Raw genomic sequence first — 93,569 nt, forward strand, 5'->3', positions numbered from 1 at the left:
TTTGGGAAGAAGGGTTTCAGACGGGCCATCTGCTCGTCGCTCAGCCAGAAAAGGTCAGACATGTTCACCGCTCGTTTTGAGCACCGTGAATCACGCGGCCAAACGGAAATCAATGGGTCCTGAGCCTTAGGCCCGCTCCTGTTCCAATTCGAGCCCCTGTTCCAGCAACTCCCGGGTGGCGCGCTCGACGCCTTCCGTCAGCATGTCGAACATGTCGTCGATCTGCGGTTCGGTGATCACCAGCGGCGGCGAGAAGATCGCCATGTTGCCGTAGGGGCGGACCATCAGGCCCAGTTCCTGGCAGCGGGCGTCGATCACCGCGCCGATGGTGGCGTCGATCCCGGCGCTGGCCTGGCCATCACGGGTCAGCGAGCATTCGATGCAGCCCACCAGCCCCATGCCGCGCACATCAACGATCAGCGGCAGATCCAGCATCTGGTGCAGGCGTTTCTGGAAATACGGGGTCACCTGGCGGACGTGCTCCAAGATGCCGTCGCGCTCGAAGATCTCGATGTTCTTGAGGCCCGCGGCGGCGCAGACCGGATGGCCGGAATAAGTGTAGCCGCTGGTGAAATAAACGTCCTTGGAGACATCGCCCTCGATGTCCTTGAACAGCCGGTCGGAGAAGACCGCGGCCCCCATCGGCGCATAGCCCGAGGTCAGCCCCTTGGCGCAGGTGATGATGTCGGGGGTGATGCCGAACAGCTCTTCGGAGGCGAACCAGTGGCCCAAGCGGCCAAAGCCGGTGACGACCTCGTCGGAGATATACAGCACGTCGTGCTTGCGGCAGACCTCCAGGCAGCGCTGGTGGTAGCCCGCGGGCGGCACGATTACGCCGCCGGAGCCAAGCACCGGTTCAGCGATGACGGCGGCGGTACTGTCCGCGCCCAGTTCAAGGATGGCGTTTTCCAAGTCCGCGACTTTTTCATCAAGGAAGGCTTCGATGCTCATGCCTTGGGGGCGGCGGAAGGCGTTCACGTCCGGCAGGATATGAGGAATGTCCTGATCCGTATCGAACCACTGGCGCTCGCTCGGCTTGCCGCTGAGCGAGGCGGTCAGATAGGTGCCGCCGTGATAGGCGTGCGCCCGGGTGATGACCCGCTTCTTGGCCGGCTTTCCCAGCAGGTTGTTGCGGAAGTGGACAAAGCGGATGGCGGTGTCCACCGCGGTGGAGCCGCCGGTGGTGAAAAAGACCCGGTTGAGGTCGCCCGGCGCACGTTCGGCAATCGCGTGGGCAAATTCGGCGCTGACTGAAGTGGCCTCGCTGAAGGGGGAGCAATAGGCCATCTTGCGGGCCTGGTCCGCCATCGCCTCGGCAATTTCGGCGTTGCCGTAACCAAGCTGCATGCACCACATGCCGCCGGGGCCGTCGATTACCTTGTTGCCGTGCTCGTCGTAAACATAAATGCCTTCGGCATACTCGCTGAACGTCCTGCCGGCCTTTCCGGGTCCTTGGACTTCCAGCCCCTCCCACGGGTGGAAATAGTTCTCCTTGTCCCAGGTTTTGAAGTTTTCGAAGTCGTTCGCAAATTTGGCCATCTCGCCCTCTGTCCAGGATTGTTGATTAATGAATGAACGTTCATACATTGAGGCGTAGGTGAACGACCGTTCATTGTCGATGGAAATTTGTTGCAATCACGGGCAAGGTGCTGGAAAGGCAGCGGGCCGGTCGGGAGAACAAGGGGCAGGCAGATGGCAAGTGCCGAAGATACAAAGAAAAAGCGGAAAGTGGACAAGGGGTTGCACCGGGAAGTCCTGCTCGAAGCCACCGCCAGCGTGATCCTCCGGCATGGTGTCAGCGGCGCAACAATCAGCCGCATCCAGGAGGAATCCGGGCTGTCCCGCGGCATGATCAACCTGCACTTCCAGTCGAAAGACAATCTGATTCGAGAACTCGCGAGACACATGACGCGGGAATACAATTCAGCCTGGCAGAGTTTCACCAGCCAGGTTTCAGAAGGGGTAAGCACACCGGAAGATGCCGCTGCCCGCCTGCAGGCGCTGTTCGAAACGGATTTCTCCGAAGCGGTCCTGAACAAGCGCAGCGCACGATTGACCTTTGCCTTCCGCGCCGAACCTGATCTGCAGGTGCTTGGGTCCGGATACATCGAAACCCGTGGAACTGACCTGCATGACCATGTGCGCAGCTGCTGCAGGGTGCTTTGTGCAGCATGCGGAACACAGGGCGATCCCGAGAAGGTAGCTATGGCGATCATGTCGTTGCTGGAAGGGTTGTGGACCGATTTCCACGCCCATCCCGACGAGTTCAGCAGGGCAGGCGCGGTGGAAATCTGCCGGACCACCGCCCGCGCCTTCTTCCCCGGCTATTTCTGACCGGCAAAGGGGGGCGGCAGACCGCTTCCTTGGTACGGCGGGCAGCAACGAAGTTCCGGGCGCTCAAAGGTCAGATAGTTCAAAGGTCAGAAAACTGTGTCCAGTCCCAGTTCCCGCAACCGAATACCGCCACGGCCGCACCTCCCGCACAGCGCCGGTCTCCTCCGGCGCCCGTTTGCGCGGCATGCCAAGCCTCTTCCCGATGTGTCGGCGCCCTAATCATCCCGGGTGCGCACTGGCGCGGATCCGGCTGCAGTGCGCCGGCCGGTATTGCGGCCGCGCGGCGGAGACGAGCCTCGGGCCTCTTCCTGCAGCCAGGCCACCAGGGCGCTCACTTCCGGACGGAAGCGGTTGCGTTCCGCGGGCAGCACCAGGTAGTGCCCCTGGCGCGCGGGCAGGGTGCAGCCGCTCGCCTGGACCAGATCTCCGCGTTCCAGATAGGGCCGGGCAAAGACCTCAGCCACAAGCGCCGTGCCAAGACCGCGGCTGGCCAGCTCCAGCGCGATCAGTGATTGATCCATCTTGTAGGCGGGTTCCGGCACCGGGCAGTCCGGCCCGTGCAGGGCAAAGAAGTGCCGCCAGGTGTCGACCACGCCGGCCAGTTCGATCAGCGGCCCCCGGGCCAGGTCTTGCGGGTCGCCGCTGCCGCGCAAGGCCGGGGCGCAAACGGCGATCACCTTGTGTGTCATCAGCGGCAGCACTTCGCCGTCCGGCCAGTTGCCGTCGCCGTAGCGGATGTCGACGTCGATTTGCTCTCCCTCGGCCAGTTCCGCCCAGGAGGCCGAAAGCACGCGCAGGCGGCTTGCGGGGCTTGCGGCTTTGAACCGCTCCAGCCGCGGCACCAGCCACAAAAAGTTCAGTGAGCTGACGCAGCGCAGGGTAATCTCCGCCTCCGCCCCCCGGCCGAACAGGTTTGAGGTGGTGGCGTCGAGATCGGCAAAGGCCTTGGCCACCACTGGGCGGTAGGCCTGCCCCAGCTGCGTCAGCACCAGCGTCTTGCGCTCGCGCCGGAACAGCTTGTGGCCGAGCTGGGCCTCCAGTCCGCGGACCTGGTAGCTGACGGCCGAGGGCGTGAGGCCGAGCTCCTCTGCGGCGAGAGTGAACGTGCCCAGACGGGCGCTGGCGTCAAAAGCGCGCAGCCACATCAGAGGGGGTAATTCCTTGTACATGCAGGCAGAATAGATCATCTGCAAAAATTTTTAAGGTAACGGCGATTTTTTTTTCGTTTGGGATTTGCGCTGCGGCTTTGTAACGATCCAGCGGCAACACAGGCATCGGGCAGGGCACAGTGGCGGACTACGATTTCATCATCATCGGCGCGGGATCCGCGGGCTGCGTGCTGGCTGAGCGGCTGAGCGCTTCGGGGCGCCACAAGGTACTGGTGCTGGAGGCGGGCGGGCGCGGCTGGTCGCCGTGGATCGCGCTGCCGCTCGGCTATGGCAAGACATTTTTCGATCCCTCGGTGAACTGGAAGTACGAAACCGAGCCGGAAGAGGCGCTCGCCGGGCGCAGCGGCTATTGGCCGCGCGGCAAAGTGGTGGGCGGTTCGGGGGCGATCAATGCCTTGGTCTATGCCCGCGGCCTGCCGCACGATTTCGACGACTGGGCCGCGGCGGGCGCCACCGGCTGGGGCTGGGACCCCGTGCGCGGGACCTATGAGGCGATGGAGACCCGGATCAGCGCCAGTGGCGAACGCCAGGGCAGCGGGCCGCTGCATGTGCAGGATGTCTCCAACCAGATCCACCCGGCCACCCGGCATTTCTTTGCCGCCGCGGACCAGCTGGGCCTGCCGCGGACCGATGACCTCAACGGCAGCACAGGCGAGGGCGCGGCGGTCTACCGGATCAACACCAGCGGCGGGCGGCGGATGCACTCGGCGCGGGCGTATCTCGCGCCGGCGCTGAAGCGGTCGAATGTGACCCTGATGACCGGCGCGCTGGTGGAGCGGATCGTGTGCGAGGGCCGCCGGGCCACGGCCGTGCAGCTGCGCCGCCGGGGCCGCACGCTGACCCTGCGGGCAGGGCGCGAGATCATCTTGTCGGCCGGGGCGGTGACGTCGCCGCGGCTGTTGCAGCTATCGGGCATCGGCCCGGCAGAACTGCTGAAATCGCACGGCATCACCCCGCTGCTGGACGCACCGCATGTGGGTGGCAACCTGCAGGACCACTTGGGGATAAACTATTACTTCCGCGCCACCGAGCCAACGCTGAACAACGCGCTGCGGCCGCTCCTGGGCAAGGTGCGGGCGGCCCTGCAATACGGGTTTACACGGCGCGGGCCGCTGGCGCTGTCGGTGAACCAGTGCGGCGGCTATTTCCGCTCGGCGCCGGAGCTGGGGCGTCCGGACCAGCAGCTCTATTTCAACCCGGTCACCTACACCACGTCGCCCGATGGCAAACGCACGGTGGTGCAGCCCGATCCTTTCCCGGGGTTCATCATCGGTTTTCAGCCGGCCCGCCCCACCAGCCGCGGCCGCATCGACATCAGCGCCGCTGATCCGGCGGCACCACCGCGCATCCGGCCGAACTCGCTGGCAACCGAAGAGGACCGGGCGCAGGTTGTGGCGGGCGGCCGGCTGTGCCAGCGGCTGATCACCACCAAGGCCCTGGACGGGCTGGTGGCGTCGGCGATGGACCCGGACCTGCGCCGCATGGACAACGACGAGATCCTCGCAGATTTCCGCGCGCGCTGCGGCACCGTCTTCCACCCCTCAGGCACCTGCCGGATGGGCGCGGAGGCCGCGGCTTCTGTGGTCTGCCCGCGGCTGAAAGTGCATGGGATCGAGGGCATCCGGGTCGCCGATGCCTCGGTCTTTCCAAACATCACTTCGGGTAACACCAACGCCCCGACCATGATGCTGGCGCACCGCGCCGCAGAACTCATTCTGGAGGATGCATGAGCGCGCCTTATTCCATGTCCGGCGCGGTGCCGGTCCCGCACGACCGCGGCCAGGACGACACCGGTCCGCGCATCCGCCGGATCGAGACTTTCTGCACCCCGCTGATCGGCTTCGTGCGGGTCACGGCAGAGGACGGCTCCACCGGCTGGGGGCAGGTTTCGACCTACAACAGCGACCTCACCTGCGAGATCCTGCACCGCCAGGTGGCGCCCTGGGCGCTGGGACGCGGCATGGATGCTCTGGAGGAGGTGATCGCCGAGGTGCCGCTGCGCGAGCACAAGTTCCCCGGCACCTACCTGCGCCGCGCCATGGCCGGGCTCGACACTGCCGTCTGGGACTGGCGCGGCAAGGCGGCGGAAAAGCCGGTGGCCGAGTTGCTGGGCGGCTCGGCGGGGCCGGTGCGGGCCTATGCGTCCTCAATGCGGCGCGACCTCACCCCGGAGGACGAGGCCGCCCGGATGCTGCGCCTGCGCGACGCGCAGGGGTTTGATGCATTCAAGGTGCGCGTCGGCGCCGAATGCGGCCAGGACCGCGACGAGTGGGAGGGCCGCACCGAGGCGATCATTCCCGCGATCCGCAAGGCGATGGGACCGGACGCCGCGCTGCTCGCCGATGGCAACTCCGGCTTCAGCCCGGCCCGCGCCGTCGAGGTCGGGCGGAAACTGGAGGCCAATGACTATGAGCATTTCGAGGAACCGTGCCCTTACTGGGAGCTCGAGCAGACCACGGAAGTGACCCGGGCGCTCGATATCGACGTGGCGGGCGGCGAGCAGGACTGGGACCTGCAGCAATGGAAGCGGATAATCGCGATGCGCGCGGTCAGCATCATCCAGCCCGATATCTTGTACCTGGGCGGCATGGCGCGCAGCATGGACGTGGCTCGGATGGGCCATGCCGCGGGCCTCCCTTGCACACCGCACTGCGCCAACCTCTCGCTGGTGACGCTCTTCACCATGCACCTGTTGCGCGCGGTGCCGAACCCGGGCCGCTATCTGGAATTCTCGATCGAGGGCGACGACTACTACCCCTGGCAGCGCGGGCTGTTCGTGAACGACCCCTACACCATCTCCGGCGGCCAGGCGGTTGTGACCGAGGCCCCCGGCTGGGGCGTCGAAATCAATCCCGAATGGCTCGCCAAATCCACCTACAAATGCAGCGGGGACGCCTGATGACCGCCGACCACCTGATTTCCACCTATTTCGATACCGGCACCCTGCCGGACCTGCCGCGCGACCACTTCATCGGCGGGCAATTCGTGGCGTCTGATGACGGCAACCGGATGCAGAGCTTCGATCCCGGTACCGGCACAGCCTTCGCCGAATTTGCCGCGGGCACCGCCGCGGACGTGGACCGCGCCGTGGCCAGCGCCGCCGAGGGCTTCGAGGTCTGGTGCAGCACGCCGCCCGCCCGCCGCTGCGCGATCCTGAACGAGGTCGCCCGCCTGATGCGCGCCGAGGCGGAGCGGCTCGCGGTGGTGGAAAGCCTCGACAGCGGCAAGACGCTGGCGGAAGCGCAGGGCGACGTCGCGGGTTCGGCGCGGTTGTTCGAATATTACGCAGGTGCTGCCGACAAGCTGGACGGGCGCAGCGTTAACCTCGGCAACGGCAACGCCGCCTTCACCCTGCGCGAGCCGGTGGGGGTGACCGCCCATATCGTGCCGTGGAACTACCCGACCTCGACTCTGGCGCGCGGCATTGCACCGGCACTTGCGGCAGGCTGCTCGGCGGTGGTGAAACCGGCGGAGACCACGCCCTTCACCGCGCTCCTGATCGCCGAGCTGCTGGTCCGCGCGGGCGTGCCTGCGGGGGTGGTGAACGTGGTGACCGGCACAGGCATCGAGGCCGGCGCGCCGCTGGTTGCCGACAACCGTGTGCGGCATGTGACCTTCACCGGCTCGGTCGCAACCGGCGTCGGCGTGATGCAGGCGGTGGCACCGAACGTGACCGGCCTGACGCTGGAGCTGGGCGGCAAGTCGCCCCTCATCGCCTTTGCCGACGCCGATGCGGAAACCGTGGCGGAAGGCGCGCTCTGGGCGATCTTTTCCAACGCCGGGCAGATATGCTCGGCCGGCTCGCGGCTGGTGATCCACCGCGATCTGCACGCCGAAGTGCTGGAGCGGCTGGCGGCGAAGGCGCAGGCCCTGCGTTTCGGGCATGGTCTGCGCAACCCGGACATGGGTGCCGTGAACTCCGAGCGGCACCTGGCGCAGATTGCAGCCCACTTGGAGCGCGCCCGCGCCCGCGGCGTTGAGATCGTGACCGGCGGCAAAGCGGCCACGGACCCGGAGACCGGCAAGGGCTGGTTCTTTGAGCCGACCATCCTCGACAACCTCGCTGCCAGTGACGAGGCCGTGACACAGGAGATCTTCGGCCCCGTCCTCGCCGTGCAGGCCTTTGACACGGAGGAGGAAGCGCTGGCGCTTGCCAATGGTACCGACTTCGCGTTGGCGGCCGGGATCTACACCCGCGACATGTCCACCGCTCTGCGCATGGCGCAGCGGGTGGACGCCGGGCAGGTCACCGTCAACGACTACTGGGCGGGCGGTATCGAGCTGCCCTTTGGCGGCAACCGCAAGTCCGGCTTTGGCCGCGAGAAGGGGCTGGAAGGGCTCGACGCCTACACCCGCGCCAAGGCCATCACCCTGGCTGTATAGAGGCTGCGGCTTGGTGGTCCCCTTGCGGAGATCCACATAAGGGCGGCTGTGAACCGCTAGCCAGCGCTATGGAGAACGCCAGCGCCCGCGTCAGCCGGCAGGTGGGCTGGCGCTGGGCCGTCTCCGGAGAGTGCCAGCGCGGAACAAGGCCGAGAGGCCGCCGCGCATCGCCGGCACGCCCCCACGCGGCGGCGATTTGGCTGCCGCTGGGCGGTTCCTCGAGAGGGCCTACGGACCTGGCAGACATAAACTGCCAGTTGCGACGGTTCGGATCGCCTCCGCGCGCGCCGGAGATGCGCGGCTTGCCGCAAAACGAAACCGGCCGCGGCCCCTTTGCCGGCCCGCGGGATACGCAGGCTGGCAGAGGGCGCGCGGCCGGAAACCGGGCCTTCAGAAGGCCTTAGAAATGCGCCGAGCGGGTTCCCTCGGGCTTTTCCACCGGCGGGGCGAACTTGGTCAGGTCGATGCCCTCGACGGCGGATTTGTATTCCTCCGTGCTGGGCGTCCGGCCCAGGATCGCGGAGAGCACCACCACCGGGGTCGAGGCGAGCAGCGATTCACCCTTCTTCTCGGCCGAGTCTTCCACCACGCGGCCCTGGAACAGGCGCGTCGAGGTGGCCAGAACCGTGTCGCCCTTGGCGGCCTTCTCCTGGTTGCCCATGCAGAGGTTGCAGCCCGGGCGCTCGAGATAAAGGATGTTCTCGTACTCGGTGCGCGCGCTGCTCTTGGGGAACAGATCGTCGAACTCAAAGCCCGAGTACTTCTGCAGGATTTCCCAGTCGCCCTCGGCCTTCAGCTCGTCGATGATGTTGTAGGTCGGCGCGGCGACCACCAGCGGCGCCTTGAACTCCACCTTGCCGTTGGCATTCTCCAGATTGCGCAGCATCTGGGCGACGATCTTCATGTCGCCCTTGTGCACCATGCAGGAGCCGACAAAGCCCAGGTCCACCTTCTTGTCCGCACCGTAGTAGGACACGGGGCGGATGGTGTCGTGGGTGTAACGGCGCGAGGGATCGGCGTTGTTCACGTCCGGGTCGGCGATCATCGGTTCGACGATCTGGTCAAGGTCGACCACCACCTCGGCAAAGTACTTCGCGTTGGCATCGGGCTTCAGCGCGGGCTTCTCGCCCGATTTGATCTCCGCGATGCGCTTGTCGGCCTTCGCGATCAGCCCGGCCAGCGTGCCGGCGGTGTTGTCCATGCCCTTGCCGATCATCACCTGGATACGCGACTTGGCCAGCTCCAGCGAGCCCACCAGCGTCTCGTCGTTGGAGATGCAGATGGAGGCCTTGGCCTTCATCTCGGCAGTCCAGTCGGTGAAGGTGAAGGCCTGGTCGGCCAGGAGGGTGCCGATGTGGACCTCGATCACGCGGCCCTGGAACACGTTGTCGCCGTGCTGCTGCAGCATCTGCGCCTGGGTGGCGTGCACCACGTCGCGGAAGTCCATGTGCGGGGCCATCTGGCCCTTGAAGGTCACCTTGACCGAGTCCGGGACCGGCATGGTGGCCTCACCCGTCGCCAGCGCCAGCGCCACGGTGCCGGAATCGGCGCCAAAGGCCACGCCCTTCGACATGCGCGTATGAGAGTCGCCGCCGATGGTGATGTCCCAGTCGTCCACGGTGATGTCGTTGAGCACCTTGTGGATCACGTCTGTCATCGAGTGATAAACGCCCTTCGGGTCGCGCGCAGTGATCAGGCCGAAGTCGTTCATGAACTGCATCAGGCGCGGGATGTTGGCCTGCGCCTTCTTGTCCCAGACCGAGGCGGTGTGGCAGCCGGACTGATAGGCGCCGTCCACGGTTGGGGAGATGACGGTGGCCGCCATCGCTTCCAGCTCCTGCGCCGTCATCAGGCCGGTGGTGTCCTGGCTGCCCACGATGTTGACCTTCACCCGCACGTCCGAGCCCGCGTGCAGCGGCTTGCTGCTGGTCACGCCAACTGCGTTCTTGTTGAAGATCTTCTCCACCGCGGTCAGGCCCTGGCCGTCGTGCGACACTTCCTTGGAGGGGGCAAAGACCGGCGCCGGCTCCACGCCGAGCGTTTCGGCGGCAAAGCTCTGCAGCTTCTTGCCGAAGACCACGGCGTAGGAGCTGCCCGCCTTCATGAACTCCATCTTCTGCGGGGTGAAGGCGGAGGACACGTCGGCCAGCTCTTCGTCATCTGCTTCGGAGTAGAGCTTCTGGTCCTTGGTGTTGATCGTCAGCACCGTGCCGGTGGCGACGGAATATTTCTGCTCCAGCACCGGGTTGCCGTCGTTGTTGAGGATCGGTTTGCCTTCGCCGTCCACCTTCTTCACCCAGTTCTTGAGGTCCAGGCCGATGCCGCCGGTCACGCCCACGGTGGTGAGGAAGATCGGCGAGATGCCGTTGGTGCCCGCAACGATCGGCGCGTAGTTCACGAAGGGCACATAGGGGCTGGCCTTCTTGCCGGTCCAGAGCGCCACGTTGTTCACGCCCGACATCCGCGAGGAGCCCACGCCCATGGTGCCCTTTTCGGCGATCAGCATCACGCGCTTGTCCGGGTGCTGCAGCTTCAGCGCCTCGATTTCCTTCTGCGCCGCTTCCGAAATCATGCACTTGCCATGCAGCTCGCGGTCGGAGCGCGAATGCGCCTGGTTGCCGGGCGACAAGAGATCGGTGGAGATATCGCCTTCGGCGGCGATGTAGGTCACCACCTTGATTTCTTCCTCGACCTCGGGAAGCTTGGTGAAGAACTCGGCTTGGGCGTAGCTCTCCAGCACGTCCCTGGCGACTGCATTGCCGGCCTCAAGGGCCGCCTTCAGCCGCGCCATGTCCGCATCATAGAGGAAGACCTGCGTCTTCAGCACGTCGCCTGCCTGCGCCGCGATGGCGGCATCTTCGCCCAGTGCCAGATCCAGCAGGACCTCGACGGAGGGCCCGCCCTTCATGTGCGACAGCAGTTCGAAGGCGAAGGCAGGGGTGATTTCCGACACAACCGCGCCGCCGAGGATGATCTTTTTGAGGAACGCCGCCTTGACCCCGGCAGCGCTGGTGGTGCCGGGCAGGGTGTTGTAGATGAAGAAGCCGAGCGAGTCCTTGCGGTGCGCGTTGCCTTCATCCTCGATCTGCGCGATCAGCTCGGCAACCAGTGCGCCGTCGTCGATGGGCTTGGGGTGCAGGCCTTCGCCTTTGCGCGTTTCGATTTCGGTCAGGTAGTCTGTGTAAAGGCTCATGGCTGTCCCGGCTAGTAAGCGTTGAAAGGTTGGCGCACCGGGCCTCAGAAGGCAGTTTGCGAACCCGGTTGCGCCGTTTGTATGCGGCGGTATACCAAACGCTTCCGCATTGCAAGGTGTTCAGCGATGGCAGTTTGCCACACCGGCCCGCGCCGAGGCAGTTCCGCCAGACTTGGGACAGACAGGTCCGGCGTCGGCCGCGGGCTCAGCCGCCCGCCGCCGCCATCCGCGCTGCAGCGGTTTTTGGATAGGTCACGATGATCGCGGCGCAGCCCGCGATGTCCTCGCGCGCCATCGCCTCAGGCAGGTCGGCGAGCGGGCAGATCAGCGTGCGGGCCGTGGGTTTGGAGACATCGGCGGCCACGGTCACCGGGACAGAGGGCGGCAGGCCGATGCGCAACAGCCCCTCGCGCAGCCGGGTGGCCTGGCCTGCGGACATGTAGAACACCGCCGTTGTCCCGGGCTGCACGTGCCGGGTGCAGTCGGGCAGCGGATCGCCCGCCCGGCAGATTGCGGTGGTCAGCACCAGCGTGTCCGCAACCCCCCGTTCGGTCAGCGAAATGCCGGTCTGCGCCGCGGCCGCGCAGGCGGCGGTGACGCCAGGCACGATCTCGGCCTCGATCCCTGCGGCGCGGGCGGCCTCCAGCTCCTCCGGCAGGCGGCCGAAGATGCCGGGATCGCCGGATTTGAGACGCACCACCCGGCGGCCCTTCAGCGCTTCGGCGACGATCACCGCGCTGATCTTCTCCTGCGGCCAGGCGTGGGCACCGACGTGTTTGCCGACAAAGACCTTTTTCGCGGTTGCAGGCGCCAGCTCCAGCACCTCCGGGTCGACCAGCCGGTCGTAGTAGACGGTCTCCGCCGCCTGCAGCTTGCGGATCGCGCGCAGGGTGAGCAAGTCGCTGGCGCCCGGCCCGGCCCCGACAAGGGCGAGGGAGCCGCGGGGTGTATCAGTGTCGGTCATGCGCAAGTCTCCTATTCCGCCGCTTGTCTCAGGCCCTGCCGGTCCACCAGAGCGGCGATCTCCGGCCGGCAGGAGCCGCAGTTCGTCCCGGCCTGCAGCGCCGCGCCGATCTCCGCAATGCTGGCGAGGCCGTCTGTTTCGATGGCTTGCAGGATGGTGTTCACGCCGACGTTGAAGCAGGCGCAGACCACCGGGCCGGGATCGGGCTGATCCGCTGCGGGCAGGCCTGTCAGCGCCGCGGGAGCGCAGGTGCCCGGCAGCCCCGCCACATACTCCCGCCGCACCGCCACCGGCTCGGGCGCAGTGAACAGCGCCGCGGCGAGGGTGCTGTCCTCATAGAGCGCCAGCCTTGCGCCGCCGCGGCTGTCGCTCACCATCTGCACCTCGGCGTCCGGCAGGCCGAACATCTCTCGTGCTGCGGCCTCCAGATCGGTCACTTGGGACAGCCCCGCAAGCTCCGCCCGGTAGCCTGCCGCGCTGCGCGCAACGGCCCAGTACTCCGCTTGCGGCACAATCGGAGCACGGGAGACGGCAAAGCCGTACCAGGCGGCGTCAAACCGCGCGGCGGCCACCACAGAGGCCTTGCTCTCGGGCTGGCCCGAGACCGGATCGGTCGCCCCGGCAACCAGCGCAGCAATGCGGGCGCAAGGCGCGGTCTCGCCGGTCCAGTGGATCGGCGCGAAGAGGTCGCCGGGCTGCACGTCCGTTGTGATGCGTGCGCGCAGGATCGCGGTGCCCTGCGGGCTTTCAAGGCGCAGGAGGTCCGCCGGTTTCACGCCCAGAGCCTGTGCGTCCTCGGGGTGGATGTCGGCGAAGGGTTCGGCCAGGTGCCCCGACAGGCGCGGCGCAAGGCCGGTGCGGGTCATCGTGTGCCACTGGTCGCGGATGCGGCCGGTGTTAAGGCGGAAGGGGTAGCGGCGGCCCTGCGCCGCGGCCGGGGGGCGGTGGCGCACGGGCACCATCCGTGCCTTGCCATCGGCGTGAAAAAACCGCCCGTCCGCAAAGAACCGCCCGCCCTTTCGCGCGGCACTCACCGGCCAGCGCTGCGGCTGAAACGCGGCGTAGCCCGCATCCGACAAATTGGCGAGGCCGGAGATATCGAAGTCCAGCCCGAAGTCACCCGCAATGCCTGACAGTGCGGCGTGCTCGCGGAATATCTCTGCCGGGTCTTGGTAGTCGAAGGCCTCTGCCCAGCCCATGCGGCGGCCCGCATCGGCGAGAATCTCCCAGTCCGGACGGGCCTGGCCGGGGGCGGGCAGCACGGCGCGCTGGCGGCTGATGGTGCGGTCGGAGTTGGTGACAGTGCCGTCCTTCTCACCCCAGGCGGCGGCGGGCAGCAGCACATCGGCCAGCCGCGCGGTATCGGTCGCGGCGGTGATGTCGCTGACGACGGTGAAGTCGCAGGCTTCGAGCGCGGTGCGCACGGCATCGGCCTCGGGCAGGGTGGCGGCGGGGTTGGTGTGGATGATCCACAGCGCCTTGATGCGGCCGTCGCCTGCGGCGCGGAACATATCCGCCGCCTTCAGCCCCGCGCGTTCGGGCATCGCGGGCGCCTGCCAGAAATCTAGCACCGCGGCCCGGTGGGCGGGGTTGTCAAGATCCATGTGGCAGGCCAGCATGTTGGCGAGGCCGCCGACCTCGCGCCCGCCCATGGCGTTGGGCTGGCCGGTGACCGAGAAGGGCCCGCAGCCGGGCTTGCCGATGCGGCCGGTTGCCAGGTGGCAATTCAGGATCGCGTTCACCTTGTCGGTGCCTGAGGTGGATTGGTTGACCCCCTGGCTGAAGATCGTCACCACCTTATCAGTGCCGCGCCAGAGGTCGCAGAAGGCCGCGATTTCGGCCTCCTCAAGCCCGGTCACCGCGGCATCCTCCGTCCGGGCAGCTGCCAGCGCCTCGCCCAGCCCGCCGACATGGCGCAGATACTCCGCATCCAGCGCGCCGCCTTCATAAAGCGCCGCCAGCAGCCGGTTGAACAGCGCCACATCGCTGCCCGCGCGCAGTTTCAGATGCATGTCCGCCTGATCGCAACTCGCCGTGCGGCGCGGGTCGATCACCACCAGTTTGGTGCCGCGCGCCGCGCGGGCGGCCAGGACGCGCTGGTGGAGCACCGGATGGCACCAGGCCAGGTTGGACCCGACCAGCACGATCAGATCCGCCTGTTCCAGATCGTCATAGGTACCCGGCACGGTATCGGTGCCGAAGGCGCGCTTATGTCCCGCGACGGTAGAGGCCATGCAGAGCCGCGAGTTGGTGTCGATATTGGCCGAGCCGAGGAAGCCCTTCATAAGCTTGTTGGCGACATAGTAGTCTTCGGTCAGCATCTGGCCCGAGAGGTAGAAGGCGACACTGTCCGGGCCATGCTCTGCCACCGCCTGGCGGAACTTGCCGGCCACCAGGTCCAGCGCGCTGTCCCAATCGGTATCCTGCCCGTTCACCTGCGGGGCCAGCAGGCGGCCCTCCAGTCCCAGCGTCTCCCCCAGCGCAAGCCCCTTGGAGCAGAGCCGCCCGCGGTTGGCCGGGTGGTCCGGGTCGCCGCGCACCTCCAGCCCGCCCTTGCCGTCCGGGCGCAGCAGAACACCGCAGCCGGTCCCGCAATAGGGGCAGGCGGAGCGCACTTCTGCCGGAGAGCCGCCCGCCATCACGCTGCGCTCCGCTTGCCGATGGCCGCGCCGTCGATCAGGATGCGGCCTGCCTCGACGCGCAGCGGAAAAGTCTCGATCCGGCCCGCGTCGGTACCTTGCGCTTCGCCGGTGTTGAGGTCGAACACCCAGTTGTGCAGCGGGCAGGTCACGCTTTGTCCGTGCACGATGCCTTCGGACAGCGGCCCGCCCTTGTGCGGGCAGCGGTCGGCGGCGGCAAACACCTCCGCAGGGCCGGTGCGGAACAGGCCGACGCAGCCCACGGGCGTCTTCACCACCCGGGCCCCGTGCAGCGGGATATCGTCGATGTGGCCGATGTCGATCCAATTCATTCCGCAGCCTCCAGTGTGAGATTGGCAAGCGGCGCGTATTGCGCCCGCGTGGTGCTGTCCTGCGCGTGTTCGGCCCAGGGGTCCTTGCGGTAGACCGATTGCGACAGCTCGAACCGGGCTGCGAGCGCCTTGCGGTTTTCGACGTCATCGACGATCTGCGCCTTGACCCAGTCGAGCCCGACCTTGGCCAGCCATTTGTAGATCCGGTCCAGGTACTTGGCATTTTCGCGGTAGATCTGGGTCATCGCCGAGATCACCTCGATCGCCTCCTCCTCCGTCGCTACCTTGCAGAGAAGCTCGGTGCCCTTGATCTCCATGCCGGCCGCGCCGCCGACGTGGATCTCGTAGCCGCTGTCGACACAGACCACGCCAATGTCCTTGCAGGTGGCTTCGGCGCAGTTGCGCGGGCAGCCGGAGACCGCCAGCTTCAGCTTGTGCGGCGTCCAGGAGCCCCAGAGGTGCTTTTCCAGCTTGATGCCAAGCCCGGTGCTATCCTGGGTGCCGAAGCGGCAATGATCGGTGCCGACGCAGGTTTTCACGGTGCGCAGGCCCTTGGAATATGCATGGCCCGAGACCAGCCCGGCCTTGTTCAGATCCGCCCATATATCGGGCAGGTCCTCGCCTTTCACGCCCAGCAGGTCGATGCGCTGGCCGCCGGTGACCTTGACCGTGGGCACATCGTACTTGTCCGCCGCATCGGCGATGGCGCGCAGCTCCTCCGGGGTAGTGATGCCGCCCCACATGCGCGGCACCACGGAAAAAGTGCCGTCCTTCTGGATGTTGGCGTGCTTGCGCTCGTTGACAAAGCGGCTTTGCGGATCGTCGCGGTACTCCAGCGGCCAGTCGGCCAGGAGGTAGTAGTTCACCGCCGGACGGCAGACATGGCAGCCGTTGGGGGTGGTCCAGCCTAGTTCCTGCCAGACCGCGGCCTGGCTCTTCAGCTCCTGCGACTTGATCAGGCGGCGGACGTCCTCGTGGGTGTGGCTGGTGCAGCCGCAGATCGGCTGGGCCTGGGGTGCGGCGTAGTCATCTCCCAGCGTCACCGACAGGAGCTGTTCCACAAGCCCGGTGCAGGTGCCGCAGGAGGCCGAGGCCTTGGTCTCAGCGCGGATCGCGCCGAGGTCGGCCGCGCCGCCTTCGATGGCGCTGGTGATCTGTCCCTTGCAGACGCCGTTGCAGCCGCAGATCTCCGCCTCAGGCGGCAATGCTGCAACGGCTGACAGAGGGTCCGCGGAGGCCCCCCCCTGAAACGCGGGGCCGAAGATCAGCGTCTCGCGCATCTCGTCGATTTCGATGCCGTCCTTGATCAGCCCGAAGAACCAGCTCCCGTCGGCGGTGTCGCCATACATCACGGCGCCCACGAGCCGGTCGTCTTCGATGACAAGGCGCTTGTAGACCCCGCGGGAGGGGTCGCGGAAGACGATGTCCTCGCGCCCCTCAGCTTCCGCGAAATCCCCGGCGCTGAACAAATCGCAACCGGTGACTTTTAGCTTGGTCGCCAGCTCCTTGACGGTAAAGGCGGCGGGCTGATCCAGCAGGCTGCCCGCCAGCACCTTGGCCTGATCGTAGAGCGGCGCGACGAGGCCAAAGAGGTGGCCGTCGAATTCGACGCATTCGCCCACCGCATAGATATCCGGGTCCGAGGTCTGCATCTGCGCGTTCACCTCGATGCCGCGCGCCACCTCCAGATGCGCGTCGGTGGCGAGCCGGGTTTCGGGGCGGATGCCCACCGCCATCACCACTAGATCGGCGCCCAGCGTCTCGCCGCTTTCCAGCAGCACCGCCTCGGCGCGGTCCCCGCCCAGGATCGCCTTGGTCGAAGCCTGGGTTTTCACGGTGATGCCGCGGGCCTCCAGATCCTTGCGCAGCAGATAGCCCGCGGCCTCGTCCAGCTGGCGCTCCATCAGGTGCCCCATCAGGTGCAGCACGGTCACGTCCATGCCGCGCTCCTTGAGGCCCGCCGCTGCTTCCAGGCCCAGCAGGCCGCCGCCGATCACCACCGCCTTGCCGCCCTTGGCGGAGGCTTCGATCATCGCGTTGGTGTCGTCCAAATCGCGGTAGGAGATCACCCCCGGCAGATCGTGCCCCGGCACAGGGATGATGAAGGGGGCGGAACCGGTGGCGATTACCAGCTTGTCGTAAGGAACATGCCCGTTCTCGCCCTCGACCACCTTCATCTCGGGGTCGATTTTCACCACATGTTCGCCGAACCGGCAGGTAACGCCGCGTTCCCTGTACCACTCATCCGAATGGGTGATGATTTCCTCATAGGTCTTCTCGCCCGACAGCACAGGGCTCAGCATGATGCGGTTGTAGTTGCCGCGCGGCTCGGCGTTGAACAGGGTGATGTCATAGGCGCTGGGGTTTGCGTCGAGCAGATGCTCGATCACCCGGCCAGAGGCCATTCCGGCCCCGATGATGACGAGTTTCTTTGTCATGGTCTCACTCCGCTGCAATCTTGTCTGCGGCTGGTTTGGGGGCCGGTTTGGCCCCGTGCTCGTATTCCTCCAGGAAATCGAGCACCTCCTGCCGGTAGGTGTAGTAATCCGGGTGCTCCAGCAGCGCCTTGCGGGTGCGCGGGCGCGGCAGGTTGACCTCTGTTATCTTGCCGATGGTGGCCTGGGGTCCGTTGGTCATCATCACCACCCGGTCGGCCAGCAGGATCGCCTCGTCAACGTCGTGGGTGACGCAGATCGCGGTGACCTTGGTGCGCGACCAGACCTCCATCAGCACCTCCTGCAGCTCCCAGCGGGTGAGGCTGTCGAGCATTCCAAAGGGCTCATCGAGCAGCAGGAGTTTCGGGGACAGCGCAAAGGCCCGGGCAATGCCGACCCGCTGCTGCATGCCGTTCGACATGGCGCAGGCGGCCTTGTCCATCGCGTCCGCGAGGCCGACGCGTTCGAGGTAGTATTCCACGACGTCCTGCCGCTCGGCCTGGCTCGCCCTGGGATAGACCTTGCCGACGCCGATGGCGCAGTTTTCCCGTGCGGTAAGCCAGGGGAACAGGTTTGGCGACTGGAACACCACCGCGCGCTCCGGGTCGGCGCCTTCGACGTGGCGGCGGTCCAGCTTGATCGCGCCTTGGGAGATCGGGTTGAGCCCCGCCGCCATAGTCAGCACGGTGGACTTGCCGCAGCCCGAATGACCGATCAGCGAGATGAACTCGCCCTTGTCGATCTTGAGGTTGAAATCCTCCACCACGGTGAGAGGGCCCTTGGGGGTCGGGTAGATTTTATGCAGCTGAGAGAAGTCGAGGTAGCGCTCGTCCACCATCGACTTGCCGGCCTCCGCCAGGGCGCTGGGCAGCCCGTGCAGCGGGGTGACATCCGGCAGCGACCGGCTGCCCTCCGCCTTGGCCTGGATACCCGCATCCATCAGGTAGCCGGTGACCGCGGCGCGCAGGCGTTTGAAGCCTTCGTCGTGGTTCATCGCGCTGCGGTCGCGGGGGCGGGGCAGGGTGACCTTGAATTCCTCGCCCAGGGTGCCGTCGGGGTTGAGCGCGATGATGCGGTCGGCGAGCAGGATGGCTTCGTCCACGTCATTGGTGATCAGCACGCAGGTTTTCTTGTCAGCCTCCCAGATCATCTCGATCTCTTCGGCGAGGTTGCCGCGGGTGAGCGCATCCAGTGCGGAGAGCGGCTCGTCCAGCAACAGCACCTCCGGGTCCATCGCCAGCGCGCGGGCCACGTTCACCCGCTGCCGCATGCCGCCCGAAAGCTCCGCCGGGCGGCGGGTTGCGGCGTGAGAGAGGCCGACCATCTGGACATAGCTCGCCGCCTTGGCTGTACGCTCTGCCTTGGAGAGGCCGGGGAACACCGCCTCCACCGCCAGTTCCACATTGGCGGATACGGTCAGCCAGGGCATCAGCGAGTAGTTCTGGAAGATGACGCCGCGTTCGGGCCCCGGTCCGGTGATCTGCTTGCCGCGGAAGGTGACCGCGCCGGAACAGGGCCGCTCCAGCCCCGCCATCAGGTTGATCAGCGTCGTCTTGCCGGTGCCGGAGAAGCCCAGGAGGACCAGGAACTCGCCCTCCGCCACGCTGAGGCTGATATCGTTCAGCACTTCGCTGCGGCCTGCGCCTTCGCCGAAGCCTTTGCTGACATTGGTAAACTCAAGAATGCTCATGACAGATCACCGGTTGTTCGAGAAGGTGAAGAGCGATTGCAGCGCGTACATCACCCGGTCCAGCAGGAAGCCGATCAGGCCGATGGTGAGCACTGCGACGATAATCTTGGCGAGCGAGGAAGAAGAGCCGTTCTGGAACTCGTCCCAGACGAATTTGCCAAGACCGGGGTTCTGCGCCAGCATCTCGGCCGCAATCAGCACCATCCAGCCGACCCCGAGCGACAACCGCAGCCCGGTGAAGATCAGCGGCAGGGCCGCGGGCAGCACCAGCTTGGTGATCTTGGCGCGGGTGCTCATCTTCAGGACCTTGGAGACATTCACCAGATCCTTGTCGATGGAGGCGACACCCAGCGCGGTGTTGATCAGCGTCGGCCACAGCGAGCAGAGCGTCACGGTGATGGCGGAGACAAGGAAGGACTTGGAGAACAGCCCGTCATTTGTGGCGTAGAGTGCCGAAACCACCATGGTCACGATCGGCAGCCAGGCCAAAGGCGAGACCGGCTTGAAGATCTGCACCAGCGGGTTGATCGCGGCATTGGCCATCGGCGACAACCCGGCAAGAATACCCAGCGGGATCGCCACCGCCGCGGCGATCAGGAAGCCGAAAAAAACGGTCTTTATCGAAGTCCAGATCTGGCCGTAGTAGCTGGGCGCGCCGGTGTAGGGGATGTCCTTTACCCGGTCGGCCTTGCCTTCAGCAATCAGCCGCTCGTTGCGCTTTTCCACCCGTTCGTGAAAGGCCGCTTCCTTGGCGGCCTTTTGCCGGGCGTCCTGGTGCAGGGTCACGGCCTCTTCCCAGACCTGGACCGGGCCGGGGATGGCGCCAAGCGAGGTCTGCACGCGCGGGGCCAGGGTGCCCCAGAGCAGGAGGAAGCCGAGGATCGCCAGCAGCGGTACGGCGAGCAGGCGCCAGATTTCCTTGAGCTGGGCGCGCGGGTTGTCCCCTGCGGCGGCTTTCAGGACGGGGGTGATCCAGGCGAGGCCCAGAACCCGGAACCAGGCGTCGGCCTTGGCGATGCGGGAGAAGAGCCGGGCGCGGCGGGCTTCATTGCTGAGCGATGCGGGGTCAACGGTTGTCATGGGAACTTTCACCTTGGCTATGTACTGGGACGGCTGGGGCGGGGAGGGGGACGGCGCTCGCTCCTGGGGGAGCCTCGCCCCGCCCGCCCTCCCGCGGGCTCAGCCCTGGACGGCTTCGCCCACAACGGTCTGGCTGGCCTTGAGGCCGATGGGCAGGCTGTCGAGGTAGGCATTGGGCTGGCGGCCGTCGTAGGGAATGCCGTCGATGATGTCGGCTGCCGGGGTGGGGGCCTTGTAGCCATCGCTGTCCCAGGGGAAATCGGCCTCCTCCGCCAGGCCTTCCTCCACCAGCAGGCGGGCGGCCTCCAGGTAGAGGCCTGGCTTGTAGACGGATTTTGCCACCTCCTCGAACCAGCTGTCGGGCTTGGCCTCGGCGATCTGGCCCCAGCGGCGCATCTGGGTCAGGTACCAGACCGCATCCGAGTAGAAGGGGTAGGTCGCGTGGTGGCGGAAGAAGACGTTGAAGTCCGGCACCGCGCGGGTGTCGCCCTTCTCGTACTCGAAGGTGCCGGTCATCGAGTTGGCGATCACCTCGGGATCCGCGCCGACGTATTCCGGGCGGCTGAGGATTTCGACCGCCTCGGGGCGGTTGGCGTTGTCGTTTTCATCCAGCCACATCGCCGCGCGGATCAGCGCCTTGACCACGGCGAGCGTGGTGTTGGGGTTCTCCTCGGCGAATGCCGCGGTGATGCCGAAGACCTTTTCCGGGTTGTTCTTCCAGATCTCGTAGTCGGTGATCACCGGCACGCCGACGCCCTTGAACACCGCCTGCTGGTTCCAGGGCTCGCCGACGCAGTAGCCTGAGATGGTGCCTGCCTCCAGCGTTGCGGGCATCTGCGGCGGCGGGGTGACCGAGAGGAAGACGTCGGCGGCAATCTGGCCGGTCACGTTTTCGGGGCTGTAGTAGCCGGGGTTAATCCCGCCTGCCGCCAGCCAGTAGCGCAGTTCGTAATTGTGGGTGGAAACCGGAAAGACCATGCCCATGTTGAACGGCTTGCCGCGGGCGTTGAAGTCCTCGATCACTGGCTTCAGGTGAGCGGCCGAAATGGGATGCGCAATTTGGCCTTCGGCATCGGTGGGCAGCTCCGGCTTCATCATCTCCCAGACCTCATTCGACAGCGTGATGCCGTTGCCGTTCAGGTCCATCGAGAAGGGGGTGACGATATGCGCCTCGGTGCCATAGCCGATGGTGGCGGCGAGCGGCTGGCCTGCGAGCATATGGGCGCCGTCCAGGGTGCCGTCGATCACCCCGTCCAAAAGCACCTTCCAGTTGGCCTGCGCTTCCAGGGTGACAAACAGGCCCTCGTCATCGAAGAAGCCCTGTTCATAGGCGACAGCGAGGGGCGCCATGTCGGTGAGTTTGATGAATCCGAACGTCAGCACGTCTTTTTCGAGATCGAGCGGAGCGGCCAGGGCGGGGCCGGTCAGAGCGGTGGAGGCTGCGAGGGCAAGGATCAGTTTCTGCATCGGGACGGTTCCCCTTTGTTGCTGCGTCCGGGCGCGGAGGGCCGGACAGAAAAAAGCCGCTGACACGCACCGCCGGGAGGAGTGGCGGTGGGTCGAGCGGCTTTGCTCAATGACACCCGGTCTTCGGGAAAATCTGTCTGGCGGGCGCCATTGCCTGCCTGGGATAAGACTGCCGCAAGGACGGCCGGGGCCAAAGAGTTCTTTCGCGGTTGCGGCATTTATTGCTGCGTTGCGGCGAGACGGGGCGGCAGGCTGCCCGCTTTTTCATCACTGGGTGGCGGCGGGGTCAAAAATCCGGCCATCGAAGAATTGGTTCTCCAACAGGGTGAGCGCCTGCGATTCCCCCGCGGCCGGGGTTTCGGCTGCCAGGGCGCCTTCCAGCTTGGAGGAGGCGCCGGGCAAAACGGCGCCGGTGCCTTCGAGCGCGCGGCGGTAGAGATCGCTGCGAAAGACCTTTGCTGCCCCCGCCAGCGCAGGACGGGTCGCGAGCCCGTTACGGCGGGCTAGTTGCAGCGCGATCCATTGCGCCTGGCTCCGCCAGGGAAAACCCGCAGCGCCGCGGTGGAACTCGGCAAAGCCCGGCGTCTGGCGCTGCAGCCCCTGCGGGGTGACGGTGAACTTGCCGGTCAGGCCGCGTTCGATGATCTCCGCGGGGAGGTCGAGGTAGCGGCGCGCAGCCAGGATCTCGGCCGCGAGGCCACGGCTGGAAGGGGCGGAGAGCCAGCGCCCGGCGCGCCAGAGCGCGCGGATCAGGCGGCAGGCGAGGGCGCTTTCGGCGCTGGCCCAGTTGCTGCGCACCGCCAGTACCTTTTCCGGTGCGCAGGACCAGATCGCGCGGCCGGGCAGCAGCAGCGCCGCGGCGCCCTGCTCGACGGCGAGCGAGCCCCAGGGCTCGCCCACGCAGAAGGCGTCGATCTCGCCCGTTCGCACCGCTTCGGCCATTTGCGGCGGCGGCACCGTGCGGATGGTGAGCCGCTGCGCCGCACCCTTCAGCCAGTAGTGCAGAAGTTCGGTGTGCATCGAGAAAGGAAAGGGCACGCCGATGCGCAGCTCATTTCCCGCGGCAGCGAGGAACGCGCGGCCCGCGGCGGCGGCATCGTCAAACGCAAAATTATGGCCGTCGGAAGCAAGCTGCGCGGCCAGGCGGTTGCCGATGCCGATGGCGGTGCCGTTGACGGAGAGCACGGAAAGAACCGACAACGCCGCATTGGCCCCGCCCAGTCCCAGCGCGGATGCCACCGGCAGCGGCGCCAGCATATGCGCCGCGTCGACCTGGCCGAAGGCCAGCATGTCACGCAGTGCCGACCAAGAGGGCGCGCGGCGCAGGTCGAGCGTCAGCCGTTCCTCGGCGGCAAAGCCCATCTCCTGAGCGATGATCAGCGGTGCGGCATCCGCAAGCGGCACGAAGCCCGCAGGCACAGTCGTGACGGTCATGAAAGCAGCCCCGCCGCGGTCACCAGCGCCTGAGCCACGTCGGCCACACGCTTGTTCTGGTCCATCGCGGTCTTGCGCAGCAGCGCATAGGCCTCGTCCTCGGTGATGCCGCGGGCCTTCATGATCATGCCCTTGGCGCGGTCGATCACCTTGCGCTCCTCCAGCGCGCGCTTGGTCTCGGCCAGCTCGGTACGGATGCGCTGGACCAGGCGAAAGCGGGCGATGGCGGCGTCGAGCACCGGTTTCAGCCGCGCGGGCTGCAGCCCATCGACCACATAAGCGGACACGCCCGCTTCAACCGCGGCGGCGGTCAGCCCGTCGGCGCTGCGGTCCACGAACATCGCCACCGGGCGCTCCTGCGGGCCGGAGGCCAGTGCCAGCTCCTCCAGCACATCGCGGGAGGGATCTTCGATGTCGATCAGCACCACATCCGGGTTGCGGGCCTGGATCTTGCGGGCCAGGCCTGAGGGCTCGGCGATCACGTGAATGTCGAAATCGCCGGCCTCGCGCAGACCGTCCACGATCATGAAGGCGCGGTCGCGATCGGTTTCCACGACGATGATGGAGAGGGACTCAGCCATGCGGAGATCATCGCGGGTTCTGCAGCGCGGCGTAAGGACAGAGGGCCACAGCCGCCGCCAACGCTGGGCTTTCTGCTGAAACAATGGGCGGAATGCCCTTTCATCCGGCAGGGAGCAAATCGCACAGGGCCGCGCCTTGCGCCTTTCGACCTGCCGCACGGAAGAGACCAGCCGGTGAAAAAACCAGCAAAAGCGTCCGGTAATAGCAGAAACCGCACGGAACAAGCGGAGTCGGAACGTGTTTTGCGACGCACGGCTGCGTCAATCCTTGCCTTGCCGGCGGCAATGCCGGTGATGCCCGCGGTTGTCGAATTCAGACAGATCATCGTGACCTATGAAGGCGGCGGTGCCTTCTTCGGCAAAAAGCGCGGCGCAGGCAACGGACGACCTGTTTCAGCTGCAACTGGGCTCGCACGACCGCAAGCGGGCGGGCGCGGATGTTTGCGGCGAACGGAACGGCAGCGGCACGCCGTGCTACGGGTTCGCGGGAGGCCGGACTCCCGGACCCAGGCCGTCATACGCATAACGGCGCAATCGCTCAGGCGCCCTCGGTCACCTGGCAGCCCCCGTGGAGACGCAGCTGAGGCTGCTCGCAATTTATCCATCGACCGATGGCAGCCCGCCGATGCAGTTCGGCCCGTTCTATGGCACGCTGGAACCGGCCACCGGCATTGGCAACGGGGATTTTCTGCCCGCCAGCGTCTGTCTGGGCGAGCCGGGCCTTGACCTCTCCGACGGCGAGCAACGGGCACTTGCGGCGATGTTCGGGCACCGTTCCAACGCGCTCTGGAGCCTCGGTGTCAACGCCGGCGGCCTGAAGGGCGAAGCGGAGTACCAGCTCGCCTGACGGGCTTTCTTCAACTTCGCAAACGGCCGCTGCAACCCGGACGGGACCATCACCCGGACAGTTTACCGGGCAGAAAACAATGCCGTGAACCATGCAGTCGATGCCTTTGCCACTGTTCAATACCGTCTTGGCGGTCGCGGCCTGCGCTCGATCCTCGGAGCCTGCTATGCGCGCGGCGTTCGGCCGACAGGCCTTGCCTTTGTCGACAGCGCCGGCGCGGAAGACGACTGCATCGCGCAGGTGCACATGCATGCGGCCTCGCTGCGGCTGGCCCATGCGCCGCAGCCGGGCGGGCTGGCAAGCTGGAGTTTCGGCACTGGCGCCCGCTGCAACGGCGAGGCCTGGGGCGGTGCCAGCACCTGTCTCGCTCGCTGCTGCACGCTTTATGATGCCGTGGTGTCTTATGACCGGGACAACTGGCAAGCTGCCTTGAACCAGCGCCGCCCTGGCAGAAGACCGCTATGCCACGACCTGCCAGGGCGGCGCCTGCTATTTCGGCGAGGGCCGCACCGCGGCGCCGGCGTTGACGTCCAAGCTCTGAGGCCAGCTGCGCGCGATTTGCAACGCCAAGAGCGGCACTGCGTTGCGGGCTGCCTTTTATCGCGCGCTGGCGGCGAGGCGCAGCACACCCGGAGTTCTGGCAGAGCGCCGAAATCCCTGGAGGTGAGGAAACTTGGGCTTGCCCGGTTTTTTGTTTGGGCGGCGTGGCGGCACGCGAGATGTTTCCGGCGCCAGGGAAAATGCTCAACAGACTGTGGCACTGGGGGGCATGTATGAACTGCCTTCCCCTGCAAGCGATTTTTCGATGCACCTTTGACCCTGCTTCTATGTATTCGGTCTGTTCGCGGGGCATTCTGTCGCCCCTGACCAAGATGGGAAGTCGCGCGGCGTGCGTCTCATTGGGTCATCGGCATTGACAGGCCATGCCCCCCGCCAGACTTGCACACCGCTGATCAGGCCGTTGGCCCATCTCCTCTTCACTCGCAGATTCCGTCGTCCTCTTTCAGGTTATGCCGCCGCGAGGGCATTTGGTCCGAACCGTTCGCCCTTTGTCAGCACGGCCCAGGCAATCCGGGCAAGCTTGTTGGCCATGGCAACACCGGCCACGTTCACATGCGCTCTCTCCTTCAGCGCATCGATCCGCCTGGCCAAACGGGTCGACCTGTCACGGACAAGGTGCAGGACGGTCCGGGCGCCATGTACGAACAGCTTTCGCAGATAGCTGTTACCGTGCTTGGAGATACCGATGAGACGCGCTTTTCCGCCAGTCGTGATCTGCCTCGGTGCCAGCCCGAGCCAGGCTGACAGGTCCCGCGCGCGCGTGAACCTGCTGCCATCGCCGATTGCCGCAACGAGCGCGGTAGCGATCGCAGGACCGGCGCCGGGGATCTCCATCAAACGCTGCATGTCCGCATTGTGGCGTGCATGGCCGCGGATTTCGGCATCGACAGCGGCAACACGCTCATTCATTTCGGTCAGTTCGGCCGCCATGCCGGACAGAATGCGGACTATGGCGGACATCAGGGCATGTCGTCACTCTCGAGCAGCCGTGTCAACTCACGCTGAAAGACATGTCGGCCGGTGCCGGTGCGGATGCCCCGCTCGATCAGGAAGCCACGGGCCTGGCTCACCAACCGGGTCCGGTTCTGGACAAGGCGTTCCCGTGCCCGGCGCAATGCTTGAAGATCGAGTTGCCTGGGCGTTTTCAATGTCACAAAGCACATGGCCGGACGCGTCGCTGCTTCGGCAATCGCCTCGGCGTCCCGGTCGCCGGTCTTGCGGACCTTCACGCAGGGGCGGACATAGAGCGGCGACATCAGGCGCGGCTCATGGCCGTGCTCGACGCAGAAATGACCAACATAGCGAGCGCCGCTGCACGCCTCTATCGCCACGATGCACGGCGAACGCCCGGACAGAAAGCTCAACAGCCGATGACGTTGAACGCGCTTGCGCAGAACGACCTCGCCGCCACCATCGAGACCCGCAACACTGCAAGTCGTCTTCCCCAGATCAATGCCCAGAACTGCGATCTCTATCGGAATCCTCCTCTTTCTCCGCTGATCTCCACGACAAGAGCCGCGGTCTCGGCGGGAAGGCAGTTCATCCCATTAGGTCACACTGCACAGGCATACCGGCCTTTGGCGACAATGCTGCGGCGTGCCCGTCAGGTGGCGCGCATGGCGATGGCGCGGGGCTTGGCCCAATCCGACTGCACTCTGGTCAGGGTCTGCAGCAGCACGGTCTTGTTGACGGGCTTGGCGAGGAAGTGATCCATCCCGGCTGCGAGGCAAGCCTCGCGGTCGCTGGAGAAGGCATTTGCGGTCAGTGCCACGATGGCGGGCTGGGGGATCGGCATGCCGCGGATCTCCCGGGTGGCGGCAATGCCGTCCAGCTCGGGCATCGACATGTCCATCAGGATGATGTCGGGCTTGAGCTCGCGGCAGAGGTCGGCTGCCCGCCTGCCGTTTTCGGCCTCCACCAGCCGCACCGGCTGGTCGCGCAGGTACTTGCGGATCAGGAGCCGGTTGGTGCGGTTGTCCTCGGCCAGCAGCACCAGGCAGTCCTCCAGCGGCGCGGTTGGCGGGCAGGCATGCGCGCCGGGGGTCTCCGCCCCTTGCTGCGGCGGCGCCATCTGCACTTCCAGCCGGAAGCAAGCGCCTTCGCCCGGGGCAGACTGCACCGAGATCCTGCCCTGCATGCGTTCAGCCAGCAGGCGCGAGATGGTCAGCCCCAGCCCGGTGCCGCCAAAGGCGCGGGTGGTGGCCGTATCGGCCTGGGTAAAGCGGTCGAAGATATGGCGGGCCTGCTGCTCCGAGATGCCGATGCCGGTGTCCTCCACCTCGATCTGCAGCCGGAAGGGATCATCACCGGCGCGGGCCACCCGCACGCTGACCGTGCCGGTGCTGGTAAATTTCACCGAATTGCCGATCAGATTCACCAGAATCTGGCGCAGGCGGCCGTCGTCGCCGTGCAGATGCGCAGGCAGGTCCGGGGCGTAGCTCACCCGCAGAGCCAGGCCCTTTTCTGCGGCCTTCGGCTGCAGCAGGTTCACGGTGCCGCCAATACAGTCGCGCAGATCGAAGTCGACCGGGGCAAAGGCCAGTTTGCCCGCTTCCAGCCGCGACAGGTCAAGGATGTCGTTGATGATCTTCAAGAGCGCCTGGGACGAGCTGCGGATGGTTTCGACATTCTGGCGGTTGTCCTCATCCAGCGGCGCCTCGGCAAGCAGGTCAGCCATGCCAATGATGCCGTTCATCGGGGTGCGGATCTCGTGGCTCATGTTGGCGAGGAATTCGGTCTTGGCGCGGTCGGCCTGTTCCGCGGCCAGCTTGGCCTCCGCCAGTTCGTCGGCGCGGGCGCGGGCCTGGGTGATGTCGCGCTCGATGCCGATGACCAGGTCCAGCGTGCCGTCCCCGCCCATCACCGGGACGATATTGGTGTCGAACCAGCGCTCCTCTCCGGATTTGCTATAAGTGATCATCTCCGCGTGGTAGGGTCGGCCCAGGCTCTTGTGCCGCTCGATGTCGCGGATGATGGCGGGATCGGTCTTGGGGCCGTCCAGCAGGTCTCCCGGTTTCGCGCCGATCGCCTCTTCGGCGCTGTAGCCGGTGAGCCGGGTGAAGGAGTCGTTCACCCAGAGGATGCGGCGGTCGGGACCGCTGAGCACGATGCTGTCGGAGGCGTGTTTGGCCACCAGCGACAGGCGGTGCAATTCGTCCTGGTTTGCCTGCAGGTCAGCATGGGCCTTTTCCAGCGCCAGCTTGCCTTCGTTCAGCTGGGCATTGCGCTGCGACAAGGTCTGGTTGATGCGGATCAGCGCCTCGCGGAGGCGCACGTCTTCCGAGACATTCCAGTTGACCCCGATCATCCAGTGCTGCCCGGCACCGTCGGTGAAGGGGCTGGCGAGCGCGCGGATGTGTTTTTCGCTGCCATCGTCCGCAACGATGCGGAAGTCGGCCGAAAAATGCGTGCGCTCGGACATGGCGGCCTGGAAGGCGGAGACCACCCGGTCGCGGTCGGCCGGGTGGAGCCGCTCCAGCCATTCCGTGAACTGCACCAGGCCGCCGTCGCGGGGCAGCCCGTAAAGCTCCCGCATGCGGGCGTCCCATATCAGCTGATTTTGGCTGGCGTTGAATTCCCAAATGCCGATCCGGGAGGTCTTCACCGCCACTTCCAGGCGCCGGGTGACCGCGTCCAGCTCGTGTTCCCGCCGGCGCAGGGTGCCGATCGCGGATTGACGCGCTGCGGACAGCCGTCCGGCCAGGAAGGTCGGGAAAACGATCAGCGCGCCTGCCGCCAGCAGCGCCAGCCGCAAATGCCACAGGTTGGGCGGCGGCTCTGACCAGCCGCCGCGCGGACGTGCCGCCAGCTGCCAGCTGCCCTGAGGCAGGTGGATATCCATCAGCACGGGATCGTCTTCCAGCACCGCCCGGCTGCCGTGGAACAGCTCGCCTTCTGCACCGGCGCCGTCCTTGCCCACCAGCGCCACCTCGATATTGGTCTGCGGCGCGGTGAGATGCGCATTGGCATAGAGCGTTTCGACGTCGACCACCGCCGAGAGCAGGCCCCAGAAGCGCCGCTCCGGCCCCTTGCCGGTAAAGATCGGCAACCGGTAGATGAAGCCGCGGCCGCCTTGGAGCAGGTTGACCGGCCCTGCCAGCACCATGCTGCCGCTGTCGCGCACCTCGTATGCAGCAGAGCGCTGAGCGGCGTTCTTGTTGTAATCGAGGCCGAGAACCGCTTCGTTGCCCTCTATCGGGTGGACCAGAGCCACCACCAGGTCCGGCGCCGCCGCGACATTGCGGATTTCGCTCACACCGTCCACGACGCGGCTCACCAGCTCGGCAAACCGGTCCTGGGACATGCCGGGTTCGGTGCTCATCACCGCGGCCAGTCCCTGCAACAGCTGGTTGTCCGCATTCATCCGGCCTTCCAGATGCGAGCGGATGATGCCGGCTTCATACTGGACATCGGCGCGGTGGTTCTGATGGTGAATGGTCGCATTCTGCCGGTCGGCGAAATAGGAGGCCGCACAGACCACGGCGAAGGCCAGCAGCGCAGGCAGGTAGGTCCGGTTGTACAGGGACCGCGCCACGGTCTTGGGTATTCTGTGAGCGGCCATCAAGGCACCTTTGCAATCCTGCGAATCTTTAGAGCATCACAACCTTAAAACAACACGACGAACCTTCGGCATTCCTTAACGGCTGTAAAATATCCGCACAAAATGTGGCTTTTTGGAAACTCCCGCTGCTTCGCAATGAGGAGAGAGCGGCGTCAACGGGGCAGTCCCGCCAGGCCTTCAAAGCCGGGGCGGCAGTTGCAGGAAATCCGCTCCGTTGGCGCCGCCCGCCGGGAATGTTCGGAGGATTGCCGGCGAATCAGCCGGAGGGGGCACCGGCCTGTTTCCGCAAAACGCGGATACGCGATTCGGCCGCATAAGGCCGGAGCGTGCGGCAGGAGGGCGGCGGCAGCGCACCCCTGCAGGCCTGCGCGCCCTGCGGCCCGCCAGTGCTACAATCCGGCAACAGGCCCAACGGCCGCAGCCAAGCCGCACGAGGCATGCCATTGCGCGCTTAAGGAACTGTAATTACATTGTTTCGGGAAGTGGTGCTGCTGGAGAGAATTGAACTCTCGACCTCTCCCTTACCAAGGGAAAAGACCACTTAATAAAAAGCAAGCGAAAACAATTGCTTGCGGCAATCTCAAAAAACCACTTCCCGGATTTTGCCCGGATCGTGCTTTCTTCCCGGATTGCGCGCCTGTGCGGCTGTTCCTGGGTTTGAGCGGCTAAGAAAGGAAAATCGAGTGCAGGAGCAAGCGACAGCAGATCAGCAGATCCTAGCAATTTTAGAGCAATTGCAGGCGGCCATCGGGGCCGATGTTACCCGGCTCAAGCCTGATGAGGTGGACCGGGTGCGCACGATCCTCGCCTATGGTGAAACTCTGGTTGAGATCGCCAAATATGAGGACGCCAAGGGGATCGTGCGGGCGCGGTGGCGCAGTGTGATCCTGGGGATTGCTGCTGTGGTGTCTGGTCTGGCGCTGCTTTGGGAAAAGGTGGCAGCCGTTGGCCGGTGGGCCTTGGGGCTGGTGCAATGAGGGGGCCGGTTCACCCGTGCCGCCGCAAGATGCGGCCTTTGGACTGGCTGAGTGTAGGATTGATTGCCTTCGCGGTTGGCTCCCTCGCGGTCCCTGCGGTCCTGCCAGAGATCCTGCGCGTGGTGCGCGCGGTTCCTGCAGTGCAGTTGGATTGCCGTGAGCAGCAGGAGCCGCCGCAGCGGCTCAAGGTTTTTGAGCTGTAAGAGTAGGTAACCTCACTCGCTCCGCATGCCGTTCGCAGCCCAACCACGACATTCATGCAAGGTGCAGCGAAGACTCTGCTGCAAGAGCGAAAGACTTCCCGAGACCGGACATTCAAGTCTCCTCAGTTGGCCAGGGAGATGCTTCGCTCTGCTCAGACGGCAGCAAACGCAGGAAGCGAAGATTGCAAAGTCATGAGCCGCTATTTTCGCGATAGCTATGGGCGGATGTGGCAACGGTGAAGCGACAGGGAAGAAAGCGGAGGAGAAACCGCTTCCTCAGGAAGCTCTTCTGTGGTGGGATCTCGTTGATCAACTAGGAGTTAATGTGTTGCCAAAAATTGGATACCTCAGCGAAGATCGCCTGCAAAATATCCCCAAGCGACACTGGGCTGCACACGAATTTTCTTTTTATCTTTATGACCTGATTGCCGACTTAACTCATGCAGCCGAACAGATCGGTGCTGGACACATACACATCAAGCTTGAGACGGAAAGCGACATCGCGGCTATAAAGGCAGCTTCAAACCCGATTGATTTTCTTTCTGCTACTGGCAGGGTAGATGAAGAGCGCAGATTAATGGTGAATCACATTTGTGCTGCGCTGTTTCCAGATATGCTGCACTTTATTCATGCGGGCCTAACCGCTCTGGAAAAACGGAAGTTCACACTTGCGTTTGCATGTTTTAGGAAGCCTTTTAATGAGGGTTTGCCTCTCATCGCTTTGCTATGTGCAGATGAAGAAGATTTTTTCACGAAATTCAAAAGCGATCCCGTCAGTTTTCTTGATGGGGGTAACTTTAATCGACCAACCAAGAGGTTGGCAATTGAAGCAGCGATTGCGAAATGTTCTGATGCAAGCTTCATGTCTGCGGATGTGCTGTATGCTTGTCTATTCGATTTCAAAAACGCCTCTGGATTTGCCGGACTTTTCGACAAGGCAATGCATCTAGTCACGAGAAACCCAGACATCAAAACGGAGACCTATAATCTAAACTTTATATTCAAAGACCCAAGGCAAAACGATATATATGATTCTAGCTACCAAGGCATTTCATACGTTTTGCTTTGCATTCACTTGATGCAAATTGAGTTGCTGAAGAGGATGCACTTTCCAGCTGATGACTACCTGAAACAGCTTAATATGAGAGCTCTTGGAACTTACCAAGCTCTGTTCCTCAATGGACGCTCAGACATCGCGAGCAGCATGAATGATACGCTTGGTGAACTGATGAAATGCCCAACTTGCCACGAGCGCGTTCAACTTAGGAAAAAAACAGCCCCGATGTTTTTTGTTACCGAAAATCTTGAATGTGATAAATGTGGTCGTGTCAGCCAATTCCCGCTGGCTTGGTTGATGAGCAATCATGTCGATGGTGACAGCGACAGCCAAGTGTCTGATTTAAAGCCAGAGAATGGCGAGCTTACGGCCGGTGAAGCATAATCCGAACCATCCAACGCAAAGAAATCGCATACCTGCTTTGGGCTGGCTGGCGTCATCTAGCCGCAGGCGCCAAGTGCGGAATCGTTACGCCCCTGCTACCGCAGCGCCGCAAGGCGGCTTGGAGCCCAAAGCGACCAATACTTAGAGGTGGACAAATGGCTGCTAGGTGTAACAGACAAGTAGCGGGCAAAATCCGCAATGCCGCCAACCACTCTCAGTGGCGCGTGAAGAAGATTCCGCTTATGACACAGTGTGTTGCATTGAGCTTGGCTCACTACAATAATGGCCGATTTATGTTTTAATCAACAAGAAGACAACATGTATGGCGAATCTAAAAAAAACTCAGCTTGATCTCATCAAGAGATATGTTTCTCACCCGTCGGGCGTGGGCTACGTTGTAGATTTTTCCAATCAAACTTTTTCGACTTGGTTTCGTGATACTTGGAACGTTGATATTGATGATCCAAAATATGAAAGCGATGGAACATCAAAGGGCAACCGCTTAATATCTTTTTGTCGACAAAGTGATGAAGCGACCGTCTATAGAGTTCTCAATAGCCTTCGCCAAATAGCGCATGATCTTGACGTAGAAAAATCAGAGATCGTTAAGATAAAAGATGTTAAAGCCTTCGATAAGCTATTGGAAAGCATGGATCAGAAAGCTTCGAAAAACACCCAAGATGAGGTGTTAGACAAAGTAGTGGTTAAGAACGTTACCAGGCGACAATTGCTTTCAAAAGCAAAATCCAACGAAGTAAGCCTACTTTTGGTCGGCGCTACGGCTTTAGAAAACCTATCTGCCTTTCGGGAAGTTGTAAGATCCGACAATTACTGCGCCGCAGAATTTCCAGAAACTCATAGAAAGCTCCTGCAACTAATCGATGCTCTGATAGAACACATTGAGACACTTCTAAACATTCTTCCAACAGCATCGGTTGCCGCAACCGATGCCGATGGCGATCAAATAGTCAGTTGGACGCAACGCTACGTGAATGGCGCACTTCCGAAGCTCCAAGAGTATTTTACGCCTGAAAGATTGGGGACGACCTCGGTTCCCGTAGGGGTTATTCTTGCTTGCGGCGGTCTTGGCTCCTTGCTTACGGGCTTCAACCCGATCGGATTCGGTGCGGGAAGCGTGGTCGGTAAATTGATCGTAGGCGAAATGAAAAGTGGAGCAGCAGCAGATCAAATCACCAAACGGCTTGAAGTGGATGAATGATCCGACGGCGGATGGCTTGAGCTGTGCCAAGGATACCACAACGGTGGCCGAATGATGTATGCATTTATTACGGCAGCTTCGCCCGCACCGTCCCCGTTCAGAGACACAATTTGGCTGCACTCGCAGCGAAGGTCAGCTCTTTCCAATGCCCCTGCAGCATGGGAATGCTGACGCGCTGGATGATCCCATGGCTTTGCAAACGCCGCTATCTGCGCAAAGCGGGCGCATGGGCATTTCCTGACGGCGGGGCAGATTTACATTTTGTGATCCAATCGTCGGAGTGGTTCATCCTGTCTGCCTTCCATCTTCCTCGAAGGGTTCAAAATCATCCGGCGGCAGGGGCGTGTATTCGCCTGCCGCTGCCGTACTGGGCTTGGGTTTCGGGGTGGCCGGCACGTCCTCGCGCTTCATGCCCAAGGCGTGCCTGAGATCGTCAAACATGGCGTAGGCGTTGACCGGCTTGTTACAGCTCCACACGCCCGCCATCAGGATCGCGCGGGCGGTTACGCGCAAAGTGCGCCCCTCTGCCACCGCTGCGGCTGTGGTGTTGGGGCCAGCGCCAAACATGGCCTTGATCCGGCTTGCCGTTGATTTCTCAACCATTGCGCGGGCTTGCTGTTCGGATCCGTAGGGGCCAAGCACCTGGGCGGCACCTGGAAGCGAACAGCGCCCGGCAAAGGTTTCGCCATTGGGGCCAGGCGTCCATCCGGGCGAGATCCCGCCAACCTTGATGCGCCCGATGTAGTAATCCCGCCCGATCCACTGCGCCGCGGTCATTTGCTGGCTTTCAGTTTGAAGCCTGTCCAGCCGGTGTTTTGCAGCTTGACGTAACGGATCGGTTTGCCGTCGATGTGATCCACAAGCAGCAGGGCTTTCCGGGCGAGGTGTTCGGACCAAGCGTTCCCGGTGTTGAGCGCCAGCCATTCGCGGAACGCTGTCACAGCAACATGCGAGGCGGTAAAGGTGCTGTCCTTGCCGTCGATGGCGCAGCGATCGGAAAGAAACCGTTTGGCATAGTCCTGCGGGCTTTCGAGTGCCGCCCGCAATAGAGGGTCGCTCTCCGCCGCCTTGCTGCCGTGTAGCTTCTCGCGGGCTTCATTCCGGCGGGTTTCCTGGCTGTGTGCCTCGTCGCGCAGCCGGAAGGCCAGCAGCAGGAACACCTTTTCCCGCGCCTTGGTTTTGGCGCGCTGCTGACCTTCTTCGATATTGAAGCTTGCCGGATCCGCGTAGGCGCTCTCTCCGGTGACGGTAAAGCCGTTCTGCAGCTCAAGTGTGCAAATGGTGAGCGTTGTGCCCTCTGGAACGTGGTAGAGTTCCCGGCTGATTTCGAGATCCACCATTTCAGGGGTGACGCGCGGGGCATCGGGATTATCAATCATGAGCCATCCTTTAAGGGTTTAAATCAAGAAAAAAGGTGTTGTCAGGTCAAAAAAAGCCAAAGTGTCCTGCTGCCGTGCTTCAAGGTGTTTGCGGCAGTAGAAGGATTTCCAGTTCTTGGCCTGTTTGCGCCTGTACTCCGGCATTCCCGGCTCTGTGATTTCATTGCGGCAGCGCAGATATCCGGCCATCAGCATTCCTTTGCGCTTGCGAACTTCGTTGGCGCTTTCATAGGTGGCGCCAAGGCCGGGCCGGATCATGCCTGCCCGCCGACGTGAAAAGGGTTTGATGCTAAACAGCATGGTTGCTTGACCTCCTATCAGCGCAGGGCGCGCAGGTTGCTGGTGTGTGGCTGGTGCCCGCGCCGGAAGTCCCAGCCGTGCTGCAGCAGGCGTTCCGGCAGGTCTTCGGGTGCCATTTTGCGATAGATGTTGGCTGTGTCCGCATCGGCCCATCCGCCAAGGTCCAAGAGCTTTCCGAAATCCTGGGTCTGAGAGTAAAACCATGTGGCCCAAGTGTGCCGGATGGTGTGCGGCGTCACCTTGCGGGGGCCGTTGCCTTCCAATCCGGCGCGGTGGCGCGCCTTGTTGAATGCCGTCTTGATCTGGCCGCCGGTGTTGTCGCGCAGCTCATATGGTTTGCCGCGCGAAGTCAGAAACAGCTCCCCTTTTTCCGGCAGGTCCTTGGTGCAAATCATCTGGCGGGCGCGTTCGGGAAACTCGACCATCCGGGGATGCCCGCTTTTCGTGTCCACAAGGTACGCCTGCCGGGTGCCCTGGTAGAAGGTTGACGCCTGCAGGCTGAGAGTTTCGCGTACCCGCGCGCCTGAGCCGATCATGAAGCCTATGATCCTGATGAGGTGCGGCGGCAGCTCTGCCGCGAAGGCTTCAAATTCCTCCGGTGTCAACCAGCGGGTAACTTTGGTGTCTACCTTGCGGCGCCGCAGCCGGATAGGGTCGCAAAGTTTATCCTCGGCAGCCATGTTCAGGATGGCGGAGATCGGCGTGATGAGCTGGCGGTTGATCGTCGCGGGCGCAGCCTTCGGATACAGCTTTTGGGCTGCAGCGTTGATGGCGGCATTGTCGATCTCGGACAGTTTCTTGCCCGCGAAATGCCGCAGCAGGGGGTCAAGAAACCGCTCCTCTCCGTCCGCCATCAGGTAGTTGACTACGGCTTCCTCAAAGGTTGCCGTGGCTTTCTTTCCAAGGGCAGCACGTTGGAGGATTTGCGCTTCCGTCCTGATGCGGATCGCTTCTGCCGCTTTTCGGTTACTAGTTTGAGTGCTGCGGTCAACGTGGATCCCTGCGACAGTGCCGCGGATGTACCAGTTGAGCGAGCCGGGTTTGCGTCTAAGCTTGAGGGGCATGTGTGTTGCTCCGTGATAAAGGCATCAGCCAGATCTTCGCGCCGGTAGAGCACTTTGAACTTTCCGCGGGTTTCGATCCACCTCAGCAGACCTTTCCGGCGCAGATCGTCGAGGCCGCCGCGGTTGGTGACAATTCCATGCTCTGCCAGCCACGCGACTGCCTCATCCGTGTTGAGGTTCTTATCCTGGGTGAGGATTTGCAGCTTGTTCATTTGCCGGATGCCTCCCTGATGATCATGCCGCAGGTGAAAAGAAGAAAGAGAATCAACAGGCAAACGCCCATTCCTGAGCCGTCAATCAAGGCCACAATCGGGCCGTGAGATGGCGGCCAAGCGCTCGCCTGTGGCGGTGGTGTGTCAATGTTGGTCATGCTCTCACCTTCAAGGGTGTGTTTGGTGTGTATCACACATTTAAAGGTGTGGCACAAGCAATAAAGGCTTTCAAGTAGAGCTTTGCGTGCGCATCTATATGTTGTGCAGCTCCGGGTTGACTGACGCAAGTTAGCGTCCTAGGAGTGTGCAAATGACGATTTAAGGTTGGAAGGATACAATAATGTGTGAACCGCAGATGCCCCATAAGGGCGATGCGCAGCTTGTCCCGGAGAGCGTCAAAGCTCATCGGGGCGGCGGCGGGGGTTCCCGCAATTCAGGTGCAGCGCCCCAAGATTACGCCGGGGCCGCTGTTGTTTGTGAAAATGAGTTCGAAGTGTTTGGCGCCCTTGCCCCTCTGGCTGCTGGCCGGGGTGAGCAAGAGCTGAATGATTTGGCTGATCGCCTTGAGAGCTTCCTGGCGGAGCGCTAACGCCGCCTTTTAAAAGAACAAAAGCGGCGTTGCCGCCGCTTTTTCTTTGACTTGTTTGCCGGATCTGGTGGCATTCGTGAGAGCTTACGCCCTGCCTTTCTCGGCAGCAATAAATGCTTCAAGGTCTTTTGCGTCTATGCTGTCAATCAGTTTGGCAAGTCTAATGCGTGCGGGCGAAATTGCCTGATCTGACACGATTAGCGAGATTGGAACGTTTAGCACCTCACATGCTGAAAGCAGGTTTGTCAGAGTAATGTCTGTCTCACCTCTGCAAAACTTCCCCAGGACGTTGTTGCTCATGCCCCCCTCAACCGCGGCGGATGTCTCGCTGTAGGGACTTAGGGAAATAGCCATTCTCAAATTCATTCGGGCGTTTTCGACTTTGCGCAGGACTTCTGGTCTGCGCTCGTTCTTTGGTTTCGCCATTTGTTTTACCTAATCAATTCAAACTTTTTCGAGTGGTCGGGCTGCCGACCTCTAACGAATGGCTAACATTTAAAGGTGGGGTTGGCAACTTCAAGTAGGGATAACCCTTAATAAGGTGCGTTCGCTGGGTTGACCACACCTTTAAAGGTGTTATGGATACATATAGTGTTTGATTTGTGAGGAAGCACCATGAAGGAACAAGGAATCTTGGCGGATCTCCCGCCCCCTGCCGTGTTTCGCGGTTGGCTTTTGTGCGCTGTCACGGACTTGGAGCTTCCCGCTCAAGTTGTCTCAGGCGCAACTGGCGGCATTAACGCGGTTGGCCGGTTTATGAAGGGGAGCAGCAAGGATTTGCGGCTGTCCCGCGCCAATGCAGTTGAGGTTTTTTTGCGCAAACAGGCCGCGGAAAAAGGGAAAGTTCTGCCTCCTGTGACCCCTCAGGATGTGCAGGCTTACACGGTTCGCGTCTGCGCCAAGCTGGATGAGCGTTTCCCTGATTGGCGGGAAGCCATCGCAGAGCAAGCGGGGTGCGAACATGCCTGAGATCGGCCTGACGTTGAACGACAAGGAAGAGAGAGAGATCGAGCATATCGCCCGATCCTTTGCGGCGCAGCATGGTCTAGCCCCGGTTTCGGTTGGCGAAATGGCTACTGAGCTTCTGCGCAGTCATTTGGTTTTGTGCCGTGACTGCCCCGGCGTTCTGCCGTCGCCCAAGCCCGTTGTGCGGGGCAAAATTGCCCGCAAGGGGCGGATTGAAGGCAAAGGCGGTGTGAGCCTGAAGGATGGCATCAATGCCAAAGCCTGACCAAACCTATTTTTCTTCTGGCGGGCGTCGCTTGGTGCGCCGCGATCCGCGGCAGGATCCCAAGATGGCGAATTGCCCGATTGCCCTGCAGCGTATTTGCGGCACCTGTTCAGGCTTTCCACCGGATGCGGCGATCCGGGCCAAAGCGCAGCCCTGCGCCACCCGGCAAGTCTATGTGGACGGCTCGCGTTGTGCGGCGTCCTGCACTCTCTGGTCGCGCAAGAGCGCGCCTGTTTCCCCTATTGCACAAGGAAATTCGAAATGACTGCAGACAACCGCGACTACCGCACCATCATTGTTCATGGCCCGATGGGGTGCGGCAAGACGCATCACGGCAAGGATCTCGCCCGCGCCCTGGGTTGCCGCGAGGTGATTGACGGCTGGGCGGAAATGGGCCTCGCCAATGGCTTCCTTCCGCCGGTTTCTCCCGGTGCCCTGCACCTGACGAACCTGCCTCTGAACCCTGCGCGGCACCGCCCGCCGGAGGGCGCCGTTGTCCTGTCGTTTGATGCGGCTATGGCTGTGGCCTTTGCGGTGGGCGCGATCTGATGGCGGGTTCTCTCAACAAGGTCATGCTGATCGGCCACCTGGGCCGGGATCCTGAGGTTCGCACGTTCCAGAATGGCGGCAAGGTCTGCAACATGCGGGTTGCCACCTCTGAAAGCTGGAAGGACCGCAACACGGGCGAGCGCCGCGAGCGCACGGAATGGCATTCCGTCGCCATCTTCAATGAGGGCTTGGTGCGGGTGGCGGAGCAATATCTGCGCAAGGGGTCCAAGGTCTATATTGAGGGTCAGCTGCAAACCCGCAAATGGCAGGATCAGAGCGGGCAGGATCGCTATTCAACTGAGGTGGTGCTGCAGGGCTTCGGCTCTACGCTCACCATGCTTGACCCGCGGCAAGATGGCGGCTCGGGCAGTGGGTCCGGTGGCGGATCCGGCGAGGGCTATGGCGGCAGCTCGGGTGGTGGCTACGGCAGTGCATCCGGCGGCGGCCGCAACATTGATGATGATGAAATCCCGTTCTAATTTTGAACACCCCGCGGGCGGATCTGTCTGCCCGCGCATCCCCCTGAAATTCTGATTGATTGAGGTGCCCGCATGACGCTGGTGCATGATCCCCGTATTGATGATGCGCGCAACCGGACTATGCGCGAGGTTCTGGACAAGCTGCCCCCGCTCGCTGGCGTGAAGTTCGGCAAGCGGGAGGCTGGCGGACCATGCCCCAAGTGCGGCGGTGATGATCGCTTTTCGATCAATTTCAGAAAGGGCGTCTATAACTGCCGGTTTTGTGGTGGGGGCGATCACATCGGCCTTGTGCAGTTCGTGCTTGATTGCACTTTCATGGAAGCGATTGAAGTTCTGGAGGGCGAGCGCGTCGCGGAAATTGATCCTGCAGAGCGCGAGCGCCGCAGGATCGCGCGCGAGAAACAGCGAAAGAGTGATGAGGCCGCTGAGGCGCAATACCGCGCTTGGTCAATTCAAGATGCGGTCGATATCTGGTGTGCTGGTGGATCCTATGAGTTTCGCGGTTCTATAGCGGAGGACTACTTGGCGTTTCGGGTGCCGGGTTTCGAGCTGCTGCCGCACGCTTTCAAGTGCTTCCGGTTCATCCCGGATCTTCCCTATGTGAAGCGGATCAAAAGGCGAAATCACACGCTGCATTCCGGCCCGGTTCTGGTGGCCGCGGTGCAGGCCCCGGATGGCATGATGCGCGCGGTGCATCGAACTTGGATAGATCTGGATCAGCCAAGCGGCAAGGCGCAGATATTCGCGCCTGACGGCAAGCAACTGCCGTCCAAGGTGGTGCGCGGATCCAAGCAAGGCGGCGCGATCCGCCTCACCGGCAACGCCTGCGGATCCTCGCTGGTGTCTGGTGAAGGGATTGAGACAACCCTGACCGCCCTGGTTGGCGGCGTCCTGCCGGGCGCGAGCTATTGGGCCGGTGTGGATCTCGGCAACATGTCGGGCAAGCGCATTGGCGGCAAGTTCTCGGATGAGCCGGATATGGATGGCGGCCCCTCGTTTGTGCCGCCCTGCACGGTGAATGATTTCTGGCTAATCAAGGATGGCGATAGCGAACCCCGCCAGACCCAAGCACAGCTAACAGCCTGCGCCAAGCGGGCGATGCGGATCAACCCCGGCCTCAGCGCGTATATCGTGCCATCGGTGCCGGGCGGTGATCTGAACGACATGATCAAGAGGCCCGGCGAGCAATGAACGAACAATACGACGATGTGCGCGCGGCCTGGGACCGGGCTGAGCCGGTCTATCCTGATGGCTATGACCCCGGTCCGGATCCCCGCACCCCTCAGGATGCCGGCCCATATGATCCCGCCCATGATCCCGATGAGATCCTTGCGCAGGAATGCGCGGTGTTCCCGCTGAATGACTACGGCAATGGCAAGCGCTTCAAGAGCTACTTTGGCGCCGATTGCCTGTTTGTGCCGCGGGTGGCTTGGTTCACTTGGAAGGACCGCTTGTGGGAACAGGATGATGATCAGCTTGAAACCCGCCGCCTTGCACAGCAGGTTTCCGGCAAGATCACCCGCGAGGCGCAGCACATCCGTCTTGAGGAATGGGAGCAGATGCAGGTTGAGGCGGGCGATCAGGCCCGCGAGGAAGTTGACGAAATCAAAGCGGTCACGCCTTCCAAGCGCTCTGAGGAACAAAAGGCCCGCCTGCGCGATCTTGAAAAGGTTGTTGAGCGCAGCGAGGATCTGAAAAAGAAACTGTCGGCGCTGAGGCGCGGCCACCATTCGCACGCCAAAGCGGCCGGAAACACCGGCCCGATCAACAACATGATGCGCGAGGCGCAGGTTGACCTTTATCAGCCGCTTACCCGGCTGAATGAGGATCCGCTGATGATCAACACGGAAACCGGGGTGATCCGGTTCCGGGTTGAAATGGATCCGCGCACGAACAAGAAAAAGCTGATCCGCGAGGTGCTGAAACACGCGCGGGATCAGTACCTTTCAAAGATGATGGCGGTGGAGTTCAACCCGGATGCCCTGTGCCCGGATTTTGAGGAGTTCCTGATTTCGATCCAGCCGGATCCGGCGCTTCGCGAGTTTCTGCAGCGCTGGTTTGGCTACTGCCTGACCGGCCTGACCACTGAACAAAAGCTGTGCTTTTTCTATGGCGAGGGCCGCAACGGCAAGTCTACCATTGTGGATCTGATCGCAAAGATGATGGCGGCCTATGCAACCACGGTACCGATTGAAAGCCTCGCTGGATCCGATCAGCGCAAAGGCTCAGATGCAACGCCGGATCTGGTGCGCCTTCCTGGCGCCCGCATGGTGCGCGCCGCTGAGCCGGAGCGCGGCCAAAAGCTGAAAGAGGGCTTTATCAAGGCGATCACGGGCGGCGAGGAAATCCTTGTGCGCCGGATGCAGCAGGAATTTGTTGAGGTAACGCCTGAGTTCAAGCTGACGATCTCTGGCAACCACAAGCCGGAGATCCGCGGCACGGATAAGGGGATCTGGCGGCGGGTGCTGCTGGTTCCGTTCCTTGTGTCAATCCCGGATGAGGATGTTGATCCGCTGTTGCCGCAAAAGCTGTGGGCGGAGCGTTCGGGCATTCTGAATTGGATGCTGGAAGGGCTTGAGAAATGGCTGACAGATGGTCTGCAGATCCCTCAAGAGATCCTGGACGCAACAGAGGAATACCGTGAGGAAAGCGATCCCATGCTTGTGTTTATCAACAACTGCTGTGTTGTGGATGGGGATCCCGACGTGTTCACCCGTTCGCGCGAGCTGATCGACGCTTTCAATTGGTGGTATGTGGATGCGGGCAAGGGGGATCCCTGGACCTCGAAAACCGTTTCCAAGCACCTCAGCGACAAATCCAAGTTTCACAAGACGCCAGAGGGCAAGGGGTTCACGGCGGCCAAGGTCAGCGATACCGGCTATCGCGGGATCCGGCTGAGCAGCGATTTCATCCAGCTCCGTGAGGATGCGGAGGTGCGGGCAAAATACGGCTCTGGCGGCGGGCCTGAGCCGGTTGTGTGATTTTGGCGCGCGCTTACTGATTGAGTGCGCGCCATGCGCTGGACTGCTTTTCCGCACAGAAGGCAATCATATCGAATTGCGGTTCCCATTTGGGGATGCAGGTTCCCGCGACTTCCCGCCCTATCTCGGCGGGAAGGGTATCCAGAATATCAACAAGGGCGCCCATCCCTTCCATCTGCTTTCTGGCGCAGAATAGAACCATATCCCACTGCTGATCCCACTTGCGTTCACAATGCCGTAGAGAGGGAGCAAAATTAGCGTTGCCGCCAAGGGATTTTTCGATGGCGGTGTAGCCCGTCCATCCCTCTTGGCGCTTGTTGATGCAGAACTTGACCATGTCATACTGGCTTCCCCATTTGGCGGAGCATTCAGCCTTGACCTGATCGGGTGAGTAATCTTCTGCGGCTGCGGATGTTGCGCTCAGAAGAAGTGCTAGCAGGATCGCGTTTTTCAATTGAGGTGCACCTTAAAATGTGTGTATAAGCCTAAAAGGCGTTCTCGAAATTCTGTTCTGCTAAGGCTTGACACGGAATCGACGGATGGGCAACCTAAGGGCGCAGATCGGAAAAGGGTCTGCCAGGATTGGAACCCTGTCTGTTCGTAGACGCCTGATAGCCTGCGTCGTTTGTCGTGGGCTTTTCTTATGGTCAGGCGCATGGGGGCACCTTCGGGTGCGCCGCTTTCTACGGGCGGTAGTTCCAACCCTGTGTGTCTGGCCGCCAGAGATTGGAACCTCTCGTGGCTGGGTTTTGAAACCTAAACGTAGAGAGGGTCAATTATGACCATTCATACCCCATGCCTGAACCAACTGACCGCCGCAATGAATGTAGCCTCTGACGCTGTTGAGTTGGAGGGGCTTGCGCAGGCAATGCGCATCGTTGCGGCTGCCTTTGCCAGCGATCCTGACCTTGAGGCCAGCGATGCCCTGGATGCCCTTGCAATTGCGCTGCACAATAAATCCGTGTCGCACAGGCTGATGGCGGAGCAGTCGGGCGCTTTCACCCCTGCAGATATGTTCACTGAATAGGCGAACTAAACCTTTAAAGGTGCTATTTTGGCTTGCAGCACATCTTTAAAGGCGTTCTATCACCTATAAGGCGTGCTGCCTATTTTCAGAAAGGACATGACATGATGAACCTGACTATTCAAGATTTCAACGGTGAACCCCGGATGCGGGATACCGATATTGCAGAGGCGCTTGGTTTCTCGCGGGCGCGAGACTTCCGCAAGTTGATTTTGAGGTGCCTGGCGGCACTGGGCAGTTTTGGGGAGGTAACGCGCGCCATGCCGTCGCGCGTTGACAAGCATAACCCGAATGCTCGGGAATACTGGCTGAACGAACATCAGACGTTCTACATCTGCACGCAAAGCAAGACGGAAAACGCTTTCGCCATAACCCGGCAGATCATCAACCTGTTTGTTGCATGGCGTAATGGGCGGCTGAGCGAGCAGCCGGAGCAGGCGCAACCCGGCTTCCAATTGGATGCGGATACGCAAACATATCTCACCATGGTGCGTGAGGTGCGCATGACAAAGGGAAGGGCTGCCGCGAGCTGGCTTTATGACCGGCTGCCGTTGCCGTCTTTGCCGCCCAGCATCCAGCCGCAGCCCGTGGTTCAGGAGGGGCAGGAGGTGGATAATATCTTGCTGTTCTTGCAGGATAAATGCGTGATTTCTGGCCGCAAGTCGGATTGGATCCGCAGCCGCGATCTGTATGAGGCATACTGCGCTTATTGTGATGAGGGCGGTGTTCCACCGCACCCTCTCCGTGCTTTTGGCTTGCGCGCCAAGGCGCTGTCAGAGGTGTACAAGTGCCCTGATACAGGTGCCAGCTTCCGGCATGGAAAGCGTAGCGATACGGGGTTTCGTGGCCTGCGCCTGATCGACTGATAGGCCGTAGGGCTGAATTACCACAGGGCCGCCCCCTCACCGGGCGGCCTCTTTTTTTGTGTCTTGCGATCCCCGCACCCCTCTTTTCCGGCTGCACGCTTCGACCCCTAAGACCCCTATAGGTAGGCGGGAAGGGAAGGGAATAATCAGATCTGCGGGATTATAGGGACTTGGCGCGAGTTTGGCGGGACGTGGCCTATTCCAGGGGTGCGGGTTTTTGCAAAGAAATATCAGCGCGTTACGCGAGATCCGGGATCACAGGGATCACAGGGACCAAACTTTGGGGGCCTTGCCCTATGTGTGTGCGGGCGCGTTTTTGCGTGTTTATCTTTCCTGTGTGTGTACGGAAATCTTGATCCCTATGGTCCCTATGATCCCTAAGTGAAACACAAAGGTTAGAAAAATCAGGGGGTTGAGAGGCGATGCGGGCGCAGGGGTCCGGGGCACACGTGGTCCCTGCCTGATCCCTGACCCCTTGGTGTGATCCCTAAGAAACCCCTTTAAAGGCGTATAGCACCTCGTATATGGTGGCTGTACCTGAGGCGTTTCACTAGATTTTGTGGCTGAACAGAGGATTTGAGCATGAACCATGTAGCGGCGCGGCTGATCGCGGAGCGGGTCAATATCGCCATCATCACCAACCGGGCGCAGCGGCGGGCGCTGGTGGGCATCGGCAGCGGCGAGCGGGCCACGCCCGGCCCGGCCCGTGCAGTGGCAGAGTTGTGCGAGGCCAAGGATAGCGCCCCGGCGCCAACCACCTACGGCGGAGCAGAGGAAGCTTTTGAGCTGGTGCCGCCGGGCGTGCAGGCCACCCGGCAGCGGATGCCAGCCTTGCTGCGCCGGATGGATGAGCAGGACGCGCGCCGGGCTGCGGCTGAGGCTTACGCTCATGCCGTCGAGAAAGTCGGATCTGTGGCGGGCGCATCGGCTGAGGGCGGCAAGGCGGATGGCGGCGCGGCCACCAATGACGGTGGGGTGACAACCCGGATCCGCTATGCGGGCACGATCTCGACGGTGCAAAAGGCGCTGGACCGGGCGGGGGTGGCACTGAAGCCGAACGCTCAGGGCGGGGGCGCCCGCAAGCCGATCACCGCCCGCGCGCTGATGGATGCGATTTGCCTGGATGGCTCGGACATGAAAGCGATCTTGCAGAACGCGGGATGGTCGGGCCATCGCCGGGATGTTGCCACGCTGAACGCGCTGGCGGATGTGTATCTTGAGCTGATGGCCCGTGTTCTCGGGCTGGTGGCGCGCGATGCGCCCACGCCTTGGGATGCGTAACGCGGTACACTTTTCGGAAAGTGTTTGACAAAACCCGGAACCTCACCTTATAAGGTGTACCTACTGATTAAAGGTGTGTCCAGACGGCAACGCCCGCCCTGCAGCAGCAGCGCGGGCGTTTTCTTTGCCGTCACCAGCGCCAGCCGAAAAGGGGTTCCAGCCATGAAGTAGCCTAGTTCTCGCTCCACTTAGCACAAATATTTCCCGCCGCCCGCAAGAGCGGGTTTTGAAGCCCCACGCCAAGGGGCAGGACCGCGTCAGCCCTAAGCACCTCAGGTGCGGGGCGCGCGGCCACAGTTTTGAATTTGGCGCGCACCGGAAACCCTACACATGATTGAACTGTCCGTAGACACGCGCGCCATAGAGCGGCGGCTGAACAGCATTGCATCAAGTCAACTGCCGTTCGCCACCGCTCTAGGTATCAATGACGTGGCCGGTCAGATCCGCGACGCTGAGCAATCCGGCTTAGAACGCGATCTGGACCGGCCCGCCCCGTTCACCAAGCGGGGGATGTTTGTTGCCCGCGCCTCCAAGCGCCGCCCTGTCGGCGTGGTGGGCTTCAAGAAAGTTCAATCCCATTACCTGGCCCTGCAGGCTTCCGGCGGAACGCGCCGTGCGAAGCGCAAGGCAGTGGTTGTGCCGGTGGGCGCCCGCCTCAACAAATACGGCAACATGCCCCGCGGCGCGCTCAAGCGCCAGCTCGCCAAGCCAAACGTTTTCTCTGGCAAGGTGAAGGGTGTGGCCGGTGTCTGGCAGAGGCCAGACCGGGGGCGGCGCCGGGACGGCACACGCGGAACCAAACGTGCCAAGGGCCTCAAGCTTTTGGCGGTTTACAAATCCGCTGTGAAGTATTCACCGCGCCTCAAATTCGAGACGCGGGCAAAGGTATTGGCGAGCCGGGAGATCGGCCCCGCCATCGCAAAGCATCTGGCCTATGCAGTGAAAACCGCACGCTAAGGGAGTGTTGGGCCTTGGGTCCTTCCTGGCCCCTGGCCTCATGCGGGTAATTCGCGCCCCGGTGCTTTGATGTGTTTCATGATGCTCAGGGATACAGATTAGGGTTGATGTTGTTGTTGCCCTTGCCCCTGACAGAAAGGGGGTTCCGGCATGGCAGAGGAAGCCGAAACCGCAGATGCAGAGGCCGCCGCGGCTGAGCCGCTGCTGAACCGCTCGCAGATTGCGCAGATCTTCGGTGTTTCAGAAAACACCATCGACAAGTGGCGCAAAAAGGGAATGCCGGTTGAGGGCGAGGGCGGCAACGGCGTTGCCTATGAGTTCCGGTTCTCAGACTGCAAGCGATGGTTTGAAGAAACCAAGGCGCGGGAACAGGCTGAGAAACAGGCCGCGGATGATTTTGTATCGCAACAGCGCATGGAATTTCTCAACGCGGGTCAACGGGATCAGGCGGCGGGGTTTTCTGCAGGTCAGCGGAAAGAAATGGCGCAGGCTGAGCTTGTTTGGATGCAAGCGGCCCGCGCCCGCGGCGCCCTGATCCATGTGGATGAGGTTGTTGAGCTTCTGGATCAGATCTTTGGCGAGTTCCGCGCGGGCCTGGATGGACAACCGGATTGGCTGGAACGTGAGTTCAGCCTGACCGGGGATCAAGTCGAGCGGGCGGTTGACTATAACGACGGGATCCTTCGCAGCGTCCAAGCCAAGATCAGGGCCGCGGCCCTGGGGGAGGATCAAACGCAAGTTGTCGATCCGCTGGATGGGAGGTTGTTGTGAATGGTGGTGATGCCTAACCGGCGGCCCGGCGAGATCCCTGATTTGCCGCCGCTGCCGCCCTATGCCGGTGTCTCTGTGCCGCTGGTGCGTGCGCTTCCAACCCTGACGCCTGCAGCCCGCATGGGTGTGATTGCAGCGGCAGAGAAACACATGAAGGTCAACGCAAACGGGCGTTGGGTGGATTTTGACCGGAACGTCACACCTTACATGAATGAGCCTGCAGATATGACGGCATCCCGCCGCTATCGCGAGGTGATCTTTGTGGGTCCAGCGCGGGCGGGCAAAACCGTCATGCTGCTTTCGACGGTCAGCCACATTGTGCTGTGCAATCCCTGTGTTTGCCGCATCGTGCATATGACCGAAAGTTCCGGCGAGGCATGGGTTGATGAGGAACTGAAACCTATGATCGAAAACAGCCCAGATCTTGCCGAACGGCAGGGCACCGGGCGGTCAGACCGGAATATTCTGAGCAAGAAATTCATCGGCGGGGCCAAGATCATAATCGGCGCGCCGACAAAGAACTTTCTTTCGGGGAACACAACGCAGGTTGTGCTTTTTACCGACATTGACCGGATGAAACTGAACATCGGCAATGAGGGTTCGCCCTTCGCGATGGGTGCCAAGCGGACGGAAACGCTCGGCTCCCGCGGCATGACTGTTGCGGAAGCCTCGCCCGGTTACATGGTCACTGAGGTGGATTGGAAGCCGTCAACCCCGCATGAGGCCCCGCCCTGTTCGGGGATCCTTGAGCTGTACAACGGCGGCACTCGGGCGCGCTGGTATTGGGATTGTCCTGAGTGCGGCGAGGCATTCGAGCCGCACACTGACAAGCTGCACTATGACAAGAGCCTATCACCGGCTGAGGCCGGTGAGGCCGCGGTGATGGTGTGCCCGCATAACGGCTGCTGGATCACTCATGATCAAAAGGTTGATCTGAACCGCAAAGGGTACTGGCTGCACGAAACCGCTGAGGGCGGGCTTGCCCGAATTGATAGCGGCGAGGTGCGCAAAAGCGAGCGGGTGAGCTATCACCTGAACGGCGCGGCAGCGGCCTTTGCATCCTGGGCACGGATCGTCTCGAAATACGAAACCGCCAAGCGGGCGGTTGATGCGGGCGGCGATGAGGAAACGCTAAAGGTTGTCGTGAATACGGATATGGGGCTTGCCTATGTCCCGCGGGCGCTCAGCACTGAGGGGGATCTGACCCTTGAGGCGCTGAAACGGATGTGCCGGCCATTTGCGCACAAGGTCGCGCCGGAATGGGCGCGGTTCCTGATCGCCTCGGCGGATGTGCAGGGCAATCGCTTTGTGGTGCAGATCACGGCCTTTGGCCTGGATGGCCGCAAGCTGATCATTGATCGCTTCGACCTGTTCAAGCCGCCATCGGATGCGCCGCTTGCAGAGGGCCGGGTGCTTGAGCCGCACAAGTACATTGAGGATTGGGATGTGCTGCTGCCGGTGCTTCGCACGCCTTACGCTGTTGACGGGCAGGATTTCGGCCTGATCCCGATGGCAATGGCTTGTGACTTCCACGGCAAGCCGGGTGTTTCAGACCGGGCAACGCAATTCTGGCAGGATCGCCGGGAGGAAGGCGAGGCGGATCGCTGGTTTTTCGTGCGGGGGCACGGTGGCTACAGAGTTTCGGGCCGGGTCTGGTATAAGGCGCCGGAGCGCAAGAGCGACGGCGGGCAGGCCCGCGATATCAAGCTTTTGAACATCGCAACCGACAAGCTGAAAGACACGGTTTTCTCTGCCCTGGATCGCGAGGACGGCGGCCCCGGTTCCCTGATGTTAGGCGACTGGATGCCGGAGGATCCGCTGAAAGAGTTCACGGCGGAGCGCTGGACCGAAAAGGGCTATGAGAAATTACAGCCCCGAAACGAAAGCATCGACCTCAGCAGCTACGCGCAGGCGTTGGCTGAACACAAAGGGCTGCTGCGCCTGGATCCTGAGGATCCGCATGATTGGGCGCAGGGCGGCCTGTCAAACACATTTGCGGCTCCGTTGGGCGACGGCGGTGAGCCTGAGCCGTTAGAGGGTCCGGTGCGACCCGAAATGAAGGTGCCCCGCAAAATCAGTTTCTTGGAGTGAGCTGCATGGCGAAATACAAACAACAGGACCTTGAGAATATCAAGGCCATAATTTCGGGCGGTTTGGATCAAGCCATGATCGCCGGGGAGATGGTTCGCTATCGCAACCTGACTGATCTGCGCCGGATCCAGTCCATGATTGAGGCGGATCTTGAACCGGTCCGCCCTGCGGTGCCGCTGGTTTATGCGTCCACTGACCGGGGGCTTTAAGGCATGATGCATTTCAGCGGCGCCTCTATGCTGGATAAGGCAATCCTTGCGGTTTCGCCGCAGCGCGGATTGTCCCGGATCCAAGCCAGGGCTGAGGCAAATATCCTTATGAACTATGACGCGGCGAGCAATGGCCGCCGCGTCAAGGGGTGGCGCGCTCCGGCAACGGATGCGGATGCAGCATCGCGCAGAGGGCGCGGTACAATGCGGCAGCGCTCGCGCGATATGATCCGCAACGCACCGTTTGCCAAGCGGGCGCAATCGGTTATCACAAACAACGTTGTTGGATCCGGCATCACGCCATCCATCACCGGCAGGAGCAAGAAACAGGCTGATCTTGCGGCTGCAAAGATCTTGCCGTTCCTGCAGTCAACCGATCTGGATAAGCACCGGGCCTTGAACCTCTCCTCCATGCAAACCGTTGTTATGAACAGCGTGTTTGAAAGCGGCGAGGTGCTGGCGATCCGGCATGTGCGCACGAATGACGGTCGGGCGCTGCCCCTGGCTGTTGAGCTGGTGGAAGTCGATCACCTGAACACGGTGATCTCTGATCACGACGGCAATGAAGTGCGGGATGGCATCGAATTTGACGCTGACGGCGTTGCGGTGGCCTATCACCTCTATGAGCAGCATCCCGGCTCAGCATCGCGCAAGATCTCGATTAAGACGCAACGGATCCCGGCGGAGCATGTTCTGCACATTCGGCGGATTGACCGGCCCGGCCAGATGCGCGGTGTACCCTGGCTGGCCCCGGTGATGGTGACACTTGGGGAAATGCGCGACTATCAGGAGGCGCAGATCCTCAAGCAGAAAATCTCCGCTTTGCTAGCGGGAGTGATCAAGCCGGTTGATGGCCAAAAGCTTCCAAAGAATGCGCCGGGGCTTGAAAAAATGTCTCCGGGCGCGCTGGTCTACGCCGATCAGGGGCAGGATGTGGTGTTTACCAATCCGCCCAAGGTTGACGATTTTGACGTGGTGATGCGGTTGGGGCTGTGCGCAATCGCAATGGGTATCGGCATCACGTATGAAAGCCTCAGCGGCGATCTGAGCCGGGTCAATTACTCATCCATGCGGGCCGGGCGGCTCGAAATGGATAAGAACATTGAAACATGGCAAGAGCAGATCATGATTGCGCAGTTCTGCGCGGGCATTGGCCGTTGGGCGCTGGATGCCTACCGGCTGACGCAGAGCAAGCGCCTTAGCCCGCTGGAAGTGTCTTGGACCGCTCAGCGCCGCGCGTTGATTGATCCGGTCAAGGAAATTCCGTCGATCCTCGCCAAGATCGCTGGCGGGCTTTCGAGCCTCAGCCGCGAGCAACGCGCAATGGGTCTGGATCCCGACATTATCGCGCAGGAGCGAAAAGATGATGCGGCCCGCCTGGATGGCCTCGCCGCAGGTATGGCCGATCAGGAACGGCAGTCAGTCGGGATGCGTGCGGTGATCGCGCTCATGCAGCTTATCGCCGGGGATGATCCGGCGGATTTCACTGGCTCATTGAAAGGGGAAAGCGAGTATGAGCGAACTGATTAAGGCCGGAGCAATCTGGCTGTTTGGAACAGTCGTCAAAGATGATTGGATCTGGCCGGGTGATACCGGCCTTTTTTCTGCGAAAATGGTGATTGATGCCCTCGGGCAGTTTTCGGGTGACGTGACTGTCATGGTCAACTGTGATGGCGGCTCGCCATCTGAGGGCGAGGCGATCCGGGCAGCGCTTGAGGCGCACCCTGGCAAGGTGACTGTTAAAGTCACAGGCAACGCCCATTCCGCCGCATCGCTGATGATCATGTCAGCGGATCGCACCGAAATGTCGGCGGGTTCGCTGATGCTGGTGCATGATCCGTCCGCACCGGCCTATGGCAATCCTGATCAGCTCCGCGCTGCAGCGGATGATCTGAGCGCTATGGCAGACGCTTACGCGGCTGTCTATGCGGCCCGCGCTGGCATCACGCCTGAGGCCGCCCGCGAGATCATGAAGGCGGAAACCATGTTCAACGCGAAAGAGGCGGTTGCGGCGGGGTTTGCCGATGCTGTCACGGCTTCGGATGCGGCGGCGGATGTGGATCCGGTGATGCAATACGACGCTGCCAAGCGTGCAGCGCGCGCGGCGTTCAACCGCGCCCAAGAGGCGCAGATGAAATTCGAGGCCCAAGAGGCGGGCCTTGGCGATGGCGCAAGCCAAGAAACCGGGCAGATGCCCAATGGAAATGAGGTTGTGAACATGGTGAAACCCAATACCCAAGCGCCCGGTGCGGTGGCTCCTGCAGCTCCGGCGGCTGGTGGTGCCCTGGTGGCGCCGCAGATGCAGGCCACTCCGGCCCCCGCCGCTCCGGCCCCGGCATCTGCCCCGGCTGCGCCCGTGGCCCCTGCCTCGGCGCCTGTGATGCAGGATCCGGCTCCGGTTGCCCCGGCCCCCGCTCCGCAGATGAGCGCCACGGATGCGGTTGCCGCAGAACGCGCCCGTCAGCAGGGCATCCGCGAGGCCGCTGCGCCCTTCATGGCGCACATCCAGCAGGCGGAGGTTGACCGCATGTGCCACGACGGCACCACGCTGGAACAGGCGAACGCGCGGATCCTGGCGGTCATGTCGGCCAATCAGCCCCGTGGTGTCCGTGTCGAGATCCGGCGCGATGAGGCGCAGACGCAGGTTGAGGGCATGATTGGTGCGCTGATGCACCGCGCCAACCCGCTGATGCACGCCCTGGAAGGCCCGGCGGAGCAATACCGCGGGATGCGCCTGCGCAATCTGGCGATGCACCTTGCGGGCGGCTCCGCTGGCTTCAATGAGATCGAGACAATCCGTGCGGGTCTGCGCAGCACTTCGATCATGTCGGGCGCCATGGGCGTCTCCGACTTTGCCTATATCACCACTGAGGTGATGAACCGCACCCTGCGCGCGGCCTATGAGCGCCGGGCCTCGACGTGGCGCCGGATCTCGCGCCAGCGCAGCGCGTCCGACTTCCGCGCCATGCATTCGATTACCGCGGGCGGTGATTTCCAGCTTAAGCCGGTGGGTGAAAACGGCGAATACCTGCAGTCCACCATCACCGATGAGGCATCGGGCCTGAAGGTGGCGAAATACGGGCGCCAGATCAACCTGACCTTTGAGGCCATCGTGAATGACGATATGGGCGTGTTCGAGCGTCTGCCGGGCGATTTCGCACGGGCAGCCGGCACACTGGAAAGCAAGATTGCCTGGGGCCTGATCCGCGACAACGCCAAAACTGGCGACGGCACGGCCCTGTTCCATGCCGATCACGGCAACCTTGGTGCAGCCGGTGCAATCAGCGTGGCCACAGTTGGCCAAGGCCGCAAGGCGATGTGGGAGCAGCGCCCGGCGGGGTCCAAAGACAAGGATGATTTCATCGCCGTTTCGCCGGATCTGCTGTTTGCGCCGCCTGCGCTGGAGACTGAGGCGCTGCAGTTTGTCGCTGCGGCCACCCCGGCCAAGGCCGCAGATGCAAACCCGTTTGGTTCCACCCTGACCCCGGCGGTTGAGCCGTCGCTTGGTGCGGCGGCTGGCGGCTCGGATAGCCGCTGGTATCTGTTCGCCTCTGATCTGCCTGTTCTGGAACACGCTTTCCTGGATGGCTATGAGGCCCCGACGGTCATGACCAAAGAGGGCATGAACCCGGATGGTGTGAGCATGACCGCCCGGCACATCTTCGGCGCCACGGCGGCAGAGTTCCGCGGGGCCTACCGCCGCGGCTAATTCCTGGCCTGACGGCTGATTTCGCAAAGGGGCGCCCGATTGAGGCGCCCCTTTGCGTTTCGCACTTTCAATCCTTCTGATGCAAAGGGGAAACCCCATGAAAAACTTTATCCAGTCGGGCGAGAATATCAGCCTCGTCGCTCCCGCGGATGTGCTTTCCGGTGCGGGTGTTCTGGTTGGCTCGCTGTTTGGCGTGGCAACTGCTGACGCGCTGACCGGCGAGACCGTGACCATCGTGCGCCGCGGCGTGTTCGAGCTGCCGAAACTGTCGGCGCAGGCGTGGACTGTCGGCGCCAAGGTATACTGGAACGACACGGCCAAGGAATGCACCACGGTTGCCAGCGGCAATACCCTGGTTGGCCTTGCCGTGCAGGTTGCGGCGGATCCGTCCGATACCGGCGTTGTCCTGCTGGATGGCGGCGCGGCCACCACCTGATGCAGGGGCCGTTTCGCGGTGTCGCTGGCGCGCTGGCGCGCGCTTTTGGCGGCACCGTCACCATCCACTACGGCACGCCGCAGGCTCGCGATGTAACCGCCATTTTCCGCAAGGTTCCGTTCCGTACACCGGCGGCGGATGGCGCTGAGATCGAAAGCCTTGTTCCAACCCTGCGCGCCTCGCGCGAAGTGATGGCGGATCTCGCTGGGGGGGATCTGATCGACCCGAAAGACGGGCAGATCTACAAATTCCTCTTTGAGCAAGAAAGCTCAAGCCCGGCCTCTGATGCGCTGATCACTGCGGAATTGGAGGAAATGCCGTGAGCGACACGCTGATTGCGAAAGAGCTGCGGCATCGCTTCAAGGCTGCGATCCTGGCGGGCGAGTTCACTGTTGATGAGGGTGGCGAGGCCATTGCTGTCAAGATCCTGGACACGCTGCCCGCGGGCTGGGTGATCAAGGATGAAAAGCTGCCCGCCCTCTATGTGTTCGCCACTGGCGAGGGGCTGGACCACAACCAAAGCATAAGCGAGGTGGAGCGCAGCCTTTCCCTTGCGGTGGCACTGATGGCACGCCCCGGCGGTGATCCGATGGATCAGCTGGATGATATGCAGCTTGCCGTTGAGCTAAAGGTGTTGGCCGCGGGAACGTTCGGCCTCGCCAAGTCCTGCCGCCTGCTGTCGGTGGAGATCGCGCGCAACAATGGCGCGCCGGTCGTCGGCACGCGGATCATGAATTATGAGATTGTCTTTGGCGCCACGCCGGATGATCCATCCCTTTAACCCCTGAAATTTCGGAGGATCTGATATGCCTGTGACTTCGGCACAGATCGGCATGGGCGCTACCTTTTCCATCGGCGATGGATTTGATGGCGGCTCGATTGGCTACGCCAAAGTGGGCGAGGTAACGGGGATCACCTCGCTTACGATCACCCGCGAAACCATCGACACGACCCACCTGGAAAGCCCGGATGATTTCCGGGAGTACATCGCGGGCCTGCTGGATACAGATCCGGCAACCATTGCATTCAACTATGTCCCGTCGGCTGCGGATCCGCTCTATGCCGCGATGATTGCGGGCAAGGGTGATTTCCGCATCACCTATCCCAATGGCGTCAAGATGGATTTTTCCGGCATTCCTCAGTCCTGGAAGCCCGGCGACCCTTCGCCAACCACGATGGCCGGGGAGTTCACCGTGAAGGCTTCCGGCAAGCCGACGCTGAGCGCGTAACTGAAGGGCGGCCCGGTGCCGCCCTTCGCATTTCAAATACAGAAAAGAGGCGCTCTGATGGCGAACAAGGTGCGCGGCGAGATCTCCGCGAAATTCGACGGCAAGGGTATCAAGCTTGTCCTTTCAACCAATTCGATCTGCGAGCTGGAAGAAAAAGTGGGCTGTGGCATTCAGGACTTCCTTGATCGTTTCCGGGACACGGGCAAGATCCAGATGAAGGATACCCGCCTGATGTTCTGGGCGCTGATGCTTGAGGATCGCGAGGATGCCACGATCAAAGACGCAGGGCGCCTGATCGACCAATTGAAGGGCAAGGAGCACAGCATCATGAGCGATGCGGTTCTTGCGGCTTTCCCTGACGCTGAGGGCGAGCCGGGAAAGTAGACGGCGGGGCGGCGGTTTGGGACTGGCTTGAGCTGCACCGGGTCTATGTCTCCTATGGCCTGGACCCGGATAGCTTCTGGCACATCACTCCGCGGGAAATGGTTGCCCGGATAGAAGGTGCAAACCGCCGCATGTCTGCTGAGCAGGATGGCCGGGCGTGGCTTGCCTGGACCACTGCCGCGCTGACGCGGCAGCAGAAGTTGCCGGAGCTTTCAAGCCTTCTCTCGCGGAGTGAGCCGCAAGCCCCGCAAACCCCTGCAGAGCAGGAAATCTCACTAGACATGTTGTTCCTCGCCTGGGGCGGGGATCCGGTGGAACTGGCGCAGATGCGCGAGCGGAAAGGGGCTGATTGATGGCAAGCCAAAATATCGGTGATCTCAAGATTCGGATCGGCGGGGATACCAAGGATCTCGCCCGTGGTATTGGTCGGGCGAAGGCCATGATCCAAGGCTTTGCTCGTGTCTCCAAGGTGGCCGCGGGTGTGGCTGCGGCGTCCTTTGCTGCGGCTTCCGCCGGGCTGACGGCCATGACCAAGGGCGGCCTATCCTATGTGGATGCGCAGGCCAAAATGGCGCGTTCCGTGGATGGCACCATTGACGGGCTGCGCGCCCTGCAGATCGCGGGCGGATATGCCGGCGCGTCTGTGGAGCAGGTCAACGGCGCGGTGCAGCAGATGGGCAAGCGTCTGGCAGAGGCTGCCCGCGAGGGCAAAGGCCCGGCAGCGGATGCCCTGAAACTGCTGGGCCTGAATGCGCAAGCGCTGATGGATATGGATGTTGATCAGCGGGTTGGCGTGATCGCTGACCGGATCAATGATATGGGCATGAGCGCGCAAGATGCCTCCGGTATCATGCGTGAGCTTGGTGTTCGCAGCAATGAGATGGCGCTTGTGATGCTGCAAGGATCCGGCGCCATCAGGTCGGCGCGCGATGAGGTGCAGAAGTTCGGGATAAGCCTGAGCGCCGATGCAGCCGCGGGTGTCGAAAGCGCAAATGATGCGCTGTCAAAAATCTCGTTTGTGATGGAGGGGATGCGCAATCAGCTTGCAGTAGGGCTTGCTCCGCTGCTTGAGCGGCTGGCGGTAGATTTCCAGAATGCCAGCGTTGCAGGCGGGCCGCTGCAAACGGCGGTAACGGCGCTGGTGGGCGCGTTTTCCGATCTCGCAACGGCAATCCTGGACCCGGCCTTTGTTGAGGCTGCAGCGCTGTTCGGTTCGACCATTGCCCGCGGCGTTGCCCTTGCGGCTGAGGCCGCTGTTGTGCTGGCTGAAAACGCAGAGCTGGCCGGGCTGGCAATGGTAGCGCTTGGCGGCGCAATGGCCTTCTTTTCGGGGCCAATCGGCCTTGCCATCGCGGCGGTTGCGGGTGGGGTGTTCCTGCTATCAACCCGGCTGGGTGAGGCTGAGACGGCTGCGTATGACGCTGCTGAGGCAGAGCGGCAATTGTCGGTTGCTCTGGATGGCCTTGACACGTCGAGTGAAGGGGCAGTGGATGCAGCTATTGCATTGACCGGTAAGCACATTGAGCAGGCCGATGCAGCATTGCGAGCTGCTGAGGCAGAATATGCTCTCGCTCGTGCGCAGGCAGAAAGCGCCCTTGCTACTGCTCAAATGAAGGAGGGGGCGCATTTTACTCAGTTGGTTGGGCTTCCTGAGGAAATCGAAAACGCCAAGCAGGATCTGGCCGATCTTGACCAATACTACCAAGAGAAGGTTGATAGCCTTGCGGCCCATAAGACGCGATTGGGAAAGTCACTGCAGGGGATCTACCAGCGGCAGTATCCTGGCCGCGGTGAGCGTGGGTCTGTTGACGGTGAAGGCGCGTCCGATGATGGCGGCAGTGGTGATCCCCTTGGCGCCAATAAGGCCCGCGAAGCGCTGGAGAGGCTGGTTGGGGTGATCGACCCTGCTGCAGCCAAGGCCCAGCGTTTGGCGGAGGGCATGGCTGTTCTGAATGCCGCCTTGAAAGAGGGGGTGATTGATCAGGACGAATACAACAACCGCGTTGATCAGCTCAATCAATCCCTGGCCGAAACCCCTGACAAAACGGGTTCGGCGGCCTCGGGTCTGTCCAAGCTTAAGGATAAGCTTGGTGAAAGCGGCGATGCTGCGACCACTATGGCAGATGATCTAAATTCTGCCATTGGATCTCTGATCGACCGCATCGGCAGCGGAACGGATGTGCTGCGCGAGTTCGCGGTTGAGCTGTTCAAGATCTTTGCGGTGCGCGGGATTTCCAAGATCCTCGGTGGTGATGATTGGCTGAGCACTCCGCTCATTGGCAAAAACGCCCTTGGAACCGACAACTGGCGCGGCGGCCTGTCCTGGGTAGGTGAGCGCGGGCCGGAGCTGGTCAATCTGCCGATGGGTGCGCAGGTCATTCCGAATAACCGGCTGGAAAGCGTGTTTGGCAGTGGTGGCGGCGGTTTCACCTACGCGCCCCAAATTGACGCCCGCGGCGCCTCGCTATCGGCGGTTCAGGAGCTGGAAACGCGGATGGCGCAGGACGCGGTTCAATTTGACGCCAAGGTGCAGCAGGCAATTCAGCGTGCCAAGATTGGGAGAAAGCTCAAGTGATTGTGTTCCCTCGCACTGACATTTTCGACCTTTGCAAGATCAGGACCGCAAAATTCTGGCCTCTCCTGCGGCAGGAATTGAGCCGCACGGCGGGCGCGGGTTCGCAGGCCAAAGATCTCGGTTCGCCCCTGTGGGCGGCCAGCTACACCACGGCGCCTGCGCGTCTTCGCGACGCGCAGGCGATAGAGGCGGCCCTGATCTCGCTGAATGGATCGGTTGGGTCTTTCCTGGCCTATGATACCCGCCGCCCGTTTCCGGCGGCACATGCGGATGGCAATTTTGCAGATACGGCGCAAATCGCTGCGCTGGATGCGGAAAACGCCTTTCATCTGACGCTTGGCGGTCTTCCGCAAGGGTTCACCTTGAGCGCTGGCGACTATCTCGGGTTCTCCTTTGGCCCCAAGCCTAGCCGGGCGCTGCACATCGTGACAATCGGCGGGGTGGCCGGTGCCAATGGTGAGATCCCATTGACTGTTTCCCCCTGGGTTCGCCCTGGGACTTTGGTGGGGGCCGCCGTCACACTGAAGCGGGCGCCCTGTGAAATGTCCCTGGATGGCGCTCCGCCGGAGCCTTCGCCTGAGGGCATGGTTGCCAGCACTAACAGCTTTTCGGCTGTGCAGATCTTCTGACGAAATAGAAAATTCGGGGTGTTAGATGGCTCGGGAAATTCCTGCGGCTACTCAGGCATTGCTTGAGGGCAGTACTCTTGTTTTGCGCGATTTCATGCGGATCACGGCGCGGCGCCGGGATGATGGCACGCCTGTTTCGGAATGCTTTTGGTCTGATCTGGGTGATGTGAATGTCCCGGTGATCGACCCGAAAACCCGCCTGCCGGTTTCGTATGACTTCAAGGGTGTGGGTTCGCTGATCGCAATGGACCCTATTCCGATGGTGTCCAATCTGACGGTGCAGCGCATATCTGTTCAGTTCTCCCAGTTGGAAGGTCGGATAAACGAATTGCTGCGCACCTATAACCTGGCGCAAGCGGGCGTTGAGATCTGGCGCGGCGAATTTGACCCGGCGACGATGCGGATGCTGGAACCGGCTGAGGTGCGTTTTGTCGGTTACGTAGATGATGCGCCTGTGAATACACCCCCAGAGGGTGAGGCCGGTGAGATCACTATTGGATGTGTATCGACGGGGCAGGAGCTAACGCGCTCAAACCCGGATGTGCGTTCGCACGAAAGCCAGCAGCTCCGCGCGCCCGGTGACGACTTTTTCAAGGACGTGTCGAGCGTTGATAAGATCGTTATCTTTTGGGGCGGCCCGCGGCGGATCAAGGCGGTGGGGATTGAGGAGTGAGCGCGGCAGGTTCCATCCGGCCCGCCCGCTGGAATGAGCGTTTCGCGGTTCTGAAGCTGGCGCGGGATTTTCATGCGGCATCGGGCATCCCGTTTCCGTTCGATCCTGCGCACGCGTCTCAGACCGCTCAGAGCTTTATTGAGGATCCTGACAAGCTGTGCCTTGTCCTTGAGGTTTCCGGCGCTTTGCGGGGCGTTTTGGCGGCGTCCTGGGCTGTTTCTCCGCTGGCCCCTGTGCGGTTGGCGCAGGAAGTGATTTTTTGGCTGGATCCGCAGCACCGCGGATCCGCAGCCCGCAAGATGCTGTCTGCCTATGAAGAATGGGCGCGCGGCCAACAATGCGATGCCGCCGGGCTGGCGGCGCTGAATGATCCGCGGGTTTCGCGGTTCTTTGGTGCCGCGGGTTTCAAGCCGGTGGAAAACAAGTTTCTCAAAATTCTGGGGTAAGATATGGCGGTTTTTACGGCTATCGCTGTCGCCGTTAAGGCGGTGGCTGCATGGACCATTACCGTTGGTGGTGTGTCCATTGCTGTTGGCAGTTTTCTGCTGAAAGCGGCGGTCAGTTTTGGAACCTCTGCACTTACAAAGGCCCTTGCCGGTGAGGATAGTGGCCCCGATAACTTCCCAATTCAAGGGAGCCTCAGGGCGGGCGGACAAGTGCCTCGCGCCTTCATGTTTGGCCCTGGCGGGACTTCTGGGTCTCTTACTTGGCATAGCGAGTGGGGCAATCATGGGGGAACCCCGAATTTCTACTATACGCAGGTTATCGCGTTGTCCGATGTCCCCGTTTCCGGGTTGCGGCGTTGGTTTGTAAACGGACGGCCTGTTACGCTTGAGGACACGGGGAATGACGCTGGTCTGGCCGCCGTCGAGTACCGGGTGAATGGGAGTGATCACGCCTTTATCCGGTTCTATGATGGCACGCAGACTGAGGCTTGCCCGTTTCTAACAGATTGGGTTTCGGAGCGGGCGCCGCGCCACTATTCGCGCAGCCGGATCGGGGTTGGGGTTGCCTATGCTGTGGTGACTTTCGCCCTGAATAATGAGCTGTTTTCCGGATTGCCATCCAGTTTTTTTGAGCTGGATGGCATCAAACTCTATGACGTGTCCAAGGATAGCACCGCCGGCGGCTCTGGTTCGCATCGCTGGGATGATCAATCGACCTGGGGCGGCGATGGCGACGCGTTGCCCGCCGTGCAAGCCTACAATCTGGCGCGCGGGGTCTATTTTAGGCGCACGTTCTTGAGTGGTGCCTTGGAGGAAAGCGGCACAGTTGAGCTGGAAGCCAGCGCGACAAAGCTTTCGTTTGAGATCGTCGGTGGCGGCGGCGGCGGCGGCAGTAGTGCATCTGCGGGCGGAGCCACCACGGTCACCCTCAAGGATGGCGCAACCGTGGTGCAGGTCTGGACCGTGCAAGGGGGCAGTGCCGGTTATGGTGCCTCTGGCGGAGTTTATCCTCAGGCTGCCGGTGGTGTATCTCCGCTTTCGCCGAGTGGCGACGGCGGGGCAGGTTACCCCCGCAAGACCACAAGGAACTCGGGCGGTGAAGAAGTCATCAGCACGGGCGCTTGGGGCGGCGGCGCTGGGGAATACCTCGCCGTCCAAAACTATGACATTTCCGGGCTTTCAGATCCGAAAGTTGAGGTGACTGTCGGCGCTGGCGGGGCCGGGAATGGCGGCAAAGGCCGTGATGGCGGGATCTCCTACCAGGCTGATATTGCGCCATCCGCGGTTCAATCGCAGTGGGTGTACGGGATGCAGGGTGTTTTTCCTGCCAGCCTTCCTGCGGCGCATTGGATCGGCCAGATCGGGAAGTGCCGCAGCCAGATTGAAAGCGGCGCCGGTATGGAACCGGCCTACCGCTGCGCGGGTGAGATCCCGGTAAGCAGCGAGTTGGGGGCTGCCTTTGAGGCAATTCTTACCTCTTGTGCAGGCCGCATGAGCGAAATGGGGGGGGGCTACAAGATCTATGTTGGTGCCCCGGATGATCCTGTTGCTCATATTGAGGATGGGGATATTTCGAGCCTTGCGCCGCAAAGCTTTACCCCGTTTCTCGGGCTGGCTGAAACGGTCAACGGCATCACGGCATCTTACCCGGTGCCCGATGAAATGTTTGCGTTGCGCTCTACTCCGCCGCTCTACAGCGCGAAATATGAGGCAGAGGACGGCGGGCGGCGGCTCCTGGCGAATGTGCAGCTTTCCCTTGTGCCCTTCCCGGCCCAAGCTCAACGGCTCGTAAAGGGCGAGCTGGATGCTGCCCGCCGTGCCCGGCGGTTTTCCTTCACGCTGATGCCGCGCTTTCGTCTGTTGGAGCCGGGCGACACACTGACCTTTACCAGTGTTCGCAACGGCTTTGTTAACAAGCTGTTCCGTGTGGATGGGATTATTGATCTGCCGAATGGGGATCTGATCGTTGACATTACGGAAGTCGATCCGGCGGATCATGGCAGTTGGGAGCCTTCGACCGATTACAGGGATGTAACCCCGGCCCCGGTTTTCCCGGTCACGCCGGTTCCGCAAACTGTGGTTGGCTTTGATCCCATCGCGGCAAACGTAACTGATGGCGGCGGTGTGTCATGTCGCCCTGGCCTATTGATGCAGTGGGATGGGACGATTGAGGACGTTGCGGGCATCAAGTTTCAGGTGCGTGTTGCTGAAACCGGGGTTGTCGTTTCTCGTTCGCAGACCCGTGATTTTGATGAGGGTAGCCTGCTGGTTTCAGAGGGTATCCTTGCGGATCAAGAGTATCAGGCGCGGGCTAAGTACATCCCCGGATCAGCACGCCGCGCCATCTGGACAGGCTGGGAAACGGTTGCTGCAGATGATGTGCGGATTTCCCCGGGTGATCTGTCCGATCAGACTTGGGGCAACATCTCAAATGATGCTGCCGTCATTGCGGGGGCTTTGGATGATGGCCTTGCTGCCTCGCGCATAGATCCAATTGATGCGGAATTGCAGCGGGTGAACCGGGATCTGCGGCTTCGCGAGATTGAACAACGGTCTGTGGCGGAAGCCCTCGGCGTGATCAATGGGCAGGTGCTTTGGGCGATTAGCCGCGTGGCCGATGTTGATGGCCGTCTTGCCGATGCTGGAATTGTTCAAGATCCTGAAACTGGCGCGGTTCGGATCTTTGGTCTTGAGGCGGAAGCGGAGCGGGTAAGTGAGGTGGAAATCCGCCTTTCCGCTGCGGAGGCCAATATCAGCCTTTCGGCGACGCAAGCCTGGGTCAATCAGCAGATCTCGAACGCTGTTCTTGATCCAAGCCAAATCCCGATGCTGGATGATTTGCAGGTGCAAGTTAATCAGGTGCAGCTTGATCTTGACGCCAATAGCGCGGCGATTTCGGCCAAGGCGGATCAGTCCGTTGTCAGCGGTCTGGATGTGCGCCTGACGTCGGCAGAGGTGGCGATTGATGCGGCGACCGGCCAAATTGCATTGAAGGTGGATCAATCCGAATTCGATGCGGTGGAAACCCGCCTGCAAAGCGCGGAAGTCCAGATCAACACGTTCGACGGCCCCAGTATCACGCAAAGCGTGGTTGACACGCGCCACTTGCAGAACGCGCAGGATCTGGCTGATGTGGCCACCCTGGCGCAGCTCTTGCAGGTGTATGAGGGGCGTGAGGCGATCCGTACGGATATCGCCTATGCAACGCAGGACCTACATGCGCGTGTGGATGAAGAGAGCGCCGCGCGGGCGTCCATCGTTGCCACCCTGGGGGCGGCGATTGATGGCAATCTTGGCCTCATCCGCGAGGAAACCAAGGTGCGCGCGTCCGAGAATGCGGCGCGGGCCGCGGAGATCAAGACGCTTGAGGCGGAAACCGCTGGGAATTCCGGGGCGATCACTGAGATCAACCGGGTGGCGGCTGACAGTGCCTCAAGCGTTGCGCGGGCGGTGCATCAGGTTCAGTTGGATGTGTCGGCGGTTGAGGGTGGCACGGCGGCCAATGCTTCGGCTCTTGGCGCGCTGACCACGCGGGTCAGCGCGGCGGAAGGTGATATCGTTTCTGTGTCTCAGGATCTGGTGTCGCTTGAGGCGCGCGTTGATAGTGCAGAGGGGGATATCTCCGGCCTTTCGACGGCGCAGGCCCAACTTACCTCGCAGGTCACTGCGGCAGAGGGCGAAATTACCAGCCAGGGACAGGATCTGGTCTCACTGGACAGCCGCCTGACCAATGCGGAGGGAAATATCTCCGGTCAGGCAACTGCAGTTCAGCAGTTGGATACCCGTGTCACCAGTGCTGAGGGCACCATCAGCAGTCAGGCATCCGCGATCACCTCATTGCAAACGGACGTTGGCGGCAACAGCGCGAGCATTTCGCAGGCGCTGACCGCCATTGACGGGATCGAGGCGGAATACACGCTGCGGATCGACAACAATGGGCATGTGGCCGGTATGGTTCTGCGCTCGGATCTCGATAACAACGGCGTGCCTGCCTCTGAGGTGGCTTTTCAGGCGGACAAGTTTGCGATTGTCTCTGCGGATGGTGCGCAAAAGCGCAGCCCCTTTGTGGTCTACACAGAGGATACCGTTGTTGGTGGCGTAACGGTGCCTGCGGGCGTCTACATGCGCAAGGCCGCGATCCGCAACGGATCAGTCGGCAACGCCGAAATCGCTGGCAGCCTGAAATCTGACAACTACGCGGAGGATGCCAACGGGATCCCCACGGAAGGCATCAAGATTGATTTCAGGAACGATCAGATCAAGGCGGCGGGACTTGTGCTGTCCCGCCCGATGGTTCTGGCGCAAGGCAGCTTCACTGCCTCGGGCACGGCCAGCAACGGTTCCCGCTGGTCCTTTGTGAACACGGGGATCCGGGTTGGGAAAAATGATGTGTGGCAGGCGCAGACGGTCGCGCTTGTGGCTGCCGCCGCAATTACCTCCGGCGGCACGGCCCCCGGAGGGTTTGATCCAGACAACACGTTCTGGACCCTCAATTCCAGCATCCAGCCCGGCGCGCGGTGGTTCGGGTTTCCTGGCAGCCAGCCTGCCGCGGTCTGGCGGCGGGATCCTGCGGTTCTCGTTGATCCCTACTGGGCTAGCGGGACCGATCAGCGCCTGTTCTTGGCGATAGATCTGGAAGCTGTGGGCGGCGTGTATTTCGACAATCCGAAAATCGAATGGACGGTTTTCCAAGTAACGTAAAGGAGCCTGTTTTATGGCATGGGTGAAATCGGGCACGGTGGCGGTTACCAATGGATCGCCGGTTGTGACGGGCACCGGAACCGGCTGGTTCGGTAGCTTGCAGAATGGCTGGGCCTTCGTCGGCCCGGATGGGCGGACCTATGAGATCCTGACGGTGGACAACGCCACCGCGATCACCTTGGCCACCAACTACCAAGGTTCCACAGCATCGGGGCAGGTCTACGCGGCCATGCCAACAAGTTCGCTGGCTGCGGATCTGACTGCTGCTCTGCAATCGCTGATCGTGGGGTTCCAAGCTGCGAAGGATCTGCTCGATGGCGGGTATTTCGCGAATGCACTGGCCGCCTTCAACACCGACCGCGATACCGGCGTCGAACTGGTCGGCACGAATGAAATCGGCCTCAAGGCCGGTGATGTACTGCAGCTGATCCTCAAGGGCGGGGTGGCAACCGGGGCAGCGGTGCAGTCGGATGGGGCGGATGCCACGGATGGCAAGCTGTTGAAGGCAAATGCTTACGGCTGGGGCGGCAAAGCCCTTACGGTGCCGAATGATAACCTGGATGACATCACCGTTGCGGGGAATTACTTCCTGACTACGGCGGTGCTGGCTGCTTCCACTCTGCCTGCCGGTCACGGTTTCAGCTCCGGGTCCTGCCTGATCCACTTTCAGTTTAATGCCGATAACTCAGCTCAATTCCTGATCGCGCACGGCACCGGGTATGCCTTTACGCGGATCAAGGATGGCGGGGTGTGGCAGCCGTGGGCGTTGCTGTATTCCAACACCAGCCTTCTCGGTACTGTCTCTCAATCCGGCGGTACCCCGACTGGCGCGGTGATCGAGCGCGGCAACAATGCGAGTGGCGAGTACGTGCGGTTTGCGGATGGCACGCAGGTGTGCTGGTCAAACGGCTTCACAGCCGACAGCACCGCTGCGACGGGCAATGTTTTCGCGTGGGCAAATTACCAAACGTGGAACTTCCCGGCCGCATTTATAGTCTCACCATTGGTATCGGTAGGCGGGCGGTCCAACGCCCTTAGCTGCTGGGGCTCAGCTGGGGGCATCAGCGCCTCGAAAGCTGACATTGGCTGCATGACGACAATTTCGCAAACCGCCCGCACAGTCTCCGCAGTGGCGGTTGGCCGCTGGTTCTAAAGGAGATTTCCTATGCAAATAAACTGGACCCCCGTGCGCCGGGATGAGGCGCTGACCGTCACCAAGCAGGGTGACGCTCTAACCATCAACGGCGAGGTTTTCGATTTTGCCCCGTTGACCGACGGCGCGACCCTGCCGCGCGATGCCGTGGCCTGCGACTGGTTGGCCTCAGATGTTGAGCGCGTGAGTGGCGAACTTCACCTAACGCTGTTGTTGCCACATGGCGCCGATGCACCGGAGGTTACCCGGTTCCCGCAGCCGGTGGCTATGGCCGGTGACGGGCCGGTGCCCGTGCCGCCGCATAGCGCCCCCGAACAGGAGTAAAAGGCATGAGCAATATCAACTTTTCGCAGGCCGTGACCGCAGAGGCTAAAACCGCGGCTGCCCGCGCAGCCCTCTACACCACCTTGGCCGATATCCGCTGGCAGCACGAGACTGGTGGCATCACCCTGGCAGACGGGACCGTGATGAGTACCGATGACCGCAGCACCGCAAAGCTGACCGCCAGGGTAACGAGCTTGCAGAATGGCATGGTCACGGCCCCCATCAACTTCAAGTTCCCGGATGGCTGGCGGGCGGTCAGCCAAGCGGAGATCGAGGCAGTGGCCGGTGCCGTCGCGCAGCATGTGCAGTCATGCTTCGACGCGGAATTGACCGTTTCCGAACAGATCGCGGCGCTGGATGACGTTGAGGTACCGGCGTTCGATGTGCGGGCGGCTTTTGACGAGGCGCTGTCAGCCTGAATTGAAGATCTGTCGCCGCGCGGAATGACTGCGGCGGCTTCAATGTGATGCGGCCCGCCAACTGGCGGGCCTTTTCTTTGGGGAAGTGAAAACATGAAGCTTTTGGAAAACTGGAAATCCGTCCTGTTCGGGGCGTGGTCTGTCTATGCCCTGGTGATCTCGACCCTGCTTTCTGCAGCGGCGGTGTTTGTCGGCATGGTGGATGCGCGGTTGCTCGGTCTTGATCCTGTGGTGTTCGCCGCCCTGGCCTCGGTGGCGTCTGCTGTGGGTGTTGTGGCCCGTATCGTCCAGCAGGTCACGATTGGCGAGGTTCTGCGCAAGTTCCGTGGTGATGTGTCGGGTGCTGTGCGGCGCGGTGTATTGGCGGCGATGGCGGCGGGCGCGGTTGCCAGTGCAGCGGCCTTTGTGGCCCCCTGGGAGGGGGAGCGTACAACCACATACATTGATGCGGTTGGTGTGCCTACGGTCTGCTATGGCCACACCTCGGGCGTGAAGCTGGGTGATACCTACACCCCGGCGGAATGCAAGGAGATGTTGCGCGCGGAGCTGCAAGAGTTTGCCGCCAAGCTGGGCCGCTGTCTCACTGCTCCGTTGCCTGAGAGGGCGGCTGTTGCCTTCTTGAGCTGGTCTTACAATGTCGGCCCCGGGGCGGCCTGCCGCTCAACTCTGGTGCGCAAAGCCAATGCCGGGGATCTGCGCGGCGCCTGCGATGAGCTGCTGCGGTGGGACAAGGGCCGCATCAACGGCAAACTGCAACGGATCCGCGGCCTGACCAACCGGCGCGAGGCCGAACACCGCCTTTGCCTGCAGTCTCTTGAGCCGCGCCGTTCGTGGTTTCAGGTGTTCCGGTGATCCGGGCGGCATTGGCCGCCTTCAGCGCCCACCCTGCGATCAGAGCGGCGCTATTGGTGGCGGCGGGCGCTCTGATCCTTTCCGCCCTCCTGTGGGGCGCTGTGGAGCGCCTGCGGGCCGATGCGGCGGCTGACGCGCGCCGTGATCTGGATGTGCAGCAAGCTCAAGAGGTGAAAAATGCAATCAAAAGGGCTGCGCCTGGGCCTCGCCCTGCTGGCGCTGAGTTTCTTGACTGCCTGCGCCGGGGAGGGCCGGGCTGTCTTTGACGCCTCGGCGGTTCCTGAGCCGCCGCAATACACGGCGAAATTCAAGCGCGATCTGGCGGCTGAGATCGAGGCCGCACCGCGCAATGATCTGATCATTCAAGCGCTCGTTGATGCCTCGCAGCATTATGACCGCATCCGGCGCTTGAAGGGGAAAAAGGGGAAACCCCAACATGAGTAGTAAACGCAAGACCGGGGCCAAGGATCCGGCGCGGGCGCAACGTATCAAAGACGCGCTAGAGGCGGCACTGAGGGATGGTTTCGACCCGTTCCGTGATCCGCGCGGCGGAAAGGGGTCCTCTGTCGTTGAGGCTGCCCGCAGGCTTACAGAGCGAGGCTATAAGACAAGCGAACGGATGGTGCGTTCTTTCCTGCAGGTTCAGGCTGCGGCTGAGGCCCGCGGCGATGAGCATTTCCTGCCGGATTGGGATTTGTTCGCCAAGCCTGGGGCGCCTGCGGCGGCGTTCCGCAAGGGTGAGGTGCGCCGATGGCTTCTGACCTCGGCGCAGGATGATACGGATGTTCATCTGCGCTTTTGGTCCAACCTGCAGGCATACGCCCGCCACATTGGCGCAGAGGTGGTGGTTGGCGGCTTCACCTACAATCACGCGCTGTTTTCCGATCACCAGACCCGCAACGCGCAGTTTGCGCGCGAGGTTGAGCTGTTTATCCGGTTTGATGCGTATGACTGCGGACCGGTGCTGTTCTGCGCGGAAATGAACACGCTGCCAACTGCGGTGCGCCCGCTGAGCGGTCTGACCACATACGCGCAGGGCCGCACGGCGGTTTTCCCGCACGCCAAGCTTGCCTTTGAAAGCGTTCCGGCCATGCCCGGAAAGTTTGTGCCATCGGTCATGACCACAGGCGCCTGCACGGTGCCGAATTACGTAAAGAAAAAGGCTGGCCTCAAGGCTGAGTTCCACCATGTCCTGGGCGCCACGCTGGTTGAGGCTGATGATCGCGGGAACGCGTGGTGCCGCCAGATCAGTGCCACCTCTGACGGCGCGTTTCAGGATCTTGACGTGATCGTGCGGAGCGGGCGGATTAGCACCGGCAACCGCGTCAAGGCTGTGACTTTCGGGGATATTCACATCCCCAGCCTTGAGGGTGATGTGTTTCAAGCGCTTTGGGGGCGGCATGGCGCAAGCCTGATCGACGCCCTGCGCCCGGAATATCAGTTCATCCATGATCTAATGTCGTTTGAAATGGCGTCGCGCCATGTGGACGGCGATCCGATCCATCGCGCCCGGATGCAGGCCGCCGGCCTTTCTGGCATTCGCTGGCAAGTGCGCGAGGGCGCCCGGTTCCTGCGCCAGATTGAGCGTGAAACCTGCCGCACGGTCATGATCGAAAGCAACCATGATGATCGGCTGATGCAGTGGGCGCGCAAGGATGTTGACCGGATGGACACGGGCAACGCCGAATACTGGCATGAGTGCAATCTTGAGCTTCTACGGGCGATCCGCGAGGAACGGGAGGGCTTCAACCTCTGCCGCTGGGCGCTCAAGAACGAGGATCCCCGCCAGCTTGAGGGGTTCGACTTTGTGCCAATGGGCGGATCTTTCGTGATCTGTCAGGACAGCGGCGGCATCGAATGCGGGATGCACGGCCATCAGGGGCCAAATGGATCGCGCGGCACTGCAGTGGGTCTTGCAAAGATGGGCACGCGGCTCACGATTGCCGACAAGCACAGTCCGCAAATCCTTGATGGCGTCTATATCGCTGGCATGACAGGGGATTTGGATCAGGGTTACAACAACGGCCCGTCGAGCTGGCAGCGCGCTCATGTGATCACTTACGCCAATGGCAAGCGCACGCTGGTCAATCAGGCGCCGGATGCGAGGTGGCAGGCCGATGGCTAAGCGTCCTTGCCCTCAGTTTGGTCATGCGGGCCAATCCCGCCGCGGATCCGCGCTTGAGGCCGCCTTGAATGTGCTGATCGGCTGTGTGGTGTCGGCGGCTGGCAGCGCGGTGTTTCTGCCGTTGGTCGGCTTGCCTGCGCCTTCGGCGGGCCAGCATATCGCTTTGGCGTTTCTGTTCACACTTCTTTCGCTGGCGCGGTCCTACGGCCTGCGCCGCCTGTTCAATCGCTTGGGGCTATAATCATGCAATGCAAACGATGCGAGGGCGCTGGCGCCCTCGATTGGCTGGGCCACAATGAGTGTGCGGCCTGCAGGGGTTCGGGCGTTTCGCCGTTTGAGATGGATTTGTGCGGGGCGGCCCGGCTGCTGCTCATCGGCCATGGCCGCCACGGCAAGGATACCGTTGGTGAGCTGCTTTCCGAAAGTTATGGGATGCGCTCAGTGTCCAGCTCGGAGTTTGCCGCCCGGAAGGCGGTTTTCCCGTTGATGCGTGATGTTTACCCGGATTGGCGCGCTTGTTTCGAGGATCGTGCAAATCACCGTGAGCTGTGGTTTCATGCAATTGCGGCTTACAATCTCCGCCCTGGCCCGATGCTGGCGGAGCAGATCCTTGAGCATCACGATATTTACACCGGAATGCGGCGCCGTGATGAATTTGAGCGCTCGCGGCATCTCTTCGACCTGGTGATTTGGGTTGATGCGTCGAATCGCCTGCCGCCTGAGCCGCCTGGATCTATGCAATTGACCGCCGCGGATGCTGATTGGATCATTGATAACAACGGCTCTGAGGCGGCGCTTTCGGGCGAGGCGGCGAGGCTCGCCAGCGTGATAGAGAATCGGCTGATCTTGGCTGAGGCTTGCGGGCGCCACTTCTAGTCCCGCGAACCGTTTTTTTCTGGTGGAACACCATGCGAACACACTTCCCGGATTTTTCCCGGAAAAAGTGGGAAGAGAACGGGGATAAACATTAAAGGTATGCAGTGAACCTTAAAAGGTTCGACCTGTTCGCGGATGCGGCACTGCAAGAAAGATGTTTGTTTTCAGTTGGTTACTTGGGGAAATCTGGTGCTGCTGGAGAGAATTGAACTCTCGACCTCTCCCTTACCAAGGGAGTGCTCTACCTCTGAGCTACAGCAGCGCCGGTGAGGGGGCTTTTAGGCATAAACGCGGAGGGGTGCAAGAGCATTCTGGACGGTTTTTTTGCACTCAGTTACAGAAGGTCCATGTCAGAGAAGAAAACCCCAAAAAGCGGCAGTTCTTCCGCCTCCCGCGAAGACCGGCTGAAGGCCGCGCTGAAGGCAAACATGGCGCGGCGCAAGGCCCAGGCCAAGGCGCGCGCGGTGAAACAGGACCAACAAAACAAGAAGAGCGGAGAGTAAAGGCAGATGGATTCGATTCTGGTGACGGGCAACGGCCCGCTGAACGGGCAGATCCCGATTGCGGGCGCCAAGAACGCCTGCCTCACGCTGATGCCCGCCACGCTCCTGAGCGAAGAGCCGCTGACGCTGACCAACGCCCCGCGGCTGAGCGACATCAAGACGATGACGCAGCTGCTGCAATCCTTGGGCGCAGAGGTCTCCAGCCTGCAGGACGGCCAGGTGCTTGCAATGTCGAGCCATGACCTCACCAGCCACGTCGCCGACTACGATATCGTGCGCAAGATGCGCGCCTCCAACCTGGTGCTCGGGCCGATGCTGGCCCGGCTGGGCCAGGCGGTGGTGTCGCTGCCGGGCGGCTGCGCGATCGGGGCGCGGCCGATGGACCTGCACATCCACGGCCTGGAGGCGCTGGGCGCGGAGATCGAACTCAAGGACGGCTACCTGCACGCCAGGGCGCCCAAGGGGCTGAAGGGCGCGGTCGTGGAGTTGAGCTTTGCCTCGGTCGGGGCGACCGAAAACATCATGATGGCGGCCACGCTCGCCAAGGGCACCACTGTCATCAAGAACGCGGCGCGCGAGCCGGAGATCGCCGATCTGGCCGATTGCCTGCGTAAGATGGGCGCCCAGATCGAAGGCGACGGCAGCCCTGACATCACCATCCAGGGCGTCGACCGGCTGCATGGCGCCACCCACCAGGTGGTGACCGACCGGATCGAGCTCGGCACCTACATGCTGGCGCCCGCAATCTGCGGCGGCGAGGTGGAGCTGCTGGGCGGCCGCATCGGCCTGGTCGGCGCCTTCTGCGAGAAGCTCGACGCGGCCGGTATTCATGTGGAGGAGACGGAGAAAGGCCTCTTGGTCAGCCGCAAGAACGGCCGAGTGCGGGCGGTGGATGTGGTGACCGAACCTTTCCCGGGCTTCCCCACCGACCTGCAGGCGCAGATGATGGCGCTGATGTGCACCGCCGAAGGCACCTCGGTGCTGGAGGAGAAGATCTTCGAGAACCGCTTCATGCACGCACCGGAGCTGGTGCGCATGGGCGCCCGGATCGAGGTCCACGGCGGCACTGCCAAGGTGACGGGGGTGGAGACACTGAAAGGCGCGCCTGTGATGGCCACCGATCTGCGCGCCTCGGTTTCGCTGATCCTCGCAGGCCTCGCGGCCGAAGGCGAAACCGTGGTCAGCCGGGTTTACCACCTGGACCGCGGCTACGAGCACGTGGTGCGCAAGCTGTCCGGTGTCGGCGCGCAAATTGAACGTGTCCGGGAGCCGGCATGAGCGACGCGCGTTTCCACGAGGGCCGCGAGGCGCCGCTGAATCTCGGTGCGCTGGAGGCGGCGGATCTGCAGGTGATCTCTGCGCTGGCGCAGGACGCGGTCTTCCCGGTCTCGGAGATGAGCTGGCGCGCCGCCGAGCGCCGCTTCGCCCTGCTGCTGAACCGCTTCCGCTGGGAGGATCTGCCGGCCGCCGAACAGCGCGGCCGCCCTTATGAACGGGTGCAGTCGCTGCTGGTCATTGGCAACGTGATGGCGGTGGCCTCGCAGGGGATCGACAGGAAGGACAAGGACCTCGTGCTGTCGCTGCTGGCTATCAGCTTCGAGCCGGGCGAGGACGGCGCGGGCAATGTGCTGCTGACGCTGGCAGGCGACGGCGCAATCCGCCTCAGCGTGGAGGCGCTGGACGTGGCCTTGCGCGACGTGACCCGCCCCTACCGTGCGCCTTCCGGCCACGCCCCCGATCACGGTGCCTGAGCAGCCCCGGCGCCACTTTCTGTCCGGAAATACCCCGAGGTGAATTGGCCGCGAGGCCAAGAGGGGCAGCGCCCCTCCGCCTTCCCGGTATGCCGCCCCCGCGGCGTATCGGGAAGGCTGCCGTGGGCTTGAGCCGCTCAGTCCAAGCCGCTATTGCGGGCACAAAGGAGACCCACCGATGCCGCAGTTTCTCAACACCGCCGATGCCGAATTCGAACAGGCCTTCGCCGCGCTTCTGAGCGCCAAGCGCGAGGACAGCCCGGATGTGGACGCGGTCGCCGCGGAGATCATCGCTGACGTGCGGGCCCGCGGCGATGCGGCTCTGATCGAGCTTACCGCGAAATTCGACCGCCTGGACCTAAGCGCGGACCAGCTGCGGTTTTCCGAAGCGGAGATCGCCGCCGCAGTTGCCGCGGTGCCGGAGACCGAGCGCAAGGCGCTGGAACTGGCGGCGGAACGCATCCGCGCTTACCATTTGCGCCAGATGCCCGAGGACGCGCAATGGACCGACGACGCCGGCGCCACCCTCGGCTGGCGCTGGTCGGCGGTGCCTGCGGCCGGGCTCTACGTGCCGGGGGGGCTTGCGTCCTATCCGTCCTCGGTGCTGATGAACGCCATCCCCGCCAAGGTCGCGGGCGTCGAACGCCTGGCGGTCACGGTGCCGGCGCCGGACGGGCGGGTGAACCCGCTGGTTCTGCTGGCGGCGCAGCTGTCCGGCGTCGACGAAATCTACCGCATCGGCGGCGCCCAGGCGGTGGCGGCGCTGGCCTATGGCACCGCAACCGTGGCCCCGGTCGACAAGATCACCGGCCCCGGCAACGCCTTTGTCGCGGCGGCCAAGCGGCGGGTCTTCGGCAAGGTCGGCATCGACATGATCGCGGGCCCTTCAGAGATCCTGGTGATTGCGGACAAGGACAACAACCCGGACTGGATCGCGCTCGACCTGATGAGCCAGGCCGAACATGACGAAAGCGCGCAGTCGATCCTGATCACCGATGACGCGGAATTTGGCCGTGCGGTGGCGGCGGCGGTGGACAAACGCCTGGAAACCCTGGAGCGCCGCGCCATCGCCGGCCCCTCGTGGCGCGACTATGGCGCGGTGATCACCGTGCGCGACCGGGACGAGGCAGCGGCGCTGTCGAACCGGATCGCGCCGGAACACCTGGAGCTCTGCGTCGCCGACCCGGCGGCGCTGAGTGAAAAGACCGTGCATGCGGGTGCCATCTTCCTCGGCCAGTACACGCCGGAGGCCATTGGCGACTATTGCGGCGGCCCCAACCATGTGCTGCCAACCGCGCGCTCGGCCCGGTTCTCCTCCGGCCTGTCGGTGCTGGACTTCCTGAAGCGCACAACGCTCAGCCAGATGAGCCCGGAGGCGCTGCGCGCGATCGGCCCGGCGGCGGCCACGCTGGCGGAAAGCGAAAGCCTGGAGGCGCATGGGCTGTCGGTTTCGGTGCGGCTGGATGCGCTGAACGGCTGAGCCGGGCGGGCATTGCTGCCGGGACAGGGGAGGGGCCAGCCCCTCTGCGCCTGGCGGCGCATTCACCCCGGGGTACTTTAAGCCGGAAAGCAGCTTGCTCAGTAGTGGCTGGTGTAGCCGCCGTCCACGGCCAGCACCTGGCCGGTGACGTATGAAGCGGCGGGGGAGGCGAGGAAGAGCACCGCTGGAGCCAGTTCCTCCGGTTCGCCCCAGCGGCCAAGCGCAGTGGCGGTTTGCAGCCGGGCGGCCACGGCGGGGTCTGCCGCCGCCTCCCGGTTCGGCGCGGTCTTGAAAAAGCCTGGCGCCACCGCATTTACGGTGATGCCGTGCGGGCCGAGTTCGGCCGCAAGCGCGCGTGTCATGCCGTTGATGCCTGCCTTGGCGGTGGTGTAGGCGGCATCGCCACTCTGCGCGATCAGGCCTGCGATGGAGGAGATGCTGATGATCCTGCCGCGGCCCTTGGGGATCATCTGCGCGGCAGCCATCTGGGCGAGGCGGAAGGGGGAAACAAGGTCGACTTCCCACAGCGCCTGCAGATCGCCGCGGGTGAATTCCGCCAGCCCGCGCCGGTCTCGCTGACCCACGTTGTTGACCAGGATATCGAGCCCGCCCGCGCCAGCGATCTTGGCAAACGCCGCCCCGGACGCGGCCTCATCCGCGACATCGAAGGCCAGCGGCTGCGCGGCCGCACCGATCCGGCTGGCAGCGTCCTCGCAGCGCGCGGCATCGCGCCCGTTGATCCAGACCGTGGCCCCGGCCCCGGCCAGCAGCCTGGCGGTGGCAAAGCCGAGCCCGCCGGTGGAGCCGGTCACCAGCGCGCGCTGGCCTGTCAGCGAAAAGGCCTCACTGCCCGTCATCTCACTCTCCGTCGAAGCTGCCGGCAGGCTGCGGAGCGCGGCGCAGCGTGTCAAGCCTTGCCGCGAGGGCGGCTGGCGCGGGCTCCCGCAGCTCCATTGCCCCGGCGACGGCGGTGCGGTACTGATTCTGCCAACGCCTTTGCGCATATGAGACCGGAAGACATGAGCCGCATCAGCCACATTGAATTGGACGACCGCAACCTGCCGCCGCCGACGCCTGAAATCGAGCAGGAGCGCAAGGTGGCGATCTACGATCTGATTGAAGACAATACTTTCGTGCTGCCCGGGAAGGAGGGCCGCGGCGCGCCGGAGGGGCCCTATCACCTTGGCCTCGCGATCCGCGACAAGCGCCTGGTTTTCGATGTCAACACCGAAGACGGCGGCAAGGCGGCCGAGTTCCACCTGTCGCTGTCGCCCTTCCGCCAGGTCGTGAAGGACTACTACCAGATCTGCGAGAGCTATTTCACCGCAGTGAAGACCCTGCCGCCCAGCCAGATCGAAACCATCGACATGGCCCGGCGCGGCATCCACAACGAAGGCAGCCGGGTGCTGCAGGAGCGGCTGGAAGGCAAGGCCGAGGTCGATGCCGATACCGCCCGGCGGCTGTTCACCCTGATTTGCGTGCTGCATTTCGGAGGCTGATGCGTGGAGGAGCTGCCTCAGTCCGTTCTGTTCTGCTGCGACTACAACTCCGTCCGCTCGCCCATGGCGGAAGGCATCATGAAGAAGTTCTACGGCACCGGCACCTACGTGCAATCCGCCGGTGTCAGAAACGACAAGGAAATCGACGGCTTCTCCATCACCGTCTGCCAGGAGATCGGGGTGGAGCTGTCGCGGCACCGGTCGCGCTCCTTTGATGAGATGGAGCGCTGGGGCGATGACCTCTCCTCCTTCGATCTGGTGGTGGCGCTGTCGCCCGCCAGCCAGCGCCGGGCGCTGGAACTCACCAGGTTTTTTCACCTCGATGTCGAATATTGGCCAATAATGGACCCTACCGGGCTCGGCGAGACGCGTGACGCCAAGCTACAGGTGTACCGGCAATCACGGGACCAGATAGTCCAGCACCTGAAAGCCCGCTGGGGCGAACCGGCGGAGAGACCACGAGGGAAGATATGAGTGACACCATCGCGCGCTATTTCGCAGCCTTCAACGCAGACGACACCGAGGCCATGCTGGAGTGTCTGGCCGACGATGTGGCGCATCACGTGAACGAAGGCCAGATCCGGGTTGGGAAGGAGAAATTCGCGGATTTCTGCGCCCACATGAGCCGCTGCTACAAGGAGGAGTTGACCGATGTGGTGATCTTCTCCGCCGAGGAGGGCCGCCGGGCCGCCGCCGAGTTCATCGTGAACGGCATCTACCTGCAGACCGACGCGGGCCTGCCGGAGGCGCGCGGGCAGAGATACCGCCTGCCTGCTGGGTCGTTCTTCGAACTGGCGGATGGCAAGATCTCCCGCGTCACCACCTATTACAATCTCGCAGACTGGATCGCGCAGGTCTCCCGCTGATGGCTTTGCGGGTCGAGGTTCTGACCGGCAGGGCCCTGGATAAGGCGCTCGAGCATGTGGCTCGGCTGCGCATCGAGGTGTTCCGCGCCTGGCCCTATCTCTACGATGGCGACTTAGCTTACGAGCAGGCCTATTTGCAAAGCTACCGCGACAGTGACCGCGCCATCGTAGTAGGGGCCTTTGACGGCGAGCGGCTGGTGGGGGCCTCGACCGGCGCACCGCTCGGCGATCATGCGGAGGATTTTGCCGCCGCCTTCGGAGCCAGCGGCATTGCGCTGGAGGATGTGTTTTATTGCGCCGAATCGGTCTTGCTGGCGGAGTACCGCGGGCAGGGGCTGGGCCATGCGTTCTTTGATGCACGCGAGGCCCATGCACGCAGGCACGGCTTTGCCAGATGCGCCTTCTGCAGCGTGCAGCGCCCGGGCGGCCATCCATTGCGGCCGGAAGGCTATGTGCCGCTGGACGGGTTCTGGCGCAAGCGCGGCTATGCACCGCTCGAAGGCGTGGTGGCGCGGTTTTCCTGGAAGGACGTAGACCGGGAGACCGAGACGGAAAAGCCGCTGCAATTCTGGATCCGCGACTTGTGACTTGCGCTGGCACCGGAAAATGTAAATTTTCCGGCCAAAATTCTTGCAAGAATTTTATGCCAGGCCGCAGGCCGCGCGCAATGGAGGGAATGTCATGAAGATCGCAACCGCTGCCTATCCGCTCGACGCGCTGGAGAGCTGGGCGCAATATGAAGACAAGACCGCCTCCTGGGTGGCGGAGGCCGCGGGCAATGGTGCGGACCTTCTGGTCTTCCCCGAATATGGCGCGATGGAGCTCGCGACGCTGGACGGCGCCGCCGTTGCGGCGGATTTGCAGGCGTCGATCCGCGCGGTTTCGGAGAAGATGGAGGATGCGGCGGCGCTGCATCTGAAGCTGGCAGAGGAGTATGGCGTGCACATCCTTGGCGCCTCGGCCCCGGTGGAAAGCGGCGGCGCGCTGCCGGTGAACCGGGCGGAGCTCTATGCGCCCTGCGGCAAGCGCGGTCATCAGGACAAGCAGATCATGACCCGCTTCGAGCGTGAGGAGTGGGGTATCGCGGGCGGCGGGCCGCTGACGCTTTTCGACACCGCGCTGGGCCGGATCGGCGTGCTGATCTGCTATGACAGCGAGTTCCCGCTGCTGGGCAGGGCCTTGTGCGAGGCGGATGTGATTCTGGTGCCCTCGGCCACCGAGGCGCTGGCGGGCTACTGGCGGGTGCGGATCGGGGCGATGGCGCGGGCGCTGGAAAACCAATGCGTGACCGCGATGGCGTCGCTTGTGGGCCCCGCGGACTGGTCCGAGGCAGTGGATGTCAGTACCGGCATGGGCGGCATCTTCGGCCCGCCCGATACCGGTTTCCCAGCCACCGGCGTGCTGGCCGAAGGCCGGCTGAACGTCGCCGGCTGGACCTATGGCGAGGCGGACCTTGCCGCGATTGCCGCGGTGCGCGCAGACGGGGTGGTGCTGAACCGGGGCCACTGGGAGGAGCAAATGCCGCGGGTGAAAACGATCACAAATGCAGTGTTGACATGATTGTGCCCTTGAAAAGCGGGCAAAATGCGCCCATTTAAGCGCACGGCCCGCAGTTTGCCGGGCTAACACAATGATGGAGACAACATGGCCAAGGAAGATACGCTCGAATTTCCCGGTGTCGTGAAGGAACTCCTGCCTAATGCGACGTTTCGGGTCGAGCTGGAAAACGGCCATGAAATCATCGCACATACGGCAGGCAAGATGCGCAAAAACCGCATCCGTGTTCTGGCTGGCGACCGGGTTCAGGTGGAAATGACCCCCTACGACCTCACCAAGGGCCGGATCAACTACCGCTTCAAGTAAGCAGCTGATCCGCCAAGACATGCAAAGCCCGGCACTGCGCCGGGCTTTTGTTTTGTAAAACCGGCCCGGGGCCGGTGCCTCCGGCGGGAGTATTTTCCGCAAAGAAGAAGCAGCGGGTGCAGCCTTCCGGCTGCGGCAGAAATTCTCTATGACAGCCAAAACGGGAAAAGAGGGCCACGGCATGGCATTCATTCTGGGATCGGGCAGCCCACGGCGGCTCGAGCTTCTGGCACAGCTCGGCGTGCATCCAGACGCTGTGCGCCCGCCGGAGACCGACGAGACCCCGCAGAAGGGCGAGCTGCCGCGCGCCTATTGCGCGCGGGTCACACGGGAGAAGGCAGCCGCGGTGCCCGCGGAGGCGGATGACCTGGTGCTCTGCGCCGATACCACCGTGGCGCTGGGCCGCCGCATCCTGGGCAAGCCGGGCGATGCGGGCGAAGCGGCGGAGTTCCTGCTGGCGCTGTCCGGCCGCCGCCACCGGGTGATCACCGCCGTGGCGCTGCGCCGCGGCGACCGGATCTGGGAGAAGGACGTGGTGAGTCAGGTCAAGATGAAGCGTCTGTCCGACGAGGAGCTGAACGGCTACCTCGCCACCGGAGACTGGCAGGGCAAAGCCGGAGCCTATGCCATCCAAGGTCCGGCGGGCGCTCTGATCCCCTGGATCAGCGGCTCCTTTACCGGCATCGTTGGCCTGCCGCTCTCGGAAACCGCAACCCTGCTGCGGGCCGCGGGCCTGCCGCTTTTCCAGGAGGCCGCCGCATGAAGGGCCGCAGCATCATACTCGACCACATCCAAGGCCGCGAAGCCGCGGCGCTGATGGTGAACGGCACGCTGGAGGATTTCCTCATCGCCTCCGGCGCGCCCGCGCCGGGCACCATCTACCGCGCCCGCGCCGACCGCCCGGTGAAGGGGCAGGGCGGCATGTTCCTCACCACTCCCGACGGGCCGGCCTTCCTGCGCCAGGTCAAGGGGCTGGCACCGGGGCAGATGATCCTGGTGCAAGTCTCGGGCTATGCCGAGCCGGGCAAGGCGATCCCTGTGACCCAGAAGCTTCTGTTCAAGAGCCGCTACGCCATCGTCACCCCCGGCGCACCGGGCCTCAACGTCTCGCGCAGCATCCGCGACGAGGAGGAGCGCGACCGCCTGCTGGAAATCGCCCACGGGGAGATGGGGGAAGGCGGCCACGGGCTTATCCTGCGCTCGGCCTGCGCCGGGTCAGAGGAGGCAGAGATCGCCGAAGACATCGCCGCGATGGCCGCCCTGACGGCGAAGGTGATGGAAGATGACGGCAAGGAATCTGAAGTCCTGGCGGAGGGTGACGGCCCGCATCTCCTCGCCTGGCGCGACTGGGTGGAGCCTGCCGAAGTGGAGCGCGCGCCCGGCGGTTTCGAGCGCCTCGGGGTGCTGGAAGCGCTGGACGCGGCCCGCGGCGCCCGCGAGCCGCTGCCGGGCGGCGGCTGCCTGTTTGTCGAGCCGACCCGCGCGCTGGTGGCGGTGGATGTGAACACCGGCTCCGATGCTTCGCTGGCGGCGGGGCTCAAGGCGAACATGGCCTGTGCCAAGGCATTGCCGCGAGTGCTGCGGGTGCGCGGTCTCGGCGGGCAGATCGTGCTGGATCTCGCGCCGATGCCCAAGAAGGACCGCCGCACCTTCGAGACGGCCTTGCGCGCCGCCCTGCGCGCCGATTCGGAGGAGACGGTGCTGGCGGGCTGGACCAACCTCGGCCACTACGAGCTGCAGCGCAAACGCGGCCGCCCCGAGCTGCGCGAGGTGCTGAAATGAGCTGCCCGATCTGCGGCGCGGACACGGCGCGCCCTTACCGCCCGTTCTGCTCCCGCCGCTGCGCCGATGTCGACCTCGCCAAATGGATGAACGGCGCCTACGCGGTGCCGAGCCGCGACCCGGAAGATATTGAAAACGCACTGGAAGAAGCCGAGCGCGCCCTGGGCTGCGAGGAAAAGGGCCGCAAACCGCGGCATTCGTGATTTTCTTTGAAAAAGCCTCTGGACACCACCGGGCACAGCGCATAGAAGGCCCACACCCAAGGCAAACAGCCTTTCCCGTGCCCGGGTAGCTCAGGGGTAGAGCAGTGGATTGAAAATCCTCGTGTCGGTGGTTCGATTCCGCCCCCGGGCACCATTTTTCAAGAAAAAGTGGCTTTATTTCAATCGCTTGTACTGCGTTCCTGGCGCTTAGCCCCACTAAACGCCCCATTTCCAGTTTTCGATGCCCTAGCATCCCGCAAAGGTCCGGTATGGTCCTGCCGCCGGTTGCAGATGGCAGAATCACGGGCTCATGAAAGAGGAACCTTCGCGTTGGACAAAGGGTGACTTGCGGCGATTTTCAGTATCCATTGTACCGCGTGACACGCCCCCGGTTTGCTAAAAGAACGGGCGTAGGGCTAGACGGAAAAGGGCAAATTTGCCTCGCAATCCGGCGGGCCCCTTAACAGAGAGTAAATGCTGTATAGCCAAAATCTGGGCAACGTTGGGTTACCAAGGAGCCGAAAAGCTGTCGAAGTTCGGCATCATTCAATGGCAATGCGCAACACTGCCGAACGGTGGGTGCATTAGCACCAAAGACTTTCCGTCCGACAAAACCACCCGCTGGGTCGCATCCCGCAAGGCTGCCGTCGCCAAGGCGGTCATGCGGTTCTGGATCAAGGGGACAAACGTCTTGTGCCGGTTTTCGCTTCTATGGCAGTACCGGCTATCCAGCCGCGACTTCGCGCTCTCCAAAAAACAATTGATAAGGGTAAGATGATTTATGGAGCAGAATACTTCGCACGCCGTGATGTCACAGCGGTTCGAGCCCAGCACTAGTCTTGACGATTTTCCAACTCCGCCCTGGGCTACGCGAGCGCTTCTGATCCATGTGCTCGGAAATGAGGACTTTTCCTCTGCTACTTGTTTAGAGCCTGCTTGCGGTCGGGGTTACATGGCGCGACCACTGAGTGAGTTCTTTGGCGAGGTTGACGCTTCAGACGTGCATCCTTACGGTTTTTCCGATGTCAAAGACTTTTTAGCACACCCTTTTGAGGCTGGGTCTCACGATTGGGTCATTACTAACCCACCATTTCGGCTGGCAGAGCAGTTTGTAGAGCGAGCTTTAAAAATTGCTCGCGTAGGGGTCGCAATACTGGCTCGTACCGTCTTCTTGGAAAGTGTCGGGCGCTATGAGCGGATCTACCAAAACAACCCTCCAAGTATTTTTGCCCAGTTTAGCGAGCGAGTGCCGATGGTCAAAGGCAGGGTTGACCCGAAAGCATCGACTGCTACCGGGTATGCTTGGTTCGTGTGGGATAAACGGGCTTGCGGTGAAGCAAAGCTTGGTTGGGTTCCTCCGTGCCGGAAAGTGCTAGAGCGGCACGGAGACTATTCTTAGGCTTCCGGCTTGTTGAAATGAAATAATCCAGACTTCAATTCATCAAGGGCTTTTGTTGCATCGCCATCTTCAAGAGCTTGGATGGCCTTATTTACGAAACCTCGCAACCGGCGGCTTTTGGGGCCAGGTGAGCCCTTGGGGAATAGTTCTGCTTCGGGAGCAGCGGATAAACTCCCGTGACTGCCTTCAATTACTTCGGCAACCCTAGCCTGGTTCTCTCCGAACCAGGCCGCAATGTCATGGTGCTTGTCACCCCGAGCAAGCATTCCCAAGACGATCTGTGCTTCTCTATTGGTCAGGGCCATGGGCAGAACTCCAAGTTAGTTGTTTCTTTTGCTTGAAAGCTCAGCACAGAAGTAAAATTCTTGCAACTTTACAGTGCAGGGTACCCTGCGACACTTTGACCTATAGTTGTGAAGGGCAAGCGTGCGCTGGGATGTGTATCGCGCCTGTCATTATTCAGGCCAGTCAGCTCATTCATCTGGTGGCGCTTTTGGCAGGCGACCTGTTCCAGTCCATTTGAGCGCCCCGCGCCCACGTTGAACTTGCGCATTTCTGGCTCTCCCCGCCTCGGTTTTCGTGCCTGCGAAAAGCCTGCCATGAAAGCGGCAGCGGGCTCCGCCAGCGCCGCGCCCTGGGTTTGGTTCTCTGATTAACGCGCTAAACGCTAGCCCAAATGCGGCCGTAGCTCAGTGGTAGAGCATGAGGTTTCCACCCTCTGTGCGCCAGTTCGATTCTGGTCGGCCGCTCGTCCTGCCGCCTTCTTTTGTTGGTGCTTACGCGCGCACGCGCGAGGAAGGCCGCTCAGGGCCGCAGTTCCGCCTGGGTTTCCTCTGCTTGCGCATGTCCCCTTGCACCGGATAACGTGTCCAAAAAAATATTTTATTGAGGCACATCACATGCTCACAGGTAATATCCGCAACCAGATCGATCAGATCTGGAACGCGTTTTGGTCCGGCGGGGTTTCCAACCCGCTGTCCGTGATCGAACAGCTCACCTTCCTGATGTTCATCAAGCGGCTGGATGACCTCCACACGGTCGAGGAGCGCAAGGCCGAGGATCTTGGCATTCCCATGTCCCGCCGGATCTTCCCCGAGGGCCGTGATGACAAGGGTGAGCCCTACGACAATCTACGCTGGTCCCGCTTCAAGCATTTCGAGGCGCGGGAGATGATGCGGATCGTCGATGAGCATGTCTTCCCCTTCCTGCGGCAGCTGGGAGAGGAAGGCTCTTCCTACGGTACCCACATGAAGGACGCGCGGCTGGGCTTTTCCAACGCCAACCTGCTGGCCAAGGTCGTGCAGATGTTGGACGACATCCCCATGGACGACCGCGACACCAAGGGCGACGTCTATGAGTACATGCTGGGCAAGATCGCCAGCGCCGGCACCAATGGCCAGTTCCGCACGCCCCGCCATATCATCGAGCTGATGGTGAACCTGATGGCGCCACAGCCAGGCGATACCATTTGCGACCCGGCCGCGGGCACTTGCGGCTTTCTGGTGGCGGCGGGGGAATACCTGCGCGAGCACCACCCGCAGATGCTGCGCAACAGGGAGCAGCGCGAACATTTCCACAATGGCATGTTCCATGGCTTCGACTTCGACTCCACCATGCTGCGGATCGGTGCGATGAACATGACCCTGCACGGGGTCGAAAACGCCGATGTGTCCTACCGCGACAGCCTGGCGGAGGAGCACGGCAGCGATGCGGGCGCCTACTCGCTGATCCTGGCCAACCCGCCCTTTGCCGGCTCGCTGGATTACGACACCACCGCCAAGGATCTCTTGAAGATCGTCAAGACCAAGAAGACCGAACTTTTGTTCATGGCGCTGTTCTTGCGGCTGCTGCGCACCGGCGGGCGGGCCGCTGTGGTGGTGCCGGACGGGGTGCTGTTCGGCTCCTCCAAGGCGCACAAAGATCTGCGCCGCATGCTGGTGGAGGAGCACAAGCTCGACGCCATCATCAAGCTGCCCTCGGGTGTGTTCCGCCCCTATGCCGGCGTGTCCTGCGCCATCGTGGTGTTCACCAAGACCGGCGTCGGCGGGACCGAGAATGTCTGGTTCTACGACATGGCGGCGGATGGCTTCAGCCTGGATGACAAGCGCACGCCCCTGCTGGACGCCGCCAAGCTGGGTGCCCGGCCGGCTGAGGCGCTGGGCGCGGACGAGCACGCCAGGAACAACCTGCCCGACATCCTGGGCCGCTGGGCGGCGCTGGAGGCAGAGGCAGAGCGCCCCCGCACCGCGCAGAGCTTTGTGGTGCCCGCGGCGGAGATTATCGCCACCGGGTCGTGGGATCTGTCGCTGAACCGCTACAAGGAGATCGAGCACGAAGAGGTCGACCACGCCGCTCCGGCCGAGATCATCGCCGAGTTGCGCGCGCTGGAGGCTGAGATCAATGAGGGGCTGGACCGGCTTGAGGGGATGCTGGGATGAGTTCTGGCTGGCCGACCGTTTCCTTTGGCGAAATTTTTGAAATCACTTCCAGTAAGCGTGTTTTACAGCGCCAGTGGGCCGACGAAGGTGTACCATTTTATAGAGCTCGGGAGATAGTGAAGCTTGCAAAGGACGGGCGTGTCCAAAATGAGCTGTTCATTTCGGAAGAGCTCTATTCAGAGTTGTCTAGCAAGTATGGCACGCCGGAACCCGGAGACCTTATGGTTTCGGCTGTCGGGACGTTAGGAGCTTGCTATGTCGTTCAGCCGAACGATAGGTTCTACTTCAAGGATGCGAGCGTTCTACGGTTTCACCCAAAGGCACAAGTATTGCCCCGATTCATCCAACACGCATTCGCAACGGCTACAATGCGTGATCAGATCGCGTCTGGCTCTGGGTCAACCGTAGGAACGCTTACGATTTCGAGAGCAAATGAACTCAAAATCCCCCTGCCGCCGCTGGAGGAGCAGAAGCGGATTGCGGGGATACTGGATCAGGCCGAAGAGCTCTGCCGCCTCCGCACCCGCGCCCTCGACAAGCTGAACACCCTCGGCCAGGCGATCTTTCATGAGATGTTTGGGGATTGGCAGATTGATGCCAAAAACTGGCCAATTGTTGAGCTGGGTGATGAGCTGGAGTTCCTTACCAGCGGCTCACGTGGGTGGGCAAAATACTATTCGGACTCAGGCGCGAAATTCATCCGTATCCAGAATGTGCGGAGGGACTATTTCGACAAGCATGACATGGCCTTCGTCAGCGCGCCCGAAAACGCTGAAGCGAAGCGGACCAAAGTGCGACCTGGCGATGTTCTTCTCAGCATCACAGCGGACCTCGGGCGGACCGCTGTTGTACCTGAAGGTATCGGCGACGCCCACATCAATCAGCATCTGGCAATCCTGCGGCTTAGATCTATGAACCCGCAATATGTTTCTGCTGCACTCTCAAGCGCAGCGGGACAGCGTGTGATACAAAAGAAGAACCGTGAGGGCGTCAAGGCGGGCCTAAACTTCGATGACATTCGAGGTATCGAGTTGCCTAAACCACCGATGGAATTTCAGGAGGAATATGTGGCACGGATCCGTGAATTGTTCGCGTTACAATCGAAGGCGGAGGACGCTCAGCGTCATAGCGATACCCTCTTTTCTTCTCTCCAGCACCGCGCCTTCCGCGGGGAACTGTGAAGTGAGCGGCTTGCATCACCTGACCTTTCCCGGCGCGATGCTGGAGCGCGGGTTCTGGCTGTATGTGTGGCGCGTCACGGCGCCGGATGGCGAGACGCTCTATGTAGGCCGCACCGGGGACAACTCCAGCCCCCATGCAACCCCGCCCTACACCCGCATGGGGCAGCACCTTGGCAAGATCCCGAATCAGAGCGCGCTGCGGAATCATTTGAAGAACCGCGGCATCGAAGCCGAGGCCTGTTCGTCCTTCGACCTGGTGGCGCACGGCCCGCTGTATCCGGAGGTCGTCAAGGATGTGGATTGCCGTGACACCCTGATGGTACGGCACAAGCCGATGCGGGATCAGGTTGGCGCCATGGAGAAGCTCTTGTGCGACGGGTTGAAGGCTGGGGGGTATGATGTGCTCAATACAGTCAACTGCCGGTGGAAATTAGATGAAACCGGCGCGCAAAAGTGGTTTGCTGCCAAAGAAGCCTTCCGCGAGGTGTTTCCCGCGCTGGGCTAGGCAATAGCGTTTTAGGATTTTCATGTCTCAGTTTGCATTTCTCGCTGATGATTTTCCCGTCCTGTATAAATACGCCGCCAAGGCGGAAACCCATGCATTGTCTGACCCGCGCGGCGCCTGTTTCTGGGCGCGGCTGACGCTGGAAACCGCGCTCAAGTGGATTTACCGCACCGATCCGGCGCTGCGGCGCGTCTACACCGACACGCTGGCCGCGATGATTGCGGAGCCCAGCCTGGAGGCCCTGACCGGCCCCGCGATCACCACCAAGGCGCGCTACATCAAGGATCAGGGCAACCGCGCCGCGCATGATGCAGGCAAGCCGCTGACCGCCCATGACGCCACTGCCAGCGTGCGGGAGCTGTTCCATGTCTGTTATTGGTTTGCGCGCACCTACGCCAAGGTGAGCCGCCCGGATCCGGCGCTGGCATTTGACGTAGGCAAGCTGGAAAAGTCGCTGACGATTACCGCCAGCACCGTTGCCCAGATCCAGAAGGTCGAAGGCGAGATCAAGGCCGAGCGCAAGCGGGCTGAGGCGGCCGAGGAGGCCCTGCGGGCTTCTGAGGAAGGGCGGCAGCAGCTGGACGCGGAACTGGCCGCCGTGCGCGCCGAGATGGCCGCCCTGCGCAAAGCCAACAGCGCGGTGCAGGACACCCATGACTACAACGAGGCTGAGACCCGCGACAGCTTCATCGATTTGCTGCTGGCAGAGGCGGGCTGGCCGCAGGACCAGGAGCGGGACCGGGAGTTTCCGGTTACCGGCATGCCGACCAGCAGCGGCAACGGTTTCGTTGACTATGTGCTGTGGGGCGATGACGGTAAGCCGCTCGCGGTGGTCGAGGCCAAGCGCACCAAGAAAGACAGCCGCACAGGGCAGCATCAGGCAAAGCTCTATGCCGACTGCCTGGAGGCGGCTTACGGCCGCCGCCCAGTGATTTTCACCACCAATGGCTACGAGCATTGGATCTGGGACGACCTCGCCTATCCGCCGCGGCAGATCTCGGGCTTTTTGAAAAAGGATGAGCTGCAGCTGCTGCATCAGCGCCGCGAAAATGTTCGCGCCTTGTCTACGGTCGACGTCGACCCCGACATTGCCGGGCGCCATTACCAGCAGCGGGCCATCCGGCGTGTCGGCGAAGCTTTTGAGAAACATGCGCAGCGCAAGGCCTTGCTGGTCATGGCTACCGGCAGCGGCAAGACCCGGACTGTGATTGCCCTGATCGACCAGCTGATGCGGGCAAACCGCGTGAAGCGGGTGCTGTTCCTGGCGGACCGGGTGGCGCTGGTCAAACAGGCGCATAGCGCATTCAAGGCGCATCTGCCTGCGACCCCTTGTGCCAATCTGCTGGAAAGGCACGATCCGAAGAAGAACGACCACTCCGGCGCGCGCGTTTGCTTGTCGACCTATCCGACGATGATGGGGCTGATTGAGGAGATGAAGGGTGGCGAGAAACGCTATGGACCGGGCCACTTTGACCTGATCGTCATCGATGAGGCGCACCGCTCGGTTTACCGCAAGTACCGGGCAATCTTCAGCTACTTCGACAGCCTGCTGGTCGGGCTTACGGCCACGCCGCGCGATGAGATCGACAAGGACACCTACTCGCTGTTCGGTCTGGAGAAAGGCGTTCCGACCGACGCCTATGATTTGGATGATGCCGTGAGTGACGGCTACCTGGTGCCGCCCACCACGATTTCCGTGCCGTTGAAGTTCCAGCGTGAAGGCATTGCGTACGATCAGCTGACCGAAGAGGAAAAGGAAGCCTGGGACGCTATCGAGTGGGATGAAGAGGGCACCCAGCGCGACCGTGTCGAGAGTGCCGATCTGAACAAGTGGCTGTTCAACATCGATACCGTAGACAAGGTGCTGGAACACCTGATGCGCAACGGGATTAAGGTGTCGGATGGGGACCGCCTGGGCAAGACCATTATATTCGCCAAGAACAGCAAACATGCGCAGTTCATCGTGGAACGGTTTGACGTGAACTATCCCCACTATAAGGGCGAATTCGCTAAGCTCATTGATTTTAGTGTCTCCCACCCGCAGTCGCTGATTGACGACTTCTCGGAGGCCGACAAAGCGCCCCACATCGCGGTTTCCGTGGACATGCTCGATACCGGGATTGACGTGCCGGAGGTCGTGAATCTGGTGTTTTTCAAGATCGTGAGGTCCAAAACGAAGTTCTGGCAGATGGTCGGCCGCGGCACGCGCCTATGCCCCGATTTGTTCGGGCCGGGCGACGACAAGCAGCAGTTCGTCATTTTTGACTTTTGCCAGAACTTGGAGTTTTTCCAAGAAAACCCGAATGTCTTGGATGGATCAGGCGCGAAACCCATCGGCGAGAGGCTGTTCACGAGCCGTGTGGAGCTGATCGAAGCTTTGGGGGAGAGTGGAGAGGAACACCAAGATCTGATTGCGGCGACTAAGACCCGCCTGCATGAAGAGGTCATGGGCATGCCGATCGACAATTTCATCGTGCGCGCCAAGCGTCGCAGTGTTGAGCGGTTCCGTGACGTCGCTAGCTGGGAGGATCTGAACCTCGATGCCCGCATGGCCCTGATCGAGGATCTCGCAGGTCTGCCAACCGCCTATGACGATGGTAAGCTGCCAGCGAAACAGTTCGATCTGCTAATCCTGAATGCGCAGCTGGAGCTGCTAAGGCAGCAAGGCGGTTTCACTCGTTTTCAGGACCGCATAGTAAAGTTCGCGTCCAGGCTTGAAGAGCTTTCGAATGTGCCGCTTGTCTCCAAGGAGCTTGAGTTGATCCTCGAAATCCAGACGGATGTATACTGGGAGGATATCACGCCGGAGATGCTGGAGAGCGTCCGCCGCCGCCTGAGACATCTGGCAGAACTCATCAAGCCCACTGAACGCAAAATTGTAATCACTGACTTTCGGGATGACATCGGTGAGGGTAACCCCATGACCATGCCCGAGGTCGGCAGCGGCGTCGACAAAGCCCGCTTCAAGATGAAGGTCCGGCGTTTTATAGAGCAGCACAAGGACCACATTACCTTAATCAAGGTCCGCCGTGGCGAAGCGCTGACAAAACAGGATATTGATGAGCTTGAGCGTATTCTGATCGAACAGGAAGTCGCGGATGATGCCATAATCTCCGATCTGGCAGGTGAAGGCGGATTGGGCCGGTTTCTGCGGTCGCTGACTGGGCTGGACCGCGCCGCGGCTAAGGAGGCCTTCAGCACCTTCGTATCGCAAAATCAGCTGAATGCAGACCAGGCTGAGTTCCTTGATATGGTTATAGACAGTCTGACAGAAAGCGGCTTCGTTGACCCTGTGTCCTTCTACGAAAGCCCCTTCACGGATCTGGATGATATGGGCATTGCGGGTATTTTCAGTCGTGAGCAGGTGCAGGAGATTATACAAATCGTTAGGGGGCTCAACGATGCCGTGGCAGCCTGACAGCTAGCAGTTTTCGATCTGGATCAGGACCATGCTTGCCTGCAATTTCACTGTTGTCTTCTTTTGTCGAGGAGAACGTTCTTTCGACTTTCTGATCCTGAAATGAGTTGGCCAAGGCCCCAAAGGGCCCTGCCTGTGGCTAGATGTATATATGTCCTGATATTTGTGCCGCCTAATTTGAGAATTAGACCTATCCCGTCACGATTTTTAGTACGGGTAGCCCTCTTTCGTAGGTCTTTTCTGGCGTAGCGCCACATTGTTTGTGTCGCTTGTGCACAGTTTTTGTGCGGGGCTTTTCAGGTTCAATCCAGCGGACGAATGCCTTTCGAGCAGGTTTGCTGTCTTGGGTTGGCAATTCATCCAACGCCCAATGTGCAGCCTCTCCTATTCCAGCAGGACCAAGGCAAGAGCCGCGCGTCGCGTGGATGAGGCCCCGTTCCTCCAGTTCCCTGAAGTAGTCACCCACTGTGTTGCGGTGCACATTTAGAGACTTTGCTGCGTCCCGGTGACTCAGAATGATCGCTCCATTATTATTGCCGTTGTAGCGACGCTTCAGTTCAATATAGAGCGCGCGGGGGCCCGGTTTTAGGCTCCTCCATGCGAGGGATGCCTGTAGCCACTCATGTAGTTGCACATGGCGGCCAGTGCCGCGCTTTTTCCTCTTGTACGGTTTGCGGCTCATGGTGCGGGCTCCTGATGGGCTGCGGCCTTAGCCATCAGCCCGGAAATCCAAAGGCTTTTTTGAATTCCAAATTGCCGTAGGCCAATATCCGGTCCGATTTCTTTCTGTTGGCTAGGTGCGAGCTCTAGGTGGTCGTAGGATGACCGATTAGCATTTCTCATGGGGGTGCCCTCCAAAATGAAGGTCTGCATAGAGGGCCGCGTGAGAGCGACTTAGGCCGAAACGTGTTTGTAAGTGCCGTATCTGGATCTCGCGTGCTGCGGGGTGGTTGATACGTTTTTGCTTCACGCCGCAAGCGTTTCGGAACGGACTGCTGTAGCAGTGACCATTGCTCATTTGATATCCTTTGCTATGGCGGGGCAAAGGGCGTAGGATTGCGGGTGTCAAAGCCCGTAAGCAAATCACATACAGCCCGCGCCCCAGTATATTAGGGGTGCGGGTTTAGTTATGCCGCTTCGCGACTATTCAGCCATTCAGTGATGACGCTTTCCGGCCATGCCACGGCCTTACGTGTCAAACGCACGGGGCGAGGAAATTCGCCCCTGTTCATCATCGCGTAAATCGTGGTGCGGCTCAGGCCGGTAAGCGCTTCAACTTCGGGGCGGCGGTAGTGCTTTTCTGCCATCTCGGCATCCTCCTGCTTCTGGTGGTCGATGCAGGAATAATGGGAGAACAAGCCCTGAACGAATAGCTAGGCAGGTTACGAAAACCTACCCAATAGTTGAGCGTAACCTCGGGAAGGCGCTGAAAGGAAGTCGTGCGCTAAAATGGTGACGTTGTAGAAAAGTGTTTTGTTTACAATAGACTGAGTGGGTGGTTAGGTTTCTTGAAATAGGTGGGTAGGTTAACCCCCGGATGACGGCGCGCCGCCGGACTTGCGCCAATTTACAAGAGTGACAATTCTGTCTTTTGCTGAGCCAGAGAGCTTGTCTTCGCCAAGCCAAGCATCGGGATTGGCGTCGATCCATGCCTCAATCGCAGCCTTCGGACTGCCCTTGAACTTCTGTTGGGATGCAAGCGCATTCCAAGCCTTCACGGCCAAGTCCAACTCAGGAGAGAAGTGATCGTGGGAACGGTCTGCAAAGGGCGTCGCGTCCTCATCAATTGGCGGGAAGAAGAACGGGGGCTTTAGGCCCTTTTTTGCCATCCATTCCCGGAAATCTGTTAATCGAAAAAGAGACTTTTCCCAATCTGGCGTATTCATTATTGCCTCTCTCTTAGAAGCGCTTAGCGGCTCGAAACTGAAAGGCTCATGTTCATCTGGAACAAGGTATGTGACTTGACCGGGTAGTTCAGCACTTGCAACCGCACGACTGATTGCGCGAAATACCGGCGCAAATTCTTTGGAATGCAGGTAGCTTGGTTCGCAGCTGGATGAACCTACTGCTTGAAATTCCCCGTCTTGCACGCGCTTGACATCAATTGGCTTCCAAGTGCTCGGGCTTAGGCCGACAACGAGCATTGCTGCCTCAATCACAGTTAGATATTCACACCACCTCCAATGCTCCATCTCATCTTTGTGGCTGGCCAATTCGTCATAGCTGTCCGCGTATCCGCTCATCCGCCTGCAATCCTCACAATTTCTGCCTGTTTCCTGGTCACGAAATCCGCCCATCGCGCCATAAGCACGCGGCGCTGTTCCAAGTGGTCCGTGCGGCGATAGGCTCGTTCAACGCTGCCACCGACAACATGGCCTAGCGCGGTTTCCGACACCTCAAACGGAGTGTTGGTGGTTTCTGCCACCCAATCCCGGAAGCTGGATCGGAACCCATGCGGGCGGGCTTCCATTTCTCTGCGCTCCATCAGCCGCGCCATCGTCGCATCGCTGATGACCCCTTTGCGCACGCTGGGGAAAAGAAAACCCTCGCGCTGGTGCTCTTTTGCGGCCTCAATGACCGCCAGCGCCTCCGGGCTGAGAGGCACGCGGAAATCCGACGTGGCATCCTTGCGGCCCTTCACGGTCTCTGCCGGGATGGTCCACACGTCGCCGTCGATCTGGTCAACGTGCAGGTGCCGCAGCGGGCCAGACCGCACCGCCGTCAGGATAAGCAGGCGCAGGGCAAGGTGGGTTACGGTGCCTTCGTCCAAGCTGGCATAGAAGGCAGGCACATCTACCCAAGGCAGCGCGGGGATGTGCTTTGCCTTGTGGCGCTGCTTGCCCAGCAGGGCGCGCGCTTTCTCCACCGCTTGCAAGTCCACATCCAAGCCCAGCGCGGCGGCGTGTTTCAGGCAGATGCCCAGCCGATTCATCGCCTTGCGGGCGGTTTCTGCCTTGTCGTGCCAGATAGGGGCCAGCGTGTCGCGAATGTCGATCTGGTCAATATCCGCAACAGGGACAGCACCCAGGCGCGGCAGGACGTGGATTTCCAAGGGGGAGAACCAGCGGCCCGCCTTTCCGTCACCTTTCAGTTCGGCCTTGCGCGCTTCAAAGGCATCCTTGGCAATGTCCCGCAGCAGATGCATGTTGCGCTCTGCCTGCCTGCGCTCCCTCTGGCGTTCCTTGATCGGGTCTAGCCCTTGCCGGGCCACAGCGCGCCATTTCGCGGCTTCCTCGCGGGCTTCCTTTAGCGATACCTCAGGATATGGGCCGAGCCCCATTTCCCGGCGGCGGCCATGTACGGTCACGTACAACAGCCATTTGCCGCGGTCCGGGGCTCGCTTGTGAAGCCAAAGATTGCCGCCGTCGCCGTGCTTCCCGGCGGCGACAGCCTTAACCCTTGCGGCACTGAGTTTGTTCGTTTCCCTCATTGGGGCTTAACTACTCTCTATCTCTGGCCCCACTTTCGGCCCCATCTTTATATGTTGTAGGCAGGGGAACCTGGCGGAACAAGCGGGAATTACTGGAGTTCGTTAAGCTATTGAAAAAGCGTGAATCGGCTCCGGTCCAGGAATATCCGGGAATTGCTCAGAAGGGATGTTCAAGGCAGCCCCCGGGCACCACTAAATCACTGAAATAGTTGATTTATTTGGTTCGTTGAGATCGTCAGATTTCACCCGTAAAAGTTACAGAGAGTTATACACTCCTCTGACGGGCTCGATTTGTCCCAAGATTCCAAAAACCGAATACTCAAGATCAAGCATCTCCGGAAAGGGCTGGCCATCGTGCTGACAGCTCGATGCCCGTACTGGCTTATTCGCTTCAGAGATCCCCGTGCAGGGAAATACGTCCACCGGTCGTCTAAGGAAACATCGCGTCTCGAAGCGATGGAAGTGGCTTTTGAGTTTGCCGACTCATACCGCAGCAAGGCCAACAGCGACCATGCTCAGAAGAAAGCCACTAGCTTCGAGCACTATGCCAAGAAGCTGATGGGCATTCAGAAAGGCAAGTCCAAGTGGTCGGATGGCGACAACAAACTGCTGAACCGATCCAAGGACGGGCTGATCTGCTATTTCGGTAAGTATGACGTCACGAAGATCACCACCGGCAAGGTCCGGGACTACCTGATTCACCTGGACGAGAACCGGCCAAAGCGGCTGGCAGAATCGACCAAGGCCAAACACACCATCATCATTCGCAAGGTCCTGACGCTGGCGGTGGAAGACGGCATCCTGAACGTGCTGCCGGAGATGCCGAAGCAAAAGACCGTGGACACGCCCCGCCACACCTTCACGGACGACGAATACAAACGGTTTATGAAAGCTGCCGGAGAATGTGCCAAACGCGGCGATGTGGTTCGTGGCGTCCAGATCACCGGCCACCATGCTAAGATGTTCCGTTTCGTCGTTCACACGTTCCTCCGGCCTACAGAGGGCGAGCTGTTCGGTCTGAAGCACAAGGACATTCAGATCAAAGGCGACCCGCCGCACTTGGAAATGAACGTCCGTGGCGGAAAGACCGGCGGGCGCACTAGGCTCAGGACCCATTGATTTCCGTTTGGCCGCGTGATTCACGGTGCTCAAAACGAGCGGTGAACATGTCTGACCTTTTCTGGCTGAGCGACGAGCAGATGGCCCGTCTGAAACCCTTCTTCCCAA

90 protein-coding genes, 4 tRNA genes and 1 pseudogene are annotated in these 93,569 nt (G+C 61.9%); 66 read left to right on the forward strand and 29 right to left on the reverse strand.

Going from position 1 to position 93,569, the window contains the following annotated elements:
* Positions 1 to 126: 126 nt before the first annotated feature.
* Positions 127 to 1,539, reverse strand: a complete 1,413-nt coding sequence (locus ACOHX0_RS16740) for an aminotransferase (protein ID WP_420678290.1) — start codon at positions 1,537 to 1,539, stop codon at positions 127 to 129.
* 153 nt (positions 1,540 to 1,692) lie between these two features.
* Here ACOHX0_RS16740 and ACOHX0_RS16745 point away from each other — a divergent pair, with 153 nt between their 5' ends.
* On the forward strand, positions 1,693 to 2,334 hold the full coding sequence (locus ACOHX0_RS16745; protein WP_420678291.1) for a TetR/AcrR family transcriptional regulator: 642 nt from the start codon (positions 1,693 to 1,695) through the stop codon (positions 2,332 to 2,334).
* 215 nt (positions 2,335 to 2,549) lie between these two features.
* Here ACOHX0_RS16745 and ACOHX0_RS16750 read toward each other — a convergent pair whose 3' ends face one another.
* Positions 2,550 to 3,521: a LysR substrate-binding domain-containing protein gene (locus ACOHX0_RS16750; RefSeq protein WP_420678292.1), complete on the reverse strand. Its 972-nt coding sequence runs from the start codon at positions 3,519 to 3,521 to the stop codon at positions 2,550 to 2,552.
* A 101-nt stretch (positions 3,522 to 3,622) separates the two neighbouring features.
* Between ACOHX0_RS16750 and ACOHX0_RS16755 the strand changes: the two genes are divergently transcribed.
* From ACOHX0_RS16755 to ACOHX0_RS16765, 3 genes are read left to right on the forward strand one after another with little or no spacing between them, the layout of a single operon-like run.
* The gene (locus ACOHX0_RS16755; RefSeq protein WP_420678293.1) at positions 3,623 to 5,233 is read left to right on the forward strand and encodes a GMC family oxidoreductase; all 1,611 of its coding nucleotides are present in this window, start codon (positions 3,623 to 3,625) and stop codon (positions 5,231 to 5,233) included.
* Positions 5,230 to 6,402 carry a mandelate racemase/muconate lactonizing enzyme family protein gene (locus ACOHX0_RS16760; protein WP_420678294.1) on the forward strand — a complete coding sequence of 391 codons (1,173 nt, stop codon included), beginning with the start codon at positions 5,230 to 5,232 and terminating at the stop codon, positions 6,400 to 6,402. The genes ACOHX0_RS16755 and ACOHX0_RS16760 overlap by 4 nt, the downstream gene beginning before the upstream one ends.
* A complete protein-coding gene (locus ACOHX0_RS16765; protein WP_420678295.1) occupies positions 6,402 to 7,886 on the forward strand; it encodes an aldehyde dehydrogenase family protein in 1,485 nt (494 codons plus the stop codon). Before ACOHX0_RS16760 ends, ACOHX0_RS16765 begins: the two co-directional genes overlap by 1 nt.
* Before the next feature lie 400 nt (positions 7,887 to 8,286).
* Here ACOHX0_RS16765 and ACOHX0_RS16770 read toward each other — a convergent pair whose 3' ends face one another.
* The 10 genes from ACOHX0_RS16770 to ACOHX0_RS16815 form a co-directional block, all read right to left on the reverse strand.
* Positions 8,287 to 11,079: a bifunctional aconitate hydratase 2/2-methylisocitrate dehydratase gene (locus ACOHX0_RS16770; protein WP_420678297.1), complete on the reverse strand. Its 2,793-nt coding sequence runs from the start codon at positions 11,077 to 11,079 to the stop codon at positions 8,287 to 8,289.
* Between the two features lie 205 nt (positions 11,080 to 11,284).
* On the reverse strand, positions 11,285 to 12,043 hold the full coding sequence (gene cobA / locus ACOHX0_RS16775) for a uroporphyrinogen-III C-methyltransferase (RefSeq protein ID WP_420678298.1): 759 nt from the start codon (positions 12,041 to 12,043) through the stop codon (positions 11,285 to 11,287).
* 11 nt (positions 12,044 to 12,054) lie between these two features.
* Positions 12,055 to 14,682 (reverse strand): molybdopterin-dependent oxidoreductase, encoded by a 2,628-nt coding sequence (locus ACOHX0_RS16780; protein WP_420678299.1) that lies wholly within the window; start codon positions 14,680 to 14,682, stop codon positions 12,055 to 12,057.
* Positions 14,682 to 15,014 (reverse strand): nitrite reductase small subunit NirD, encoded by a 333-nt coding sequence (gene nirD, locus ACOHX0_RS16785; RefSeq protein ID WP_420678300.1) that lies wholly within the window; start codon positions 15,012 to 15,014, stop codon positions 14,682 to 14,684. The genes ACOHX0_RS16780 and nirD overlap by 1 nt, the downstream gene beginning before the upstream one ends.
* Entirely contained in the window at positions 15,011 to 17,452 is a 2,442-nt protein-coding gene (gene nirB, locus ACOHX0_RS16790; RefSeq protein ID WP_420678301.1) for a nitrite reductase large subunit NirB, read from the reverse strand. Before nirB ends, nirD begins: the two co-directional genes overlap by 4 nt.
* A 4-nt stretch (positions 17,453 to 17,456) precedes the next feature.
* Positions 17,457 to 19,139, reverse strand: coding sequence for an ABC transporter ATP-binding protein (locus ACOHX0_RS16795; RefSeq protein ID WP_420678302.1), 1,683 nt, complete (start codon positions 19,137 to 19,139; stop codon positions 17,457 to 17,459).
* 6 nt (positions 19,140 to 19,145) lie between these two features.
* Complete coding sequence (locus ACOHX0_RS16800) at positions 19,146 to 20,219, reverse strand: ABC transporter permease (RefSeq protein ID WP_420678303.1); 1,074 nt, start codon at positions 20,217 to 20,219, stop codon at positions 19,146 to 19,148.
* Positions 20,220 to 20,318: 99 nt separating this feature from the next.
* Positions 20,319 to 21,686, reverse strand: a complete 1,368-nt coding sequence (locus ACOHX0_RS16805) for a CmpA/NrtA family ABC transporter substrate-binding protein (protein ID WP_420678304.1) — start codon at positions 21,684 to 21,686, stop codon at positions 20,319 to 20,321.
* A 267-nt stretch (positions 21,687 to 21,953) separates the two neighbouring features.
* Entirely contained in the window at positions 21,954 to 23,120 is a 1,167-nt protein-coding gene (locus ACOHX0_RS16810) for an ABC transporter substrate-binding protein (RefSeq protein WP_420678305.1), read from the reverse strand.
* Entirely contained in the window at positions 23,117 to 23,701 is a 585-nt protein-coding gene (locus tag ACOHX0_RS16815; protein ID WP_420678306.1) for an ANTAR domain-containing response regulator, read from the reverse strand. The genes ACOHX0_RS16810 and ACOHX0_RS16815 overlap by 4 nt, the downstream gene beginning before the upstream one ends.
* Positions 23,702 to 24,269: 568 nt before the next feature.
* Between ACOHX0_RS16815 and ACOHX0_RS16820 the strand changes: the two genes are divergently transcribed.
* A complete protein-coding gene (locus tag ACOHX0_RS16820) occupies positions 24,270 to 24,548 on the forward strand; it encodes a hypothetical protein (RefSeq protein WP_420678307.1) in 279 nt (92 codons plus the stop codon).
* Positions 24,549 to 25,556: 1,008 nt separating this feature from the next.
* On the opposite strand, the pseudogene ACOHX0_RS16825 reads toward ACOHX0_RS16820, so the two are convergent.
* The 3 genes and pseudogenes from ACOHX0_RS16825 to ACOHX0_RS16835 all read right to left on the reverse strand — a co-directional run bounded on the left by ACOHX0_RS16825 (position 25,557) and on the right by ACOHX0_RS16835 (position 30,227).
* A pseudogene (locus ACOHX0_RS16825) lies at positions 25,557 to 26,584 on the reverse strand (IS110 family RNA-guided transposase).
* A 128-nt stretch (positions 26,585 to 26,712) separates the two neighbouring features.
* A complete protein-coding gene (locus ACOHX0_RS16830; RefSeq protein WP_475682991.1) occupies positions 26,713 to 29,670 on the reverse strand; it encodes an ATP-binding protein in 2,958 nt (985 codons plus the stop codon).
* A gap of 483 nt (positions 29,671 to 30,153) precedes the next feature.
* A tRNA-Leu gene (locus ACOHX0_RS16835) sits at positions 30,154 to 30,227 on the reverse strand.
* Between the two features lie 126 nt (positions 30,228 to 30,353).
* Between ACOHX0_RS16835 and ACOHX0_RS16840 the strand changes: the two genes are divergently transcribed.
* The 4 genes from ACOHX0_RS16840 to ACOHX0_RS16855 all read left to right on the forward strand — a co-directional run bounded on the left by ACOHX0_RS16840 (position 30,354) and on the right by ACOHX0_RS16855 (position 33,510).
* Positions 30,354 to 30,647 (forward strand): hypothetical protein, encoded by a 294-nt coding sequence (locus tag ACOHX0_RS16840; protein ID WP_420678309.1) that lies wholly within the window; start codon positions 30,354 to 30,356, stop codon positions 30,645 to 30,647.
* 38 nt (positions 30,648 to 30,685) lie between these two features.
* Complete coding sequence (locus ACOHX0_RS16845) at positions 30,686 to 30,850, forward strand: hypothetical protein (protein ID WP_420678310.1); 165 nt, start codon at positions 30,686 to 30,688, stop codon at positions 30,848 to 30,850.
* A 217-nt stretch (positions 30,851 to 31,067) separates the two neighbouring features.
* Positions 31,068 to 32,291 (forward strand): hypothetical protein, encoded by a 1,224-nt coding sequence (locus ACOHX0_RS16850; protein WP_420678311.1) that lies wholly within the window; start codon positions 31,068 to 31,070, stop codon positions 32,289 to 32,291.
* A 322-nt stretch (positions 32,292 to 32,613) separates the two neighbouring features.
* The gene (locus ACOHX0_RS16855; protein ID WP_420678312.1) at positions 32,614 to 33,510 is read left to right on the forward strand and encodes a hypothetical protein; all 897 of its coding nucleotides are present in this window, start codon (positions 32,614 to 32,616) and stop codon (positions 33,508 to 33,510) included.
* A 285-nt stretch (positions 33,511 to 33,795) separates the two neighbouring features.
* Here ACOHX0_RS16855 and ACOHX0_RS16860 read toward each other — a convergent pair whose 3' ends face one another.
* From ACOHX0_RS16860 to ACOHX0_RS16875, 4 genes are read right to left on the reverse strand one after another with little or no spacing between them, the layout of a single operon-like run.
* Entirely contained in the window at positions 33,796 to 34,287 is a 492-nt protein-coding gene (locus tag ACOHX0_RS16860) for a hypothetical protein (protein WP_420678313.1), read from the reverse strand.
* Positions 34,284 to 34,889: a Gp49 family protein gene (locus tag ACOHX0_RS16865; protein ID WP_420678314.1), complete on the reverse strand. Its 606-nt coding sequence runs from the start codon at positions 34,887 to 34,889 to the stop codon at positions 34,284 to 34,286. Before ACOHX0_RS16865 ends, ACOHX0_RS16860 begins: the two co-directional genes overlap by 4 nt.
* 18 nt (positions 34,890 to 34,907) lie before the next feature.
* On the reverse strand, positions 34,908 to 35,189 hold the full coding sequence (locus ACOHX0_RS16870) for a hypothetical protein (RefSeq protein ID WP_420678315.1): 282 nt from the start codon (positions 35,187 to 35,189) through the stop codon (positions 34,908 to 34,910).
* Between the two features lie 17 nt (positions 35,190 to 35,206).
* Positions 35,207 to 36,253 (reverse strand): tyrosine-type recombinase/integrase, encoded by a 1,047-nt coding sequence (locus tag ACOHX0_RS16875; protein ID WP_420678316.1) that lies wholly within the window; start codon positions 36,251 to 36,253, stop codon positions 35,207 to 35,209.
* A gap of 5 nt (positions 36,254 to 36,258) precedes the next feature.
* Between ACOHX0_RS16875 and ACOHX0_RS16880 the strand changes: the two genes are divergently transcribed.
* Positions 36,259 to 36,573 (forward strand): hypothetical protein, encoded by a 315-nt coding sequence (locus ACOHX0_RS16880; protein ID WP_420678317.1) that lies wholly within the window; start codon positions 36,259 to 36,261, stop codon positions 36,571 to 36,573.
* A gap of 232 nt (positions 36,574 to 36,805) precedes the next feature.
* Complete coding sequence (locus ACOHX0_RS16885; protein ID WP_420678318.1) at positions 36,806 to 37,054, forward strand: hypothetical protein; 249 nt, start codon at positions 36,806 to 36,808, stop codon at positions 37,052 to 37,054.
* Positions 37,055 to 37,138: 84 nt separating this feature from the next.
* Here ACOHX0_RS16885 and ACOHX0_RS16890 read toward each other — a convergent pair whose 3' ends face one another.
* Positions 37,139 to 37,480, reverse strand: a complete 342-nt coding sequence (locus ACOHX0_RS16890; protein ID WP_420678319.1) for a helix-turn-helix domain-containing protein — start codon at positions 37,478 to 37,480, stop codon at positions 37,139 to 37,141.
* A 189-nt stretch (positions 37,481 to 37,669) separates the two neighbouring features.
* Between ACOHX0_RS16890 and ACOHX0_RS16895 the strand changes: the two genes are divergently transcribed.
* The 7 genes from ACOHX0_RS16895 to ACOHX0_RS16925 all read left to right on the forward strand — a co-directional run bounded on the left by ACOHX0_RS16895 (position 37,670) and on the right by ACOHX0_RS16925 (position 42,294).
* Positions 37,670 to 38,023 carry a hypothetical protein gene (locus ACOHX0_RS16895; protein WP_420678320.1) on the forward strand — a complete coding sequence of 118 codons (354 nt, stop codon included), beginning with the start codon at positions 37,670 to 37,672 and terminating at the stop codon, positions 38,021 to 38,023.
* Entirely contained in the window at positions 38,016 to 38,285 is a 270-nt protein-coding gene (locus ACOHX0_RS16900; RefSeq protein WP_420678321.1) for a hypothetical protein, read from the forward strand. The genes ACOHX0_RS16895 and ACOHX0_RS16900 overlap by 8 nt, the downstream gene beginning before the upstream one ends.
* Positions 38,272 to 38,550 carry a hypothetical protein gene (locus ACOHX0_RS16905; RefSeq protein WP_420678322.1) on the forward strand — a complete coding sequence of 93 codons (279 nt, stop codon included), beginning with the start codon at positions 38,272 to 38,274 and terminating at the stop codon, positions 38,548 to 38,550. Before ACOHX0_RS16900 ends, ACOHX0_RS16905 begins: the two co-directional genes overlap by 14 nt.
* The gene (locus tag ACOHX0_RS16910; RefSeq protein ID WP_420678323.1) at positions 38,547 to 38,834 is read left to right on the forward strand and encodes a DEAD/DEAH box helicase family protein; all 288 of its coding nucleotides are present in this window, start codon (positions 38,547 to 38,549) and stop codon (positions 38,832 to 38,834) included. The genes ACOHX0_RS16905 and ACOHX0_RS16910 overlap by 4 nt, the downstream gene beginning before the upstream one ends.
* Positions 38,834 to 39,313 (forward strand): single-stranded DNA-binding protein, encoded by a 480-nt coding sequence (gene ssb, locus ACOHX0_RS16915; protein ID WP_420678324.1) that lies wholly within the window; start codon positions 38,834 to 38,836, stop codon positions 39,311 to 39,313. The genes ACOHX0_RS16910 and ssb overlap by 1 nt, the downstream gene beginning before the upstream one ends.
* A gap of 72 nt (positions 39,314 to 39,385) precedes the next feature.
* A complete protein-coding gene (locus ACOHX0_RS16920; protein ID WP_420678325.1) occupies positions 39,386 to 40,504 on the forward strand; it encodes a DUF7146 domain-containing protein in 1,119 nt (372 codons plus the stop codon).
* Positions 40,501 to 42,294, forward strand: a complete 1,794-nt coding sequence (locus tag ACOHX0_RS16925) for a DNA primase family protein (RefSeq protein ID WP_420678326.1) — start codon at positions 40,501 to 40,503, stop codon at positions 42,292 to 42,294. The genes ACOHX0_RS16920 and ACOHX0_RS16925 overlap by 4 nt, the downstream gene beginning before the upstream one ends.
* 13 nt (positions 42,295 to 42,307) lie before the next feature.
* On the opposite strand, the gene ACOHX0_RS16930 is transcribed toward ACOHX0_RS16925, so the two are convergent.
* Entirely contained in the window at positions 42,308 to 42,748 is a 441-nt protein-coding gene (locus ACOHX0_RS16930) for a hypothetical protein (protein ID WP_420678327.1), read from the reverse strand.
* Between the two features lie 324 nt (positions 42,749 to 43,072).
* Between ACOHX0_RS16930 and ACOHX0_RS16935 the strand changes: the two genes are divergently transcribed.
* The 24 genes from ACOHX0_RS16935 to ACOHX0_RS17050 all read left to right on the forward strand — a co-directional run bounded on the left by ACOHX0_RS16935 (position 43,073) and on the right by ACOHX0_RS17050 (position 67,023).
* Positions 43,073 to 43,321 carry a hypothetical protein gene (locus ACOHX0_RS16935; RefSeq protein ID WP_420678328.1) on the forward strand — a complete coding sequence of 83 codons (249 nt, stop codon included), beginning with the start codon at positions 43,073 to 43,075 and terminating at the stop codon, positions 43,319 to 43,321.
* 101 nt (positions 43,322 to 43,422) lie between these two features.
* Positions 43,423 to 44,184, forward strand: coding sequence for a primase-like DNA-binding domain-containing protein (locus tag ACOHX0_RS16940; protein WP_420678329.1), 762 nt, complete (start codon positions 43,423 to 43,425; stop codon positions 44,182 to 44,184).
* Positions 44,185 to 44,766: 582 nt separating this feature from the next.
* Positions 44,767 to 45,465 carry a hypothetical protein gene (locus ACOHX0_RS16945; RefSeq protein ID WP_420678330.1) on the forward strand — a complete coding sequence of 233 codons (699 nt, stop codon included), beginning with the start codon at positions 44,767 to 44,769 and terminating at the stop codon, positions 45,463 to 45,465.
* Positions 45,466 to 45,795: 330 nt separating this feature from the next.
* Positions 45,796 to 46,422, forward strand: coding sequence for a hypothetical protein (locus tag ACOHX0_RS16950; RefSeq protein WP_222509213.1), 627 nt, complete (start codon positions 45,796 to 45,798; stop codon positions 46,420 to 46,422).
* A 150-nt stretch (positions 46,423 to 46,572) separates the two neighbouring features.
* Positions 46,573 to 47,193 (forward strand): terminase small subunit, encoded by a 621-nt coding sequence (locus ACOHX0_RS16955; protein WP_420678331.1) that lies wholly within the window; start codon positions 46,573 to 46,575, stop codon positions 47,191 to 47,193.
* A complete protein-coding gene (locus ACOHX0_RS16960) occupies positions 47,194 to 49,284 on the forward strand; it encodes a phage terminase large subunit family protein (RefSeq protein WP_420678332.1) in 2,091 nt (696 codons plus the stop codon).
* A 5-nt stretch (positions 49,285 to 49,289) separates the two neighbouring features.
* Positions 49,290 to 49,493, forward strand: coding sequence for a hypothetical protein (locus tag ACOHX0_RS16965; RefSeq protein ID WP_420678333.1), 204 nt, complete (start codon positions 49,290 to 49,292; stop codon positions 49,491 to 49,493).
* 3 nt (positions 49,494 to 49,496) lie between these two features.
* Positions 49,497 to 51,023, forward strand: a complete 1,527-nt coding sequence (locus ACOHX0_RS16970; protein WP_420678334.1) for a phage portal protein — start codon at positions 49,497 to 49,499, stop codon at positions 51,021 to 51,023.
* A complete protein-coding gene (locus tag ACOHX0_RS16975) occupies positions 51,007 to 53,202 on the forward strand; it encodes a head maturation protease, ClpP-related (protein WP_420678335.1) in 2,196 nt (731 codons plus the stop codon). Before ACOHX0_RS16970 ends, ACOHX0_RS16975 begins: the two co-directional genes overlap by 17 nt.
* A gap of 97 nt (positions 53,203 to 53,299) precedes the next feature.
* A complete protein-coding gene (locus ACOHX0_RS16980; RefSeq protein ID WP_420678336.1) occupies positions 53,300 to 53,638 on the forward strand; it encodes a DUF2190 family protein in 339 nt (112 codons plus the stop codon).
* On the forward strand, positions 53,638 to 53,961 hold the full coding sequence (locus tag ACOHX0_RS16985) for a head-tail joining protein (protein WP_420678337.1): 324 nt from the start codon (positions 53,638 to 53,640) through the stop codon (positions 53,959 to 53,961). Before ACOHX0_RS16980 ends, ACOHX0_RS16985 begins: the two co-directional genes overlap by 1 nt.
* The gene (locus tag ACOHX0_RS16990) at positions 53,958 to 54,419 is read left to right on the forward strand and encodes a hypothetical protein (protein WP_420678338.1); all 462 of its coding nucleotides are present in this window, start codon (positions 53,958 to 53,960) and stop codon (positions 54,417 to 54,419) included. Before ACOHX0_RS16985 ends, ACOHX0_RS16990 begins: the two co-directional genes overlap by 4 nt.
* A gap of 25 nt (positions 54,420 to 54,444) precedes the next feature.
* Positions 54,445 to 54,867 (forward strand): phage tail tube protein, encoded by a 423-nt coding sequence (locus tag ACOHX0_RS16995; protein ID WP_420678339.1) that lies wholly within the window; start codon positions 54,445 to 54,447, stop codon positions 54,865 to 54,867.
* Between the two features lie 57 nt (positions 54,868 to 54,924).
* On the forward strand, positions 54,925 to 55,251 hold the full coding sequence (locus tag ACOHX0_RS17000) for a GTA-gp10 family protein (protein ID WP_420678340.1): 327 nt from the start codon (positions 54,925 to 54,927) through the stop codon (positions 55,249 to 55,251).
* Between the two features lie 131 nt (positions 55,252 to 55,382).
* Positions 55,383 to 55,604, forward strand: coding sequence for a hypothetical protein (locus ACOHX0_RS17005; RefSeq protein ID WP_420678341.1), 222 nt, complete (start codon positions 55,383 to 55,385; stop codon positions 55,602 to 55,604).
* Complete coding sequence (locus tag ACOHX0_RS17010) at positions 55,604 to 57,826, forward strand: phage tail tape measure protein (RefSeq protein ID WP_420678342.1); 2,223 nt, start codon at positions 55,604 to 55,606, stop codon at positions 57,824 to 57,826. Before ACOHX0_RS17005 ends, ACOHX0_RS17010 begins: the two co-directional genes overlap by 1 nt.
* Positions 57,823 to 58,455 (forward strand): hypothetical protein, encoded by a 633-nt coding sequence (locus tag ACOHX0_RS17015; protein ID WP_420678343.1) that lies wholly within the window; start codon positions 57,823 to 57,825, stop codon positions 58,453 to 58,455. Before ACOHX0_RS17010 ends, ACOHX0_RS17015 begins: the two co-directional genes overlap by 4 nt.
* A 25-nt stretch (positions 58,456 to 58,480) precedes the next feature.
* Positions 58,481 to 59,128, forward strand: a complete 648-nt coding sequence (locus ACOHX0_RS17020) for a hypothetical protein (RefSeq protein ID WP_420678344.1) — start codon at positions 58,481 to 58,483, stop codon at positions 59,126 to 59,128.
* Positions 59,125 to 59,574, forward strand: a complete 450-nt coding sequence (locus ACOHX0_RS17025; protein ID WP_420678345.1) for a GNAT family N-acetyltransferase — start codon at positions 59,125 to 59,127, stop codon at positions 59,572 to 59,574. Before ACOHX0_RS17020 ends, ACOHX0_RS17025 begins: the two co-directional genes overlap by 4 nt.
* A 3-nt stretch (positions 59,575 to 59,577) precedes the next feature.
* Positions 59,578 to 64,275: a phage tail tip fiber protein gene (locus ACOHX0_RS17030; protein WP_420678346.1), complete on the forward strand. Its 4,698-nt coding sequence runs from the start codon at positions 59,578 to 59,580 to the stop codon at positions 64,273 to 64,275.
* Between the two features lie 13 nt (positions 64,276 to 64,288).
* Complete coding sequence (locus ACOHX0_RS17035; protein WP_420678347.1) at positions 64,289 to 65,428, forward strand: pyocin knob domain-containing protein; 1,140 nt, start codon at positions 64,289 to 64,291, stop codon at positions 65,426 to 65,428.
* A gap of 12 nt (positions 65,429 to 65,440) precedes the next feature.
* On the forward strand, positions 65,441 to 65,752 hold the full coding sequence (locus tag ACOHX0_RS17040) for a hypothetical protein (RefSeq protein ID WP_420678348.1): 312 nt from the start codon (positions 65,441 to 65,443) through the stop codon (positions 65,750 to 65,752).
* Between the two features lie 5 nt (positions 65,753 to 65,757).
* A complete protein-coding gene (locus tag ACOHX0_RS17045) occupies positions 65,758 to 66,171 on the forward strand; it encodes a DUF4376 domain-containing protein (protein WP_420678349.1) in 414 nt (137 codons plus the stop codon).
* Between the two features lie 93 nt (positions 66,172 to 66,264).
* A complete protein-coding gene (locus ACOHX0_RS17050; RefSeq protein ID WP_420678350.1) occupies positions 66,265 to 67,023 on the forward strand; it encodes a lysozyme in 759 nt (252 codons plus the stop codon).
* Between the two features lie 183 nt (positions 67,024 to 67,206).
* Here the strand turns inward: ACOHX0_RS17050 and ACOHX0_RS17055 are convergent, their stop codons facing one another.
* Entirely contained in the window at positions 67,207 to 67,413 is a 207-nt protein-coding gene (locus ACOHX0_RS17055; protein ID WP_420678351.1) for a hypothetical protein, read from the reverse strand.
* Positions 67,414 to 67,459: 46 nt separating this feature from the next.
* Here ACOHX0_RS17055 and ACOHX0_RS17060 point away from each other — a divergent pair, with 46 nt between their 5' ends.
* The 3 genes from ACOHX0_RS17060 to ACOHX0_RS17070 are packed head-to-tail and all read left to right on the forward strand — an operon-like array spanning position 67,460 to position 70,024.
* Positions 67,460 to 69,148 (forward strand): hypothetical protein, encoded by a 1,689-nt coding sequence (locus ACOHX0_RS17060; protein ID WP_420678352.1) that lies wholly within the window; start codon positions 67,460 to 67,462, stop codon positions 69,146 to 69,148.
* Positions 69,141 to 69,389: a DUF7220 family protein gene (locus tag ACOHX0_RS17065; protein WP_420678353.1), complete on the forward strand. Its 249-nt coding sequence runs from the start codon at positions 69,141 to 69,143 to the stop codon at positions 69,387 to 69,389. Before ACOHX0_RS17060 ends, ACOHX0_RS17065 begins: the two co-directional genes overlap by 8 nt.
* A gap of 2 nt (positions 69,390 to 69,391) precedes the next feature.
* A complete protein-coding gene (locus ACOHX0_RS17070; protein ID WP_420678354.1) occupies positions 69,392 to 70,024 on the forward strand; it encodes a hypothetical protein in 633 nt (210 codons plus the stop codon).
* 187 nt (positions 70,025 to 70,211) lie between these two features.
* Here the strand turns inward: ACOHX0_RS17070 and ACOHX0_RS17075 are convergent.
* A tRNA-Thr gene (locus ACOHX0_RS17075) sits at positions 70,212 to 70,286 on the reverse strand.
* An 85-nt stretch (positions 70,287 to 70,371) separates the two neighbouring features.
* Between ACOHX0_RS17075 and ACOHX0_RS17080 the strand changes: the two genes are divergently transcribed.
* The 4 genes from ACOHX0_RS17080 (at position 70,372) to hisD (ending at position 73,758) form a co-directional block, all read left to right on the forward strand.
* The gene (locus ACOHX0_RS17080) at positions 70,372 to 70,527 is read left to right on the forward strand and encodes a hypothetical protein (protein ID WP_420678355.1); all 156 of its coding nucleotides are present in this window, start codon (positions 70,372 to 70,374) and stop codon (positions 70,525 to 70,527) included.
* A 6-nt stretch (positions 70,528 to 70,533) separates the two neighbouring features.
* Complete coding sequence (gene murA / locus ACOHX0_RS17085) at positions 70,534 to 71,805, forward strand: UDP-N-acetylglucosamine 1-carboxyvinyltransferase (RefSeq protein ID WP_420678356.1); 1,272 nt, start codon at positions 70,534 to 70,536, stop codon at positions 71,803 to 71,805.
* A complete protein-coding gene (locus ACOHX0_RS17090) occupies positions 71,802 to 72,278 on the forward strand; it encodes a DUF2948 family protein (RefSeq protein ID WP_420678357.1) in 477 nt (158 codons plus the stop codon). The genes murA and ACOHX0_RS17090 overlap by 4 nt, the downstream gene beginning before the upstream one ends.
* A 178-nt stretch (positions 72,279 to 72,456) precedes the next feature.
* The gene (gene hisD, locus ACOHX0_RS17095) at positions 72,457 to 73,758 is read left to right on the forward strand and encodes a histidinol dehydrogenase (RefSeq protein ID WP_420678358.1); all 1,302 of its coding nucleotides are present in this window, start codon (positions 72,457 to 72,459) and stop codon (positions 73,756 to 73,758) included.
* Between the two features lie 98 nt (positions 73,759 to 73,856).
* Here hisD and ACOHX0_RS17100 read toward each other — a convergent pair whose 3' ends face one another.
* Positions 73,857 to 74,615 carry an SDR family oxidoreductase gene (locus ACOHX0_RS17100; RefSeq protein ID WP_420678359.1) on the reverse strand — a complete coding sequence of 253 codons (759 nt, stop codon included), beginning with the start codon at positions 74,613 to 74,615 and terminating at the stop codon, positions 73,857 to 73,859.
* 162 nt (positions 74,616 to 74,777) lie between these two features.
* Between ACOHX0_RS17100 and ACOHX0_RS17105 the strand changes: the two genes are divergently transcribed.
* From ACOHX0_RS17105 to ACOHX0_RS17155, 11 genes are all read left to right on the forward strand, one after another.
* The gene (locus tag ACOHX0_RS17105; RefSeq protein ID WP_420678360.1) at positions 74,778 to 75,257 is read left to right on the forward strand and encodes a UPF0262 family protein; all 480 of its coding nucleotides are present in this window, start codon (positions 74,778 to 74,780) and stop codon (positions 75,255 to 75,257) included.
* A gap of 3 nt (positions 75,258 to 75,260) precedes the next feature.
* Complete coding sequence (locus ACOHX0_RS17110) at positions 75,261 to 75,731, forward strand: arsenate-mycothiol transferase ArsC (RefSeq protein WP_420678361.1); 471 nt, start codon at positions 75,261 to 75,263, stop codon at positions 75,729 to 75,731.
* Entirely contained in the window at positions 75,728 to 76,123 is a 396-nt protein-coding gene (locus tag ACOHX0_RS17115) for a ketosteroid isomerase-related protein (RefSeq protein ID WP_420678362.1), read from the forward strand. Before ACOHX0_RS17110 ends, ACOHX0_RS17115 begins: the two co-directional genes overlap by 4 nt.
* Positions 76,123 to 76,710 (forward strand): GNAT family N-acetyltransferase, encoded by a 588-nt coding sequence (locus ACOHX0_RS17120; protein WP_420678363.1) that lies wholly within the window; start codon positions 76,123 to 76,125, stop codon positions 76,708 to 76,710. The genes ACOHX0_RS17115 and ACOHX0_RS17120 overlap by 1 nt, the downstream gene beginning before the upstream one ends.
* A 94-nt stretch (positions 76,711 to 76,804) precedes the next feature.
* On the forward strand, positions 76,805 to 77,683 hold the full coding sequence (locus ACOHX0_RS17125; RefSeq protein WP_420678364.1) for a carbon-nitrogen hydrolase family protein: 879 nt from the start codon (positions 76,805 to 76,807) through the stop codon (positions 77,681 to 77,683).
* Positions 77,684 to 77,767: 84 nt separating this feature from the next.
* Positions 77,768 to 77,986 carry a translation initiation factor IF-1 gene (gene infA / locus ACOHX0_RS17130; RefSeq protein WP_005620785.1) on the forward strand — a complete coding sequence of 73 codons (219 nt, stop codon included), beginning with the start codon at positions 77,768 to 77,770 and terminating at the stop codon, positions 77,984 to 77,986.
* Between the two features lie 181 nt (positions 77,987 to 78,167).
* Complete coding sequence (locus tag ACOHX0_RS17135) at positions 78,168 to 78,749, forward strand: Maf family protein (RefSeq protein ID WP_420678365.1); 582 nt, start codon at positions 78,168 to 78,170, stop codon at positions 78,747 to 78,749.
* Entirely contained in the window at positions 78,746 to 79,768 is a 1,023-nt protein-coding gene (locus ACOHX0_RS17140; protein WP_420678366.1) for a ribonuclease E/G, read from the forward strand. Before ACOHX0_RS17135 ends, ACOHX0_RS17140 begins: the two co-directional genes overlap by 4 nt.
* Positions 79,765 to 79,971, forward strand: coding sequence for a DNA gyrase inhibitor YacG (locus ACOHX0_RS17145; protein ID WP_420678367.1), 207 nt, complete (start codon positions 79,765 to 79,767; stop codon positions 79,969 to 79,971). The genes ACOHX0_RS17140 and ACOHX0_RS17145 overlap by 4 nt, the downstream gene beginning before the upstream one ends.
* A 79-nt stretch (positions 79,972 to 80,050) precedes the next feature.
* Positions 80,051 to 80,125, forward strand: a tRNA-Phe gene (locus ACOHX0_RS17150).
* Positions 80,126 to 80,473: 348 nt separating this feature from the next.
* Positions 80,474 to 80,749 carry a DUF1153 domain-containing protein gene (locus ACOHX0_RS17155; RefSeq protein ID WP_420678368.1) on the forward strand — a complete coding sequence of 92 codons (276 nt, stop codon included), beginning with the start codon at positions 80,474 to 80,476 and terminating at the stop codon, positions 80,747 to 80,749.
* A gap of 617 nt (positions 80,750 to 81,366) precedes the next feature.
* Here ACOHX0_RS17155 and ACOHX0_RS17160 read toward each other — a convergent pair.
* Positions 81,367 to 81,675, reverse strand: coding sequence for a hypothetical protein (locus tag ACOHX0_RS17160; RefSeq protein WP_420678369.1), 309 nt, complete (start codon positions 81,673 to 81,675; stop codon positions 81,367 to 81,369).
* Positions 81,676 to 82,048: 373 nt separating this feature from the next.
* Here ACOHX0_RS17160 and ACOHX0_RS17165 point away from each other — a divergent pair.
* The 5 genes from ACOHX0_RS17165 (at position 82,049) to ACOHX0_RS17185 (ending at position 88,912) form a co-directional block, all read left to right on the forward strand.
* Positions 82,049 to 82,119 (forward strand) — tRNA-Gly (locus ACOHX0_RS17165).
* A gap of 150 nt (positions 82,120 to 82,269) precedes the next feature.
* Entirely contained in the window at positions 82,270 to 83,808 is a 1,539-nt protein-coding gene (locus ACOHX0_RS17170) for a type I restriction-modification system subunit M (RefSeq protein ID WP_420678370.1), read from the forward strand.
* Positions 83,805 to 84,989: a restriction endonuclease subunit S gene (locus tag ACOHX0_RS17175; protein ID WP_420678371.1), complete on the forward strand. Its 1,185-nt coding sequence runs from the start codon at positions 83,805 to 83,807 to the stop codon at positions 84,987 to 84,989. Before ACOHX0_RS17170 ends, ACOHX0_RS17175 begins: the two co-directional genes overlap by 4 nt.
* A 10-nt stretch (positions 84,990 to 84,999) precedes the next feature.
* A complete protein-coding gene (locus tag ACOHX0_RS17180) occupies positions 85,000 to 85,494 on the forward strand; it encodes a hypothetical protein (RefSeq protein ID WP_420678372.1) in 495 nt (164 codons plus the stop codon).
* A gap of 22 nt (positions 85,495 to 85,516) precedes the next feature.
* A complete protein-coding gene (locus tag ACOHX0_RS17185) occupies positions 85,517 to 88,912 on the forward strand; it encodes a DEAD/DEAH box helicase family protein (RefSeq protein ID WP_420678373.1) in 3,396 nt (1,131 codons plus the stop codon).
* Between the two features lie 190 nt (positions 88,913 to 89,102).
* On the opposite strand, the gene ACOHX0_RS17190 is transcribed toward ACOHX0_RS17185, so the two are convergent.
* The 4 genes from ACOHX0_RS17190 to ACOHX0_RS17205 form a co-directional block, all read right to left on the reverse strand.
* Positions 89,103 to 89,594 carry a hypothetical protein gene (locus ACOHX0_RS17190; RefSeq protein WP_420678374.1) on the reverse strand — a complete coding sequence of 164 codons (492 nt, stop codon included), beginning with the start codon at positions 89,592 to 89,594 and terminating at the stop codon, positions 89,103 to 89,105.
* 445 nt (positions 89,595 to 90,039) lie between these two features.
* Entirely contained in the window at positions 90,040 to 90,219 is a 180-nt protein-coding gene (locus ACOHX0_RS17195) for a helix-turn-helix transcriptional regulator (protein WP_259973470.1), read from the reverse strand.
* 219 nt (positions 90,220 to 90,438) lie between these two features.
* Positions 90,439 to 91,155, reverse strand: a complete 717-nt coding sequence (locus ACOHX0_RS17200) for a hypothetical protein (protein ID WP_420678376.1) — start codon at positions 91,153 to 91,155, stop codon at positions 90,439 to 90,441.
* A complete protein-coding gene (locus tag ACOHX0_RS17205) occupies positions 91,152 to 92,342 on the reverse strand; it encodes a tyrosine-type recombinase/integrase (RefSeq protein WP_420678377.1) in 1,191 nt (396 codons plus the stop codon). The genes ACOHX0_RS17200 and ACOHX0_RS17205 overlap by 4 nt, the downstream gene beginning before the upstream one ends.
* A 291-nt stretch (positions 92,343 to 92,633) precedes the next feature.
* On the opposite strand from ACOHX0_RS17205, the gene ACOHX0_RS17210 reads away from it, so the two are divergent.
* Positions 92,634 to 93,461, forward strand: coding sequence for a phage integrase SAM-like domain-containing protein (locus ACOHX0_RS17210; RefSeq protein ID WP_420678378.1), 828 nt, complete (start codon positions 92,634 to 92,636; stop codon positions 93,459 to 93,461).
* The last annotated feature ends 108 nt before the right edge of the window (positions 93,462 to 93,569 follow it).

This window comes from Cribrihabitans pelagius, assembly GCF_048820915.1.
Classification (GTDB): Bacteria; Pseudomonadota; Alphaproteobacteria; order Rhodobacterales; family Rhodobacteraceae; genus Cribrihabitans_A; species Cribrihabitans_A pelagius.

Bases quoted from the DNA above. Each gene is read 5' to 3' on its own strand.
- ACOHX0_RS16830 (WP_475682991.1), bottom strand. From the start codon at position 29,670: ATGGCCGCTCACAGAATACCCAAGACCGTGGCGCGGTCCCTGTACAAC.
- ACOHX0_RS16895 (WP_420678320.1), top strand. From the start codon at position 37,670: ATGAAGGAACAAGGAATCTTGGCGGATCTCCCGCCCCCTGCCGTGTTT.
- ACOHX0_RS16815 (WP_420678306.1), bottom strand. From the start codon at position 23,701: ATGGCTGAGTCCCTCTCCATCATCGTCGTGGAAACCGATCGCGACCGC.
- ACOHX0_RS16965 (WP_420678333.1), top strand. From the start codon at position 49,290: ATGGCGAAATACAAACAACAGGACCTTGAGAATATCAAGGCCATAATT.
- ACOHX0_RS17035 (WP_420678347.1), top strand. From the start codon at position 64,289: ATGGCATGGGTGAAATCGGGCACGGTGGCGGTTACCAATGGATCGCCG.
- ACOHX0_RS16995 (WP_420678339.1), top strand. From the start codon at position 54,445: ATGCCTGTGACTTCGGCACAGATCGGCATGGGCGCTACCTTTTCCATC.
- ACOHX0_RS16800 (WP_420678303.1), bottom strand. From the start codon at position 20,219: ATGACAACCGTTGACCCCGCATCGCTCAGCAATGAAGCCCGCCGCGCC.
- ACOHX0_RS16955 (WP_420678331.1), top strand. From the start codon at position 46,573: ATGGCAGAGGAAGCCGAAACCGCAGATGCAGAGGCCGCCGCGGCTGAG.
- ACOHX0_RS17145 (WP_420678367.1), top strand. From the start codon at position 79,765: ATGAGCTGCCCGATCTGCGGCGCGGACACGGCGCGCCCTTACCGCCCG.
- ACOHX0_RS16760 (WP_420678294.1), top strand. From the start codon at position 5,230: ATGAGCGCGCCTTATTCCATGTCCGGCGCGGTGCCGGTCCCGCACGAC.
- ACOHX0_RS17100 (WP_420678359.1), bottom strand. From the start codon at position 74,615: ATGACGGGCAGTGAGGCCTTTTCGCTGACAGGCCAGCGCGCGCTGGTG.
- ACOHX0_RS16795 (WP_420678302.1), bottom strand. From the start codon at position 19,139: ATGAGCATTCTTGAGTTTACCAATGTCAGCAAAGGCTTCGGCGAAGGC.
- ACOHX0_RS16925 (WP_420678326.1), top strand. From the start codon at position 40,501: ATGAACGAACAATACGACGATGTGCGCGCGGCCTGGGACCGGGCTGAG.
- ACOHX0_RS16910 (WP_420678323.1), top strand. From the start codon at position 38,547: ATGACTGCAGACAACCGCGACTACCGCACCATCATTGTTCATGGCCCG.
- ACOHX0_RS17030 (WP_420678346.1), top strand. From the start codon at position 59,578: ATGGCGGTTTTTACGGCTATCGCTGTCGCCGTTAAGGCGGTGGCTGCA.
- ACOHX0_RS16855 (WP_420678312.1), top strand. From the start codon at position 32,614: ATGGCGAATCTAAAAAAAACTCAGCTTGATCTCATCAAGAGATATGTT.
- ACOHX0_RS17120 (WP_420678363.1), top strand. From the start codon at position 76,123: ATGGCTTTGCGGGTCGAGGTTCTGACCGGCAGGGCCCTGGATAAGGCG.
- ACOHX0_RS16810 (WP_420678305.1), bottom strand. From the start codon at position 23,120: ATGACCGTCACGACTGTGCCTGCGGGCTTCGTGCCGCTTGCGGATGCC.
- ACOHX0_RS17005 (WP_420678341.1), top strand. From the start codon at position 55,383: ATGTCTGCTGAGCAGGATGGCCGGGCGTGGCTTGCCTGGACCACTGCC.
- hisD (WP_420678358.1), top strand. From the start codon at position 72,457: ATGCCGCAGTTTCTCAACACCGCCGATGCCGAATTCGAACAGGCCTTC.
- ACOHX0_RS16950 (WP_222509213.1), top strand. From the start codon at position 45,796: ATGATTGAACTGTCCGTAGACACGCGCGCCATAGAGCGGCGGCTGAAC.
- ACOHX0_RS17045 (WP_420678349.1), top strand. From the start codon at position 65,758: ATGAGCAATATCAACTTTTCGCAGGCCGTGACCGCAGAGGCTAAAACC.
- murA (WP_420678356.1), top strand. From the start codon at position 70,534: ATGGATTCGATTCTGGTGACGGGCAACGGCCCGCTGAACGGGCAGATC.
- nirD (WP_420678300.1), bottom strand. From the start codon at position 15,014: ATGAATTGGATCGACATCGGCCACATCGACGATATCCCGCTGCACGGG.
- ACOHX0_RS16750 (WP_420678292.1), bottom strand. From the start codon at position 3,521: ATGATCTATTCTGCCTGCATGTACAAGGAATTACCCCCTCTGATGTGG.
- ACOHX0_RS16860 (WP_420678313.1), bottom strand. From the start codon at position 34,287: ATGACCGCGGCGCAGTGGATCGGGCGGGATTACTACATCGGGCGCATC.
- ACOHX0_RS16745 (WP_420678291.1), top strand. From the start codon at position 1,693: ATGGCAAGTGCCGAAGATACAAAGAAAAAGCGGAAAGTGGACAAGGGG.
- ACOHX0_RS17020 (WP_420678344.1), top strand. From the start codon at position 58,481: ATGGCTCGGGAAATTCCTGCGGCTACTCAGGCATTGCTTGAGGGCAGT.
- cobA (WP_420678298.1), bottom strand. From the start codon at position 12,043: ATGACCGACACTGATACACCCCGCGGCTCCCTCGCCCTTGTCGGGGCC.
- ACOHX0_RS16945 (WP_420678330.1), top strand. From the start codon at position 44,767: ATGAACCATGTAGCGGCGCGGCTGATCGCGGAGCGGGTCAATATCGCC.
- ACOHX0_RS17080 (WP_420678355.1), top strand. From the start codon at position 70,372: ATGTCAGAGAAGAAAACCCCAAAAAGCGGCAGTTCTTCCGCCTCCCGC.
- ACOHX0_RS16870 (WP_420678315.1), bottom strand. From the start codon at position 35,189: ATGCTGTTTAGCATCAAACCCTTTTCACGTCGGCGGGCAGGCATGATC.
- ACOHX0_RS16940 (WP_420678329.1), top strand. From the start codon at position 43,423: ATGATGAACCTGACTATTCAAGATTTCAACGGTGAACCCCGGATGCGG.
- ACOHX0_RS17055 (WP_420678351.1), bottom strand. From the start codon at position 67,413: ATGCTGCGAGGCATCAACGAGCGCTTGAATGATCAGATCATTGCGCGG.
- ACOHX0_RS16805 (WP_420678304.1), bottom strand. From the start codon at position 21,686: ATGCAGAAACTGATCCTTGCCCTCGCAGCCTCCACCGCTCTGACCGGC.
- ACOHX0_RS16850 (WP_420678311.1), top strand. From the start codon at position 31,068: ATGGGCGGATGTGGCAACGGTGAAGCGACAGGGAAGAAAGCGGAGGAG.
- ssb (WP_420678324.1), top strand. From the start codon at position 38,834: ATGGCGGGTTCTCTCAACAAGGTCATGCTGATCGGCCACCTGGGCCGG.
- ACOHX0_RS17160 (WP_420678369.1), bottom strand. From the start codon at position 81,675: ATGGCCCTGACCAATAGAGAAGCACAGATCGTCTTGGGAATGCTTGCT.
- ACOHX0_RS17200 (WP_420678376.1), bottom strand. From the start codon at position 91,155: ATGAGCGGATACGCGGACAGCTATGACGAATTGGCCAGCCACAAAGAT.
- ACOHX0_RS17060 (WP_420678352.1), top strand. From the start codon at position 67,460: ATGAGTAGTAAACGCAAGACCGGGGCCAAGGATCCGGCGCGGGCGCAA.
- ACOHX0_RS16920 (WP_420678325.1), top strand. From the start codon at position 39,386: ATGACGCTGGTGCATGATCCCCGTATTGATGATGCGCGCAACCGGACT.
- ACOHX0_RS17140 (WP_420678366.1), top strand. From the start codon at position 78,746: ATGAAGGGCCGCAGCATCATACTCGACCACATCCAAGGCCGCGAAGCC.
- ACOHX0_RS17010 (WP_420678342.1), top strand. From the start codon at position 55,604: ATGGCAAGCCAAAATATCGGTGATCTCAAGATTCGGATCGGCGGGGAT.
- ACOHX0_RS17090 (WP_420678357.1), top strand. From the start codon at position 71,802: ATGAGCGACGCGCGTTTCCACGAGGGCCGCGAGGCGCCGCTGAATCTC.
- ACOHX0_RS17000 (WP_420678340.1), top strand. From the start codon at position 54,925: ATGGCGAACAAGGTGCGCGGCGAGATCTCCGCGAAATTCGACGGCAAG.
- ACOHX0_RS17170 (WP_420678370.1), top strand. From the start codon at position 82,270: ATGCTCACAGGTAATATCCGCAACCAGATCGATCAGATCTGGAACGCG.
- ACOHX0_RS16865 (WP_420678314.1), bottom strand. From the start codon at position 34,889: ATGATTGATAATCCCGATGCCCCGCGCGTCACCCCTGAAATGGTGGAT.
- ACOHX0_RS17185 (WP_420678373.1), top strand. From the start codon at position 85,517: ATGTCTCAGTTTGCATTTCTCGCTGATGATTTTCCCGTCCTGTATAAA.
- ACOHX0_RS17050 (WP_420678350.1), top strand. From the start codon at position 66,265: ATGAAGCTTTTGGAAAACTGGAAATCCGTCCTGTTCGGGGCGTGGTCT.
- nirB (WP_420678301.1), bottom strand. From the start codon at position 17,452: ATGACAAAGAAACTCGTCATCATCGGGGCCGGAATGGCCTCTGGCCGG.
- ACOHX0_RS16935 (WP_420678328.1), top strand. From the start codon at position 43,073: ATGACCATTCATACCCCATGCCTGAACCAACTGACCGCCGCAATGAAT.
- ACOHX0_RS17190 (WP_420678374.1), bottom strand. From the start codon at position 89,594: ATGAGCCGCAAACCGTACAAGAGGAAAAAGCGCGGCACTGGCCGCCAT.
- ACOHX0_RS16770 (WP_420678297.1), bottom strand. From the start codon at position 11,079: ATGAGCCTTTACACAGACTACCTGACCGAAATCGAAACGCGCAAAGGC.
- ACOHX0_RS16765 (WP_420678295.1), top strand. From the start codon at position 6,402: ATGACCGCCGACCACCTGATTTCCACCTATTTCGATACCGGCACCCTG.
- ACOHX0_RS17065 (WP_420678353.1), top strand. From the start codon at position 69,141: ATGGCTAAGCGTCCTTGCCCTCAGTTTGGTCATGCGGGCCAATCCCGC.
- ACOHX0_RS17175 (WP_420678371.1), top strand. From the start codon at position 83,805: ATGAGTTCTGGCTGGCCGACCGTTTCCTTTGGCGAAATTTTTGAAATC.
- ACOHX0_RS16975 (WP_420678335.1), top strand. From the start codon at position 51,007: ATGAGCGAACTGATTAAGGCCGGAGCAATCTGGCTGTTTGGAACAGTC.
- ACOHX0_RS16740 (WP_420678290.1), bottom strand. From the start codon at position 1,539: ATGGCCAAATTTGCGAACGACTTCGAAAACTTCAAAACCTGGGACAAG.
- ACOHX0_RS17195 (WP_259973470.1), bottom strand. From the start codon at position 90,219: ATGGCAGAAAAGCACTACCGCCGCCCCGAAGTTGAAGCGCTTACCGGC.
- ACOHX0_RS16970 (WP_420678334.1), top strand. From the start codon at position 49,497: ATGATGCATTTCAGCGGCGCCTCTATGCTGGATAAGGCAATCCTTGCG.
- ACOHX0_RS16960 (WP_420678332.1), top strand. From the start codon at position 47,194: ATGGTGGTGATGCCTAACCGGCGGCCCGGCGAGATCCCTGATTTGCCG.
- ACOHX0_RS17040 (WP_420678348.1), top strand. From the start codon at position 65,441: ATGCAAATAAACTGGACCCCCGTGCGCCGGGATGAGGCGCTGACCGTC.
- ACOHX0_RS16985 (WP_420678337.1), top strand. From the start codon at position 53,638: ATGCAGGGGCCGTTTCGCGGTGTCGCTGGCGCGCTGGCGCGCGCTTTT.
- ACOHX0_RS16780 (WP_420678299.1), bottom strand. From the start codon at position 14,682: ATGGCGGGCGGCTCTCCGGCAGAAGTGCGCTCCGCCTGCCCCTATTGC.
- ACOHX0_RS16905 (WP_420678322.1), top strand. From the start codon at position 38,272: ATGCCAAAGCCTGACCAAACCTATTTTTCTTCTGGCGGGCGTCGCTTG.
- ACOHX0_RS17125 (WP_420678364.1), top strand. From the start codon at position 76,805: ATGAAGATCGCAACCGCTGCCTATCCGCTCGACGCGCTGGAGAGCTGG.
- ACOHX0_RS17115 (WP_420678362.1), top strand. From the start codon at position 75,728: ATGAGTGACACCATCGCGCGCTATTTCGCAGCCTTCAACGCAGACGAC.
- ACOHX0_RS16890 (WP_420678319.1), bottom strand. From the start codon at position 37,480: ATGGCGAAACCAAAGAACGAGCGCAGACCAGAAGTCCTGCGCAAAGTC.
- ACOHX0_RS17105 (WP_420678360.1), top strand. From the start codon at position 74,778: ATGAGCCGCATCAGCCACATTGAATTGGACGACCGCAACCTGCCGCCG.
- ACOHX0_RS16900 (WP_420678321.1), top strand. From the start codon at position 38,016: ATGCCTGAGATCGGCCTGACGTTGAACGACAAGGAAGAGAGAGAGATC.
- ACOHX0_RS16885 (WP_420678318.1), top strand. From the start codon at position 36,806: ATGTGTGAACCGCAGATGCCCCATAAGGGCGATGCGCAGCTTGTCCCG.
- ACOHX0_RS17205 (WP_420678377.1), bottom strand. From the start codon at position 92,342: ATGAGGGAAACGAACAAACTCAGTGCCGCAAGGGTTAAGGCTGTCGCC.
- ACOHX0_RS17070 (WP_420678354.1), top strand. From the start codon at position 69,392: ATGCAATGCAAACGATGCGAGGGCGCTGGCGCCCTCGATTGGCTGGGC.
- infA (WP_005620785.1), top strand. From the start codon at position 77,768: ATGGCCAAGGAAGATACGCTCGAATTTCCCGGTGTCGTGAAGGAACTC.
- ACOHX0_RS16980 (WP_420678336.1), top strand. From the start codon at position 53,300: ATGAAAAACTTTATCCAGTCGGGCGAGAATATCAGCCTCGTCGCTCCC.
- ACOHX0_RS17135 (WP_420678365.1), top strand. From the start codon at position 78,168: ATGGCATTCATTCTGGGATCGGGCAGCCCACGGCGGCTCGAGCTTCTG.
- ACOHX0_RS16875 (WP_420678316.1), bottom strand. From the start codon at position 36,253: ATGCCCCTCAAGCTTAGACGCAAACCCGGCTCGCTCAACTGGTACATC.